This is a genomic window from Kitasatospora sp. NPDC086009, assembly GCF_044540385.1.
Taxonomy (GTDB): domain Bacteria; phylum Actinomycetota; class Actinomycetes; order Streptomycetales; family Streptomycetaceae; genus Kitasatospora.
Genome location: NZ_JBITSA010000014.1, coordinates 1 through 113,642, shown reverse-complemented (window position 1 = coordinate 113,642; position 113,642 = coordinate 1). Strand labels below are relative to the sequence as shown.

Annotated in this window: 102 protein-coding genes, 7 tRNA genes, 1 pseudogene and 1 riboswitch (1 of these 111 running past the window's edge); of the genes and pseudogenes, 26 read left to right on the top strand and 84 right to left on the bottom strand. The window is 73.3% G+C overall.

Annotated features, from left to right (window positions below; genetic code table 11):
- The 3 genes in view from ACIF6L_RS28225 to pyrR are tightly spaced (at most 5 nt apart) and all read right to left on the bottom strand, a layout consistent with a single transcriptional unit that may run on beyond the window.
- On the bottom strand, positions 1–111 hold the 5' portion of the coding sequence (locus ACIF6L_RS28225) for a dihydroorotase (RefSeq protein WP_329486777.1). 1,194 nt of this gene lie to the left of the window's left edge; only the first 111 of its 1,305 coding nucleotides appear in the window; the start codon lies at positions 109–111; its stop codon lies off the left edge, out of view.
- Complete coding sequence (locus ACIF6L_RS28220; protein WP_329486778.1) at positions 108–1,088, bottom strand: aspartate carbamoyltransferase catalytic subunit; 981 nt, start codon at positions 1,086–1,088, stop codon at positions 108–110. The genes ACIF6L_RS28225 and ACIF6L_RS28220 overlap by 4 nt, the downstream gene beginning before the upstream one ends.
- A 5-nt stretch (positions 1,089–1,093) precedes the next feature.
- The gene (gene pyrR, locus ACIF6L_RS28215) at positions 1,094–1,741 is read right to left on the bottom strand and encodes a bifunctional pyr operon transcriptional regulator/uracil phosphoribosyltransferase PyrR (protein WP_329486779.1); all 648 of its coding nucleotides are present in this window, start codon (positions 1,739–1,741) and stop codon (positions 1,094–1,096) included.
- A 328-nt stretch (positions 1,742–2,069) separates the two neighbouring features.
- Here pyrR and ACIF6L_RS28210 point away from each other — a divergent pair, with 328 nt between their 5' ends.
- On the top strand, positions 2,070–2,573 hold the full coding sequence (locus tag ACIF6L_RS28210; protein WP_031072501.1) for a transcriptional regulator: 504 nt from the start codon (positions 2,070–2,072) through the stop codon (positions 2,571–2,573).
- Positions 2,574–2,721: 148 nt separating this feature from the next.
- On the opposite strand, the gene ACIF6L_RS28205 is transcribed toward ACIF6L_RS28210, so the two are convergent.
- The 5 genes from ACIF6L_RS28205 to ACIF6L_RS28185 form a co-directional block, all read right to left on the bottom strand.
- Positions 2,722–3,666 (bottom strand): hypothetical protein, encoded by a 945-nt coding sequence (locus ACIF6L_RS28205; RefSeq protein WP_396489644.1) that lies wholly within the window; start codon positions 3,664–3,666, stop codon positions 2,722–2,724.
- Between the two features lie 205 nt (positions 3,667–3,871).
- Positions 3,872–4,699 (bottom strand): thioesterase family protein, encoded by an 828-nt coding sequence (locus ACIF6L_RS28200; protein WP_396489642.1) that lies wholly within the window; start codon positions 4,697–4,699, stop codon positions 3,872–3,874.
- Between the two features lie 158 nt (positions 4,700–4,857).
- Positions 4,858–5,295: a transcription antitermination factor NusB gene (nusB, locus tag ACIF6L_RS28195; protein WP_329486782.1), complete on the bottom strand. Its 438-nt coding sequence runs from the start codon at positions 5,293–5,295 to the stop codon at positions 4,858–4,860.
- A 4-nt stretch (positions 5,296–5,299) separates the two neighbouring features.
- A complete protein-coding gene (gene efp / locus ACIF6L_RS28190; RefSeq protein WP_329486783.1) occupies positions 5,300–5,863 on the bottom strand; it encodes an elongation factor P in 564 nt (187 codons plus the stop codon).
- 82 nt (positions 5,864–5,945) lie between these two features.
- Complete coding sequence (locus ACIF6L_RS28185; RefSeq protein ID WP_396489640.1) at positions 5,946–7,052, bottom strand: M24 family metallopeptidase; 1,107 nt, start codon at positions 7,050–7,052, stop codon at positions 5,946–5,948.
- 380 nt (positions 7,053–7,432) lie between these two features.
- On the opposite strand from ACIF6L_RS28185, the gene rpmG reads away from it, so the two are divergent.
- Entirely contained in the window at positions 7,433–7,597 is a 165-nt protein-coding gene (gene rpmG, locus ACIF6L_RS28180; protein WP_329486785.1) for a 50S ribosomal protein L33, read from the top strand.
- Between the two features lie 113 nt (positions 7,598–7,710).
- Here the strand turns inward: rpmG and ACIF6L_RS28175 are convergent, their stop codons facing one another.
- Positions 7,711–8,883, bottom strand: a complete 1,173-nt coding sequence (locus tag ACIF6L_RS28175) for a HoxN/HupN/NixA family nickel/cobalt transporter (protein WP_396489638.1) — start codon at positions 8,881–8,883, stop codon at positions 7,711–7,713.
- 32 nt (positions 8,884–8,915) lie between these two features.
- Positions 8,916–9,108, bottom strand: a riboswitch (cobalamin riboswitch).
- A gap of 81 nt (positions 9,109–9,189) precedes the next feature.
- On the opposite strand from ACIF6L_RS28175, the pseudogene ACIF6L_RS28170 reads away from it, so the two are divergent.
- Positions 9,190–9,528, top strand: a pseudogene (locus ACIF6L_RS28170) (ArsR/SmtB family transcription factor); the annotation flags it as partial.
- Between the two features lie 181 nt (positions 9,529–9,709).
- Here ACIF6L_RS28170 and ACIF6L_RS28165 read toward each other — a convergent pair.
- Together ACIF6L_RS28165 and ACIF6L_RS28160 are read right to left on the bottom strand one after the other, a co-directional pair.
- Positions 9,710–10,189: an SRPBCC family protein gene (locus ACIF6L_RS28165; RefSeq protein WP_329486787.1), complete on the bottom strand. Its 480-nt coding sequence runs from the start codon at positions 10,187–10,189 to the stop codon at positions 9,710–9,712.
- On the bottom strand, positions 10,186–10,704 hold the full coding sequence (locus ACIF6L_RS28160; protein WP_329486788.1) for an RNA polymerase sigma factor: 519 nt from the start codon (positions 10,702–10,704) through the stop codon (positions 10,186–10,188). Before ACIF6L_RS28160 ends, ACIF6L_RS28165 begins: the two co-directional genes overlap by 4 nt.
- A gap of 138 nt (positions 10,705–10,842) precedes the next feature.
- Between ACIF6L_RS28160 and ACIF6L_RS28155 the strand changes: the two genes are divergently transcribed.
- On the top strand, positions 10,843–11,295 hold the full coding sequence (locus ACIF6L_RS28155) for a DUF3995 domain-containing protein (protein ID WP_396489636.1): 453 nt from the start codon (positions 10,843–10,845) through the stop codon (positions 11,293–11,295).
- 61 nt (positions 11,296–11,356) lie between these two features.
- Here ACIF6L_RS28155 and ACIF6L_RS28150 read toward each other — a convergent pair whose 3' ends face one another.
- From ACIF6L_RS28150 to ACIF6L_RS28090, 13 genes are all read right to left on the bottom strand, one after another.
- Positions 11,357–12,166, bottom strand: coding sequence for an Fpg/Nei family DNA glycosylase (locus ACIF6L_RS28150; protein ID WP_396489634.1), 810 nt, complete (start codon positions 12,164–12,166; stop codon positions 11,357–11,359).
- A 164-nt stretch (positions 12,167–12,330) separates the two neighbouring features.
- On the bottom strand, positions 12,331–13,014 hold the full coding sequence (locus ACIF6L_RS28145) for an AAA family ATPase (RefSeq protein ID WP_396489633.1): 684 nt from the start codon (positions 13,012–13,014) through the stop codon (positions 12,331–12,333).
- A gap of 422 nt (positions 13,015–13,436) precedes the next feature.
- Positions 13,437–13,865, bottom strand: a complete 429-nt coding sequence (aroQ, locus tag ACIF6L_RS28140) for a type II 3-dehydroquinate dehydratase (protein ID WP_329492047.1) — start codon at positions 13,863–13,865, stop codon at positions 13,437–13,439.
- An 8-nt stretch (positions 13,866–13,873) separates the two neighbouring features.
- The gene (aroB, locus tag ACIF6L_RS28135) at positions 13,874–14,962 is read right to left on the bottom strand and encodes a 3-dehydroquinate synthase (RefSeq protein ID WP_329486792.1); all 1,089 of its coding nucleotides are present in this window, start codon (positions 14,960–14,962) and stop codon (positions 13,874–13,876) included.
- On the bottom strand, positions 14,955–15,476 hold the full coding sequence (locus ACIF6L_RS28130) for a shikimate kinase (protein ID WP_352293308.1): 522 nt from the start codon (positions 15,474–15,476) through the stop codon (positions 14,955–14,957). Before ACIF6L_RS28130 ends, aroB begins: the two co-directional genes overlap by 8 nt.
- The gene (gene aroC / locus ACIF6L_RS28125; RefSeq protein ID WP_329486794.1) at positions 15,473–16,657 is read right to left on the bottom strand and encodes a chorismate synthase; all 1,185 of its coding nucleotides are present in this window, start codon (positions 16,655–16,657) and stop codon (positions 15,473–15,475) included. The genes ACIF6L_RS28130 and aroC overlap by 4 nt, the downstream gene beginning before the upstream one ends.
- A 393-nt stretch (positions 16,658–17,050) precedes the next feature.
- Positions 17,051–17,881, bottom strand: coding sequence for a shikimate dehydrogenase (locus ACIF6L_RS28120; protein ID WP_396489630.1), 831 nt, complete (start codon positions 17,879–17,881; stop codon positions 17,051–17,053).
- A 34-nt stretch (positions 17,882–17,915) separates the two neighbouring features.
- Positions 17,916–19,919: an endolytic transglycosylase MltG gene (mltG, locus tag ACIF6L_RS28115; protein ID WP_359809668.1), complete on the bottom strand. Its 2,004-nt coding sequence runs from the start codon at positions 19,917–19,919 to the stop codon at positions 17,916–17,918.
- A gap of 151 nt (positions 19,920–20,070) precedes the next feature.
- Positions 20,071–21,327 carry an endolytic transglycosylase MltG gene (gene mltG / locus ACIF6L_RS28110; RefSeq protein ID WP_396489628.1) on the bottom strand — a complete coding sequence of 419 codons (1,257 nt, stop codon included), beginning with the start codon at positions 21,325–21,327 and terminating at the stop codon, positions 20,071–20,073.
- Positions 21,328–21,418: 91 nt separating this feature from the next.
- Complete coding sequence (gene ruvX, locus ACIF6L_RS28105) at positions 21,419–21,901, bottom strand: Holliday junction resolvase RuvX (RefSeq protein WP_329486798.1); 483 nt, start codon at positions 21,899–21,901, stop codon at positions 21,419–21,421.
- A complete protein-coding gene (gene alaS / locus ACIF6L_RS28100) occupies positions 21,901–24,570 on the bottom strand; it encodes an alanine--tRNA ligase (RefSeq protein WP_359808734.1) in 2,670 nt (889 codons plus the stop codon). Before alaS ends, ruvX begins: the two co-directional genes overlap by 1 nt.
- Positions 24,570–25,007, bottom strand: a complete 438-nt coding sequence (locus tag ACIF6L_RS28095) for a DUF6167 family protein (RefSeq protein ID WP_329486800.1) — start codon at positions 25,005–25,007, stop codon at positions 24,570–24,572. Before ACIF6L_RS28095 ends, alaS begins: the two co-directional genes overlap by 1 nt.
- A 4-nt stretch (positions 25,008–25,011) precedes the next feature.
- Positions 25,012–25,488 carry a DUF948 domain-containing protein gene (locus ACIF6L_RS28090; RefSeq protein WP_329486801.1) on the bottom strand — a complete coding sequence of 159 codons (477 nt, stop codon included), beginning with the start codon at positions 25,486–25,488 and terminating at the stop codon, positions 25,012–25,014.
- Between the two features lie 241 nt (positions 25,489–25,729).
- On the opposite strand from ACIF6L_RS28090, the gene ACIF6L_RS28085 reads away from it, so the two are divergent.
- A complete protein-coding gene (locus tag ACIF6L_RS28085; RefSeq protein ID WP_396489625.1) occupies positions 25,730–27,961 on the top strand; it encodes an ATP-binding protein in 2,232 nt (743 codons plus the stop codon).
- 71 nt (positions 27,962–28,032) lie between these two features.
- Positions 28,033–28,356, top strand: coding sequence for a tetratricopeptide repeat protein (locus ACIF6L_RS28080; protein WP_329486803.1), 324 nt, complete (start codon positions 28,033–28,035; stop codon positions 28,354–28,356).
- A gap of 94 nt (positions 28,357–28,450) precedes the next feature.
- Here the strand turns inward: ACIF6L_RS28080 and rpsD are convergent, their stop codons facing one another.
- From rpsD to ppk2, 3 genes are all read right to left on the bottom strand, one after another.
- Positions 28,451–29,065: a 30S ribosomal protein S4 gene (rpsD, locus tag ACIF6L_RS28075; RefSeq protein WP_063346792.1), complete on the bottom strand. Its 615-nt coding sequence runs from the start codon at positions 29,063–29,065 to the stop codon at positions 28,451–28,453.
- Between the two features lie 317 nt (positions 29,066–29,382).
- Positions 29,383–30,732 (bottom strand): replication-associated recombination protein A, encoded by a 1,350-nt coding sequence (locus tag ACIF6L_RS28070; protein WP_396489623.1) that lies wholly within the window; start codon positions 30,730–30,732, stop codon positions 29,383–29,385.
- Between the two features lie 93 nt (positions 30,733–30,825).
- Positions 30,826–31,581: a polyphosphate kinase 2 gene (ppk2, locus tag ACIF6L_RS28065; RefSeq protein ID WP_396489835.1), complete on the bottom strand. Its 756-nt coding sequence runs from the start codon at positions 31,579–31,581 to the stop codon at positions 30,826–30,828.
- A gap of 290 nt (positions 31,582–31,871) precedes the next feature.
- Between ppk2 and ACIF6L_RS28060 the strand changes: the two genes are divergently transcribed.
- A complete protein-coding gene (locus tag ACIF6L_RS28060) occupies positions 31,872–32,798 on the top strand; it encodes a LysR family transcriptional regulator (protein WP_396489621.1) in 927 nt (308 codons plus the stop codon).
- A 46-nt stretch (positions 32,799–32,844) separates the two neighbouring features.
- Here ACIF6L_RS28060 and ACIF6L_RS28055 read toward each other — a convergent pair whose 3' ends face one another.
- The 4 genes from ACIF6L_RS28055 to ACIF6L_RS28040 form a co-directional block, all read right to left on the bottom strand.
- Positions 32,845–33,351: a GNAT family N-acetyltransferase gene (locus tag ACIF6L_RS28055; RefSeq protein WP_396489619.1), complete on the bottom strand. Its 507-nt coding sequence runs from the start codon at positions 33,349–33,351 to the stop codon at positions 32,845–32,847.
- A gap of 92 nt (positions 33,352–33,443) precedes the next feature.
- Positions 33,444–35,249, bottom strand: coding sequence for an aspartate--tRNA ligase (gene aspS / locus ACIF6L_RS28050; RefSeq protein WP_396489617.1), 1,806 nt, complete (start codon positions 35,247–35,249; stop codon positions 33,444–33,446).
- Positions 35,246–36,508 carry a histidine--tRNA ligase gene (gene hisS, locus ACIF6L_RS28045; protein WP_329486809.1) on the bottom strand — a complete coding sequence of 421 codons (1,263 nt, stop codon included), beginning with the start codon at positions 36,506–36,508 and terminating at the stop codon, positions 35,246–35,248. Before hisS ends, aspS begins: the two co-directional genes overlap by 4 nt.
- 11 nt (positions 36,509–36,519) lie before the next feature.
- A complete protein-coding gene (locus ACIF6L_RS28040) occupies positions 36,520–37,227 on the bottom strand; it encodes an MBL fold metallo-hydrolase (protein ID WP_329486810.1) in 708 nt (235 codons plus the stop codon).
- Between the two features lie 290 nt (positions 37,228–37,517).
- Between ACIF6L_RS28040 and ACIF6L_RS28035 the strand changes: the two genes are divergently transcribed.
- Positions 37,518–38,363 (top strand): peptidylprolyl isomerase, encoded by an 846-nt coding sequence (locus ACIF6L_RS28035; protein WP_396489615.1) that lies wholly within the window; start codon positions 37,518–37,520, stop codon positions 38,361–38,363.
- Between the two features lie 262 nt (positions 38,364–38,625).
- A complete protein-coding gene (locus ACIF6L_RS28030) occupies positions 38,626–39,855 on the top strand; it encodes a DUF349 domain-containing protein (RefSeq protein WP_329486812.1) in 1,230 nt (409 codons plus the stop codon).
- Between the two features lie 66 nt (positions 39,856–39,921).
- Here the strand turns inward: ACIF6L_RS28030 and ACIF6L_RS28025 are convergent, their stop codons facing one another.
- The 16 genes from ACIF6L_RS28025 to pgsA all read right to left on the bottom strand — a co-directional run bounded on the left by ACIF6L_RS28025 (position 39,922) and on the right by pgsA (position 55,880).
- Positions 39,922–42,402 carry a RelA/SpoT family protein gene (locus ACIF6L_RS28025; protein ID WP_380386243.1) on the bottom strand — a complete coding sequence of 827 codons (2,481 nt, stop codon included), beginning with the start codon at positions 42,400–42,402 and terminating at the stop codon, positions 39,922–39,924.
- Positions 42,403–42,541: 139 nt separating this feature from the next.
- The gene (locus tag ACIF6L_RS28020) at positions 42,542–43,093 is read right to left on the bottom strand and encodes an adenine phosphoribosyltransferase (RefSeq protein ID WP_329486814.1); all 552 of its coding nucleotides are present in this window, start codon (positions 43,091–43,093) and stop codon (positions 42,542–42,544) included.
- 27 nt (positions 43,094–43,120) lie between these two features.
- On the bottom strand, positions 43,121–44,233 hold the full coding sequence (gene secF, locus ACIF6L_RS28015) for a protein translocase subunit SecF (RefSeq protein ID WP_396489612.1): 1,113 nt from the start codon (positions 44,231–44,233) through the stop codon (positions 43,121–43,123).
- A 4-nt stretch (positions 44,234–44,237) separates the two neighbouring features.
- Complete coding sequence (gene secD, locus ACIF6L_RS28010; protein WP_396489610.1) at positions 44,238–46,040, bottom strand: protein translocase subunit SecD; 1,803 nt, start codon at positions 46,038–46,040, stop codon at positions 44,238–44,240.
- Between the two features lie 152 nt (positions 46,041–46,192).
- Positions 46,193–46,600: a preprotein translocase subunit YajC gene (yajC, locus tag ACIF6L_RS28005; RefSeq protein ID WP_396489608.1), complete on the bottom strand. Its 408-nt coding sequence runs from the start codon at positions 46,598–46,600 to the stop codon at positions 46,193–46,195.
- A 246-nt stretch (positions 46,601–46,846) separates the two neighbouring features.
- Positions 46,847–47,923 (bottom strand): Holliday junction branch migration DNA helicase RuvB, encoded by a 1,077-nt coding sequence (ruvB, locus tag ACIF6L_RS28000; RefSeq protein WP_329486817.1) that lies wholly within the window; start codon positions 47,921–47,923, stop codon positions 46,847–46,849.
- A gap of 69 nt (positions 47,924–47,992) precedes the next feature.
- Positions 47,993–48,604: a Holliday junction branch migration protein RuvA gene (ruvA, locus tag ACIF6L_RS27995; protein ID WP_329486818.1), complete on the bottom strand. Its 612-nt coding sequence runs from the start codon at positions 48,602–48,604 to the stop codon at positions 47,993–47,995.
- Positions 48,601–49,194 (bottom strand): crossover junction endodeoxyribonuclease RuvC, encoded by a 594-nt coding sequence (gene ruvC / locus ACIF6L_RS27990; protein WP_329486819.1) that lies wholly within the window; start codon positions 49,192–49,194, stop codon positions 48,601–48,603. The genes ruvA and ruvC overlap by 4 nt, the downstream gene beginning before the upstream one ends.
- A gap of 130 nt (positions 49,195–49,324) precedes the next feature.
- Positions 49,325–50,083, bottom strand: coding sequence for a YebC/PmpR family DNA-binding transcriptional regulator (locus ACIF6L_RS27985; RefSeq protein ID WP_329486820.1), 759 nt, complete (start codon positions 50,081–50,083; stop codon positions 49,325–49,327).
- Between the two features lie 99 nt (positions 50,084–50,182).
- Positions 50,183–50,806, bottom strand: coding sequence for a pyridoxal 5'-phosphate synthase glutaminase subunit PdxT (gene pdxT, locus ACIF6L_RS27980; RefSeq protein WP_329486821.1), 624 nt, complete (start codon positions 50,804–50,806; stop codon positions 50,183–50,185).
- Between the two features lie 96 nt (positions 50,807–50,902).
- Positions 50,903–51,814, bottom strand: a complete 912-nt coding sequence (gene pdxS, locus ACIF6L_RS27975; protein ID WP_329486822.1) for a pyridoxal 5'-phosphate synthase lyase subunit PdxS — start codon at positions 51,812–51,814, stop codon at positions 50,903–50,905.
- A gap of 155 nt (positions 51,815–51,969) precedes the next feature.
- On the bottom strand, positions 51,970–52,515 hold the full coding sequence (locus ACIF6L_RS27970; RefSeq protein ID WP_396489604.1) for a hypothetical protein: 546 nt from the start codon (positions 52,513–52,515) through the stop codon (positions 51,970–51,972).
- A 28-nt stretch (positions 52,516–52,543) separates the two neighbouring features.
- Positions 52,544–52,918, bottom strand: coding sequence for an isomerase (locus tag ACIF6L_RS27965; RefSeq protein ID WP_359808760.1), 375 nt, complete (start codon positions 52,916–52,918; stop codon positions 52,544–52,546).
- 97 nt (positions 52,919–53,015) lie between these two features.
- Entirely contained in the window at positions 53,016–54,200 is a 1,185-nt protein-coding gene (locus ACIF6L_RS27960) for a glycosyltransferase family 4 protein (protein ID WP_329486826.1), read from the bottom strand.
- A 40-nt stretch (positions 54,201–54,240) separates the two neighbouring features.
- The gene (locus ACIF6L_RS27955; RefSeq protein WP_396489602.1) at positions 54,241–55,233 is read right to left on the bottom strand and encodes a phosphatidylinositol mannoside acyltransferase; all 993 of its coding nucleotides are present in this window, start codon (positions 55,231–55,233) and stop codon (positions 54,241–54,243) included.
- A complete protein-coding gene (gene pgsA / locus ACIF6L_RS27950) occupies positions 55,233–55,880 on the bottom strand; it encodes a phosphatidylinositol phosphate synthase (RefSeq protein ID WP_352293275.1) in 648 nt (215 codons plus the stop codon). The genes ACIF6L_RS27955 and pgsA overlap by 1 nt, the downstream gene beginning before the upstream one ends.
- Positions 55,881–56,158: 278 nt before the next feature.
- Here pgsA and ACIF6L_RS27945 point away from each other — a divergent pair, with 278 nt between their 5' ends.
- A complete protein-coding gene (locus ACIF6L_RS27945) occupies positions 56,159–58,207 on the top strand; it encodes an elongation factor G-like protein EF-G2 (RefSeq protein ID WP_396489599.1) in 2,049 nt (682 codons plus the stop codon).
- Positions 58,208–58,220: 13 nt separating this feature from the next.
- Here ACIF6L_RS27945 and ACIF6L_RS27940 read toward each other — a convergent pair whose 3' ends face one another.
- Complete coding sequence (locus ACIF6L_RS27940; RefSeq protein ID WP_396489597.1) at positions 58,221–58,655, bottom strand: thiol-disulfide oxidoreductase DCC family protein; 435 nt, start codon at positions 58,653–58,655, stop codon at positions 58,221–58,223.
- 183 nt (positions 58,656–58,838) lie between these two features.
- Here ACIF6L_RS27940 and ACIF6L_RS27935 point away from each other — a divergent pair, with 183 nt between their 5' ends.
- The gene (locus ACIF6L_RS27935; RefSeq protein ID WP_352293271.1) at positions 58,839–60,485 is read left to right on the top strand and encodes a hypothetical protein; all 1,647 of its coding nucleotides are present in this window, start codon (positions 58,839–58,841) and stop codon (positions 60,483–60,485) included.
- A gap of 79 nt (positions 60,486–60,564) precedes the next feature.
- Here the strand turns inward: ACIF6L_RS27935 and ACIF6L_RS27930 are convergent, their stop codons facing one another.
- From ACIF6L_RS27930 to ACIF6L_RS27915, 4 genes are all read right to left on the bottom strand, one after another.
- Positions 60,565–61,125: an HIT domain-containing protein gene (locus ACIF6L_RS27930; protein ID WP_329486834.1), complete on the bottom strand. Its 561-nt coding sequence runs from the start codon at positions 61,123–61,125 to the stop codon at positions 60,565–60,567.
- 86 nt (positions 61,126–61,211) lie between these two features.
- The gene (gene thrS, locus ACIF6L_RS27925) at positions 61,212–63,191 is read right to left on the bottom strand and encodes a threonine--tRNA ligase (RefSeq protein WP_359808770.1); all 1,980 of its coding nucleotides are present in this window, start codon (positions 63,189–63,191) and stop codon (positions 61,212–61,214) included.
- An 87-nt stretch (positions 63,192–63,278) separates the two neighbouring features.
- Positions 63,279–64,451 (bottom strand): hypothetical protein, encoded by a 1,173-nt coding sequence (locus tag ACIF6L_RS27920; RefSeq protein ID WP_396489595.1) that lies wholly within the window; start codon positions 64,449–64,451, stop codon positions 63,279–63,281.
- A 31-nt stretch (positions 64,452–64,482) separates the two neighbouring features.
- Positions 64,483–65,037, bottom strand: a complete 555-nt coding sequence (locus tag ACIF6L_RS27915) for a DUF4365 domain-containing protein (protein WP_329486837.1) — start codon at positions 65,035–65,037, stop codon at positions 64,483–64,485.
- Positions 65,038–65,188: 151 nt separating this feature from the next.
- Between ACIF6L_RS27915 and ACIF6L_RS27910 the strand changes: the two genes are divergently transcribed.
- Positions 65,189–65,956 (top strand): 3'-5' exonuclease, encoded by a 768-nt coding sequence (locus ACIF6L_RS27910; protein ID WP_352293261.1) that lies wholly within the window; start codon positions 65,189–65,191, stop codon positions 65,954–65,956.
- A 117-nt stretch (positions 65,957–66,073) separates the two neighbouring features.
- Here ACIF6L_RS27910 and ACIF6L_RS27905 read toward each other — a convergent pair.
- The 3 genes from ACIF6L_RS27905 to ACIF6L_RS27895 all read right to left on the bottom strand — a co-directional run bounded on the left by ACIF6L_RS27905 (position 66,074) and on the right by ACIF6L_RS27895 (position 67,062).
- A tRNA-Val gene (locus tag ACIF6L_RS27905) sits at positions 66,074–66,145 on the bottom strand.
- 209 nt (positions 66,146–66,354) lie between these two features.
- A tRNA-Val gene (locus tag ACIF6L_RS27900) sits at positions 66,355–66,426 on the bottom strand.
- A gap of 111 nt (positions 66,427–66,537) precedes the next feature.
- Positions 66,538–67,062, bottom strand: coding sequence for a TIGR02611 family protein (locus tag ACIF6L_RS27895; protein ID WP_396489593.1), 525 nt, complete (start codon positions 67,060–67,062; stop codon positions 66,538–66,540).
- 194 nt (positions 67,063–67,256) lie between these two features.
- Here ACIF6L_RS27895 and ACIF6L_RS27890 point away from each other — a divergent pair, with 194 nt between their 5' ends.
- On the top strand, positions 67,257–67,670 hold the full coding sequence (locus tag ACIF6L_RS27890) for an SsgA family sporulation/cell division regulator (RefSeq protein ID WP_030056266.1): 414 nt from the start codon (positions 67,257–67,259) through the stop codon (positions 67,668–67,670).
- A 405-nt stretch (positions 67,671–68,075) separates the two neighbouring features.
- Positions 68,076–68,645: a CGNR zinc finger domain-containing protein gene (locus tag ACIF6L_RS27885; protein ID WP_352293258.1), complete on the top strand. Its 570-nt coding sequence runs from the start codon at positions 68,076–68,078 to the stop codon at positions 68,643–68,645.
- Positions 68,646–68,681: 36 nt separating this feature from the next.
- Here ACIF6L_RS27885 and ACIF6L_RS27880 read toward each other — a convergent pair whose 3' ends face one another.
- Positions 68,682–69,173, bottom strand: a complete 492-nt coding sequence (locus tag ACIF6L_RS27880) for a hypothetical protein (protein ID WP_396489591.1) — start codon at positions 69,171–69,173, stop codon at positions 68,682–68,684.
- A gap of 119 nt (positions 69,174–69,292) precedes the next feature.
- Between ACIF6L_RS27880 and ACIF6L_RS27875 the strand changes: the two genes are divergently transcribed.
- Positions 69,293–69,793 carry a DsbA family protein gene (locus ACIF6L_RS27875; protein ID WP_329486842.1) on the top strand — a complete coding sequence of 167 codons (501 nt, stop codon included), beginning with the start codon at positions 69,293–69,295 and terminating at the stop codon, positions 69,791–69,793.
- A gap of 7 nt (positions 69,794–69,800) precedes the next feature.
- Here ACIF6L_RS27875 and ACIF6L_RS27870 read toward each other — a convergent pair whose 3' ends face one another.
- The 3 genes from ACIF6L_RS27870 to ACIF6L_RS27860 form a co-directional block, all read right to left on the bottom strand.
- Positions 69,801–70,640, bottom strand: coding sequence for a GNAT family N-acetyltransferase (locus tag ACIF6L_RS27870; protein ID WP_329486843.1), 840 nt, complete (start codon positions 70,638–70,640; stop codon positions 69,801–69,803).
- A gap of 78 nt (positions 70,641–70,718) precedes the next feature.
- Complete coding sequence (locus ACIF6L_RS27865; protein WP_352293254.1) at positions 70,719–71,549, bottom strand: aminodeoxychorismate lyase; 831 nt, start codon at positions 71,547–71,549, stop codon at positions 70,719–70,721.
- A 76-nt stretch (positions 71,550–71,625) separates the two neighbouring features.
- Positions 71,626–72,675, bottom strand: coding sequence for a chorismate-binding protein (locus ACIF6L_RS27860; RefSeq protein ID WP_396489589.1), 1,050 nt, complete (start codon positions 72,673–72,675; stop codon positions 71,626–71,628).
- Positions 72,676–72,992: 317 nt separating this feature from the next.
- On the opposite strand from ACIF6L_RS27860, the gene ACIF6L_RS27855 reads away from it, so the two are divergent.
- The 5 genes from ACIF6L_RS27855 to ACIF6L_RS27835 all read left to right on the top strand — a co-directional run bounded on the left by ACIF6L_RS27855 (position 72,993) and on the right by ACIF6L_RS27835 (position 73,511).
- A tRNA-Gly gene (locus ACIF6L_RS27855) sits at positions 72,993–73,065 on the top strand.
- Positions 73,066–73,105: 40 nt separating this feature from the next.
- A tRNA-Cys gene (locus ACIF6L_RS27850) sits at positions 73,106–73,179 on the top strand.
- Between the two features lie 34 nt (positions 73,180–73,213).
- Positions 73,214–73,285: transfer RNA gene (locus ACIF6L_RS27845), tRNA-Val, on the top strand.
- Positions 73,286–73,326: 41 nt separating this feature from the next.
- Positions 73,327–73,398 (top strand) — tRNA-Val (locus tag ACIF6L_RS27840).
- A 41-nt stretch (positions 73,399–73,439) separates the two neighbouring features.
- A tRNA-Val gene (locus ACIF6L_RS27835) sits at positions 73,440–73,511 on the top strand.
- Between the two features lie 325 nt (positions 73,512–73,836).
- Here the strand turns inward: ACIF6L_RS27835 and ACIF6L_RS27830 are convergent.
- A complete protein-coding gene (locus tag ACIF6L_RS27830) occupies positions 73,837–74,034 on the bottom strand; it encodes a hypothetical protein (protein ID WP_329486846.1) in 198 nt (65 codons plus the stop codon).
- A gap of 451 nt (positions 74,035–74,485) precedes the next feature.
- Here ACIF6L_RS27830 and ACIF6L_RS27825 point away from each other — a divergent pair, with 451 nt between their 5' ends.
- A complete protein-coding gene (locus tag ACIF6L_RS27825; RefSeq protein ID WP_396489587.1) occupies positions 74,486–76,561 on the top strand; it encodes a protein kinase in 2,076 nt (691 codons plus the stop codon).
- A gap of 349 nt (positions 76,562–76,910) precedes the next feature.
- Here the strand turns inward: ACIF6L_RS27825 and ACIF6L_RS27820 are convergent, their stop codons facing one another.
- Positions 76,911–77,720, bottom strand: a complete 810-nt coding sequence (locus tag ACIF6L_RS27820; RefSeq protein WP_396489585.1) for a TrmH family RNA methyltransferase — start codon at positions 77,718–77,720, stop codon at positions 76,911–76,913.
- Positions 77,721–77,983: 263 nt separating this feature from the next.
- Here ACIF6L_RS27820 and ACIF6L_RS27815 point away from each other — a divergent pair, with 263 nt between their 5' ends.
- Positions 77,984–80,587 (top strand): SpoIIE family protein phosphatase, encoded by a 2,604-nt coding sequence (locus tag ACIF6L_RS27815; protein ID WP_396489583.1) that lies wholly within the window; start codon positions 77,984–77,986, stop codon positions 80,585–80,587.
- A 122-nt stretch (positions 80,588–80,709) separates the two neighbouring features.
- Here ACIF6L_RS27815 and cobA read toward each other — a convergent pair whose 3' ends face one another.
- The 17 genes from cobA to ACIF6L_RS27730 form a co-directional block, all read right to left on the bottom strand.
- Positions 80,710–81,987, bottom strand: coding sequence for a uroporphyrinogen-III C-methyltransferase (cobA, locus tag ACIF6L_RS27810; RefSeq protein ID WP_329486849.1), 1,278 nt, complete (start codon positions 81,985–81,987; stop codon positions 80,710–80,712).
- A gap of 107 nt (positions 81,988–82,094) precedes the next feature.
- Entirely contained in the window at positions 82,095–85,916 is a 3,822-nt protein-coding gene (gene cobT / locus ACIF6L_RS27805) for a nicotinate-nucleotide--dimethylbenzimidazole phosphoribosyltransferase (protein ID WP_396489580.1), read from the bottom strand.
- Positions 85,917–86,412: 496 nt separating this feature from the next.
- Positions 86,413–87,678, bottom strand: a complete 1,266-nt coding sequence (gene cbiE, locus ACIF6L_RS27800; RefSeq protein WP_359807300.1) for a precorrin-6y C5,15-methyltransferase (decarboxylating) subunit CbiE — start codon at positions 87,676–87,678, stop codon at positions 86,413–86,415.
- A 218-nt stretch (positions 87,679–87,896) separates the two neighbouring features.
- Positions 87,897–88,580 carry a GNAT family N-acetyltransferase gene (locus ACIF6L_RS27795; RefSeq protein WP_359807297.1) on the bottom strand — a complete coding sequence of 228 codons (684 nt, stop codon included), beginning with the start codon at positions 88,578–88,580 and terminating at the stop codon, positions 87,897–87,899.
- A gap of 204 nt (positions 88,581–88,784) precedes the next feature.
- The gene (locus ACIF6L_RS27790) at positions 88,785–89,612 is read right to left on the bottom strand and encodes a MetQ/NlpA family ABC transporter substrate-binding protein (RefSeq protein WP_329486853.1); all 828 of its coding nucleotides are present in this window, start codon (positions 89,610–89,612) and stop codon (positions 88,785–88,787) included.
- Positions 89,613–89,670: 58 nt separating this feature from the next.
- Entirely contained in the window at positions 89,671–90,408 is a 738-nt protein-coding gene (locus tag ACIF6L_RS27785; RefSeq protein ID WP_329486854.1) for a methionine ABC transporter permease, read from the bottom strand.
- Complete coding sequence (locus tag ACIF6L_RS27780; RefSeq protein ID WP_329486855.1) at positions 90,405–91,445, bottom strand: ATP-binding cassette domain-containing protein; 1,041 nt, start codon at positions 91,443–91,445, stop codon at positions 90,405–90,407. Before ACIF6L_RS27780 ends, ACIF6L_RS27785 begins: the two co-directional genes overlap by 4 nt.
- A 558-nt stretch (positions 91,446–92,003) precedes the next feature.
- Positions 92,004–92,507, bottom strand: coding sequence for a GNAT family N-acetyltransferase (locus ACIF6L_RS27775; protein WP_329486856.1), 504 nt, complete (start codon positions 92,505–92,507; stop codon positions 92,004–92,006).
- A 311-nt stretch (positions 92,508–92,818) separates the two neighbouring features.
- A complete protein-coding gene (locus ACIF6L_RS27770; protein WP_329486857.1) occupies positions 92,819–93,076 on the bottom strand; it encodes a hypothetical protein in 258 nt (85 codons plus the stop codon).
- Positions 93,077–93,191: 115 nt separating this feature from the next.
- Entirely contained in the window at positions 93,192–94,631 is a 1,440-nt protein-coding gene (argH, locus tag ACIF6L_RS27765; RefSeq protein ID WP_396489576.1) for an argininosuccinate lyase, read from the bottom strand.
- Positions 94,632–94,728: 97 nt separating this feature from the next.
- Positions 94,729–95,922 carry an argininosuccinate synthase gene (locus ACIF6L_RS27760; protein WP_396489574.1) on the bottom strand — a complete coding sequence of 398 codons (1,194 nt, stop codon included), beginning with the start codon at positions 95,920–95,922 and terminating at the stop codon, positions 94,729–94,731.
- Between the two features lie 171 nt (positions 95,923–96,093).
- Positions 96,094–96,642, bottom strand: coding sequence for an arginine repressor (locus tag ACIF6L_RS27755; protein ID WP_329486860.1), 549 nt, complete (start codon positions 96,640–96,642; stop codon positions 96,094–96,096).
- A 17-nt stretch (positions 96,643–96,659) separates the two neighbouring features.
- Positions 96,660–97,904 carry an acetylornithine transaminase gene (locus ACIF6L_RS27750; RefSeq protein WP_396489572.1) on the bottom strand — a complete coding sequence of 415 codons (1,245 nt, stop codon included), beginning with the start codon at positions 97,902–97,904 and terminating at the stop codon, positions 96,660–96,662.
- On the bottom strand, positions 97,901–98,776 hold the full coding sequence (gene argB / locus ACIF6L_RS27745) for an acetylglutamate kinase (RefSeq protein ID WP_329492049.1): 876 nt from the start codon (positions 98,774–98,776) through the stop codon (positions 97,901–97,903). The genes ACIF6L_RS27750 and argB overlap by 4 nt, the downstream gene beginning before the upstream one ends.
- Positions 98,777–98,888: 112 nt before the next feature.
- Positions 98,889–100,058: a bifunctional glutamate N-acetyltransferase/amino-acid acetyltransferase ArgJ gene (argJ, locus tag ACIF6L_RS27740; RefSeq protein ID WP_329486862.1), complete on the bottom strand. Its 1,170-nt coding sequence runs from the start codon at positions 100,056–100,058 to the stop codon at positions 98,889–98,891.
- Positions 100,055–101,083 carry an N-acetyl-gamma-glutamyl-phosphate reductase gene (gene argC, locus ACIF6L_RS27735; RefSeq protein ID WP_329486863.1) on the bottom strand — a complete coding sequence of 343 codons (1,029 nt, stop codon included), beginning with the start codon at positions 101,081–101,083 and terminating at the stop codon, positions 100,055–100,057. The genes argJ and argC overlap by 4 nt, the downstream gene beginning before the upstream one ends.
- Positions 101,084–101,304: 221 nt before the next feature.
- Positions 101,305–102,576, bottom strand: coding sequence for a methyltransferase (locus ACIF6L_RS27730; RefSeq protein ID WP_396489570.1), 1,272 nt, complete (start codon positions 102,574–102,576; stop codon positions 101,305–101,307).
- A gap of 98 nt (positions 102,577–102,674) precedes the next feature.
- Between ACIF6L_RS27730 and ACIF6L_RS27725 the strand changes: the two genes are divergently transcribed.
- Together ACIF6L_RS27725 and ACIF6L_RS27720 are read left to right on the top strand one after the other, a co-directional pair.
- On the top strand, positions 102,675–103,076 hold the full coding sequence (locus tag ACIF6L_RS27725; RefSeq protein ID WP_329486865.1) for a VOC family protein: 402 nt from the start codon (positions 102,675–102,677) through the stop codon (positions 103,074–103,076).
- A 76-nt stretch (positions 103,077–103,152) separates the two neighbouring features.
- The gene (locus ACIF6L_RS27720) at positions 103,153–103,527 is read left to right on the top strand and encodes an RNA-binding S4 domain-containing protein (RefSeq protein WP_396489567.1); all 375 of its coding nucleotides are present in this window, start codon (positions 103,153–103,155) and stop codon (positions 103,525–103,527) included.
- Between the two features lie 42 nt (positions 103,528–103,569).
- Here ACIF6L_RS27720 and ACIF6L_RS27715 read toward each other — a convergent pair whose 3' ends face one another.
- Entirely contained in the window at positions 103,570–104,076 is a 507-nt protein-coding gene (locus ACIF6L_RS27715; RefSeq protein WP_329486867.1) for an FBP domain-containing protein, read from the bottom strand.
- Between the two features lie 186 nt (positions 104,077–104,262).
- A complete protein-coding gene (locus ACIF6L_RS27710; RefSeq protein WP_396489565.1) occupies positions 104,263–105,141 on the bottom strand; it encodes an SAM-dependent methyltransferase in 879 nt (292 codons plus the stop codon).
- 256 nt (positions 105,142–105,397) lie between these two features.
- Between ACIF6L_RS27710 and ACIF6L_RS27705 the strand changes: the two genes are divergently transcribed.
- Complete coding sequence (locus ACIF6L_RS27705; protein ID WP_396489564.1) at positions 105,398–106,336, top strand: polysaccharide deacetylase family protein; 939 nt, start codon at positions 105,398–105,400, stop codon at positions 106,334–106,336.
- Between the two features lie 246 nt (positions 106,337–106,582).
- Positions 106,583–107,452 (top strand): 3-hydroxybutyryl-CoA dehydrogenase, encoded by an 870-nt coding sequence (locus ACIF6L_RS27700; protein ID WP_329486870.1) that lies wholly within the window; start codon positions 106,583–106,585, stop codon positions 107,450–107,452.
- Positions 107,453–107,856: 404 nt separating this feature from the next.
- Here ACIF6L_RS27700 and ACIF6L_RS27695 read toward each other — a convergent pair whose 3' ends face one another.
- From ACIF6L_RS27695 to pheS, 4 genes are all read right to left on the bottom strand, one after another.
- Positions 107,857–108,588, bottom strand: a complete 732-nt coding sequence (locus tag ACIF6L_RS27695; RefSeq protein ID WP_329486871.1) for a hypothetical protein — start codon at positions 108,586–108,588, stop codon at positions 107,857–107,859.
- A gap of 93 nt (positions 108,589–108,681) precedes the next feature.
- Positions 108,682–109,521 (bottom strand): chitosanase, encoded by an 840-nt coding sequence (locus ACIF6L_RS27690; RefSeq protein WP_380387938.1) that lies wholly within the window; start codon positions 109,519–109,521, stop codon positions 108,682–108,684.
- A gap of 226 nt (positions 109,522–109,747) precedes the next feature.
- Entirely contained in the window at positions 109,748–112,249 is a 2,502-nt protein-coding gene (pheT, locus tag ACIF6L_RS27685; protein WP_396489561.1) for a phenylalanine--tRNA ligase subunit beta, read from the bottom strand.
- Positions 112,249–113,370 carry a phenylalanine--tRNA ligase subunit alpha gene (gene pheS / locus ACIF6L_RS27680; RefSeq protein ID WP_329486873.1) on the bottom strand — a complete coding sequence of 374 codons (1,122 nt, stop codon included), beginning with the start codon at positions 113,368–113,370 and terminating at the stop codon, positions 112,249–112,251. Before pheS ends, pheT begins: the two co-directional genes overlap by 1 nt.
- Positions 113,371–113,642: the final 272 nt, after the last annotated feature.

Below are 113,642 nucleotides of genomic sequence, written 5' to 3'. Positions count from 1 at the left end.
CGCCTCGACCGCCAGGCCGGTGCCGATCTCCTTGACCACGCCGTCGGCGAGGTGGAGGTCCTGCGGGGCGCCGCCGAGGATCTGGGCGTTGCGGATCAGGTAGGTGGTCACTGAGCGGTCTCCACGGAGTCGGTGCGGGGGGCGGCGTCGGCGAGCGTGGCGCCGCCGAGCAGCAGGTACAGGACGGCCATCCGGACGGAGACGCCGTTGGCGACCTGCTCGACCACGGTGCAGCGCGGCGAGTCGGCGACCTCGGCGGTGATCTCCATGCCGCGGACCATCGGGCCGGGGTGCATCACGATGGCGTGCTCGGGCAGCTGCGCCATCCGGCTGCCGTCCAGGCCGTAGCGGCGGCTGTACTCGCGCTCGGTCGGGAAGAAGGCGGCGTTCATCCGCTCGCGCTGGACCCGGAGCATCATCAGCGCGTCCGTCTTGGGGAGCACGCTCTCCAGGTCGTAGCTGACCTCGCAGGGCCAGTTCTCGATGCCGATCGGCAGCAGCGTCGGCGGGGCCACGAAGGTGACCTGGGCGCCGAGGGTGGTGAGCAGGTGGACGTTGGAGCGGGCCACCCGGCTGTGCAGGATGTCGCCGACGATGGTCACCCGCCGGCCGGCGAGGTCGCGGCCGAGGCCGGCGTTGAGGTGGCGGCGCATGGTGAAGGCGTCGAGCAGCGCCTGGGTGGGGTGCTCGTGGGTGCCGTCGCCGGCGTTGATGACGCTGCCGTGCAGCCAGTCGGACTGGGCCAGCCGGGCCGGCGCGCCGGAGGCGTGGTGCCGGATGACGACCGCGTCGGCGCCCATCGCCTGGAGGGTCAGCGCGGTGTCCTTGAGGCTCTCGCCCTTGGAGACCGAGGAGCCCTTGGCGGAGAAGTTGATGACGTCGGCGGAGAGCCGCTTCTCGGCGACCTCGAAGGAGGTCTTGGTGCGGGTGGAGTCTTCGAAGAAGAGGTTGACGACCGTTCGACCACGGAGCGTAGGCAGCTTCTTGACGGCCCGTCCGGAGAGCTGGGCCAGCTCCTCGGCGGTGTCCAGGATCAGCAGCGCGTCGTCGCGGGTGAGGTCGGCGGCGGAGACGAGGTGGCGCTTCACGCGGGTTACTCCGGGAGGTGCGGTTCGGACGGCCGGGCGGCCAGGGCCTGCGAGCTGCGCTCACTGCGCGGGGGACGCGACGCGTCCGCGTGGTCGCGGTCGCCGACCAGCACGGCGTCCACACCGTCGCTGTCCGCGAGGCGGACCTGCACGGCCTCGCGCAGCGAGGTGGGGAGGTTCTTGCCCACGTAGTCGGCGCGGATCGGCAGCTCGCGGTGGCCGCGGTCGACCAGGACGGCGAGCTGGACGGCGCGCGGGCGGCCGATGTCGCTGAGCGCGTCGAGCGCGGCGCGGATGGTGCGGCCCGAGAAGAGCACGTCGTCGACCAGGACGACGAGCCTGCCGTCGATGCCGCCGGCCGGGATCTCGGTGTGCTCCAGGGCGCGGGCGGGCTTCAGCCGCAGGTCGTCCCGGTACATGGTGATGTCCAGCGTCCCGAACGGGATCTCCCGGCCGGTGATCTGGGTCAGCCGGTCGCGCAGCCGGCGGGCGAGGTGCACGCCCCTGGTGTGGATGCCGAGCAGCACGACGTCCTCCGCGCCCTTGGCGCGCTCGACGATCTCGTGCGCTATCCGGGTGATCACCCGGGCGATGTCCGTGCCGTCCAGCACCTGGTGCGGCGGGCGCGGCGTCGGTTCGTGATGTGTGGTCATGCCGAAGCGGACCTCCTTCCCCGCCTCACTGGACGGGCCTTAAAGGATGTCTGGAACGCCCCCGCCGACGCGGCGCGGGCTCCCGCCATCGTACCAGCGCGCCCGACGGCAAACCGGCGTCCATCGTTCCGCTTCACCGGGTTAACGTCCGCGACGCACCGCGGACGCGGGCCATTCGCACGACTGCCCCATTCGGCTTGACGCAGCTACCTCACTCTACGTAACCTCACAGTGAGTTACGAGACTGGCGTCGAACCCACCGGTAACGACGTCGACAATCGCCCGTGACCCACCACTGAACGCGAAGCAATCTCGTCCGGGGAGATCAATGTCCAGCGACTACGCGAAGCAACTCGGAGGAAAACTCCGAGCGATCCGCACTCAGCAGGGGCTCTCCCTGCACGGTGTCGAGGAGAAGTCCCAGGGGCGCTGGAAGGCAGTCGTCGTCGGCTCGTACGAGCGCGGTGACCGTGCGGTCACCGTGCAGCGGCTGGCCGAGCTGGCGGAGTTCTACGGCGTTCCGGTCCAGGAGCTGCTGCCCGGCGGTACGCCCGGTGGTGCGGCCGAGCCGCCGCCGCGCCTCGTGCTGGACCTGGAGAGACTGACCCAGGTCCCGTCCGAGAAGGCCGGTCCGCTGCAGCGCTACGCGGCGACCATCCAGAGCCAGCGCGGTGACTACAACGGCAAGGTCCTCTCGATCCGCCAGGACGACCTGCGCACGCTGGCCGTGATCTACGACCAGTCGCCGTCGATCCTGACCGAGCAGCTGATCTCCTGGGGCGTGCTGAACCCCGACGCGCGCCGTGCGGTGCGCGAGGAGGAGGCGAGCTGAGGCTCGCCCCCACCGGCTCCCACCGCCTCCCACCAGCAGGAACGGGCAGGGCCAAGCAGAAACGTCACGGCGCGGTGCCCCGGAACGGGGGCCGCGCCGTCGCGCGTCCGGCCCCGGACCGAAGCCGGCCCGAGCCGCTCCGGCGGCCTCAGCGGACCGTGCCCAGGCTGTAGCCGGGCTCGGCTGCCACGCCCTCCAGCCGCACCGCGGCCGCGGTCGGCGCCCAGCCCTGCCCAGCGCTGGCCCAGGCCCAGGCCGCCCCGCGAAAGGCCCGGTCGGCGGTTCCGTCACCGGTGGGGCCGGGAGCCCCGTCACCGGCGCCGCAGGCCGCCGCCGAGCCCTGCGTGCCGTGCAGCACCGCCAGCCCCGGCAGCTCCCGGGCCAGCCCCGCGCAGAGCACCGCGCAGACCAGCTCCAGGTCCTCGTCGTTGATCCGCACCACGCCGTCCTCCCACTGGAGCACCCGGGCCGCGGCCGTCAGCCGGCCACCGGGGGCGTCCACCGCGAGGCGCAGCTCGTAGACCCCGCTGCCCGCGCCGACCAGCATCCGCCGGAACACCTCGGCGCCGCGCTGGTAGGCCTCCCGGACGGCCCGGCCGTGCTCCTCGTAGAGCCCGCCGTCCAGCAGCAGGTCCGCGTGGCGCAGCGTCAGCCCGTTCTCGCGGGCGCGGACCAGCCGGGGCAGGAAGTCCCCGGCGAGGTCCTCGCCCTGGTAGGCGAGGAGCTGGGTCTGCAGCGGCGGATTGACGAGGTAGCGGTCGCGGGCGCCCGGCTCGGCCGGGTCGAGGCCGTGCAGGAGGCAGAACTCCTCGAAGTCCTGCGGGTGGAACATCCGGGCCCGGACGGTGTCGAAGCCGCGCCGGGCCTCGGCGAGCAGGTCGGCGGTGTCCCGCAGGTAGGTCTCGTAGTCCGGGGCGTCGCAGAGGCGCCAGGCGGCGGCGCGCTCGAAGTCGGCGGCGCTGGTCAGCACCCCGATGACGAAGGCCTGCCCCGCGCCGTCCGCCCGGCGCCGCTCGTGCCGCAGCCGCGCGCGGGGGCGGGGGCCGGCGGCGGAGCAGTCGGGGGTGCGGCGGGCGCGGCCGTTGCGGCTCATCGGAGGCTCCTGGGGCGGTGGCGGTCGGCGGCGGCAGTGGTGCCGCCGACCGTTGTCCTCCCCAGCCCCGGGTGTCGCACACGTACGGCGTGTCACAGGAATGTAACCGACCGTGAGGCGAGGCACGTCACCCGGTCGGCGCAACCCGCCGGACCCGCCGCACCCGGCGGGCGGCCGGGCGCGGCGGGTCGCGGGACGGCGGCGGTCAGGCCTGCCGCGGCACCCGGGCGAGCTGACGCGACTGGGCGACCAGGCGGCCGGACTCGTCCCAGACCTCGGCGTCCTCCTCGAAGTAGCCGCCGGCCACGTTGCGGGTGGCGTGGGTGACGCGCAGCCAGCCGGGCGCCGGCTTCGCCCGCAGGTGGACGGTCAGCTCGATGGTGGGGGCCCAGCCGGGCATCCCGAGGTCGAAGGTGACCGGCGGCAGCGCGTCGGCGACCAGCAGGAGCAGCAGCGGGTCGGGCTCCCGGCCGTCGGCGAGCCGGAACCAGCCCTGGATCCGGCCGTTGCCGGAGGGCTGCCCGAGCGCCCAGCCGATGGTCGCCGGGTCGAGCCGCAGGTCGAACCGCTCCAGGAGGGCGGCCTGCTCGATCAGCTGCTTGGGGGCGTGCTCCACGCCGACGCACTGGTCCGGCGGCGGCAGCTGCGGCGGCCGGGCGGTGGTCCGCACGTCGCCGCCGGCGTCGGCGAGGTCGCCGTGGGTGGCCACCACGCGCAGCCGCTCCACGCCGTCCTGGCTGAGCGAGGCGGTGCCGGTGGAGAGCGAGCGGCCGGTGCGGAGCACCTCGGTACGGACGGTGGCCGGGCCGGGGTGGGAGGCGGAGAGGTAGTAACCGCTGATCGAGACCGGGTCGGCGTGGTCGCCGTGCTCCAGCGAGAGGGCGTGGCCCGCCATCGCGAGCAGCAGCCCGCCGTTGACGCCGCCGCCGATCTGCCAGCCGGCGCCCAGTTCGCCGTCGTAGCGGCCCGGCTCGGCCGGGTGCCTGGTGAGGGCGATGCCCTGGTCGAACTCGCTGCGGATCGCCGTGGTCATGGGGGGTGGCCTGCCCTTCGCTGCGGGGTCTCCGGTGCGCGTGGGTCACCGGAGCACCAGGTTACTGGCGAGTAGGGTCCCAACATACGCCACCCGGCCCGAACGCACGACGGCCGCCGGACCCTGTCGGGTCCGGCGGCCGTGCGTCGGAGTGCCGCCTACCGGCGGATGCTCGGCTTGAGCTCCAGGAAGCGGGCGAGCAGGCCGTTGACGAAGGCCGGGGAGTCGTCCGTGGAGAACTCCTTGGCGATCTCGACGGCCTCGTCCAGGACGACCGCGTCCGGGACGCCGTCCTCCCAGATCAGCTCGTACGCACCGAGCCGCAGGACGTTGCGGTCCACGATCGGCATCCGGTCGAGCGTCCAGCCCACCGCGTACTCGGAGATGAGGTCGTCGATCCGGCGGGCGTGCTGGACGTACCCCTCGATCAGCTCCATGGTGTACTCACCGACCTGCGGGGTGCCCTCGTCCGGCTTGGGCTCCCGGGCACGGGCCACCCAGTCGGCGAGGACCCGCTGCGGGTCGACCCCGCGGTGGTCGGCCTCGAAGAGGATCTGGAAGGCTCGCGTACGGGCCTTGCTGCGTGCGGCCGACACGGACTTACTTCACCCGGCCGAGGTAGCTGCCGTCGCGGGTGTCGACCTTGATCTTCTCACCGGTGACGATGAACAGCGGCACGGCGATCTCGGCGCCGGTCTCCAGGGTGGCCGGCTTGGAGCCACCGGTGGAGCGGTCGCCCTGGACGCCCGGCTCGGTGTGGGAGATGGTCAGCTCGACCGAGGCCGGGAGCTCGATGTACAGGGGAGCACCCTCGTACATGGCGACCAGGGCCTCGAAGCCCTCGAGCAGGTACTTCGCGGCGTCGCCGACGACGGCGGGCTCGATCGTGGTCTGGTCGTAGGTGTCCGTGTCCATGAACACGAAGTTCTCGCCGTCCTTGTACGAGAACTGCATGCCACGCTTGTCGACGTTGGCGGTCTCGACCTTGGTGCCGGCGTTGAAGGTCTTGTCGACGACCTTGCCCGTCAGGACCTCCTTGAGCTTGGTGCGCACGAAGGCCGGGCCCTTACCGGGCTTGACGTGCTGGAACTCGACGACGGACCAGAGCTTGCCGCCCTCCAGCTTGAGAACCATGCCGTTCTTGAGATCGTTCGTGGAAGCCACGGGCGCACTTACTCCTGGATATAGCTGTCAAGGAACCAAGGGGTGCGTCCTGCCGCCCCCGGCCGCCTCGGGCGGTCGCGGGTCACAGGGCGAGGAGCTCCTTGGTGGTGATGGTGAGCAGCTCGGGCCCGCCCTCTTCAAGGGGGCGCACCACGAGCGTGTCCTCGATCCGGACACCACCCCGGCCCGGGAGGTGAACCCCTGGACCGACGGTGACCGGCACGCGGCTGTCCAGTTTACCCATGTCCGACGGCCCGAGGCGCGGGGCCTCCCGGATCTCCAGCCCGATGCCGTGACCGACGGGGTGCGGCGAGCTCTCGGTGTGCCCGGCCGCGTGGAGGATCTCCCGGGCGGCCTGGTCGGGCACGTACTGTTCGACGCCCGGACCGAGCGCCTCCCGCCCGGCCCGCTGGGCCCGGAACACCAGGCGGTGCAGTTCGACCTGCCAGGGCGCGGGGGCGGCGCCGATCACGAAGGTCCGGGCGGTCGAGACGCCGTACCCGCGGTACTGGGCACCCAGGACGACGGTGAGGAAGTCACCCTCCTCCACCCGCCGGTCGGTGGGCTGGTGGGACTGCTGGCCGGAGTGGCTGCCGGTGCCGACCGAGACCGGGAAGGCCGCCCGGTCCGCACCGTGGTCGATCATCCGGCGTTCCAGCTCCATCGCCAGGTGCCGCTCGGTCCGGCCGACCAGGATCGACTCCAGCAGTTCGCCGAGCGCCTGGTCGGCGATCTCGGCGGCGATCCGCAGGTCCGCGATCTCGTGCTCGTCCTTGATCACCCGCAGCTGTTCGACCGCCCGGCCGAGGTCGGCCAGCCGGACGCCCTCCGCCAGACCCGCCACGGCGCGGTGCCGGGCGACGGTCAGGTCGTGCTCCTCCACTGCCAGGTCGGCCACCCCCAGCCGGGCCGCGGCCGCGGCGGCCGCCAGCGCGGTGTCGGCGCCCGCCGCCACCGGCACCCGGGTGACGTCCTCGACGATCAGGTGCTCACCGGTGTCGTCCGGCGGCAGGTCGTCCGGCAGCGCCAGCAGCGCCAGCTCCCGGGTGAGCAGCAGCGTCGCGCCGCACGGCGGGCAACCGGTCAGGTACCGCACGTTCGCCGCCCGGGTGATCAGCGCCGCATCGGCCCCGGCCGCACTGCCGTGCTCCCTCAGACGCTCCCGCCGGACCGCGTACGCATCAGACATGCGTCGAGCCTACGGAGCCCCACCCCGATCCGCCCGCCGAGCGGATCCGACCGGACCAGGACGGCCCTGGTCGGACACCCGGCCGGTCTGCCGGTGCGGCGTCGGGCCCCGGCGCCGCACCGGTGCCGGGGCCCCGAGGCCGGTCGACCGGCCGCGCACCCGAACGGACGGCGCGGGCGGCGGACCGGACGACCGGAGCCGCCGGCGGGAGCGCGCGCCGCCCGACGAGCCCCGGCGCGTGCGCGATCGCGCGGCCGACCAGCGCCTCCACCGCCCGCCGGGGAATGGGCGGGGCGGAGGCCGTGTTGGACCCCATGAAAACGACTTCCATTTCGGCGGAAGCCGTTTCCCGACCGCCCACCCCTCGGAGGAGGAGAACCATGGCCCGCAGCGAACTGCGCCCCGTCGTCAAGCTCAGGTCCACGGCCGAGACCGGCTTCACCTATGTGACCCGCAAGAACCGCCGCACCGACGCCGACCGGCTGGTGCTGCGCAAGTACGACCCGGTCGCGCGCCGACACGTCGACTTCCGCGAGGAGCGCTGACCTCCCCCGTGGGCCCGGCATGGCACGCGGACCACGGCGAGGCGGCGCCCACCCGAACGGACCGGGTGGGCGCCGCCTCGTGACACCGCGGTGCCGCGGGCCGTCGGGGCCGACTACTTGGTGACCCCGGCGGCCTCGTCGGCCGCTGCCCCCTGGGCGGGCACCCCGTCGGCCGGTACCACCGGCTTCGGGCTCCAGCGCTGTTCGACGCCGGCGAGGCGCCAGTAGGCGATCGCCGCCCCCCAGACCACCACGAACAGCCCGACGATCGCGTAGCCGACGTTGTCCAGCGAGATGTCCGCGATCCAGCCGCTGACCGGGTCGGTGAGGTCCAGCTTCTCGTGCAGCACGGCGACCAGCTCGATGGTGCCGATGATGAACGCCACCGCGATCGACAGCCCGGTGATGGTCAGGTTGTAGTACACCTTGCGCACCGGGTTGGAGAACGCCCACTGGTACGCGAAGTTCATGAACGTCCCGTCCAGCGTGTCGAACAGGCTCATCCCGGACGCGAACAGCAGCGGCAGGCAGACGATCGCGTACCAGGGCAGCCCGGCGGCCGCGCCGGAGCCGGCCATCACCATCAGGGTCACCTCGGTCGCCGTATCGAAGCCGAGGCCGAGCACCATGCCGACCGGGAACATCTGGCCGGGCCGCGTGATCGAGCGGGTCGCCCGGTTCAGCACCCGGGCCATCAGACCGCGCGAGTTGAGGTGCTCCTCCAGCTCCGCCTCGTCGAACCGACCGGCCTTCATCGACCGGAACACCTTGAGGATGCCGAACAGCGCCGCCAGGTTGAGCGCGCCGATCAGGTAGAGGAAGACACCGGACGCGGAAGTGCCGACCACACCGAGCCACTGGTGCGTGGTGGACTCGTCGTCCATCAGCGTGCTGGCCAGCTGGGCGCCGCCCGCCACCAGGGCGGCCATCAGGACCACCATCGAGGAGTGGCCGAGCGCGAACCAGAAGCCCACCGAGACGGGCCGCTTGCCGTCCGCCATGAGCTTGCGGGTGGTGTTGTCGATCACCGCGATGTGGTCGGCGTCGAAGGCGTGCCGCATGCCGAGGGTGTAGGCGGTGATGCCCAGGCCCACCCCGAAGACCTGGGTACCGACCTCGTACTTCTCCGGGGCGACCAGGAAGATCAGCGTCCCGAACGCCACCACGTGCATGGCCAGGATCACCCCCATCAACCCGGCCGTGCGGAGGGTGTCCTCGCGCCGCCAGCGGAAGCTCGGCAGGGCGGAGGACGCCGCGGGAACAGCGGCGGTTTCGGGCAGGGTCATCTTCGGATCACGCTCCAGCACCTCGTGGAAAGACGTTCGTGAGATGCCGTGGCCGGTCTCCTGGCTGACGGGGCTTCCGGATCCGCCTTCCCAGGCGCGCGAGGCGCCCAGTGGCGTCGTGGATACGGACGACTCCCCCGATCACAGTGGCGAGGGCCGCTCCGGACTCCGGACCCTGAGGGTCCGTCACCGGTCTTCCCGAACACCACGGCGGGCAACACCGTAGGGGGCCGCACCTCACCCTTGCAAGGCTGCGCACCTGCGCAGGTGTCCAGGATCACAGCCACGGGCTGCAACAATGTCCGCATGCATCTCGTACCGGCCGACCGCGCGGGCCACCGCACCATCGACGGGCACCGGGTCTGCGAGGCCATCGCCGCGATCGGCGACCCCGGGCACGTCCGGTCCTGGGCCGAGCGGTTCTCGCTGCTCGCCGACCCGGGGCGGCTCGCCCTGCTGCTCGCCCTGCACCGGGCCGGGCCGCTCGCCGTCACCGACCTGGCGGTCGCCACCGGCATGCGCGACCCGGCCGTCTCGCAGGCGCTGCGGCTGCTGCGCACCGCGGGTGTGGTCACCGGCGACAAGGACGGCCGCGTGGTGCGCTACCGGCTCGTGGACGAGGCCCTGCGCCCCCTCCTCGACGAATGCGCCGCCGCGGACCACCACGAGCACGGCGAGCCCGCCACCGGGAGCGACGCCACCGGCGGCGAGCCCTCCGCACCCCGGGCCGCCGCGACCGGCTGACCGGCTGACCGGCTCCCGGCTGACCGGCTGCGCCCGCGGAACACCGACCCGGCGCCCCGGGCCGTCGCGCCCGGGGCCCGCCTCACCCCTCCCGCACCAGCCGTTCGAAGCGCTCCAGCGAGCGCCGGGCCAGCGGGTCCGTCGCGGGCCGCAGGGCCCGGTCGAGCAGACCCGCGCCGGGGAGCCGGAACGCGCCGAGGAAGGCGAAGCGGGTGCCTCCGGCCTCGGCGCGGGCCGCCATCCCGCCCAGCAGGAAGCGGCTGCGCATCAGGCACCACCCGGGCGTCAGCTCGACGTCGAAACGGGCCCGCAGCCGGGTGTGGCCGGTCACCAGCGCCTCGGTGCGACCGTCCGCCGGGCTCCCGGCCACGCGGACCGACCGGATGTCCGGCAGCCAGCGCGGGAGCCCCTCCTCCAGGTCGGCCGCGGCCGCCCAGACCCGCTCGAACGGCGCGTCGATCAGCGCCTCCCGGACGGCGGCGCCGGGGGTGACGGCGGCGATCACATGCAGCCGGCGGACCGGGTCGAAGGCCGCCGTCGGCCAGGGGGTCGGTGCGCTCACTGCTGCCACGCCCTTCGAAAGCCGAGCCGGGCCCGGGAGAGCCGGGACTTCACGGTGCCGGGTGCCACGCCCAGCAGTTCTGCGGTGGACCGCTCGTCGAGCCCCTCCAGGTCGCGCAGCACCAGCACGGCGCGGTGCTCCGGCGTCAGCCGGGCGAGGACGTCCTGGATGTCGGTGGCCAGCTGCGGGTCGCCGGGGCGGGGCAGCTCGGAGAGGTCGGCCGGGACGCAGCGGGCGACCCGCCGGACGTGCCGGACGGCCTCCCGCACGGCGATCGAGCGGACCCAGCCGAACAGCGCGGCCGGGTCCTGGAGCTGGCCCAGCTTGCGGAAGACGGCGATCAGCGCCTCCTGCGTCGCGTCGGGGCCGTCGTCCAGCGCGATCGGACCGCAGAGCCGGCGGACGTAGGGCGCGACCAGCTCCAGCAGCTCGCTGACGGCCAGTTGGTCGCCTCGCTGGGCGGCACGGACCAGGCCGGCGAGCCGGTCGGCGGTTCGGGTGTCGGGACCATCCACACCCGCATCAGAGGCGCCGGACCGGCCGGACGTTCCCTCCCTCCCCCAACTTCCCACTGTGACGCTCGTCACGGGAACCTCCGGCCGGGTGGGCCGCTCCTGCGGGGTGACCCACCGTCGGAACCCCGGAGGACCACCGTGAACCGTCGCCGTACCGCCACCCTCGCCGTCGCCGGCCTGCTCGCCGCCGACGCCCTGCTGCACGTCTACTGGGCCACCGGCCGCACCTGGCCGGCCGCCGACCCGGCGTCACTCTCCCGGGCGGTGCTCAACGCCGAGGTGCCGTTCACCCCGCCGGTCGTCCTGCCGCTCGCGGCGCTGCTGTTCTCCGGCTCGGCCCTGGTGCTCGCCCGCGGCGGCCTGTTGGACGGCGCGGCCCGCCGGCTGCCGGCGGTGGCGCTGCGCTGGGGGCCGCGCGCGGTGGCCGCCGGACTGCTCGCCCGCGGGCTGGCCGGGCTGCTCTGGGCCACCGGGGTCGGCGTCGACACCGGCTCGGCCTTCTACCGGCTCAACCTGGCGTTCTACACCCCGCTCTGCCTGGCCGCCGCGGCCGCCGCCCTGGCGGTCGCCCGTACCGGGGCGGACGGCTGACCGCACCCCTCCCCCGGCAGCCCCGCGACCGCCCGCGGGGCACCGGGCAGCCGGCGCCGCCTCAGGCCCGCTGGCAGGTGGGGCACCAGAAGAGGTTGCGCGCGGCGTGCGCCTCGGTCCGGACCTCGGTGCCGCAGACCAGGCAGGGCATGCCGGCCCGGCGGTAGACGTAGACCTCGCCGCCGTGGTCGTCCACCCGCGGCGGACGGCCCATCGCCTCGGGGGTGTGCTCGGGTCGGACGGTGTCGATCCGCCCCGCGCCGACGCCCTCGCGCATCAGCGCGACCAGGTCGGCCCAGACGGCGTCCCACTCGGCCCGGCCGAGGTCGCGCCCGGCCCGGTGCGGGTCGATGCCGTGCCGGAACAGCACCTCGGCGCGGTAGACGTTGCCCACGCCGGCCAGCACCTTCTGGTCCATCAGCAGTGCCGCGATCGTCGTCCGGCTGCCGGATATCCGCCGCCAGGCCGGCTCCGGGTCGGCGTCGGCCCGCAGCGGGTCGGGGCCGAGGCGCGCCGCGACGGCGGCCTTCTCGGCGTCGGTGATCAGCGCACAGGTGTTGGGACCGCGCAGATCGGCGTAGGCGTCGTCGTTCGCCAGGCGCAGCCGGACCAGGCCGACCGGCTCCGGCGCGGGGCCCTCGCCGAAGGCGAACCCACCGTAGAGGCCGAGGTGGACGTGCACCCAGGCGTCGTCCTCGAAGCCGAGGAAGAGGTGCTTGCCGATGGCCTCCGCCCCGGTCAGCACCTGCCCGTCGACCAGCTTCGCGCCGTCCGCGAACCGGCCCTGCGGGCTGCTCGCACGGACCGGGCGGCCGCCGAAGGCCCTGGCGTTCTCGGCGGCGAGGCGGTGGATGATGTGGCCTTCCGGCACGGGCGTCAGCTCCCCCGGGTGTGCGACAGGATGCCCCCATCATCGCAGCCCGCACCGACAGGCCCGGCCGGGCCGCCGGCCGTCGCGGGCTCCCGGAAGGCGGTACCGAATCCGCGCCGGGGCAGCGCCGGAGCCGCCCGGAACAGCCCCGGGCGGCGCGGTCCTCAGCGGACCGGGATGCCCATCAGCCGGGCCAGGATCACCCGGTCCAGCTCGGCGGCGGTGGCCGCGACGTCCAGCTGGGAGTTGTCGATGATCGGCAGCCCGGAGTTGTACCAGCCGGCCATCCGCCCGTGGATCCGGGCCACCTCCTCGTCGCTCAGCCGCCGGTTGCCACTGCGCCGGGCGTTGCGGCTCAGCACGGAGTCCAGACTGGGCAGCAGCACGACCGGGATCATCCCCGGGCCGATGTGCCGCTTCCAGCCGCCGAGGCCGATCGCCGGGCGGTCCGGGAAGACCGCGTCGTCGATGATGCAGGAGATGCCGTTGGCCAGGTAGTTGCGGCAGGCGAAGCCGCAGGTGCGGCGGGCCAGCCGGTACTGCGCCTCGGAGGCGTTGTTCCAGCCGGACTGCGGGTTGGCGAAGCCGGACTGCACCCACTCGCGGACGTCGTCGAGGCTGATGTGGGCGGTGGGCGTGGGCCGCCGCTCGGCCCAGTGCCGGGCGACGGTGGTCTTGCCCGCGCCGGCCGGTCCGATCAGCAGCACGGCGAGTGGCCCGGACGGCAGGTGCGGCTGCGCGGGGTGGACCGGGAGCTGGACGGGCGCGCCGGACGGCAGCAGGAAGTGCCCGGTGGCGCCGGCCGGAACCGGCGCGGGCGCCGCGGCGGTGGGAGCCGACGGCGGCACGGGCCGCGCCGGCGCGGGCGGTGCGACGGGGGCCGCCGGGGTGCCGGCCGGCGGCACGACCGGGCGACCGGCGTACGGGGGCCGACCGGCGGGCTCGCGCGCGGACCGGTCCGCGCCGTGGCGGACGGATTCGGCGTGGGCCGCCGCCCGCGGCACTCCCCGGGACGCGCCCGGCGCGCCACCGGCGGGCGGTGCGACGGTGGCACTGCCGGAGTACGGCGGGGCCGGCGGAGCGACGGGACGTGGGGGGACTTGTCCACCCCCGGCGTACTGCGTCACGGTCACCTCCCGACTTCTTTCAGCGGGGACACTACACGGCGGTCCCGCAGCGGGCACAGTCCGCCGCCGGGCCGCTGACGAGGGCCGGGGTACCGGATCGGGCCGGCCGGGGCCGCGCCGATCCGGTACCCCGGCCCCGGGTGTCAGCGTGCGGTGAGCTGCCCGCCGAGCGCCCGCAGTGCCAGCTCGTACGAGCCCAGGCCGAATCCGGCGATGGTGCCGGAGGCGACCGCGGCGATCACCGAGGTGTGCCGGAAGGTCTCCCGGGCGTACGGGTTGGAGATGTGCACCTCGATCAGCGGCGCGGTCCGCTGGGCGGCGGCGTCGCGCATCGCGTACGAGTAGTGGGTGAAGGCCCCCGGGTTGATCACCACGGGCACCCCGCCGTCGGCCGCCTCGTGCAGCCACTCCACCATCTGCTGCTCGGAGTTGGTCTCGTGCACCTCGACCTCGAAGCCGAGCTCCTTGCCGAGCACGGTGCAGCGCTCGACCAGCCCGGCGTAGGAGGTGGCGCCGTAGACGTCCGGCTCGCGGCTGCCCAGCCGGCCGAGGTTGGGGCCGTTGAGCACCATCACCCGGGTCACGAGGAGACCTCCGCGTAGGCGGCGACCAGCAGGGACGGGTCGGGGCCCTCCAGCATGGAGGTCCGGCCGAGGCCGTCCAGGACGATGAAGCGCAGCAGGTCGCCGCGCGACTTCTTGTCGATCTTCATGGCGTCCAGCAGCTTCGGCCAGGCGTCCGCGCGGTAGCTCAGCGGCAGGCCGACCGAGGCCAGCACGGTGCGGTGCCGGTCGGCCGTCTCGTCGTCCAGCCGGCCGGCCAGGCGGCCGAGTTCGGCGGCGAAGACCATCCCGATCGAGATCGCCGCGCCGTGCCGCCACTTGTAGCGCTCGTTGCGCTCGATGGCGTGGCCGAGGGTGTGGCCGTAGTTGAGGATCTCGCGCTGGCCGGACTCCTTGAGGTCCCCGGAGACCACGTCGGCCTTGACCTGGACGGCCCGCCGGATCAGCTCGACGGTGTGCGGCCCGGCGGGGCTCCTGGCGCCCTCCGGGTCCGCCTCGATGAGGTCCAGGATGACCGGGTCGGCGATGAAACCGCACTTGATGACCTCGGCGAGACCGGAGACGTAGTCGTGCCGGGGCACCGTCTCCAGGGTGTCGAGGTCCGCCAGCACGCCCACCGGCGGGTGGAAGGCGCCGACCATGTTCTTGCCCTCGGCGATGTTGATGCCGGTCTTGCCGCCCACCGCCGCGTCCACCATGCCGAGCAGCGTGGTGGGCATGGAGACCCAGCGCACCCCACGCAGCCAGGTGGCCGCGACGAAGCCGGCCAGGTCGGTGGTGGTGCCGCCGCCGAGGCCGACGATCACGTCGCTGCGGGTGAAGCCGGTCTGGCCGAGCACCGACCAGCAGTACGCGGCGACCTCGGCGCTCTTGGCGTCCTCGGCGTTGGGCACCTGGAGGACGATCGCCTCGTAGCCCTCGCCCAGCAGGTCCTCGCGGATGGCGTCGGCCGTGGCGGCCAGTCCTTCGGGGTGGATCAGCGCGACCCGCTTGGCGCGGGTCCCGATCAGCTGCCCCAACTCGCCGAGCAGCTGGTGTCCGATCAGCACGTCGTACGGGTCGTGGCCCGCGCTGCCGCCGACGTGAATCCTGACGATGTCACTCATGGGGGGTCTTCAGCTCCAGTGCTTCCATTACGGCGTCCGCGACCTGCCCGGGGGTGCGGCCCGCGGTGTCGACGACGGCGGTGGCCACCTCCAGGTACAGGGGCCGACGCGCCTCCATCAACTCACGCCAACGCGCCCGCGGGTTGACCGCGAGCAGCGGCCGCGGCGCGTCCAGCCCCACCCTCCGGACGGCGTCCGCCGGCGGGACCTCCAGGAACACCACCGGCAGCTCGCGCAGCAGCGCCCTGGTGGCCTCGGCCATCACCGCACCGCCCCCCAGCGCCAGCACGCCGTCGTGGTCCCGGGCGGCGCTGCGCACCGCGGCCGCCTCCAGCTCGCGGAAGTGCGGCTCGCCCTCGTCGATGAAGATCTCCGGGATCGGCTTGCCGGCCGACCGTTCGACATCGGCGTCGGTGTCCCGGAAGGCGACGCCCAGGCGCTCGGCGAGGTCCCGTCCGACGGTGGACTTGCCACTGCCGGGCGGGCCGACCAGCACCACCAGGGGCGCGCTCATCGGACGATCAGGTTGTCCAGGTACCCCTGGACGTTGCGGCGGGTCTCGCTGACGTGGTCGCCACCGAACTTCTCGTTCACCGCGTCCGCCAGCACCAGCGCGACCATCGCCTCGGCGACGATCCCCGCCGCGGGCACCGCGCACACGTCGGAGCGCTGGTGGTGGGCCTTGGCCGGCTCGCCCGTCCGCACGTCCAGCGTCTGCAGCGCGCGCGGCACGGTCGCGATCGGCTTCATCGCCGCCCGCACCCGGAGCAGCTCACCCGTCGACAGGCCGCCCTCGGTACCGCCCGATCGGCCCGACGTCCGCTTGACGCCCTCCGGGGTCGGCACGATCTCGTCGTGCGCCTGCGAACCCGGCACCCGGGCCAGCTCGAAGCCGTCGCCGACCTCGACGCCCTTGATCGCCTGGATCCCCATCAGCGCGGCGGCCAGCCGCGCGTCCAGCCGGCGGTCCCAGTGCACGTGCGAGCCGAGGCCGACCGGCACGCCGTAGGCCAGCACCTCGACGACCCCGCCCAGGGTGTCGCCGTCCTTGTGGGCCTGGTCGATCTCCGCGACCATCGCCTTCGACGCGTCGGCGTCCAGGCAGCGCACCGGGTCCTCGTCGAGGCGCGCCTCGTCGGAGGGCAGCGGCAGCACCCCGGCGGGGGCCTTGGCGCCCGCCAGCTCCACCACATGGCTGACGATCTCGATCCCGCAGGTCTCCTTGAGGTAGGCGCGCGCGACCGCGCCCAGCGCGACCCGGGCCGCCGTCTCCCGGGCGCTCGCGCGCTCCAGGATCGGCCGGGCTTCCTCGATCGAGTACTTCTGCATGCCCGCCAGGTCCGCGTGGCCCGGCCGGGGGCGGGTCAGCGCCTCGTTGCGGGCCAGCCCCGCCAGCACCTCCGGGTCGACCGGATCGGCCGACATGACCTGCTCCCACTTCGGCCACTCGGTGTTGCCGACCATCACGGCCACCGGGCTGCCCATGGTCTCGCCGTGCCGCACGCCGCCGAGGAAGGTCACCTCGTCCTGCTCGAACTTCATCCGGGCGCCACGGCCGTAGCCCAGCCGTCGGCGCGCCAGCGCCTCGGCCACCACCGCGGTGGTCACCGGAACACCGGCGGGCAGGCCCTCCAGCGTCGCGACCAGTGCCGGACCGTGCGACTCCCCCGCCGTCAGCCAGCGCAACGTACCCAACGGAGCTCCTTCATCAGCGGACCGGTCACGGCACTTGTCATGACCCGCCCGGGCGTGCTTCCTCTGTCCCTGGATCCTTTCATGCCGTCGGCATGCCCGGGAGCAGAGTCCGGGTGACGGACAGCAACCGGTCGACCCTCGGACGCGGTGGCCGGCGGAGCACCCGGGCCCCGCCGGGAGCACGGCCGGACCCCTCACCGCGGCACGGCACGCCGGGGTGGCACGACACGCTGGACGGGCATGTCAGGTCGAGCCGGCACGACGCGCCAGAGTGGCACGACACGCCCTTCCGGCACGACACGCCGACGTGACACAGCGCGCCGGTCCGGCACGACACGCCACCCCGGCACGACATGCCCGGGCGGCACCGCCCGCCGCCCCGCGCGCACCGCGTCAGCGGCCGGCGAGCGCCGCCTCACCCGCGGCCCGGATGGCCGCCAGCGGCCCGGGCGCGCGTCCGGTGAACCGCTCGTTCTGCAGGACCGCCTGGTGGACGAGCAGGTCCAGGCCGCCCAGCACGGCGGCGCCGCGCTCGGCGCAGGCGGCGGCCAGCGCCGTCGGCCACGGGTGGTAGAGCACGTCGAACAGCGCACCGGGCGCGGCGGGCAGCCCGGCGGCGAACGCGTCCGTCGCCCCCGCGGGCGTGGTCGACACGGTGAGCGGCTGCGCGAGCGCCTCCGCCCCCCGCTCCCAGTCGGCGGTCCGCACGGTCACCCCCAGGCGCTCACCCAGCTCGGCCATCTCCCGGGCCCGCTCGGCGCTGCGGACGTAGACCGTCACCTCGCCGGTGCAGATCTGGGCCAGCGCCGCCAGCGCCGACGAGGCGGTGGCCCCGGCACCCAGCACCGCCGCCCCCGCCACCTCGGTGATGCCGCGCTCGCGCAGGGCGTTGACGAGGCCCGGGATGTCGGTGTTGTCACCGGTGCGCCGCCCGTCGGCGGTGAAGACCACCGTGTTCACCGCGTCGACCGAGCGCGCGGTCGCGCTCACCTCGTCGAGCAGCGGGATGACCGCCCGCTTCAGCGGCATGGTGAGCGACAGGCCCGCCCACCGCTCCGCGTCCAGTCCGGTGAGGAAGCCGGGCAGCCCGGCCTCGTCCACCTCGAAGGCGTCGTAGCGCCAGCCGTCCAGCCCGAGCGCCGCGAAGGCGGCGCGGTGCAGGTGCGGCGAGAGCGAGTGGGCGATCGGCGAGCCGAGGACGGCGGCCCGGTGCTTGCTGGTCAACGCTGTTACTCCGTGAACTACTGGCCCGTCAGGGCTACTTGGTGGTGCAGTGGACGGCCACCTTGTCGAAGCCCTGGCCGGCCGCCTTGCAGTACTCCTCGACATCGGCCGCGAACTGCTTGTCCGTCTCCGAGAAGCGGGTGTTCTTCGGGTCCATCGCGATGAAGTACAGCCACTTGCCGTCCGCCGGGTTCAGCACCGCCTTGAGCGCCGCGTCACCCGGGTTGGAGATCGGCCCGGGCGGCAGGCCCGCGTTGATGTAGGTGTTGTACTTGTTGGAGGCGTCGTTGATGTCCTTCTTGTCCAGCACCTTGCGGCCCAGCGAGTACTGCAGCGTGGTGTCCATGCCGAGCTTGCCGTCGATCTTGCCCGTGTCGGCCAGCCGGTTCTGGATCGTCCGGGCCATCTTGGCGAAGTCGTCGGGGTTGTTGCCCTCGGCCTGGAGGATGCTCGCCTCGATGACCACCTCGTAGCCGGTCTTGAGGCCGATCTTGGCGGCCTCCGCGTCCAGCCCCGCGTAGCGGTCGACGGCGTTCTTCACCATCTGCTTGAGCAGGTCCTCGGGCTTCATGCCCGAGGCGATCGAGTAGCGGGCCGGCCAGAGGAAGCCCTCGATGTTGCCGTTGGCGTACGCGGGCAGACCGAGGCTGCCCAGCTGCGCCTTGGCCACCTCGGCCGTGGTGCCCTTGGCCAGCTGCAGCTTGTCGTCGATCTTGGCGTAGGTGGCGGCGGCCGTCAGCCCCTCCTGGACGATCAGCTTCTCACCGCCGTTCGCCTCCACCAGGTTGGTGACGGCGGCCTCGGCCGACATCTCCTTGGGCATGGTGTAGGTGCCGTACTGGATGGTGGTGCACTTCGGGTTCTTCCCGCACGCCTGGGTGAAGGCCTCGATGCTCTTGACCACGCCGGCCTCCTTGAGCGTCTTGCCCATCTCGGCCCCGACGGCACCCTTCTTGATCTCCACCATGACCGAGCCGCTGCCCTGGCCGGTGAAGTCCGGGGGTGGCCCGAAGTGGTCCTGGTAGAAGCCGTACCCCCACCAGCCCGCGCCGGCCACGCCGCCGACCATCACCAGCGCGACCAGCAGGCAGGCGCCACCGTTGCGGCGGCCGGACTTCTTGCCCTTCTCCTTGCGCTTCTTCTTGCCCTCGCGGGAGTTGTCCTCCTCGCCGAGGAAACCGTTCTGGTCGTCCCCGCCGTCCTCGGCGTAGTCGTCCTGGTGCTCGTCCCACTCGGCCTCGGCCTGCTCGGGCTCGGCCTCCGCCGGCCGGCCGCCGGCCTCCAGCGCGGCGGCCTCCGCCTCCCAGTCGATGCCGTCCGGGCCGGGACCGGCGGGCCGCTCGGGCTCGGGCCGCCGGCGGCGCGAGGCCCGCCCGCCCGGCACCTGGCCGCCCGGAGCCTGCTCGCCCGGCACCCGCTGCTGACCGGGCTGCTGCGGCATCCCGGGCTGGGACGCGCCCTGCTGCGGCATCTCGGACTGGGGCGCGCCCTGCTGGTTCATACCCGACTGCGGCATACCCGACTGCGGCATCCCCTGCTGCGGCATGCCCTGCTGCGAGTACCCCTGCTGTTGCCCCTGGTACCCGGGGGCGCTCTGCTGCTGCCCGGGGAACCCCTGCTGCGGGTAGCCCTGCTGCTGGTCCTGGTACCCCTGCCCACCCGGGAAGCCCTGGCCCCCGCCGTGCCCCTGCTGCGGGTACCCCTGCTGGTCGCCGAAGGCCTGACCGCCGTACTGCTGGGCCTGCTGCTGCCCCTGCGCGAACTGCTGTCCCCCGTACTGCTGGGGCTGCTGGGGCTGGCCGCCCGGGTACGCCTGCTGCGGGTAGCCCTGCTGGGGGTAACCCTGCTGCTGCGCCGCCTGCTGCATCTGCTGCGGGTACCCCTGCTGGTCGACGAAAGCCTGACCGCCGTACTGCTGGGGCTGCTGCCACTGGTCGTCCGTCGGCCCGGGGACCGGCTGCTGGCCGCCGTACCCGGGGTCACCGGGGTGCCACGGCTCGGAGCCCTGGGGGCCGTAGCCCCGACCCAGATCGGTCATTGATCCCCTTACACCGACGGAGACGGCCGGAGGATCGGACCGGCCGTCCGGGACGGCGTCCCGGCTGATTCTCGAACCGGCGTGCTACTGCAGCGCCTGGAGGGAGACGTTACCGTACCGCAGCCTGGCCTCCGGCAGGGGCGATGTGCCCTCACTGCCCGCCCGGAGCGGTCGGCGCACCCGTCGGCTGACTGCCGCTCGCCCCCGCGGAGGCACCGCCCGAACCGCTCGCCGACGGGCTCGGCTGCGCGGCCCGGGCGGCGTTGAACTCGGCCACGTTGCGCTGCTGCACGTCGAAACTGTCGGTGAACCGGGTGTCCCCCGGCTTCACGGTGACGAAGTAGAGCCAGTCCCCCTGCGCCGGGTCCACCGCCGCCATGATCGCCTGCCGCCCGGGGTTGCCGATCGGCGTCGGCGGCAGTCCGGTGTGCAGATACGTGTTGTACGGGGAGTCCAGCTTGGTCTCCGTGACGGTGGTGTTCAGCGTCGAGCGCCCGAGCGCGTAGTTGATCGTGGAGTCCAGTTGCAGCGGCATGTTCTTGGCCAGCCGGTTGTAGATCACCCGGGCCACCTTGGCCATGTCCTCGGTGTTGTCCGCCTCGCCCTGCACCATGCTGGCGATGGTCACCAGCCCGTACAGGCTCTGCCCGAGGTTCTGCGCGACGACCTCCGCGTCGTCCCGGGCGAACTCCTTGCCGGCCCGCTCCACCATCTGCTTCAGCAGGTCCACCGCGGTGGTCCCGTCGGTCACGCTGTACGTCGCGGGGAAGAGGTACCCCTCCGGGCTGCCCTTGGCGAACTCCGGCAGCCCCAGCTCGGCGCCCTGCTCCTGGGCGGCCCGTTGCGTGGTGCCCTCGGGCAGGTCCAGCTTCTTGTCGATCGCCGTGTAGATCTGGCTGCCGCGCCAGCCCTCGGGGATGGTCAGGCCGTTGGCGTTGGCGGGGTCGACCAGGATCGCCAGCGCGGCGGCCGCCGACATCTTCTGCTTCAGCGTGTAGGTGCCGGGCTGGATCCGCCCGGCGGCGGCCGCGCTGCCCTTGGCCGCCCGGGTGAAGGCCAGCGAGCTGGCCACCACGCCGTTGCGCACCAGCGCGGAGGCGATCTGGGTGAGCCCGGCGCCCTCGGGCACCGAGACCTGGACGTCGCCGGTGCCCGGCCCGTGGTAGTCGGCGGCGGCCGGCGGCTTCTGCTGTCCCTGCAGCCAGGTGTACCCGGTGAGACCGGCCCCGCCGAAGACGACCACCAGGGCGAGCGCGGTCAGCCCGCAGGCGAGCCCGTTGCGCCGACGGTGCGGATCCGGCGCATCGTGGCGAGGACGGGGCGCACCCGGCGGCCGGCCCTCGGGTTCGAGCACCGGCGCACCGAGGTGGCCGGGTGTGAGCCCGGGCGTGAAGTCCTGGTCGGTCATTGCGCCCCCTCGGCGGTCCCGGAACGAGCAGAAGGGGCCCGTGCGGACGCGTCCGCACGGGCCCCTTCACCGGGACGTTAGATCAGGCCGGTCAGCCGGCCGCCTCGACGCTCTCACCGGGCGGGCGTCCGCTCACCCGTTCGGACTCAAGGGCGGTCTGCAGGATCACCACCGCGGCGGCCTGGTCGACCACCGAGCGGCCCTTCTTGGCCTTGACCCCGGAGGCGCGCAGGCCGTGGGTGGCCGTGACGGTGGACATCCGCTCGTCGACCAGCCGGACCGGCACCGGGTAGAGCCGGTTGGCCAGCCGGGTGGCGTACCCGCGGACCTTCTCCGCCGCCGGGCCCTCCTTGCCGCTGAGCGAGCGCGGCAGGCCGACGATCACCTCGATCGCCTGGTACTCGTCGGCGATGGCGGCGATCCTGGCCTGCGACTTCACCCCGGCGGGGACGGTCTCCACCGGCGTGGCGAGCACCCCGTCGGGGTCGCAGGACGCGACCCCGATCCGGGCGTCACCGACGTCGACGGCGATCCGCCGCCCGCGGCGGAAGGGCGGCCTCTCCTCCTGGTCCATCAGCTGGCGCGCTCCGCGACCAGACCGCGCACCGCGGCGATGGCCTCGCCGACCGCGCCCGCGTCGGAGCCGCCGCCCTGGGCGACGTCGTCCTTGCCGCCACCGCCGCCGCCGAGGGTCTTGGCGGCGACCCGGACCAGCTCGCCGGCCTTGATGCCGCGCCCGCGCGCGTCCTCGTTGGTGGCGATCACGGTCAGCGGGCGGTCGTTGGCCACCGTGAAGGCGGCGACCACGGCCGGCCGCGAGCCGAGCCGGCCGCGCACGTCCAGGACGAGCTTGCGCAGCTCGTCGGCGCCGGTGCCGTCGGCGACCCGGGCGGCCACCACGGCGATGCCCTGGACGTCCTCGGCGGAGTCGGCCAGACCCGCGGCGGCGGCCAGCACCTTCTCGGCGCGGAAGCGCTCGATCTCCTTCTCGGCGTCCTTGAGCTTGGCGAGCATGCCCGAGATCTTCTCCGGCAGCTCCTCCGGGCGGCCCTTGACCAGCTCGGTCAGCTGGGCGACCACGGTGTGCTCACGGGCGAGGAACTTGTAGGCGTCCACGCCGACCAGCGCCTCGACCCGGCGCACGCCGGAGCCGATCGAGGACTCGCCGAGCAGCTTCACCAGGCCCAGCTGGGCGGTGTTGCCGACGTGCGTGCCACCGCAGAGCTCCTTGGAGAAGTCCCCGATGGTGACGACGCGGACCGAGTCGCCGTACTTCTCGCCGAACATCGCGATGGCGCCGGCCTTGCGGGCCTGGTCCATCGTCATGACCTCGGCGGTCACGTCCAGCTCGCGGGTCAGCACGTCGTTGATCTTCTGCTCGACGTCGACCAGCACGCTGCCGGGCACGGCGGCGGGCGAGCCGAAGTCGAAGCGGAAGCGGCCGGGGGCGTTCTCGGAGCCGGCCTGGGCGGCCGTCGGGCCGAGCGCGTCGCGCAGCGCCTGGTGGGTCAGGTGGGTGGCCGAGTGGGCGCGGGCGATGGCCCGGCGGCGCTCGATGTCGATGGTGGCGTACGCCGAGGCGCCGAGCACGACCTCACCGAACAGCACGCCGCCGGAGTGCACCGTCACGCCCGGGACGGGCTGCTGCACGTCGCGGATCTCCACCACGGCGCCGGAGTCCAGCCGGATCCGGCCGTGGTCGGCGAGCTGGCCGCCGCCCTCGGCGTAGAACGGGGTGCGGTCGAGGATGATCTCGACCTCGTCGCCCTCGCTCGCGGCCGGCGCCGGGACGCCGTCCACCAGCAGGCCGACCACGGTGGCCTCGCCCTCGGTGAGGTTGTAGCCGGTGAAGACGCTGGCGCCGGACTTGTCGGCGACCTCGCGGTACGCGGCGACGTCGGCGTGGCCCATCTTCTTGGCCTTGGCATCGGCCTTGGCACGGTCCCGCTGCTCCTGCATGAGTCGGCGGAAGCCGGCCTCGTCGACCTGGAGGCCCTGCTCCTCGGCCATCTCCAGGGTCAGGTCGATCGGGAACCCGTAGGTGTCGTGCAGCTTGAACGCCTGCTCGCCGGAGAGCACCGCGCCGCCGGACTGCTTGGTCTCGGTGACCGCGGTGTCCAGCAGGGTGGTGCCGGCCTTCAGGGTCTGCAGGAAGGCCGCCTCCTCGCCGCTGACGACCGTCTCGATGCGCTTGCGGTCGGCCTCCAGCTCCGGGTACTGCGGGGCCATCGCCTTGATCGCGACCTCGGTCAGGTCCTTCGCGACCTGGCCGGTGGCGCCCAGCAGGCGCATGTTGCGGATGGCGCGGCGCAGGATGCGGCGCAGCACGTAGCCGCGGCCCTCGTTGCCGGGGGTGACACCGTCGCCGATCAGCATCAGCGCGGTGCGGATGTGGTCGGTGACCACGCGCAGCGAGACGTCCGACTTGTGGTCGGCGCCGTAGGTGTGACCGGTCAGCTCGGCGGCGCGGTCGAGGATCATCCGGCTGGTGTCGATCTCGAAGAGGTTGTCGACGCCCTGCAGGATGGCGGCGAGGCGCTCCAGGCCGAGGCCGGTGTCGATGTTCTTGCTCGGCAGGTCGCCGAGGATCTCGAAACCGTCCTTGCCGTCACCGTGGCCGCGCTCGTACTGCATGAAGACCAGGTTCCAGATCTCCAGGTAGCGCTCGCCGTTGACGGCCGGGCCGCCCTCCTCGCCGTACGCGGGGCCGCGGTCGTAGTTGATCTCCGAGCACGGGCCGCACGGGCCGGGGACGCCCATCGACCAGAAGTTGTCCTTCATGCCGAGGCGCTGGATGCGCTCGGAGGGCACGCCGATGACGTCACGCCAGATCTGCTCGGCCTCGTCGTCGTCCTTGTAGACGGTGATCCAGAGCTTCTCCTTCTCCAGGCCGTAGCCGCCGTCCGCGACGGGAGTGGTGAGCAGCTCCCACGCGAACTTGATGGCCCCTTCCTTGAAGTAGTCGCCGAAGGAGAAGTTGCCGCACATCTGGAAGAAGGAGCCGTGCCGGGTGGTCTTCCCGACCTCCTCGATGTCCAGGGTGCGCACGCACTTCTGGACGCTGGTGGCCCGGGAGAACTGCGGCTTGACCTCGCCGAGGAAGTACGGCTTGAAGGGCACCATGCCGGCGTTGACCAGCAGCAGGGTGGGGTCGTCGGCGACCAGGGACGCCGACGGAACGACGGTGTGGCCGCGCTCCTCGAAGAAGCGCAGCCAGCGGCGGCGGATCTCTGCCGACTCCATTAGTGGTCCTTCCGGTTCGGGGTACCGCCCGGCTGCGGCAGTGCGCGGCCGGGCGTCTTTTCGATGGCTGGGGTGGTGCGCGCACCGTCGGACGATGCGCGGGCACTGCTGGACGGAGGCAGGGCGGCGGCCGGGCTGCCGGGCGCCGCCGAGATAGCTCGGTACTGCGGCTCGCCGCGCAGGACCCGGCGCCGGGGCTCGACGACGGCGGTGCCGTCCAGTCCGAGGTCCTCGCGCAGCTGCTCCTCGCGCTCGGCCATGCCCGCCTTCACGTCCTGGGCGAACCGCTTGGCCGCGTCGCCCAGGTGCAGCGCGCCGCGCGCGGCGGTGCCGGAGAGGCTGTCCGGGGTGAGCCGGTGCACGGCCTCGTTGGCCTTGTTCATGGCCCAGACGGTGGCACCGGCGCCGACCGCCATCCAGAAGATGCGTCGCACCATGCCGTCAGCCCCTCACCGCGCGCCGGACCCGGGCGAGCAGGCCGCTCTTGGCCGTCGTCGCGGCGCGCACCTCGGCCCGGATCAGCCGGGCCAGCTCCTCGCGCTCGCTCGGCTGGGTGGGCAGCGTCACGGTGCCGTTCTGCTTGGCGACGGCCTTGCGGACGCCGTAGCTGAAGGCCGCGACCTTGACCAGCGGCCCGCCCAGGGTGGCCGCGACGGTGGAGGAGAGCGCCTGGGCGTTGGCGGCGGCGTCCTGGACGTTGGCGGTGATCTCGTCCACCCGCTCCAGCTGCTCGTTGGCGCTGCGCACGGCGGCTCCGGCCTCGGTCAGCAGCGGCACGGCCTGCTCGGTCACGGCGGAGACCAGGACGGCGGCCTCCTTGAGCACCCGCGAGAGGTGCACCAGCACGACGGCGAGCAGGGTGACCAGGACCGCCCAGAACACGGCGACGAGCAAGCCGGCCAGCTCTCCCACGGACACCTTGTGCGCTCCCTCGCCTTGCTGTTCTCCGAAGGAGACCCTATCGCGACCACGGCCGGTTTCCGGACCGGATATCGGCCGGGGCGTCCCCGGGGCCCGCCCCCGTGGATCCGGTCCGGGGTACGAGCCGCGCGCGTAACCTACCGGCCGGTCACCTCGTTCTGCCGGACGGGCCGTCGCCGGGGCGGCCCGCGGGCACGCCCGAACCGCGACGGTCCGGGCCCGGAGACGGGAGCAGCGCTTGGCCGCGGACCCGACAGCACGGCCCGGAGCGGGGGCGGCGCGGCGGGAGCCGGCGCCCGGCCGGCTCCCGGCCGAGGTGACCAGCTTCGTCGGCCGGCAGCGGGAGCTGGCCGAGCTGGCCCGGCTGCTGGCCGCCGCGCGGCTGGTCACGGTGACCGGCCCGGGTGGCGTGGGCAAGAGCCGGCTGGCCCTGCGCGCGGCGGCCCGGGCGGCCGGCGCCTTCCCGGACGGCACCTGGCTGGTCGAGGTCGCTCCCGTGCAGGACCCGCTGCTGCTCGGCCACGCCGTGCTGGAGGCGCTGCGGCTGACCGACGGCACCCCCCGGCCGCCGCTGGACGTGCTGACCGAGCAGCTCGCCGGGCGCCGGACGCTGATCGTGCTGGACGGCTGCGAGCACCTGGTGGACGCCTGCGCGGAGCTGGTCGACGCCCTGCTGCGGGCGCTGCCCGGCCTGCGGGTGCTGGCCACCAGCCGGGCGGCGCTGCGCGCCCCGGGCGAGCACCTGCTCGTCCTGGCGCCGCTGCCGGTGGGCCCGGTCGGCCCCGGCGTACTGCCGGACGCGGTGCGGCTGTTCGCCGACCGGGCCCGGGCGGTGCTGCCCTCCTTCGAGATCACCGCGGCCTCCGCCGAGGGGATCGCCCAGCTCTGCCGCCGGCTGGACGGCATCCCGCTGGCCGTCGAGCTGGCGGCCGGCCGGCTGCGGTCGCTCTCGGTGGCGCAGATCGACGCCCGGCTGGGCGACCGGTTCCGCCTGCTCACCGGCGGTGCCCGGACGGCGCTGCCGCGCCACCAGACGCTTCGCACGACCATCGGGTGGAGTCACGAACTCTGCACGCCGCAGGAACGTTTGCTCTGGGCCCGGCTCTCGGTCTTCGCGGGGAGCTTCGACCTGGAGGCCGCCGAGTACGTCTGCGCCGGCGGCGGCATCGAACCGGAGGACCTGCTCGACCTGGTGTCCGAGCTGATCAACAAGTCGGTACTGCTCCGGGTGTCGGCCCCCGGCCGGCCGGCCGAGGAGGGGGGCGGCGTCAGGTTCGGACTGCTGGACACCCTGCGCGAGTACGGCCTGCGGTGGCTGCGCTCGACCGGTGAGGAGCAGCGGCTGCGGCGCCGCCACCGGGACTGGTACCTGGGCGTGGCCACCTGGGGCGAGGTCGAGTGGTTCGGCCCCCGGCAGGCGGAGACCGCCGAGCGCACCGAGCTCGCCCACCCCAACCTGCGCGCGGCGCTGGAGTTCTGCCTGGCCGAACCGGGCGAGGAGCAGCTCGCCCTGCTGCTGGCGAGCACGCTCTGGTTCTACTGGGTCGGCTGCGGCCACCTCGGCGAGGGCCGGCACTGGCTGGACCGCGCGCTCGCCCTCGACCCGGAGCCGACCGAGGCCCGCGCCAAGGCGCTCTGGGTCACCGGGTACATGGCGACCCTCCAGGGCGACCTGCTCACCGCCCGCCCGGCCCTGGAGGAGTGCCGCCGCCAGGCGCTGGACACCGGCGACGACCGGGCGCTCGCCTACGCCGTCCACCGGCAGGGCTGCGCCGCGCTGATCGGGGACGAGCCGGCCCGTGCCGCCGAGCTCTTCGAGGAGGCGCTCTGGCACTACCGGACGATCGGCGAGCTCAACAGCAACGTCCTGATGGCCATGTTCGAGCTGGGCATCGCCTACCTGTTCCAGGGCGACCAGGACAGCGGCGAGTTCTGGCTCGGCGAGGTCCGCGAGCTCTGCGAGGAGCACGGCGAGCAGTGGGCGTACGCCTACGGGCTCTACGCGCTCGGGTACTCGCACTGGCTGGACGGCGAGGTCCGGCTGGCCCGGGCGCGGGCCCGCGAGAGCGTCCGGCTCAACCACCTCTTCCACGACCTGCTCGGCATCGTGCTGGCGATCGACCTGCTGGCGCTGCTGGAGACCGAGCCCACCGGGCCCGGCCGGCCGGGCGACCTGCGCGAGGCCCGGGTGCTGCAGGGCGCCGCGCACCGGATCTGGCAGGCGGTGGGCAAGCCGTTCTTCGGCTCGCGCACCTTCAACGGCCCCCACCGGCACTGCGAGGAGCGGGCCAGGGCCGGGCTGACCGAGCAGGAGTTCACCGAGTGCTTCGACCGCGGTGCCCGGCTGGACCTCGACGCCGCCGTCCACCGGGCGCTCGGCGGCGACGGCCGCGCGGGCGGTCCGGGCCGGCTGCCGGGCCCCTTCCCGGTGCCGCCGGCGCCGCACCCCTCACCGGCCAGGAATAGTTGAATCTTGTCCATTGCTACACCGGTCGGCACCTCCCGGCACCCCCGCCGGGCGGACGCCCGGAAGGAGCAATCGTGGCCACCAACACCGCCGACGAGTACCGCCTCGCGACGTTCTACTTCGACTCCAAGGCGTACACCGACGCCGCCCGCATGCTGGAGGGCGTCCTCGCCGAGGAGCCGGCCAACCTGTCGGTCCGGCTGCTGCTGGCCCGCAGCTACTTCCACTCGGCCCAGCTCTCCCGCGCCGAGGCCGAGCTGCGCCGGATCCTGGACGCCCACCCGGCCGAGGACTACGCCCGGCTGATGCTGGGCCGGACCCTGGAGCGCCAGGGCCGCGCCGAGGAGGCCCGCCCGCACCTGCGGCTGGCCGCCGCGATGACCGGCGAGGACGACTGAGCACAACCCGGGAGCACCCGGGAACGGGACGAGCCCCCGCCGCCTCGAAAGGCGACGGGGGCTCGCTGGGTACGGCAGGCGTACCGCTCGCGGGTCAGCGCGAGTAGTACTCGACGACGAGCTGCTCGTCGCAGATCACCGGGACCTCCTTGCGCTGCGGCGCGCGGTCCAGGCGGAAGGCCAGGGCCTTCAGGTTGACCTCGAGGTACTTCGGGGTCTGGCCCTCGCCCGCGTAGCCACCCTCACGGGCGACCTGGAACGGGACCTTCTCCTTGCTGCGCTCGCGAACGGTCACGACGAAGCCCGGCTTCATCTGGTACGACGGCTTGTTGACCTTGCCGCCGTTGACCTCGATGTGGCCGTGGACGACCATCTGGCGGGCCTGGTAGATGGTGCGGGCAATGCCCGAACGCAGCACCAGGGAGTCCAGACGGGTCTCCAGCTCGGCGACGAGCGCCTCACCGGTCTTGCCCTCGGCCTTCTTCGCGCGGTCGAACGCGCGCGCCATCTGCTTCTCGCTCAGGTCGTACTGGGCGCGCAGACGCTGCTTCTCGAGCAGACGGACCTTGTAGTCCGAGTTCTGCTTGCGGCCACGGCCGTGCTGGCCGGGCGGGTACGGGCGGGCCTCGAAGTACTTGACGGACTTCGGGGTCAGCGGCACGCCGAGCGCACGCGCGATCTTGACCTTGGGACGCTTCTGGTTCGCCATGAACCAAACCTTCCTTGCTTACGAATACGGCTTCACCAGGTGTTGACGGAGGTCGCTCCTCGCGGTCCGGAGACAACCGCACCGCCCGGGGGCAGTGCGATCAGCCGCTCTCCACGACCGGGCACGGATGTGCAAGCACACGAGTGGCCCACCGAACCTGGGTTGGTGGGCTGCACGCGACACCGAAACGGTGCGCGACGCTCCTGGGGCCTCCCGAAGGAGACCACGGCCATTGCCCCGCTGGTGCGGCCGGTCGGTCAGGGTCTCCCCTGCCGCCGCGCCCGGGACACGGCACTCCGGACGAGTATACCCGCCGATCACTCGCCCTTGAGCCGACCCCTGGTCCACTCCACGATGTCCGCGTACCGGGCCTCCCCGCCGTGCCGGGTCGGCCGGTAGTACGCCTTGCCGTGCACGGCGTCCGGCGCGTACTGCTGCGCCGCGATGCCCTCCGGCAGATCGTGCGGGTACTGGTAGCCCTGGCCGTGCCCGAGCTTGCCCGCGCCGCCGTAGTGCGCGTCCCGCAGGTGCGGTGGCACCGCGCCCGCCAGGCCCTGCCGGACGTCCGCCAGCGCCGCGTCGATCGCCAGGTAGGCGGCGTTGGACTTGGGCGCCAGCGCCAGCGCGATCGCCGCCTGGGAGAGGATGATCCGCGCCTCCGGGAAGCCGATCAGCGCCACCGCCTGGGCCGCCGCGACCGCCGTGGCCAGCGCCGTCGGGTCGGCCAGGCCGACGTCCTCGCTGGCCGAGATCATCAGCCGCCGGGCGATGAACCGCGGGTCCTCCCCCGCCTCGATCATCCGGGCCAGGTAGTGCAGGGTGGCGTCCACGTCACTGCCCCGGATCGACTTGATCAGCGCGCTGGCCACGTCGTAGTGCTGGTCGCCGTCCTTGTCGTAGCGCACCGCGGCCTGGTTCACGGCCGTCTCGGTGGTGGCCAGCGTGATGCTCGCCTCGCCCTTCTCCAGCGCCGCCCCGGCAGCCGCCTCCAGCGTGGTGAGCGCCCGCCGGGCGTCCCCGCCGGCCAGCCGGACCAGGTGGTCCTCGGCCTCCGGGGTGAGCTCCAGCGCGCCCTCCAGACCGCGCTCGTCGGCCACCGCGCGGTGCAGCAGGGCGCGGATGTCCTCGTCCGTCAGCGACTCCAGCGTGAGCAGCAGCGAGCGCGACAGCAGCGGGGAGATCACCGAGAAGTACGGGTTCTCGGTGGTGGCCGCGATCAGGGTGACCCAGCGGTTCTCCACGGCGGGCAGCAGCGAGTCCTGCTGGGCCTTGGAGAAGCGGTGGATCTCGTCCAGGAAGAGCACCGTCTCCCTGCCGTTCATGCCGACCGCCCGGCGGGCGCCGTCGATCACCGCGCGGACCTCCTTGACGCCCGCGGTGATCGCGGACAGCTCCACGAAGCGGCCCTCGACGGACTGGCTGATCACGTGCGCCAGGGTGGTCTTGCCGGTACCGGGCGGCCCCCAGAGGATCACCGAACTGGTCGCCGCCGGGCCGCGCGAGCCCGAGACCAGCCGGCGCAGCGGCGAGCCCGCCTTCAGCAGCTGCCGCTGCCCGGCGACCTCGTCCAGGGTGCGCGGGCGCATCCGCACGGCCAGCGGGGCCCGGCCGGGCTCCTTGGCCTGGCGATCCTCGGCGGCGGCGGTGAAGAGGTCCGGTTCGTCCACACCGGAAGCCTATGCGAGCCGACCGACACCCCGGCCCGGCCGCCGCGCCCCCGGCCGGGTCCGCGGCCCCGCGGAGCTGTCGGGCGGCCGGGCCTACCCGATCCGCGCCGAGTGGTCCGGTACGTACTTCTGCAGGTCCCGCGGCGGCCGCTGGTAGCCGCGCGACTCCGGGCGGGCCGGCAGCTCGATCCGCCGCGGGGCCACCTCGTGGTACGGGACGGTCGAGAGCAGGTGGGCGATCATGTTGAGCCGGGCCCGCCGCTTGTCGTCGCTCTCCACCACGTTCCACGGCGAGTCCGGGATGTCGGTGTAGACGAACATCTCGTCCTTGGCCCGCGAGTAGTCCTCCCAGCGGCTGACCGACTCGACGTCCATCGGCGAGAGCTTCCACCGCCGCATCGGGTCCTCCAGCCGGTCCCGGAACCGCCGCTGCTGCTCGGTGTCGCTGACCGAGAACCAGTACTTGCGCAGCAGGGTGCCCGACTCGATCAGCATCCGCTCGAACATCGGGCACTGGTGCAGGAACTGCCAGTACTGCTCGTCCGTGCAGAAGCCCATCACCCGCTCGACCCCGGCCCGGTTGTACCAGCTCCGGTCGAACAGCACGATCTCCCCCGCGGCCGGCAACTGCTCGACGTAGCGCTGGAAGTACCACTGGGTCCGCTGGCGCTCGGTGGGCGTGGGCAGCGCCGCCACCCGGGCGATGCGCGGGTTCAGGTACTCCGTCACCCGCTTGATCGCGCCGCCCTTGCCGGCCGCGTCGCGCCCCTCGAAGACGACCACCAGCCGGGCGCCCTCGGCCCGCACCCACTCCTGGAGCTTCACCAGCTCGTTCTGGAGCCTCAGCAGCTCCCGCTCGTACGGCTTCTTCGCGAGCCGCTCCCGCCGGTGCTCCGGGCCGGTACCGGGATCGCGCTCGGCCTTGGCTGCCACCTGGGTGCCTCCGTTCGGCAAAGGCTGCTGAGCACTCACCGTAGGCGCAACCCCGGGTTCCCGCAGGCCGGGCGCCGGCCCGGCAGCGGCGGCCCCCTGAACCGCCGCTGCCGGACTCCCCCGTGGCCGGCCCGCGAGGGCCGAGTGATCAACCCTGTCGCAGACCTGCCGGGCCGGTCCAATATCCCGTTCCATAACCTTGGGGCATGGATGTGGACACCCGACTGCTGCGGAGCTTCGCCGCGGTCTGCGAGGAGGGCCAGCTGACGGCCGCCGCGGCCCGGCTGTTCGTCTCGCAGCCGACCCTCACCAAGCAGATCCGCCAGTTGGAGGCGCTGCTCGGGGTGGAGCTGTTCGAGCGCTCGCGCCGGGGCATGGCGCCCACCCACGCCGGCCGGGCCCTGGCCGAGCGCACCGGGCCGGTGCTGGCCGGCTGGGACGACGCGCTGCGCGCCACCCGGGCGGCGGCGGCCGAGCAGGGCTCGACGCTGCGGGTGGGCTTCGAGGGCGGCAGCATCAACCTGATGACCCGCAGCACGGTGACGGACTTCACCCGGCGGATGCCCGGCTGGCAGGTGGAACTGCGGCAGAACAACTGGTTCGACCCGACCTCGGGGCTCGCCACCGGGGAGATCGACCTGACGCTCTGGCACGCCCCGCCGTCGCTCTCCGAGCAGTACAACGTCGCGGTGCTGGGCGAGGAGCCGCGCTGTGTGGCGCTGCCGGCCGGGCACCGGTTGGCGGGCCACCAGGTGATCCGGTTCGAGGACCTGCTGGACGAGCCCTTCGTCGCGATCCCGCTGGAGGCCGGGCACTGGCGCGACTACTGGCTGGCGGTCCCGGAACGGCGCGGGCGGCCGGTGCGGATCGGCGCGGTGGCGCACAACTCCGACGAGTGGCTGGCCGCGGTGGTGTGCGGTCAGGGCGTCGGCTTCGCCCCGGAGGCGATGAGCAGGCTGGCGGCGCGGGAGGACATCGCGTACCGGCCGGTGCGGGGGCTCAGCCCGAGCCTGGTCGGACTCTACTGGCCGATGGGCCGCGAACTGACGCCCGCCATGGCCGCGTTCGTGCGCAGCTGCCGGGCCACGGTCGGGTTCTCGGCCGGCCCGGCGGTCCCGGCCCAGGCGGAGTGAGCCGGACGGAGCCGGTCCGGCGCGTACGGGGGCGGGCCGGACCGGGTCAGACCGCCTCGAAGGGCTCCGGGTAGCGGCAGAGCCCGCGCGGACCGCCGTCGTAGGCCGGCAGGGCGAGGGTCTGGAAGTAGGCCTCCGGCACCTCGAACGGGCCGGTGACCTCGTGCCGGCCCGCCGGCGCGAAGCCGAACCTGCCGTAGTAGTCCGGATCGCCGAGGACGACGACGAGCTTCTCCGCCGCCTCCTCCGCGGCCGTCAGCGCGGCCCGGACGACCAGCTCGCCGACGCCCTTGCGCTGCCACTCCGGGGCGACCGCGACGGGCGCGAGCGCCAGGCCCCGGCCGTCGCCGACCGCCAGCCGGGTGAGCAGCGCGTGGCCGACCACCAGCCCGGCCTCGTCCACCGCCACCACGGACAGCTCGGGCAGCCAGGCGGGGTCGCGGCGCAGCGCGTCCACCAGATCGGCCTCGTCGGGGCCGGGGAAGGCCGCCATGTGGACCCGTCTGGTGGCGGGTGCGTCCTCGGGACACTCGGTTCTGGTGGTGACCTTCATGGGGGGAGCCTCTCTCCGTCGCACACCGTTGTGGACCGGCCCCGGACGGCGGGTGCGCCGTCCGGGGCCGTGAAAGATTAGCCGATTGGGCGTCAGGCCTGGGACTGGGCCTCGGGCTTGACCTCGGAGGACTTGGCGTCCTCGCGGACCTTCGGCTGGGCGTCGACGCCGGCCTCGCGACGCTGCGCCGGGGTGATCGGGGTCGGGGCACCGGTCAGCGGGTCACCGCCGGTGGACGTCTTCGGGAACGCGATGACGTCGCGGATGGTGTCGTACCCGCCCAGCAGCGTGACGACGCGGTCCAGGCCGAAGGCGACACCGCCGTGCGGCGGCGGGCCGTAGTTGAAGGCGTCCAGCAGGAAGCCGAACTGCGAGGCCGCCTCCTCCTCGGAGAGGCCGATCGCGTCGAACGCCCGCTTCTGCACCTCCCGCTGGTGGATACGGATCGAACCGCCGCCCAGCTCCGAGCCGTTGAGGACCAGGTCGTAGGCGTTGGAGAGCGCCGAACCCGGGTCGGTGTCGAAGGTGGCGAGCGACTCGGCGGTCGGGGCGGTGAACGGGTGGTGCACCGCGTGCCAGCCCTGGAACTCGCCCTTGTCGTCCTCGATCGGCTCGAACATCGGGAAGTCGACGACCCAGAGGAAGGCCCAGCGGGACTCGTCGATCAGCTCGCAGCGGCGGCCGATCTCCAGGCGGGCGGCGCCGAGCAGCTCCTGCGAGGGGCGCTCCTTGCCGGCCGCGAAGAAGATCGCGTCACCGTTCTTGGCCCCGGCGGCGGCGGCCAGGCCGGCCAGGTGCTCCTCGGAGAGGTTCTTGGCGACCGGGCCGCGCAGCTCGCCGGTCTCGGCGTCGATCAGCACGTAGGCGAGGCCCCGGGCGCCGCGCGCCTTGGCCCAGTCCTGCCAGGCGTCGAGCTGCTTGCGCGGCTGCGAGGCACCGCCGGGCATGACCACGGCGCCGACGTACGGGGCCTGGAACACGCGGAACGAGGTGCCCTTGAAGTACTCGGTGAGGTCCGTGAGCTCCTGACCGAAGCGGACGTCCGGCTTGTCCGAGCCGTAGCGGCCCATCGCGTCCGCGTAGCTCATCCGGGGCAGCGGGTTGGGGATCTCGTACCCGTGCACGTCGCGCCAGATCGCACCGATGATCTTCTCACCGAGGGCCAGGATGTCCTCCTGGTCGACGAAGGAGGCCTCGATGTCCAGCTGGGTGAACTCCGGCTGGCGGTCGGCGCGGAAGTCCTCGTCGCGGAAGCAGCGCGCGATCTGGTAGTACCGCTCCATGCCGGCCACCATCAGCAGCTGCTTGAACAGCTGGGGCGACTGCGGCAGCGCGTACCAGTGGCCGGGCTGCAGGCGGACCGGGACGAGGAAGTCGCGGGCGCCTTCGGGGGTGGAGCGGGTGAGGTACGGCGTCTCGATGTCGAGGTAGTCGTTCTCCTCCATCACCCGGCGGATGATGTTGCTGACCTTGGAGCGCAGGCGCAGGCCCTTGGCCGGGCCCTCGCGGCGCAGGTCCAGGTAGCGGTAGCGGAGGCGGACCTCCTCGTTGACCGTACCGGGCTCGTACTCGGCGACCGGGAAGGGCAGCGGGGCGGCCTCGGAGAGCACCTCGATCTCGCTGACCACGACCTCGACGGCGCCGGTCGGGATGTCCGGGTTCTCGTTGCCCTCGGGCCGCACGCGGACGTCGCCGACGACCTTGACGCAGTACTCGGCACGCAGGCCGTGCACCGAGTCGAGGTCGCGGACCACGATCTGCACGGTGCCGGAGGCGTCCCGCAGGTCGATGAAGGCCACGCCGCCGTGGTCTCGGCGGCGGGCGACCCAGCCGGCCAGGGTGACGGTGGTGCCTGCGTGCTCCGGGCGGAGCGTGCCCGCGTCGTGCGTGCGGATCACAGCTGCTTCTCCTTCAGGGTGGTGACGAGAGCGTCGAGGGCGACGGGGTTCTGCTCGCCGGTGGTCATGTCCTTGAGCTGGACGACGCCGTCGGCGAGGTCCCGGTCACCGGCGAGCACGGCGAAGCGGGCGCCGGAACGGTCCGCGGACTTCATCGCGTTCTTGATGCCCTTGACGCCGAAGGCGAGGTCGGTGGCGACGCCCGCGCGGCGCAGTTCGACCACCTTGGCGAAGAGGACGTTCTTGGCCTGGTCGCTGAGCGCGACGGCGTAGACGGAGGTGGCGGCCGGCAGGTCGAGGACGACGCCCTCGGCCTCCATCGCCAGGTAGCTGCGGTCCACCCCGAGGGCCCACCCGACGGACGGCAGCGCGGGGCCGCCGATCATCTCGGAGAGCCCGTCGTAGCGGCCGCCGCCGCCGATCGCGGACTGCGCGCCGAGGCCGTTGTGGACGAACTCGAAGGTGGTACGGGTGTAGTAGTCCAGGCCGCGGACCAGCTTGGGGTCGTCGGTGAAGGCCACCCCGTTGGCGGTCAGCAGCTCGCGGACCTTCTCGTCGTAGGCCTTGCACTCCTCGCAGAGGAAGTCGCGCAGCATCGGCGCGCCGCCGAGCTGGGCCTGCACCGACTCGCGCTTGTCGTCCAGCACGCGCAGCGGGTTGATCTCGGCCCGGCGGCGGGTGTCGTCGTCCAGGTCGAGGCCGGCCAGGAACTCCACCAGCGCGGCCCGGTAGACCGGGCGGCACTGCTTGTCGCCGAGGCTGTTGAGCAGCAGCGAGTAGTCGCGCAGGCCCAGCGAGCGGAAGGCGTCGTCGGCCAGGATGATCAGCTCGGCGTCCAGCGCCGGGTCCTCGGCGCCGATCGCCTCGGCGCCGACCTGCGAGAACTGGCGGTAGCGGCCCTTCTGCGCCCGCTCGTAGCGGTAGTAGGAGCCGGAGTACCAGAGCTTGACCGGCAGGTTGCCCTGCTTGTGCAGGTTGGCCTGGAGCGCGGCGCGCAGCACCGAGGCGGTGCCCTCGGGGCGCAGCGCGAGCTCGTCGCCGCCCTTGGTGGTGAGGTTGTACATCTCCTTGCTGACGATGTCGGTGGACTCGCCGACGCCGCGGGAGAAGAGCTTCACGTCCTCGAAGACCGGGGTCTCGATGTAGCCGTAGCCGGCCCGGCGGGCCGGCGCGGCGATCCGCTCGCGGATCGCCAGGAAGGTCGCGGAGCTGGGGGGCAGCAGGTCGTAGGTGCCCTTGGGGGCGGTGAAGGTGCTCAACTTCTCTTCCGTCACATTCCTCGTCGCGGGAAGGCCGGAGCGCCGAGCGCTCCCGCCGCCTGTCGGAGGTAGGGGTTGGTGGCGCGCTCGCGGCCGATGGTGGTCTGTCCGCCGTGGCCGGAGAGGACCACGGTCGCGTCGTCGAGGGGCAGGCACACCCGGGCCAGCGACCGCAGGATCGCGTCGCCGTCCCCGCCCGGGAGGTCCGTGCGCCCGATGGAGCCGGCGAAGAGCAGGTCGCCCGAGAACAGCACCGGGGGGAGGTCCTCGGCGCCGGGCGTCCGGAACGTCACCGACCCCTTGGTATGGCCGGGCGCGTGGTCGACGGTGAGCTTCAGGCCGGCCAGCTCCAGCACGCTGCCGTCGGTGAGCTCGCGCACGTCGTCGGGCTCGCCGACGGTGAGCTCGCCCATCAGCTGGGTGCCGAGCGAGCGGCCGAGCGCCTTCTCCGGGTCGGCCATCATGTAGCGGTCCTCGGGGTGGATCCAGGCCGGGACGCCGCGCGCGCCGCAGACCGGGACCACCGAGGCGACGTGGTCGATGTGGCCGTGGGTGAGGACCACCGCGACCGGCTTCAGCCGGTGCTCGCGGACCAGCTCCTCCACGCCGCGGGCGGCCTGGTGGCCCGGGTCCACGATGACGCACTCCTCGCCGGCGGCCGGTGCGACCAGGTAGCAGTTGGTGCCCCAGGCTCCAGCGGGGAATCCGGCGATGAACAACGCGCGTCCTTCGTGATTCGGGTCGGCCGTGGCGGCTGCGGGATGCGGCTACACGATGAGATGTAACGGAAGCCTACCGGCGCTCCGGGTCCGGTTGCGAACCAGATAGGCGGGACAGGTTCACTCCGTCCCGACGGGTTCACCGGGTTCTTACAGCCGCGGTCCCTACACTTGGCCGCCGATGGATGCGATGATCCGCTCCAGCATCCGCACACGATCCCTCCTCGCCCCCGGGCCGGAGGGGCCGGACAGCCCCCAGTACGACAGCACCCATGTAGGAGACACGGCCGGTGGTCAGCAGCGAACAGCGGCGGCGGCAGCTCGCCCGCGAGAAGTACGAGCGCCAGGCGCAGCGCCGGGCCGAGATGCACGCCGCGCGCCGGCGTCGCAACACGATCCTCGGCAGCGCGCTCGCCGTGGTGGTGCTGGCGGGCGGCGGTGTCCTGGTGGGCACGGGCGCCTTCACCTCGGACGACAAGAAGGACACCGCGGCGGCGCCGCCGACCGCGCCGACCGCGCCGACCGCCACCGACGAGCCCACCACCCCGACCCGCACGCCGGTCGAGGGCTGCGCCGACCCGGCGCCGGGCGCGCCGAACGGCAAGCAGTGGAAGGCCGAGCCGGCCATGAGCGTCGACGCCGCCGGCAAGTACACGGCGACGCTGGACACCAACTGCGGCAAGGTGACGCTCTCGCTGGACGCGGCCAAGGCGCCGCACACGGTGAACTCCTTCGCCTTCCTGGCCGGCGAGCAGTACTTCGACCACACCAAGTGCCACCGGCTGACCACCGGCGGCATCTTCGTGCTGCAGTGCGGCGACCCGACCGCCAGCGCGACCAACCCGGGCGGCACCGGCGGTCCCGGCTACAAGTTCGCCGACGAGAACCTGACCGGCGCGACGTACCCGGCGGGCACCCTGGCGATGGCCAACTCCGGCCCGGGCACCAACGGGAGCCAGTTCTTCCTGGTCTACAAGGACACCCAGCTCGGCCCGAACTACACCCCGTTCGGCAAGATCACCGGCGGTCTGGACGTGCTCCAGAAGATCGCCGCCGCGGGCACCCTGGAGGGCGGGACGGACGGTCACCCGATGGCCGACGTCACCCTCAACTCGGTGACCGCCGCGAAGGGTTGACCGGCACCGGGACCGCCCCGCGGACGCCAGCGCGGCGCCCCGGCGCGGTCCCGGCCCGAAATCGCCCGGCCCGGATGCGGACAGCACCGGTCCTGGTCGCCTATGTTGGCGTTGTGTAGGGTGCCCAGACCCGCCGGCCGTCACCCTCGGCAGCAAAGCACGGCGGACGGGACGGCGGGCCCATCGGTCCGCCGCACATCAACTGTGGACGACGTACGCGTCCCGCTCCGGCGCGGGCGCGACGTCATGTGGAGGACGCGCTATGAGCAGCGACCCGTGGGGCCGTGTCGACGAGCAGGGCACGGTCTACGTCAGGACGGCCGACGGCGAACGCGTCGTGGGTTCCTGGCAGGCCGGCTCGCCCGAGGAGGCTCTCGCCTACTTCGAGCGCAAGTACCAGGGCATCGAGGTGGAGATCGGCCTGCTGGAGAAGCGGGTGCGCACCACCGACCTGGCCGCCAAGGACGCCCAGACCGCGCTGGACCACCTGCGCGCGCAGGTGACCGAGGGGCACGCGGTCGGCGACCTGGACGCGCTGGCCAAGCGGCTGGACACGCTCGCCGGTGATATCGAGAGCCGCCGCGAGGAGCGCAAGGCGGCCCGCGCCAAGGCCCAGGACGAGACCCGTACGGCCAAGGAGGAGCTGGTCGCCGAGGCCGAGCGGCTCGCCGAGTCCACCCAGTGGCGGGAGGCCGGGGACCGGCTGCGCGCGCTGGTGGACACCTGGAAGGGCCTGCCCCGACTGGACCGCAAGAGCGACGACGAGCTGTGGCACCGGTTCTCGCACGCCCGCTCGGTCTTCTCGAAGCACCGCAAGGCCCACTTCGCGACCCTGGACGCCGAGCGCGACCAGGCCCGGGCCACCAAGGAGCGGCTGGTCAGCGAGGCCGAGGCGCTCTCCTCCTCCACCGAGTGGGGCGAGACCGCGGCCAGCTACCGCGACCTGATGGCGCGCTGGAAGGCCGCCGGGCGCGCCCAGCGGGACATCGAGGACGAGCTGTGGGCGCGTTTCCGCGGCGCCCAGGACGTCTTCTTCCAGGCCCGGTCCGCGGTGTTCAGCGAGCGCGACGCCGAGCAGGTCGGCAACCAGAAGCTCAAGGAGGCGCTGGCGGCCGAGGCCGAGGCGATCCTGCCGATCACCGACCTGAAGGCCGCCAAGGCCGCCCTGCGGGACGTCAACGAGCGCTGGGAGGCGATCGGGCACGTGCCGCGCGACGCCCGCCCGAAGCTGGACGCCCGGCTGAACACCGTCGAGCGGGCGATCCGCGAGGCCGAGGACAGCGAGTGGAAGCGCTCGAACCCGGAGGCCAAGGCCCGCGCCGCCGGCATGGTCGGCCTCTTCGAGGCCAAGGCCGAGAAGATCCAGGCCGACCTGGACAAGGCCCGTGCCGCCGGCAACGCGAGCAAGGTCGCCAAGCTGGAGTCCGAGCTGGCGGGTGTGCAGACCCTGCTGGAGCAGGCGCACCGCAGCCAGGAGGAGTTCAGCGGCTGATCCGCCGCCCTCCGGACCTGACGAAGGGCCCCACCGCCGAGGCGGTGGGGCCCTTCGCCGTACCCGCTACTTGCGGGCCGAGGTGACCCGGTAGACGTCGTAGACGCCCTCCACGCCGCGGACCGCCTTCAGGACGTGGCCGAGGTGCTTCGGGTCGCCCATCTCGAAGGTGAAGCGGCTCATCGCCACCCGGTCGCGGGAGGTCTGCACCGCCGCCGACAGGATGTTGACGTGCTGGTCGGAGAGGACCCGGGTGACGTCCGAGAGCAGCCGGGAGCGGTCCAGCGCCTCGACCTGGATGGCCACCAGGAAGACGGACGACTGGGTGGCCGCCCACTCGACCTCGATCATCCGCTCGGGCTGCTGGCTGAGCGCCTCCACGTTGACGCAGTCGGCGCGGTGCACCGAGACGCCGTTGCCGCGGGTGACGAAGCCGACGATCGGGTCGCCCGGCACCGGGGTGCAGCAGCGCGACAGCTTGACCCAGACGTCCTCGACGCCCTTGACGATGACGCCCGGATCGCCCTTGGCCCGGCGGCGCACCGCCCGGCGGTTGTCGTGCGTCGGCGTGGCCGTCTCGGCCAGGTCCTCGGTGGCACCCTCCTCGCCGCCGAGCGCCTGCACCAGCTTCTGCACGATGTTCTGCGCGGCGACGTGGCCCTCGCCGATCGCCGCGTACAGCGAGGAGATGTCCGGGTAGCGCATCTCGTGGGCCAGGGTGACCAGCGAGTCGCCGGTCAGGATCCGCTGGATCGGCAGGCCCTGCTTGCGCATCGCCCGGGCGATGGCCTCCTTGCCGTGCTCGATCGCCTCCTCGCGGCGCTCCTTGGAGAACCAGGCGCGGATCTTGTTGCGGGCGCGCGGGGACTTGACGAAGCCCAGCCAGTCCCGGGAGGGGCCGGCGTTCTCCGCCTTGGAGGTGAAGACCTCGACGCTGTCGCCGTTCTCCAGGGTCGACTCCAGCGGCACCAGCCGCCCGTTGACCCGCGCCCCTATGCAGCGGTACCCGACCTCGGTGTGGACGGCGAAGGCGAAGTCCACCGGGGTGGCACCGGCCGGCAGCGCTATCACGTCGCCCTTGGGCGTGAAGACGAATACCTCGTTGTTGGAGAGGTCGAAGCGCAGCGACTCCAGGAACTCGCTCGGGTCCTCGGTCTCCTTCTGCCAGTCCAGCAGCTGCCGCAGCCAGGCCATCTCGTTGACGGCGCCGGCCTTGTCGTCCTTGCGGGTCTGGGTGGGGGTGTCGGTGCGGACCTTGGAGGCACCGGCCACCGCGCGCTGCTTGTACTTCCAGTGCGCGGCGATGCCGTACTCGGCCCGGCGGTGCATGTCGAAGGTGCGGATCTGCAGCTCGACCGGCTTGCCCCCGGGACCGATCACCGTGGTGTGCAGCGACTGGTACATGTTGAACTTGGGCATCGCGATGTAGTCCTTGAACCGCCCCGGCACCGGGTTCCACCGCGCGTGGATGGTGCCCAGCGCCGCGTAGCAGTCGCGGACGGTGTCGACCAGGACCCGGATGCCCACCAGGTCGTAGATCTCGGCGAAGTCCCGGCCCCGGACGATCATCTTCTGGTAGACCGAGTAGTAGTGCTTCGGCCGGCCGGTGACGGACGCGGTGATCCGGGCGCCGCGCAGGTCGCCCTGGACCTGGTCGATGACGGTGGCGAGGTACTCGTCCCGCTTGGGGGCGCGTTCGGCGACCAGGCGCACGATCTCGTCGTACATCTTGGGGTAGAGGATCGCGAAGGCGAGGTCCTCCAGCTCCCACTTGATGGTGTTCATGCCCAGCCGGTGCGCCAGCGGGGCGTAGATCTCCAGCGTCTCGCGGGCCTTCTTCTCCTGCTTCTCCCGCTTGAGGTAGCGCATGGTGCGCATGTTGTGCAGCCGGTCCGCGAGCTTGATCACCAGGACGCGCGGGTCCTTGGCCATCGCGACGACCATCTTGCGGACGGTCTCGGCCTGCGCGGCCTCGCCGAACTTCACCCGGTCCAGCTTGGTGACGCCGTCGACCAGCAGGGCCACCGAGTCGCCGAAGTCCTTGCGCAGGGTCTCCAGGCCGTAGTCGGTGTCCTCGACGGTGTCGTGCAGCAGGCCGGCCATCAGGGTCGCGGCATCCATGCCCAGCTCGGCCAGGATGGTCGCCACCGCCAGCGGGTGGGTGATGTACGGGTCGCCGCTCTTGCGCTTCTGCCCGCGGTGCCACTTCTCCGCGACGGCGTACGCCTTCTCGATGTCCCGCAGCAGGACCGGGTCGGCCTTGGGGTCGTTGGCCCGGATCGAGCGGAACAGCGGCTCCAGAACGGGGTTGAGCACGCTGGAGCGCTGGCCGCCGAGGCGGGCCAGCCGGGCGCGCATGCCCCCGGAGGAGGACGGACGGCTCGCGGGAGCCACCGGGCGGGAGGAGGTCGGCGCCGGGCGTGCCGGGGTGGCCCCCGAGGGCGTGGGACGGTTTTCGGGGGCGGCCGCTTCGGCCGTGGGCACAACCTCGTCGGGCAAGGACACTCCTCGGGGCACCGGGCCGGCCCCTCGTGCGGCTCGCACCATCACGCACAACCGGGAGGGGATGAACCTTCATGGTACCGAGCCCGGCGCTCCCGTGTTCAGCCGGTCGGCCCCGGACACGCGGAGGGCGGCGGTCGGATGATCCGACCGCCGCCCTCCGTCCGTTCGTCGGACGCTTCCCTCAGACCGTGACCAGCGTCTCCAGCGGCGCGCCGCCCAGGTGCCCGGCCAGCCGCTCCCGGCCGTCCAGGAAGCCCAGCTCCATCAGCACCACGACGCCCACCAGCTCGGCGCCGGCCTCCTTGACCAGGTCCAGCGAGGCACCGATCGTCCCGCCGGTGGCCAGCACGTCGTCCACCACCAGCACCCGCTCACCGGGTGCGAAGGCATCGCACTGCACCTCCAGCGTCGCCGAGCCGTACTCCAGCTCGTACGAGCGCCGGAACACCTCGCCGGGCAGCTTGCCCTCCTTGCGGATCGGCACGAAGCCGAGGCCGGCCGCGAAGGCCGCCGGGGCCGCCAGGACGAAGCCGCGCGCCTCCAGGCCCACCACCTTGGTCGCACCGAGGGCCGTCGCCCGCTCCGCCAGCGCCCGGGTGAGGGCCGCGAAGGCCTCGGCGTCGGCGAGCAGCGGTGCGATGTCCTTGAACAGCACACCGGGCTTCGGGTAGTCCGGAACGTCCCGGATCCGGCTGTTCAGCAGCTCGGCCAGGGCGGTGTCGGCGGTGGTCACGGAAGAGTCCTCACGGTCGGTCGGGCGTCAGCGCTTGGTGGACGGACGGCCCTTGGCACGCGAGGTGCCGGCCGCCCGGCCGCGCTGACCGACCATACCCGCCGGCAGGTCGCCGTCGGCGATCTCCTCGCCCTCCGGGGCCTCGCCGCGCGCCTCCGCGGCGGCGTTCCTGGCCTCCGCGGCCCGCCGCTGGGCGACCCGCTTGGCCAGCGCCTTCATCTCCGGCTGCTCCTCCTTGAGCTGCGCGAGCAGCGGGGTGGCGACGCAGATCGAGGAGTAGGCACCGGCGGCGAGACCGATGAACAGGGCCAGCGAGATGTCGTTCAGCGTGCCGGCGCCCAGGAGGCCGCCACCGATGAACAGCAGCGCCGCCACCGGGAGCAGGGCGACCACCGTGGTGTTCAGCGAGCGGACCAGGGTCTGGTTGAGGCCCGCGTTGGCCGCCTCGCTGTAGGTGATCTTGTTCTGCTTGGTGAGCCCCTTCGCGTTCTCCTTCACGGTGTCGAAGACGACGACCGTGTCGTAGAGCGAGTACCCGAGGATCGTCAGGAAGCCGATCACCGTACCGGGGGTGACCTCGAAGCCCACCAGGGCGTACACCCCGATGGTGATCAGGAGGTCGTGGATGAGGGCGACCAGGGCGGCCACCGCCATCCGCCACTCGAAGGCGATCGCCAGGTAGACCGTCACCAGGACCATGAAGATGATCAGGCCGGTGAGGGCCTTGTTGGAGATCTGCTCACCCCAGCTGGGGCCGATCACCTGGGTGTCGATCTCCGCGATCGGGACGCTGAGCTCCTTGGACAGCTTGTCGGTGAAGACTGCCGAGGAGACCTGGTCCTCGGAGCTGACCTGGATGCGGATCTTCTTGCCGTCGTCCACGGACTGGACCAGCGGGTGCGAGTGGACGATCTTGTCCACCACGTCCTGCGTCTGCGAGATGGTCAGCCCCGGCTTGGCGACGGTGTAGACCGAGCCGCCCTTGAACTCGATGCCGAGTTTCAGGCCCATGGCCAGGCCGACGGCGGCGACCAGCACGATCACGCCGGAGATGCTGTACCAGAGCTTGCGGCGGCCGACGAAGTCGAAGCTGACCTCGCCCTGGTAGAGCCGGTGACCCAGATTGGAGAAGCGCGACACGGTGTCAGGCCTCCTTCACGGCGGCAGAGGAGGAGGAGCTGCGACGACGGGTGCTGCGCAGCGGCGGGCGGGCGCCCAGGCGCTTCGGGTCCAGGCCCGACCACGGGTGACCGTCGGAGAAGAACTTCCGGCGGGCCAGCAGGGTGATCAGCGGCTTGGTGAACAGGAAGATCACCACGACGTCGAGCGCGGTGGTCAGGCCCAGCGTGAACGCGAAGCCCTGCACCTTGCCGACCGAGACCAGGTAGAGCACCGCGGCGCAGAGGAAGGACACGAAGTCCGACACCAGGATGGTGCGCCGGGCGCGCGGCCAGGCCCGCTGGACCGCCGGGCGCAGCGGGGCGCCCTCGCGGACCTCGTCGCGGATGCGCTCGAAGTAGACGATGAAGGAGTCCGCGGTGATACCGATCGCGACGATCGCGCCGCAGACGGCCGGCAGGTTCAGCGCGAAGCCGATCCCCGCGCCGAGCAGGCTCATGATCGAGTAGGTCAGGATCGCCGAGACGATCAGACCCGCGATCGAGACCAGGCCGAGGCCGCGGTAGTAGACCAGCGAGTAGAGGACCACCAGCACCATGCCGATGAGGCCGGCGACCAGGCCCGCCTTCAGCTGGTCGCCGCCGAGCTGCGGCGAGACGGTGGTGACGTCGTCCGTGGTGAACTCCAGCGGCAGCGCGCCGAAGCTCAGCACGTTGGCGAGGTTCTGCGCCTCCGCCTGGCTGAAGCTGCCGGAGATCACGGCCGAGCCGCCGGGGATGGCGTTGCGCACGTACGGGTGGGAGACGACCTGCCCGTCCAGCACGATGGCGAACTGGTTGGTCGGGTCCGGCTGGGCGGCGAGCTTGCCGGTGACGTCGGTGAAGGCGTCGGTGCCCCGGCCGTTGAACTGCAGCGCGACCTGCCAGCCGGCACCCTGCTGGGTGTCGATGGTGGCCTGCGCCTTGGAGACGTCGGCGCCCTTCACCGCGACCGGGCCGAGGGCGAGCTTGTAGAAGATCCCGCGCTCGTCCTTCTGGGTGCAGGCGACGGTCGGCTGCCCCTCGGACTTCTGCAGGTTCTTGCGCTGCTCGGGCTTGGAGCAGTCGATGGCGGCGAACTCGGCGGCCAGCTCCGGCGGCACGGTGCCGGTGGTCATCGCGGCGGAGAGGTCCGGGTTGACCGGTGCGGTGGGCGCGGGAGCGCTCGGGGTCGCGGCGGCGGGCGCGCTCGGAGCGGTGCTCGCGCTGCCGGTGGCGGCCGGGGTCGGGGTGGCGTCGGCGGCGAGCGCCTCACCGACGGCGCGGCCCTGCTTGGTCGCACTGGCGCTGGGGGCGCCGGCGGACGCGGCGGGCGTGCCGGTGGCCGAGGGGGTCGCGCTCGGGGCGGCGCTGCCGCTCGCCGAGGGGGACGCGCTCGGGGCCGGGGCCTGGACACCGCTCGGGGCGAGGGCGAGGACGGGGCGGAAGTAGAGCTGCGCGGTGGTGCCGACCTGGTCGACCGCGCTCTGCTTGTCACCACCCTTGGGGATGTTGACGATGATGTTCCGGTCGCCCTGGGTCTGGACCTCCGCCTCGGAGACGCCCATCCCGTTGACCCGCTGCTCGATGATCCCGGTGGCGATGTCCATGTTGGACTTGTTGATCGCCTTGGGGTCGGTCGACTTCGCGCTCAAGGTGATGCTGGTACCGCCGGCGAGGTCGATACCCAGGCGGGGCTTGGTGTGGCCCGTCCCGAACATGAGGGCGACCAGTCCGACGGTGACCACCAGGATGAGGGCCAGAGCCCGCCCCGGGTAACCGTCGCGCGGGCGCGACTTGGGTGTTGCCACCTTGCTCGTTTCTCCCTGTCCATGCCACCTCCCCTACCGGACCCCCGTCCGGCTCGTGGCGGACGGGGGCATGGCGGATCTGCGGCCCTGAGATCCTGTGGGCTCGCGGCACTACTGACTGCGCCGCGCGGCCGGGCGGGTGCCCGGCCGTACTACTTGGTCGCGGGACCAGCGCCCTCGACGTCGCCCTTGTCGGCGCTGTCCTTGGTGAGCGTCAGCGGCTTGTCCTCGACCGGCTCGACGTCGGCGTCCTCGGCCTCCGGCTCGGACAGCTCGTCCACGGCGGGGCGATCGTTGATGATCGCGTCGTACTCCTGCGGGTCCAGGACCGCCGCCACCGCGCTCTTGGTGAAGTGGGTGACCACGCCGGGCGCGATCTCCAGCTCGACGGTCTCCTCGTTGACCGCCTTCACCTGGGCGTACAGGCCGCCGATGGTGCGCACTCCCGCCCCGGGCTCCAGCGCGGTCTGCATGCTCGCCTGCTGCTGCTGGCGCTTCTTCTGCGACCGGAACATGAGCACGATCGCGATGATCGGGAGGAGAAGGATGATGAGGTTCACTGCAGCCAGGGTCCTTTACGGGCCGCCGGCCGGCGGCCTGTGTGGTAATGGTCGGCCCGTCAGGTGAGAGGGGCGGTCCGGCGGAGTCTAGGCGACCCCGAACTGATCGGACAACGCCAAGCATCGCATCCTGCCGCCGAAAGTGGCGAGCCTGCGCCTGCACAGATTCCCCGGACTTCTCCCCCGGCTTCTCCGCGCGGACCTGCTCAGGCGTCCGTGCGCCCCGATCGCCCCGGTGTCACCCGTTCAGCCCTCGTCCGCCGGGAAAAGTTCCGACTGGGCCGGTACCGCGCCCCTGGTGGTCTGAACCGGCGGGGTCAGGCCGAGGTGCTGCCACGCGGCGGCGGTGGCGATCCGGCCGCGCGGGGTCCGGGCCAGCAGGCCCTCGCGGACCAGGAACGGCTCGGCGACCTCCTCGACCGTCTCGGACTCCTCACCCACCGCGACCGCCAGGGTCGACAGGCCGACCGGTCCGCCGCCGAACAGCCGCAGCAGCGCGTCCAGCACCGCGCGGTCCAGCCGGTCCAGACCGCGGGCGTCCACCTCGTAGACGTCCAGCGCCCGGGCGGCGATCTCCGGGGTGACCACCCCGTCGTGCCGGACCTGCGCGAAGTCGCGGACCCGGCGCAGCAGCCGGTTGGCGATCCGCGGGGTGCCCCGGGAGCGGCCGGCGATCTCGGCGGCGCCGGCCGGGTCGATCTCGACGTCCAGCAGGGCGGCCGAGCGGTGCACCACCCGCTCCAGCTCGGCGGGCGCGTAGAACTCCATGTGGCCGGTGAAGCCGAACCGGTCGCGCAGCGGCGGCGGCAGCAGCCCGGCCCGGGTGGTCGCGCCGACCAGCGTGAACGGCGGCAGCTCCAGCGGGATGGCGGTGGCGCCCGGGCCCTTGCCGACGATCACGTCGACCCGGAAGTCCTCCATCGCCATGTAGAGCATCTCCTCCGCCGGCCGGGACATCCGGTGGATCTCGTCCAGGAAGAGCACCTCGCCCTCGGAGAGCGAGGAGAGGATCGCGGCCAGGTCGCCGGCGTGCTGGATGGCCGGGCCCGAGGTGATCCGGATCGGGGCGCCCAGCTCGGCCGCGATGATCATGGAAAGGGTGGTCTTGCCGAGCCCGGGCGGACCGCTGAGCAGCACGTGGTCCGGCGCGGTCCCGCGCTGCCGGGCGGCCTGCAGCACCAGGGACAGCTGCTCGCGCACCCGCTCCTGGCCGATGAACTCGTCCAGCTGCTTGGGGCGCAGCGCCGCCTCGACCGCCTGGTCCTCGCCGTCGGCGGCGGCCGTCACCAGCCGGTCGGCCGGGTCGGAGTCGTACGGGCTCATCGGTGCGGGCTCCAATGTCGGCAAGGTGACAGATGGTCGGTTCGGTGGAGGGTGGTGGCCGACGCGGCGTCAGCGCGTCCGGTTGAGGGTCCGCAGCGCGGCCCTGAGCAGCGCGCCCACATCGGTGACGGCCTGCGCCTCGGCCTCGGGGGCGACGGCGGTGACCGCCTCGTCCGCCTCGCGCGGCGCGTAGCCGAGGCCGACCAGGGCGGCGTGCAGCTGCTCGCTCCACGGCGCGGGCCCCGCGGCGATCGGCTTCTGGGCCGGGACGCTGCCGTGCGGGGCGCCCAGCTTGTCCTTGTACTCCAACAGCAGCTTGGCGGCCTTCGCCTTGCCGATACCGGGGACGGCGATCAGCGCCTTCTCGTTCCCGGCGGCGACGGCGGCGCGCAGCTCGTCCGGGCTGTGCACGCCGAGCATGGCCTGGGCCAGGCGCGGCCCGACACCGGGCGCGGCCTGGAGGATCTCGAAGACGGCCCGCTCGTCGTCGTCGGCGAAGCCGTACAGCGTGAGCGAGTCCTCCCGGACGACCAGCGAGGTGGCGAGCCGGGCCGGCTCCCCGAGGCGCAGGCCGGCCGCGGTCGCCGGGGTGCACTGGACGGCCATGCCGACGCCGCCGACCTCGACGACGACGGTGCCGCCGCTGACGGCGGCCACCGGCCCTTGGACGAAGGCGATCATCGAGCGGCTCCTCGGGGGGATCGTGCGGAGTACGGGGCCCGGGCGGCGGGCGCGGCCGCGCCGGGCGCGGTCCTGGCGGGCGCCGCCTTGGCGAGCGCCGCGGCGATCCGGTCGCTCGCGCCGCCGCGCCAGATGTGGCAGATGGCCAGCGCCAGCGCGTCGGCGGCGTCGGCCGGCTTGGGCGGGGCGTCCAGTCGCAGCAGCCGCTGCACCATGGCGGTGACCTGGGCCTTGTCGGCCCGGCCGGAGCCGGTGACGGCGGCCTTCACCTCGCTGGGGGTGTGCAGGGTGACGGGGATGCCGCGCCGGGTGGCGCAGAGCATCGCGACCGCGCTGGCCTGCGCGGTGCCCATCACGGTGCGGACGTTGTGCTGGGCGAAGACCCGCTCGACCGCGACCAGGTCGGGCCGGTGCTCGTCGAGCCAGCTCTCGATGCCCTGCTCGACCAGCAGCAGCCGGGGCCCGATGTCCGCCTCGGCGGGCGTGCGCACCACCCCGACGCCGACCATCCTCAGCGGCCGGCCCGGCGCGCCGTCGACCACCCCGATCCCGCACCTGGTCAGCCCCGGGTCCACACCCAGTACCCGCACCTCGACCCCGCCTCTCCGAAACGCGCCGCTCGCCGTGGCGACCTGCGAAGGCTACCGCCAGGGTCGGACAGTCCCACCGACGACACCGGCCCGGTGGTCGTGGGACCACCGGGCCGGGGAGTGGGCACGATCACTCGGCGTCGAGCTGCGCACCGACCTCGTCGCTGATGTCGAAGTTGGCGAAGACGTTCTGCACGTCGTCGCTGTCCTCCAGGGCGTCGATCAGCTTCAGGATCTTGCGGGCGCCGTCGACGTCCAGCTCGACCTGCATGCTCGGGAGGAAGTTGGCCTCGGCCGAGTCGTAGTCGACGCCGGCGTCCACCAGCGCGGTCCGGACGGCGACCATCTTCGAGGCCTCGGAGACGATCTCGAAGGACTCGCCGAGGTCGTTGATCTCCTCGGGCTCCTGGTCGAGGACGACCTCGAACAGCTTGTCCTCGTCGACGCCGTCGGCCTTGGGGACGATCACGACGCCCTTGCGGTTGAACAGGTACGAGACCGAGCCCGGGTCGGCCATCGAGCCGCCATTGCGGGTCATCGCCACGCGCACGTCGGAGGCGGCGCGGTTGCGGTTGTCGGTGAGGCACTCGATGAGGACGGCGACACCGTTCGGGCCGTAGCCCTCGTACATGATCGTCGAGTAGTCGGCCCCGCCGGCCTCCGCGCCCGAGCCGCGCTTGACGGCGCGGTTGATGTTGTCGATCGGGACGGAGCTCTTCTTCGCCTTCTGGATGGCGTCGTACAGCGTGGGGTTGCCGGCCGGGTCGCCGCCGCCGGTGCGCGCCGCCACCTCGATGTTCTTGATCATCTTGGCGAAGAGCTTGCCGCGCTTGGCGTCGATCACGGCCTTCTTGTGCTTGGTGGTAGCCCACTTAGAGTGGCCGGACATCGCCAGCTCCTTTACGTCGCCAAAGGGAAATGAACAGGAGGGATCTTACCGGTGCCGCCGCCGGTGGGGTGCACACGGTCCGCGTGCGGCGGCGAAGCGTTACCGGGCCGCCGCCGCCAGGTGCTCCTCGACCATCCGCACGAAGTAGCCGTGCACCCGGTGGTCGCCGGTGAGCTCGGGGTGGAAGGAGGTCGCCAGCAGGTTGCCCTGGCGTACGGCGACGACGCGGCTCTCCGGACCGTCGGCGGCCGGCAGCTCGGCCAGCACCTCGACGCCCGCGCCGACGGCCTCGACCCAGGGCGCGCGGATGAACACGCCGTGCACCGGGGCGTCGTCCAGGCCGCGGAAGGCGATGCCGGACTCGAAGGACTCGTTCTGGCGGCCGAAGGCGTTGCGGCGCACGGTCATGTCGATGCCGCCCACGGTCTCCTGGTCGTCGCGGCCGTCCAGGATCTTGTCGGCCAGCATGATCATGCCCGCGCAGGTGCCGTAGACCGGCATGCCCCCGGCGACCCGCTCGCGCAGCGGGTCCATCACGCCGAACAGCAGGGCCAGCTTGGACATGGTGGTGGACTCCCCGCCGGGGATCACCAGCGCGTCGACCTCGGCCAGCTCCTCGGCACGGCGCACCGGGCGGGCGAGCGCGTCGGCCTCGGCCAGCGCGACCAGGTGCTCGCGGACATCGCCCTGCAGGGCGAGGACGCCGATGACTGGAGTGCTCACGGTCTCAAACCTCTTCGATCGTTACGTCGTGTGTACGTGGCGCGGCCCGCCGCGCGCCGAGGCGCTGCGGCGGGCCGGCGCTTGGCGCGGGGCCGACTACCAGCCGCGGTTGGCGTAGCGCTCGCTCTCGGGCAGGGTGTCGCAGTTGATGCCGACCATGGCCTCGCCCAGGTTGCGGGAGGCGTCCGCGATGATCTTCGGGTCGTCGAAGAAGGTGGTGGCCTTGACGATCGCGGCGGCACGCTTGGCCGGGTCGCCCGACTTGAAGATGCCGGAGCCGACGAAGACGCCCTCGGCACCGAGCTGGCGCATCAGCGCGGCGTCGGCCGGGGTGGCCACACCACCGGCGGAGAACAGCACGACCGGCAGCTTGCCGAGCTCGGCGACCTCCTTGACCAGCTCGTACGGAGCGCGCAGCTCCTTGGCGGCGGCGAACAGCTCGTTGTTGTCGTAGCCGCGCAGCCGGGCGATCTCGTTCTTGATCTGGCGCAGGTGGCGGACCGCCTCGACGACGTTGCCGGTGCCGGCCTCGCCCTTGGAGCGGATCATGGCCGCACCCTCGGCGATGCGGCGCAGGGCCTCGCCCAGGTTGGTGGCACCGCAGACGAACGGCGTGGTGAACGCCCACTTGTCCGAGTGGTTCACCTCGTCGGCCGGGGTCAGCACCTCGGACTCGTCGATGTAGTCCACGCCGAGCGACTGCAGGACCTGGGCCTCGACGAAGTGGCCGATCCGGGACTTCGCCATGACCGGGATCGAGACCGCGGCGATGATCTCCTCGATCATGTTCGGGTCCGACATGCGCGCGACGCCGCCGTCCTTGCGGATGTCGGCGGGCACCCGCTCCAGCGCCATGACGGCGACAGCGCCGGCATCCTCGGCGATCTTGGCCTGCTCGGCGTTGACCACGTCCATGATCACACCGCCCTTGAGCTGCTCGGCCATGCCGCGCTTGACCCGGGCGGTACCGATCTGCGGCTGGTCTGCGGTGGTGGGGGTGGTGGACACGTGAGACCTCACTCGAAGATGAACCAGTGCTATCGCCCTATGGTAGGCGGAAGAAATGGTCTTTCCATGCGCCATCAAGTCCAGGCTGGCCGACGGGATACGACAAACAGGCCGGATCCGGGCACACCCGGTCCGGCCTGTGAGACGCCCGCTCCTCAGGCCGGAGCACCCTCCGGGGTCAGCGCCGACGGCGGGGCGTCGTCCATCTCGAAGGCCATCGGGAACGGTGCCTTGCCCGCCAGCCGGAAGTAGCGCACCAGCCGGTGTTCGCGCACCGCCCGGGCCGCACGCACCGCGTCGTTGTGGAACCGCCGCGCCATCGGCACCCGGCGCACCGCGGCCGTCAGCTCCTTGACCGCCTCCTCGCCGCCCGGCTCGGCCACCAGCACCGCGAGCTGCTCCGGCTCGGCGAACACCGCCCGCAGCGCCATGCTCAACTGGCTCTCCGCCACCTCGCGCTGCTCGTCGTCGGCCTGCCGGGCCGCGTGCGCCGCGTCCAGCAGCAGCAGCGAGGCCGCCGGGTCCAGCAGCGAGGAGGCCGCCAGCTCGATCGCGACCGAGGCCCGCCGGACCAGCTGCGCGTCCAGCGCCGCCCGGGCGGCGTCGATCCGGGCGTGCAGCCGGTCCAGTCGGCCGGCCGTCCAACTCAGGTACATGCCGAACAGCACCACGGCCACGGCGGCCCAGATCCAGGTAGTCACGGGGCGCTACGCTACCGGGTGCCCGGCATCAGCCCTCGGCGGTGGCACTCCGGTAGCTGGCGCGGTCGATGTCCTCGACGTTCACCGCGGTGAACAGCCGGGTGCCCGGCGCCGGCGCGATCCGCTCCGCCAGCAGCGCCAGCACGGCGTCGCCGAGCGCCGCCTTCGCCTCGGGGGTACGGCCCGGGAAGATCTGGAACTCGACGTACACCTGGGCGTCGCCCGCGCCCTCGCCGTCCTCGACGCCCACCACGAACTCCCGCACCTCGCGGAAGACCGTCTTGCACGCCTCCGGGCTCGCGTCGATGGTCTTCACCACCAGCCGGTTGATCGCCAGGCCCAGCGCACGCCGGTCGAAGGCGCCGGACAGGCTCGGGGAGTAGTCGACGGAGATCTGCGGCATCCGGTGCCTCCAGGGTCACGATGATCGGTGGTTCAGGCAGCCCAACCCCGGACGGCCCCCGCCGATTCCCGGCCGGCCGGCCCCCGGACGCCGGAGGTCAGTCCCGGGCCAGCCCGAACCGCCCGCGCCGGCCGCCGCGCTCGTCCTCGCCGACCACCGCCACCGCGCCGGCCGTCACCGTCTCGTACACCGCCAGGATGTCCGCACCGACCGTCGACCAGTCGAACCGCCGCACGTGCCGGGACGCCGCCTTGCGCAGCTCCTCCAGGCGACCCGGGTCCCCCAGCAGCCGCAGTGCCGCCGCGGCCAGCGCGTCCGCGTCCTCCACCGGGAACAGCTCCCCCGCGTCCCCGCCGTCCAGCACCTGCTTGAACGCGTCCAGGTCGCTCGCCAGCACCGGGGCGCCCGCCGACATCGCCTCCACCAGGATGATCCCGAAGCTCTCGCCACCGGTGTTCGGCGCCACGTACAGGTCGACGCTGCGCAGCAGCCGGGCCTTGTCCCGGTCGCTCACCATGCCGAGGAACTCCACCTGCGCGCGGACCTCCGGCGCCAGGCCGGCGACCGCCTCCTCCTCGTCGCCCTTGCCGGCCACCAGCAGCCGCACCCCCGGCCGCTCGGCCAGGATCCGCGGCAGGGCCGCCAGCAGCGTCGGCAGGCCCTTGCGCGGCTCGTTGATCCGGCCGATGAAACCGATCGTGCCGGGCTCGCCGGACGCCGCCCCACCCGTCCAGCGCGCGTCCGGCTCCGCCTCCGCGAAGAAGCCGACGTCCACCCCGTTGGGAATCACCACCGCGTCCCCGCCCAGGTGCTCCACCAGGGTCCGCCGGGCGTACTCGCTCACCGCGATCCGCGCCCGCATCTTCTCCAGGCCGGGCTGCAGGATCGGCGAGGCCGCGATCATCGCCCGCGACCGCGGATTGGACGTGTGGAAGGTGCCGACCATCGGCCCCGACGCCGACCAGGCGGCCAGCATCGACAGGCTCGGCGAGGCCGGCTCGTGCACGTGCAGGATGTCGAACCGGCCCTCGTTCAGCCAGCGCCGGACCCTGGCCGCCGAGAGGATGCCGAAGCTCAGCCGCGCGACCGAGCCGTTGTACGGCACCGCCACCGCCCGCCCCGCCGAGACCACGTACGGCGGCAGCGCCTCGTCGTCCTCCGCGGGCGCCAGCACCGACACCTCGTGGCCGAGGCCGATCAGGTGCTCGGCCAGGTCCCGGATGTGGAACTGCACCCCGCCGGGAACGTCCCAGTCGTACGGGCAGACGATGCCGATCTTCACTGGTTCCTCGTGATCCTGTAGGTGCGGCGGGTGCGGCGGGTCAGGGCCCGGAGGCCTCGGCGGCGGGCTCGCCGGCCGGAGCGGGGCGGGTGGCGCCGGCCGGCCGCGCCGGCTCCTCCACCGCCGCGCGGACCGGCAGGTCCGCCAGCCAGAACCGCTGCAGCATGTGCCAGTCCTCGGGGTGCTCGCGGATCCCCTGCTCCCAGACGTCAGCCATGGCCTGCACCATCGCCTGGGTCTTCTCCTTGCGGTCCCCCTCCGGCGGCGGAACGATCTCGGGGTGGATCCGCGCCCGCAGCAGCGGGCCGTCGTACCAGAGCGAGACCGGCAGCAGCGCCGCCCCGGTCCGCTGGCAGAGCGCCGCCGGACCGGCCGGCATCCTGGTCGCCTCCCCGAAGAAGGACACCTCGATCCCGGCCTCCGAGAGGTCCCGGTCGCCGACCAGGCAGACCAGCTTCCCCTCCCGCAGCCGGCGGGCCAGCGTACCGACGACGTTCACCCCGCCGCCGGTCAACGCGAGCACCTCCATGCCCAGGCTCTCCCGGAACGCCACGAAGCGGTCGAACAGCTTCTCGGGCTTCAGCCGCTCCGCGACCGTGGTGAACGGGTACCCCTCCAGCGCCACCCAGGCGCCCGCGAGGTCCCAGTTCCCCATGTGCGGCAGCGCGACGACCGCGCCGCGGCCGGACTCCATCGCCTCCCGCAGCTGCTCGAAGCCGGCCACCTGCACATCGCGGGCCACCCGCTGCCGGCTCCACACCGGCAGCCGGAAGGACTCCATCCAGTACCGCATGTACGACCGCATCCCGGCCCGCGACAACTCCCGCAGCCCGGCCTCGTCCAGCCCCGGCCGGACCCGCCGCAGGTTCGCCTCCAGCTGAAGCACCCGCTTGCCGCGCCTGCGCCAGGCGAAGTCGGCGATCCGGTCGAACACGCCCCGCGCCACCGGCTCCGGCAGGTGCCGCAGCACCGCCCAGCCCGACGCGTAGGCCGAGTACACCAGTCGGTCCTTCACCGAAGGCCCGCCCCCCATCAGCTCCCGGCCGCCGCTCGGTCGGCCTCGAACGCCTCGCGGCGCACCGTCAGCATCCGCTGGAACACCGTGACCAGGCTGCCCGCGGCCACCAGCCACAGCGCCACCGGCAACAGCCACTCCACATAGGGCACCCCGAAGGTGTGCAGACCCGCGACGCCGGCCGCGACCAGACTGATCACCAGCCGCTCGGCCCGCTCCACCAGCCCCGACACATCACACGGCAGCCCCTGGCTCTCCGCCCGCGCCTTGGTGTACGAGACCACCAGGCCGCTGGCCAGGCAGAAGATCGCCACGGCACAGAGCAGGTCGTTGTCGCCCCCTCCCGCGTACCACATCGCCAGCCCGCCGAAGATCGCGGCGTCCGCGACCCGGTCCAGCGTGGAGTCCAGGAAGGCACCCCACTTGGTGGACCGGCCCAGCTGCCGCGCCATGTTCCCGTCCACCAGGTCCGAGAAGATGAACAGCGTGATCGTGATGGTGCCCCAGAAGAACTCCCCACGCGGGAAGAACACCAGCGCACCGGCGACCGAACCGGCGGTACCGATCAGCGTCACGGCGTCCGGGCTCACACCCAGCCGGATCAGGAACGCGGCGAACGGGGTCAGGACACGTGTGAAGAAGGCACGCGCGTATTTGTTGAGCATGGCCTTCCGGACCGCTCCGATCTCCCTGGTACCCGCCTGCGGCGGAGTACGCGGCAGACGGCCGGACGGATCAGCCCACCCGGCGCACCCATCGTAGCCACGCCCACGACACCCCTCCGCGCACCGCACCGCCCGCCCGCCCCCACCGCCCGCCCTCCCGCGACCCCCGGCGCACGGCCGCACACACCCGGTCACCGCGAACCCCCAGAACACGCGCCCCCGCGAACACCGCCCCTAGACTTTTCACGTCAGCCTCGGCGCGACGGGAGGAGACCCCGATGCCCGACCGCAGCACCGCACGATCCGGCCAGGCGCCCAGCGTCACCGACCCCGGACAGCTGCGCAACGTCGTCCTCATCGGCTGCAGCGGCGTGGGCAAGACCACCCTCGCCGAATCCCTCGCCCTCACCGCCGGCGCCCTCGGCCGGGCCGGCCGCGTCACCGACGGCAACACCGTCTCCGACCACGAGGACATCGAGCACCAGCAGCAGCGCTCCGTCCAGCTCTCGCTGCTCCCCCTCGAATGGAACGGCGTCAAGGTCAACCTGATCGACCCGCCCGGCCACCCCGACTTCACCGCCGACCTGCGGGCCGCCCTGCACGCCGCCGACGGCGCCGTCTTCGTCGTCTCGGCCACCGACCCGGTCACCACCCCCACCCGCGCCCTCTGGCGCGAGTGCGCCGCCGAAGGCATCCCCCGCGCCATCGCCGTCGCCAAGTTCGACATCGCCCGCAGCGACTTCGACGACATCCTCACGGCCTGCCACGACGCCTTCGGGCTCGGCCCGGACACCCTGCGCCCGCTCTTCCTCCCCGTCCACCACGACGGCCACCCCGCCGGCACCGTCGACCTGCTCACCGGCCGCACCTACGGCGAGGCCGAACCGCTGCCCGACACCGGCCCCGCCCGCGAGAGCCTCGTCGAAGCCATCTCCGGCCAGGACGACACCCTCATGGAGCGCTACCTCGCCGGCGAACCGCTCGACACCGACGCCCTCGAAGCCGGTCTGCGCCGCGAAGTCCTCGCCTGCGCCCTGCACCCCGCCCTGCCCACCACCGACCGCGGCCTCGGCTCGGCCGAACTCCTCGACCTCATCACCACCGCGTTCCCCGACCCCACCGAACGCACCCGCCCCGGCCCCGACTGCGACCCCGACGCCCCCCTCGCCGCCCAGGTCGTCCGCGTCACCGCCGACGCCTACGTCGGCCGGATCAGCCTGCTGCGGATCTACGCCGGCACCCTGCGCCCCGACACCCACATCCACCTCACCGGCCCCGACCACCCCGAGGACCAGACCGGCGACGAACGCGTCACCGGCCTCACCAGCCCGTTCGGCAAGCTCCAGCGGCCCGTCCCGCACGCCGTCGCCGGAGACCTCGTCTGCGCCGCCAAGGTCAGCACCGCCCGCCCCGGCGACACCGTCCACGAACCCGGCCACCCCGTGAAGCTCGACGGCTGGCCACTGCCCGAACCGCTCCTGCCGATCGCCATCGAGGCGCACAGCAAGGGCGACGACGACCGGCTCTCCCAGGCCCTCGCCCGGCTCACCGCCGAAGACCCGGCGCTGCGTCTGGAACAGAACCCCGACACCCACCAGCTGGTCCTCTGGTGCACCGGCGAGGCCCACGCCGAGGTCGTCCTCGACCGGCTCCGCGGCCGGCACGGCGTCCACGTCGACACCGTCGAACCCAAGGTCGCCCTGCGCGAGACCTTCGGCACCGCCGCCGCCGGCCACGGCCGACTGGTCAAGCAGTCCGGCGGGCACGGCCAGTACGCGATCTGCGAGCTGGAGGTCGAACCGCTGCCGGCCGGCGCCGGCTTCGAGTTCCGGGAACACGTCGTCGGCGGCGCCGTGCCCAAGCACTTCATCCCCTCGGTGGAGAAGGGCGTCCGCGCCCAGCTCGCCAAGGGCGTCGGCGCCGGGTACCCGCTCGTCGACATCCGGGTCACCCTCACCGACGGCAAGGCGCACTCCGTCGACTCCTCCGACTCCGCCTTCCAGAACGCCGCCGCCCTCGCCCTGCGCGACGCCGCGGAACACGCCGTCATCCGACTGCTCGAACCGGTCTCCGCGGTCAGCGTCCTGCTGCCCGACGACTACCTCGGCGCCGTCCTCGGCGACCTCTCCGCCCGCCGCGGCCGGGTCCTCGGCACCGAGACCGGCGGCCCGGGCCTCACCCTGCTCCGCGCCGAGGTCCCCGAGCTCGAACTCGTCCGCTACCCCGTCGACCTGCGCTCCCTCACCCACGGCACCGCCGAGTTCTCCCGCGCCCATCTGCGCCACGAACCCATGCCCGCCACCCTCGCGGCCAAGCACACCGCCTGACGGTCCCGCGGCCTCAGCGCCTCGGCAGCGCGCAGGCCGGCGTCCCGCCCGGCATCCGGTGCCGGTTCTTCGCCACCCAGCGGTACAGCCCGTCCGCGAGCGGCCGCACCGGCGCCAGCGCCAGTACCCCGCCCAGGTACGCCCAGACCCCGCCCGACCGCATCAGCAGCCGCGCCACCGCCTGCGCACCGCCGTACACCCGGCCGGCCGGCGTCACCCAGAGCACCTCGCGCCCGGCCCGCTCCCAGGACACCTCGCCGCGCCCGCCGGCCAGCGCGTCCAGCCCGGCGAGATCCGCGAACTGGAACGGCTCCGCCTCCCAGCCGCCCGACGCCAGGGTCTGGCGCAGGTACCGCTCCGCCCAGCCGGCACACGTCGTGCAGAACGCGCAGTCCCCGTCGAAAACCAGCACCGGATCCTTCATCACGGCTCCCTCCGTACGGCCCATGCGCCCATCGTGCACCATTGCGCCCGTCCACCCCCGCACACGGGTATCGCCCGGCGCAAAGGTGGGCATCATGCCCCACGAGCGCGTACTGGCCCGAACGTGACGGCACTTCAGACGATCATCCGCGCGCCGGTACCGCGGCGCGGTACCCTGCCGCTGACAAGGGGAGGAGGGGAAGCCACCGTGACGACACTCGACATGACCCCGGGTGCGCAGATACCCCGGACCGACACCGGCCCGCAGACCGCCGTCACCCAGGCGCTCTCCTCGGCCGCCTACCGCGACGGCGAGGTCCGCGGCTTCGTCGAGACCGTCGCCAACGCCACCGAGAAGAAGGGCCGCTTCGCCCTCTTCCGCCCCAACCTCGGCGAGGCCTTCAGCCGCGCCGTGATCGGACGCACCCTCGGCGGCGACCGCAAGCCCCTCGTCCCGTCCTTCGGCATCGACACCCGGCAGATCGTCGAGCACTGCCTGGCCGCCGAGGACCTGCGCGCCGCCCGGGACCGCCGGCTCACCACCGTCACCCTCGTCACCGGTCTGCTCTTCCTGCCCGGCGCCCTGGTCTGGCTCGGCGCCTTCCAGCTCCGCGCCTGGCTCAAGCGGGACAGCCCCAGGAACGCCGGCGTCGTCGGCGCGGTGGTCCTCCTCGTGGCGGCCGCCGTCGGCGTGCTGCTCGCCCTCAAGCCGCCCGCCGGCGGCCTGTTGGGCGTCTACCTGCGCATCGTGATGCTCGCACCGGTCGTCGGCTGGTACCTCGCCAAGCGCATCGTCGTCGGCACCGCCGTCGACCTGCGCAACCGCTGGCGCGACCTCGTCGAGGGCAACGCCGTGGCCGCGACCGTCCCCATGGCCGTCCCGCGCGACGACCTGGACAAGAAGGCCGCCGACCTGCGCGCCAAGCTCGGCCGGCTCGAAGCCGAGCAGGACACCAACATCCAGCACTACGCCGGTCCCAAGGGGATCCTCGGCGCCGGCCGACGCTGGGGCGAGTGGAAGATGGTCGACGCCCTGCGCCCGGCCGAGGGCCACGCCGACTTCCGCGCGTTCCACCCCTGGGACCTCGTCCGCAAGATCGCCGGGCACCTCAAGGGCCTCGGCATCAGCGAGGTCGCCAACAGCGGCATTCCCAACGTCGCCGTCAAGCAGTGGGTGGTCTTCGAGGTCGGCGAGGGCGCCGACGAGATCGGCCGCCCCGGCAACGCCGACATGGACGGCGACCGGATGCGCGACTTCGCCGTCCAGGCCATAGCGGACAAGCAGACCTTCCCCGGCGGCCCCCGGCACTACCTCGCCACCCAGTTCGTCACCCACGACGGCAAGCTGGTGCTCACCTTCACCGTCACCGTCGTCCTGCTCGCGCACACCATGAACGTCAGCGTGGCCGGCTACGCGCTCGGCCCGGTCAACGGCGTCTTCTCCGACAAGCCCAAGGACAAGGAGAAGTCCGTCCCGAAGAGCCTGAAGTTCTGGGAGGAGCGGACGGTCAAGCTCCCACTGATCGACAACGACGAGGTGGTCCGGCAGGCCGTCCGCGCCCCCCTCCACCGCAGCCCCGGACTGCTCGCCTGGCTCGGCGGCGGCCTCGGCCTGCCCGAGCCGTTCGGCCTGCGCCACGTCTGGGCCGCACCGCCCTGGAACACCCGGTCGATGACCGACAACGCGCTCAACGCCGCCACCCCGGTGCTCACCGCCGTCCACGCGGCCGTGCTGGAGTTCCTGGAGGAGCACGACCTCGACACCGAGCGCTTCTTCAAGAACCGCGCCTCGATCATCAAGTCCGAGGCGCAGGGCACCCGGCCCTACAAGGTCGACCAGTACGACGCGGGCTGAGCGGCCCGACGCAGAGCAGGGGAAAGGGGCCCACCGGTTCTCCGGTGGGCCCCTTTCCCCTGTGGTCCAGCCCTGCGGTTCAGCCCTGCGGCCAGGCCTCGGCCAGCATCTTGCGGGTGTCCGCCAGCAGCTGCGGCAGCACCTTGGTGTGGCCGACCACCGGCATGAAGTTGGTGTCCCCGCCCCAGCGCGGCACCACGTGCTGGTGCAGGTGCGCCGCGATCCCGGCGCCCGCCGCCGCGCCCTGGTTCATCCCGATGTTGAACCCGTGCGCGCCCGAGGCCGCCCGCAGCGCCGCCATCGCCTTCTTGGTGAACACGGCCAGCTCGGCCGTCTCCGCGTCGTCCAGCTCGGTGTAGTCCGCGACGTGCCGGTACGGGACCACCATCAGGTGCCCGCCGTTGTACGGGTACAGGTTGAGCACCGCGAACACGGAGTTCCCGCGCGCGACGACCAGCCCTTCCTCGTCGCTCAGCGACGGGATCGAGCAGAACGGACAACCGTCGTCCGGAGCCGGACCGGTGGGCTTGTTCTCGCCCTGGATGTAGGCCATCCGATGGGGGGTCCACAGGCGGCGGAAGCCGTCCGGCTCGCCGACGCCCCGCTGCAGTTCCGGCTCAGTCGTCATGCTGATCAGCATATTCGCCCGGCGTGGCTTGCAAAGCAGTGCGGGGCAGACTCCGTGTGGAGACTGCCCCGCGAACCCCGCTGACGCGGGGCGGGAGGTCACACCTGGACGCGACGCTCCACCGCGTCGACGATCTCGGCGACCGCCTCGGCGAGCGGCACGCCGTTCTTCTGCTCGCCGTTGCGGTAGCGGAACGACACCGCGCCCGCCTCGACGTCGTCGTTGCCCGCGATCAGCATGAACGGCACCTTGCTCTTCTGCGCGTTCCGGATCTTCTTCTGCATCCGGTCGTCCGAGGTGTCGACCTCGACCCGGATGCCGCGCTTCTTCAGCTCGGCCGCGACCTCCAGCAGGTACGGCACGTGCTCGTCGGTGATCGGGATGCCGGTCACGGTGACCGGGGCCAGCCACGGCGGCATGGCGCCGGCGTAGTGCTCCAGCAGCACCGCGAAGAACCGCTCGATCGAGCCGAACAGCGCACGGTGGATCATGACCGGCCGCTGACGCGAGCCGTCCGCCGCCGTGTACTCCAGGTCGAAGCGCTCGGGCAGGTTGAAGTCGAGCTGAATGGTCGACATCTGCCAGGTCCGGCCGATCGCGTCCTTCGCCTGGACGGAGATCTTCGGGCCGTAGAAGGCCGCGCCGCCCGGGTCCGGGACCAGCGGCAGGCCCTGCTTCTCGGCCACGTTCGCGAGCACGGCGGTGGCCTCCTCCCAGGCCTCGTCCGAACCGACGAACTTGACCGGGTCCTTGGTGGAGAGCTCCAGGTAGAAGTCGGTCAGACCGTAGTCCCGCAGCAGGTTGAGCACGAAGGTCAGCGTGGAGTCGAGCTCCTCCGCCATCTGCTCACGGGTGCAGTAGATGTGCGCGTCGTCCTGGGTGAAGCCGCGGGCGCGGGTCAGGCCGTGCACCACGCCGGACTTCTCGTACCGGTACACCGTGCCGAACTCGAAGAGGCGCAGCGGCAGTTCACGGTACGAGCGGCCGCGCGCGTCGAAGATCAGGTTGTGCATCGGGCAGTTCATGGGCTTCAGGTAGTAGTCCACGCCCTCGTCGAGCTGCATGGGCGGGTACATACCGTCCGCGTACCAGTCCAGGTGGCCGCTCTTCTCGAAGAGCTTCCCCTTGGTGGCGTGCGGGGTGTAGACGAACTCGTAGCCCTCCTCCTCGTGCCGGCGGCGCGAGTAGTCCTCCATGGCGCGGCGGATGATGCCGCCCCTGGGGTGGAAGACGGCGAGGCCGGAGCCGATCTCCTCGGGGATGGAGAAGAGGTCGAGCTCGTTGCCGAGCTTGCGGTGGTCGCGCTTCTCGGCCTCGACCAGGAAGTCGAGGTGCGCCTTCAGCTCGTCCTTGGTCGGCCAGGCGGTGCCGTAGATGCGCTGCAGCATGGGGTTGCGCTCGCTGCCGCGCCAGTAGGCGGCGGCGTTGCGCATCAGCTTGAAGGCCGGGATGTGCCGGGTGGACGGCAGGTGCGGGCCGCGGCAGAGGTCGCCCCAGCAGAGGTCGCCGCTCTTGGCGTCCAGGTTGTCGTAGATGGTCAGCTCGCCCGCGCCGACCTCGACGTCGGCGCCCTCGCCGGCGGTGGCGGCGGAGCCCTTGAGGCCGATCAGCTCCAGCTTGTACGGCTCGGCGGCCAGCTCCTCGGCGGCGGCCTCGTCGGTGACCACCCGGCGGGAGAACTTCTGGCCCTTCTTGATGATCTCCTGCATCTTCTTCTCGATGGCCTTGAGGTCATCGGGGTGGAACGGCTTCTCGACGTCGAAGTCGTAGTAGAAGCCGTCCTTGACCGGCGGGCCGATGCCGAGCTTCGCCTCCGGGAAGAGCTGCTGCACGGCCTGGGCCATGACGTGCGCGGTGGAGTGGCGCAGGATGTCCAGGCCGTCCTTGCTGCCGATCTCGACCGGCTCGACCTCGTCGCCGTCCTGCACGGCGTACGCGAGGTCCTTGAGCTGGCCGGCGATGCGCGCGGCGATGATCGAGCGGTCGTCGGCGAAGAGCTCGGCGGCCGTAGTGCCCGTGGTCACCACGCGCTCTTCCCGATCGGGTTCGCGGTTGATGATTACCCGGACGTCCGTCACCGGTCTCTCCTGACGTGCTGGATTCATAGGACGCAACACGGCGCTGCGCGTGACGATGGTACCGAGAGCACCACCCCCACCGTGCACCTACGCCCCCGCTCCCCCTTCTCCCAGGGTCTTCAGCAGCCGCTCCCGCTCGGCCTCCTCCAGACCGCACGGCTCCAGCGCTCCCGGGTGGGTGAGCCGCCGGAACCCGCCGCGGCGCTCCAACCGGCCGCTGACCCGCACCGGAGCCCCGGCCAGGTGGGCCTCGACGGCCACCCGGTAGGCGGGGTCGGCGAGCCGCACCCGGACCTCGCTGACCTCCGCGCCGCCGAGCACCTTCAGCCGGACGGTGCCCGGTCCGGCGGGGTCGGCGCGCTTGAGCCGGACGACCAGGCCGACCACGGTGACGGCGACCGCCGGTTCGATCCGCTCCAGCAGGGCGGCCGCCTCCTCCAGCGCGGGGAGGTCCCCGGGCGAGAACTCCAGGGCGATCCGCCGGTCGCCGAAACCGCCGGGCGGGCCGGCGGCGGCCGACCAGGCGACGGACAGCTGGGCCGCCGTGGCGCCGCGCACCAGGTCCTCGACGGACTGCACCAGCTCCCGGCTGACTCCCGCCTGCACCGCGTTCTCGAAGGCCTCCGGGCCGCCGCTGACCCGCCGGTAGTCCACGGCGTCCCGCAGCGCCTCCAGGGCCCGGACCAGGGTGGTGACCACCGCCCGCCCCTCGGGCGCCGGGGTGTACGCGGTGAGTCCGGCGGCGCCGTCCGCCGCCGGACCGCCGCCGACCACCAGGACCTGCTCCAGGAAGTCCCCGGCCCAGGTGTCCAGCCGGGCGCCGAAGTAGGCGGCCCTGGTCCGCCCGGCCTTGGCGCCGGCCGCCAGCATCGCCCGGGCCGCCCGCTGGAGCCGCTCGGCGCCGTCCCAGGGCGCGGTGCCGGCCGGACCGGGGAGTTCGCGCCGCCACTGCAGCTCGTCCCCCGGCACCGCCAGGGCGAGCAGGATCGAGCGGGCGGACGGGCTGCGGGAGCGCGACAGCGCGGTGACGGCGTCGGCGAGCAGCTCGACGGCGTCGTCGAAGCCCTCCCCGGCCGGGACCAGCAGGCTGGTGCCCGGGTCGGAATCGCCCGGGGGCGTCCAGCGGCCGTACCGGGCCGAGGGGCCGCCGCGCCGGACCCAGCCGTGCCGGGCGAGCAGCGTGGTGAGCACCGCCGGGTCGACGGCCGCCGGGTCGGGCAGCGCCCGGGAGGCCTCCTGCGGCCCGTGTGGCAGCGTCATGGTCCTGCTCCTCCCCGCCGGGGCGGGGCCGTCACGGGCTGCCGCCCGCGCCGACCCGCGCCATGATGTCGCACAGTGCCCGGTCGTCGAACACCTTCGCGGTGGGCACCCGGACGTTGGTCCGCCGCTGCCCGGTGACCGGGTGTCCGGCCAGGTTGACCCAGTAACAGCAGTGCCGCAGCTCCAGCGCGTCCGGGCCGGCCGAGAGCCAGCGGTCGACCCGGCGCGGCAGCAGCATCACAACCAGGATCCGGGGCACCGCGACCCGCTCCCGCGCGAGCTTGCGAAGGTGGTCGTTGTCCAGGGTGAAGCTGAAGAAGGGTCCGCGCGGATCGGGTGCGATCTGTGCGGTGGCCTTCAGCTGGATCTTGACGGTGACCTCGTCGTCCACCGCGTGGGCGCGCGAGCCGTGGCTGACCTGCCAGTCGATGCCGTTGTCGGGGAAGGGCTGGGACAGCGAGCAGCCGGCCGCCGCCGCCACCGCGTGCAGATAGCCGACCTGCAGTGTCTCCATGCAGGCCGTCACGGCCAGATCGCCCCGCAGGACGGCCGCCGCCCCGTCGGGCTGCGGCTCTGTCAGCGTCATCGCCCCGTAGCCTCCCCCGGCCCGCGGGCCCGTCCGGATTCGAACGGGTCGTCTGATCGCAGGGTGCCCGGCCCGGACAGGGCCAAACGGTTGAAGGGGCGTCAGGAGCGGGTATCACCCGGGCGGGAATCGCAGTACCTGAGGGGCAGTCATGCAGCAGCACTGGTACACCGGTCCGCTCGCCTCCTTCGACACCGAGACCACCGGCGTGGACGTCGAGACCGACCGGATCGTCTCGGCCGCCCTGGTCGTCCAACTCAGCCCGGGCGCGGCACCGCGGACCACTTCCTGGCTGGCCGATCCGGGCGTGCCGATACCCGACGGCGCCCGGGCGATCCACGGCATCGGCGACGAGCGGGTGCGCGCGCACGGCCGCCCGGCGCAGACGGTGGTGGCGGAGATCGCCCGCGCCCTCGCCGAGCAGAGCCGCGCGGGGCACCCCGTGGTGGTGATGAACGCGCCGTACGATCTGACGCTGCTGGACCGGGAGTTGCGCCGCCACCGGGCCACCGCGCTGGCGGACGCCCTCGGCCCGGACGGGCTGCTGGTGCTCGATCCCCGGGTGCTGGACAAGCACGTGGACCGCTACCGCAAGGGCCGGCGCACGCTGACCGACCTGTGCGCGCACTACGGGGTGGAGCTGACCGGAGCGCACGACGCGGCGGCCGACGCGACGGCGGCCCTGGGGCTGGTCCGGACGATCGGCGCGCGCTACCCGGCGGCACTGGGCGGGCTGTCGGCGGCCGAGCTGCACCTGCGGCAGGCGGTCTGGCACGCCGCGCAGGCCCGGGGGCTGCAGAACTGGTTCGACCGCTCGGGGACGCCGGAGCGGGTGGACTTCTCCTGGCCGTTGCGCCCGGCCCGCTGCGGGTGCGGACGGCGGCTGTCGGCGGAGCACAGCTGCGAGGTCGCGGCGTAGCCGGACCGGATGCGACGGCCGGCGCTCTCCGGATCGGTCGCTCGGTCGCTCGGTCGCTCGGTCCACGAACGCAACAGGCCCCGATCGGTATCCGATCGGGGCCTGCGTGCTGTCCGGTGGGCGATACTGGGATCGAACCAGTGACCCCTTCGGTGTGAACGAAGTGCTCTCCCGCTGAGCTAATCGCCCGGGCAACGAGAAGAACAGTAGCACCATTCGGGGGGTGTCGTACAACTCGCACCAGGCCGGGCGGCCGGCGCATCGGCAGAACTCGCGCTCCGCGCGGAAGGTGACTGCGCCTCAGTCCGATTCTCCGGCGGCAGTTCACGGGATTGCGGAAATACATGTGAGGCCCAGCCGATAATCGACTGGGCCTCACATATCACAATGCATTCCGGTGGGCGATACTGGGATCGAACCAGTGACCCCTTCGGTGTGAACGAAGTGCTCTCCCGCTGAGCTAATCGCCCGGGTGCAGGGAAAACATTACCGCATCCCCCGGGGTGCTCCGAACACGCCCGCCCCGGGCCCCCGCCCCGGCCCGTCACCCGAACGGGCCGCCACCGGTCGCCGCGGCCGGGTCAGTGCCGGTCGATCTTCCAGGGCATGGTGAGCCCGTACTTCCAGAGGTACCAGGCGCCGATCCCGGCGATCACCGCCAGACCGATCGCGGTGAGTGTGATGTTGCGGCGGCGGACCCTCGGGTCCATCGCCTTCTGCGCCGCCTCGGCCACCTTGCGGCGGGTCCAGCGCAGGGCCAGCTGGGCCCAGACGAACTCGGTGGCCCAGACGCCCATACCCAGGAAGATGACCACCCAGCCGGGGCCGGGCAGCGGCAGCATGATCACTCCGGCCACCACCACCGCCAGGCCGACCAGGAAGACGGCCACCTGCCAGCTCAGGTGCAGCGGCCTGGACCGCCGGATGAAGTGCGGCGCGCGCGAGCCCAGCGGCCGGCCGCCGTCGGCGCGCGCCGCGTCCTCCGCCCCGTCCCCGTCGCCGTCCCCGTCCGGCGTGTGTACCCCCGAGTCGTCCGGCACGACCGCATCACCCGTTCTCATGTTCCCGCCCGCGTTCCCGCGCGCCTTGTCGCTTCGCACAGTCATGCCAGGAAACTAACCGAGAAGTGGCCCGGTAATGCCCCGGCGGGCACTCCGTGCCGATTCCGCAATGCGCCGTAAGGGGTACGACTCGGCCCCGAATCGGGACAGAGGGGTTTACATCGGTCGCGGAGGTGGGATGGTCCGTTCGCCGACGTGCGATTCCCCGAGCGCACACTGAGCGAAAGGCCATGGCGCTTATGAACACCACGGTCAGCTGCGAGCTGCACCTGCGCCTCATCGTGTCCAGCGAGTCCTCACTGCCCGTCCCCGCGGGCCTGCGCTACGACACCGCCGACCCCTATGCCGTGCACGCCACGTTCCACACCGGCGCCGACGAGACGGTGGAGTGGGTGTTCGCCCGAGATCTCCTTGCGGAGGGGCTGCATCGACCCACCGGCACCGGCGACGTCCGGGTCTGGCCCTCGCGCAGTCACGGGCAAGGGGTGGTCTGCATCGCGCTGAGCTCTCCGGAAGGAGAAGCCCTGCTGGAGGCCCCGGCCCGAGCGCTTGAGTCGTTTCTCAAGCGCACGGACGCCGCCGTGCCGCCCGGCACCGAACACCGTCACTTCGACCTCGACCGGGAGCTGTCCCACATCCTCGCCGAAAGCTGACCCCGACCGGAGGCGGTCACGCCCCGCCGTCGGCGGGGCCGTAACCCCCTGCTGTCACCGCTGCCGTCCTACTCGGGGGCACGGCAGCACGACTCAGCCGCGCACGACGCGGACTCGGGGCCGGTGAAACGGCCCGCCCCCACCGGGGCGGGCCCCGCACCGCAGGCGCCCGGCACTGGAGCCGGCCATCCGTACGGGTGGCCGGCCTCGCTGCCGGGCGCCGCTCTTTCCCGGCGGCGGGTGATCGGACGTTGCGGGTCCGCGACACGACCGCCCGCACGCCCCGTCGCAATCCGTACACGCCTTCGACCGAAGCGGCGGCCCGCCGCTGCGGGGCCCGGTAAGGTCTGAGACTGACCGTAGACGCGGGGTGCCGACGGCCCCCTCCGCGCGAGGAGCCCCCACGTGCTGATCACCCATGACACCGAGTGCGCGCTGAGCATCCTCGTCGAGCTGCTCAACACGGCGCCCGAGGTGTGCGGCAGCGAGCTGCTGCCCGACGTGGCCGCGCTGGACGCCTTCGTGGTCCGCCAGGAGATCAGCGAGATCGACTCGCTGACCGAGGACGACCTGCGCAAGGTGCAGGAGCTGCGCACCCGGCTGCGGGAGGTGTTCGGCACCGAGTCCACGGCGGAGGCCGCCGAGCTGGTCAACGCGCTGGTCGCGGCCGCCGGCACCACGCCCCGGCTCACCAACCACGACCACCACGGCTGGCACATCCACTACTTCGCCCCGCACGCCGCCCTGCACGACCACCTGGCGGCCGAGCTGGGCATGGCGCTGGCGTTCATCCTCACGGCGGGCGAGCGCGAGCGGCTGCGCCGCTGCGAGGCGCCGGACTGCGCCCGCGTCTTCGTCGACCTCTCCCGTAACCGGTCCCGGCGCTACTGCGACAGCCGGACCTGCGGGAACCGGCTGCACGTCGCCGCCTACCGGGCGCGCCAGCGCTCGGCGGAGGCCGTGCCCTCCGCCTGAGCGCTCACCGGCCCCCGGTCGCCGTGACCGCCGCGTTCAGATGCCGCGGCGGCGCAGGATCTCCTCGATGTCGGCGAAGTCGCCGAGGCCGTCGTCCCGCTTGCCCGCCTTCGGCGCGGTGCTCCTGGGAGCGGCGGCCTTCGGGGCGGCGGAGGGCCGGCCGGCCGGTGCACCGGTGACGGCGGCCCGTCCCGGGGCGGGCCCGGCGGCGGCCGGCGCGGAGCCCGTGGCGTCCACCGCGCGGCGGCGGCCCGCCCAGCGGGTGGTGACCAGCAGGGCGGCCGACACCGCGAGCAGCGCGATGCCCGTCCAGACCCGGGGGTCGAACACCAGCTTGGTCGCCCAGTCGGCGAGCTCGCTGCCGATCGTGCGCGCCACCGGGAAGAGGCCGGTCAGATAGAGGCCGGCCGGCAGCAGCGCCACGGCGAACCAGCGGGTCGCGGAGAGGTAGCGCCGGCGGTAGGCGCGCAGGCCCGCGACGGCCACGCCCGCGGCGGTGAGAATGAAGGAGACCGCCGCCGTCAGCACGGCGACACTCCGTCACGTCCAGTTGTCCTCGTCATCGGGTCGGACCTCCCGTCGCTTCCGGCCGGCGCCCGGGCACACCGCCGGGACGGCGTGGTGCCCACTAGTGGAACACTGGGGGCATGATCGAAGGTTCCCTCCCCCGTCTCGAGTTCTGGTGCGAGCTCCAGTGCCCGGACTGCCGCACCGCCCTGGACGACGTCCGGGCGCTGCGCGAGCAGTACGGTGACGCGCTCGTCGTCGAGTTGCGCCACTTCCCGCTGGAGAAGCACAAGCACGCGTACGCCGCGGCGCAGGCCGCCGAGGAGGCGTTCGCCCAGGGCCTGGGGTGGCCGTACGTGGAGGCCCTGCTGGAGCGGGTCGACGACCTGGCGGCTCGCGGCGAGGAGGTGCTGCTGGAGGTGGCCCGTGCCGTGGGAGTGGATGCCGAGGAGGTCGACACCGCGCTGGTCGACGGCCGGCACACGCTGATCGTGGACGCCGACCAGGCCGAGGGGAAGGCGATCGGGGTGCGGGGCACCCCGACGTATGTGATCGGCGGGAAGCGGCTGGACGGCGGGCAGAGCCAGGACGGCCTGCGGGACCGGATCGTCGCCGTCATCGAGGCGGCGAAGGCGTCCTGACGCCAGGTCAGGTCAGCGGCTTGCCGTAGACCCGATTGGTGACCCGGTAGCCGAGCGACTCGTAGAGCCGGATCGCGACCGCGTTCCCGGTGAACACGTTGAGCCCGAGGTCCCTCACGCCGGCGGCCAGGCACTCGCGTTCGGCGAGCAGCATCAGCGAGCGGCCGTGGCCGGCGCCCCGGTGGGCCTCGGCCACCTCGACGACCATCACCCAGGCGAGCGGGGCGCCGTCGGGCAGGTCCCGGACCCGCAGGGCAAGCCAGAGCGAGCCCAGCGGGTCCGGCGCGTCCCCGTAGAGCCGGCGCAGGGCCACACCGGGGCTGTCGGCGCCCTGCGGCAGCAGGGACTGGTGGTCGGCGTCCGACTTGGCGCGAGCCTGCTCGGCGCCGAGGCCGGAGGAGACCAGGTCGGACAGGTAGCCCTCCTTGGCGTCGGCCAGCCACCCGGGGAAGGCCTCGGCGTCGATCCGGCGCGCGGCGACGCCGGCCGGGAGCGCGGGCGGGGCGGCGAGCCGCTTGGCCATGTTCCGCATCCGCTCGGTGTAGCCGAGGGCGACGGCGAGGCCGCGGGCGGCCGGCGCCGCCTCGGGGACGTCGGCGTCGACCCGGGTGCAGCCCCAGCCGCGGAGCACCTCCTCGGCCGCGAGCGCACCGAAGGTGCCGCGCCCCCGGCCGCGCCCCTCGTGCACCTCCAACTCCGATATCTCACCCCAGAGTTGATTGCCGCGGCGAATGGCGGTGGTGCGCAGCGCGCCGACCGGGCGGCCGTTGGCGCAGATCTGCCAGCGTCTGGTGCGGCCGCCGGCGGCGGGTGACTCCGGCCCCTCGGGGCGCAGCGTGGTGGTCATGTCGTGGTCCCTTCCCCGCCGCCCGGGTGTTCTATCCGCCGGGGGGCCGCGAGGAGTCCGGGGCCGGTGTGGTGGGGCTCAGGGGTCGAGGTCGTCGCCGCTGCGCTCGGTGAAGACGGCCAGGGCCTTGGTGGTGACGGGGCCCGGTCCGGCGAGTTCACGGTCGTCGATCCGGGTGACGGCCTGGACGTCGCGCAGGGTGGAGGTCAGGAAGATCTCGTCGGCCTCCCGCAGCACGTCCAGCGGCAGGTCCGTCTCCTCGGCGCCGCACCAGTCGACGACGAGCTGCCGGGTGATGCCGGCCAGGCAGCCGGAGGCGAGGGTGGGGGTGAGCAGGCGGCCGCCGAGGACGACGAAGACGTTGGAGCCGGTGCCCTCGCAGAGCTGCCCGGCGGTGTTGGCGAACAGGGCTTCGGAGGCCTGGACGCGGTGGGCGGCAGCGAGCGCGACGACGTTCTCGGCGTAGGAGGTGGTCTTGAGGCCGGCGACGGCGCTGTGCTCGTTGCGGCGCCACGGGACGGTGGCGGCGGCGGTGGTGTCGGGCCGGCGGGCGGCGGTGCCGAGGGAGACGACCAGGGTGGGGGCGTCCTGGCCGCGCTCCGAGCCGAGCGGGGCGATGCCGCCGGTGTAGGTGAGGCGCAGGCGGCCCAGGGGCATCGGGTTGGCGGCCAGCACCTGGGCGCAGGCTTCGCGGACCAGGTCGTGGTCGGGGTCGGGCAGGCCGAGGCCGCGGGCGGAGCGGGTGAGCCGGTCGAGGTGGCGGGTGACGGCGAAGGCCCGGCCGTCGACGGCCTTCATCGTCTCGAAGACGCCGTCGCCGGTGGTGAGGCCGTGGTCGAGGACGGACAGGGCGGCGTCGGCGGAGTCGACGAGTGACCCGTTGACCCAGCTCTTGGTGGGGTGCTGCATCGAGGGCTGCTCCTCAAGGCGGTTGCGCGGTGCGGTGAGCCTGGGTCGGTGGTGGCCCGGGGGCGTGCGTCCCGCTTCAGTCGGTTGCGGTGCCCGACGCTATCGCGACCAGGCGGGCGGCCTTCAGTTCGGTTTCCGCCCACTCGCGCGCCGGGTCGGAGCCCCAGGTGATGCCCGCGCCGGTGCCGAAGCGCAGCACGGGTGCGCCGGGGTCGGTCCGGTCGATCCAGAACGTGCGGATGCCGACGGCGAGTTCGCTCTCGCCGCGGTCGGCGTCGACCCAGCCGACGGCTCCGCAGTAGGGGCCGCGCGGGGCGGTCTCCAGGGCGTCGATGATCCGCAGGGCGCTGGACTTGGGGGCGCCGGTGACGGAGCCGGGCGGGAAGGTCGCGCCGAGGAGTTCGGGCCAGCCGGCCTCCGGGCGCAGGGTGCCCTGGACGGTGGAGACCAGGTGGACGAGGCCGGGGTGCTTCTCGACGACGCAGAGGTCGGGGACGGTGACGGTGCCGGTCTCGCACACCCGGCCGAGGTCGTTGCGGACCAGGTCGACGATCATCACGTTCTCGGCGTGGTCCTTCTCCAGCAGGTCGGCCTCGGTGCGGCCGGTGCCCTTGATCGGTCCGGAGGAGACGGTGTGGCCGTCGCGGCGCAGGTAGAGCTCGGGCGAGGCGGTCGCGATCTCGACGCCGTGTCCGGGCAACCGGACGGTGCCCGCGTAGGGGGCGGGGTTCCCGCGTGCGAGCAGACCGGTGAGGGCGTCGATGTCGGTGCGGTCCCGGTCCGGCAGCGGCGCGGAGAGGACGCGGCAGAGGTTGGCCTGGTAGACCTCGCCGGCCGCGATGTGGTCGCGGATGCGGCGGACGCCGGCCTCGTAGGCGGCGCGGTCCAGGGAGCTGTGCCAGCTGTCGGCGGCCGGGCCGAGCCAGCCCGCGCCGGACGGGGGCGCGGGGGCGGGGCGGACATCGTCGAAGCGGGCGCAGGTGAGGCGGCCCTCGAAGTCGTGGACGACGGCCCAGAAGCCGGCGGAGTCGAGGGCGGCCGGGTCCGAGGTGACGTCGCGCAGCCCGGTGGCGAGGCGGCCGCCGAAGCGGGCGAGCGGGCTGTGGGGGACGGGCTGGCCGGACACGGTTCTCCTGCGCGGGCTGGTGGGGCTGCGGTGCCTGAAGTGTAGGTCGGGGGCGCGGGCGGGGGTCGGGCCGCCGCAGGGGGCGTGAGCAGGTGCGGGCGTCGCGCGGGTGTGCGCCGGGTGGCCGGCGGCTGACCGTCGGGTGCGCCGCAGGTGGGGGCGGTGGCCACCCGGAACGGCTGACGGGGCGGCACCCCGGGGGCACCCCCGCGGCACGCTGCGGGAACGGATTTTTAGCTGGCCCGGGAATCCGCTAGAGTTCAACACGTCGCCAGGGAGCGCAGCCGCACAAAAGCGGTGAGGCCCCCGGGAGACAGGCGGACGTGGCTCAGTTGGTAGAGCATCACCTTGCCAAGGTGAGGGTCGCGAGTTCGAATCTCGTCGTCCGCTCGATGGAGAACAGTGTAAGATCGTTCTTCGAGTGTTGCCTGGTGGAGTGGCCGAGAGGCGAGGCAACGGCCTGCAAAGCCGTCTACACGGGTTCAAATCCCGTCTCCACCTCCAAGAGGTACGACCGGTTGGACCGGGCGACCTCCCCGCGCGATTAGCTCAGCGGGAGAGCACTACCTTGACACGGTAGGGGTCACTGGTTCAATCCCAGTATCGCGCACGTCGGATCCTTCGGGGTCTGCTGCAGGACCGCCACACCAGGCGCGATTAGCTCAGCGGGAGAGCACTACCTTGACACGGTAGGGGTCACTGGTTCAATCCCAGTATCGCGCACGTCGGGCCCTTCGGGGTCTGCTGCAGGACCGCCACACCAGGCGCGATTAGCTCAGCGGGAGAGCACTACCTTGACACGGTAGGGGTCACTGGTTCAATCCCAGTATCGCGCACAGTAACCGGCCGGGGCCGTGATCCATGGATCACGGCCCCGGCCTTCTGCGTTTCCGGGACCGCTGGCGCGGTCGGCGTGACTGCCGTTCCGCAGCGGGCCTTGGGGCCCGGGAAACGAAGAAGAGCCGTGTACGGACGCCCTCACCGACGTCCGTACACGGCATCTCCGCCTGCCGGGGTGCTCTGCGCACCACTCCCGCCCGTCCGCGGGTCAACGCGGTGCGCGGCCTTCCCCGGCGGCACTGGCTCCCCGTCCCCAGGGGATCAGTGCCCGTTCAGTGGCCGGCCGGGCTGGTGCGCCGGCCGGGATCACGGGTCGATCGGTCAGTGGGTGATCAGTTCGGCGACGGCCTGCGCCTGGTTCGCCATCTGCTCCCAGCCCCCGAAGAGGATGACCAGCAGCACGGCGCAGGGCAGGGCGATCGCCAGCGCCACCGCCGGGTGCCTGGTCGGCTCCGCGGCCTGGCGCTGGGTGAAGGCCGGCCGACGGCGGCGGGGTGACCCCGTGAGCTGCGATGCCATGCCCTCACTCCTGATTCCTGCGCCGCTCTGGTCGTGCGCTGCTCGTGCCGACCGACGGGTCTAAGTGGACGCGGTGGACGGCTTACCTCGGGGGACGAGCTCCCCGTCCACCGCTGAGGACAACGCTATGGCCCGAGGGGGTGGTCGGACGTCATGCCGTCGTACTGTTCTCCGGGCATCCCCGAGGATGACGCTCCGACTTGAGGAGTACTACCGAAGGGGGAGAGTCCCTCCACCGGACCCCCGGGGGAACCCTGAGAGCCGACCCCGAGAAGCGCTCCCGCCACCCCGCGCGCGACTGTCAGTGCAAGATCGGACAATCGCACGGAGGGTTCAGGTGTTGCGTATCAGCACACCGCAGCAGGCAGTCCGTAAGCTGTGCCCGACAGGAACTGACGATGCCCCAACCGACGGGGCCTCATCCACAGGCTGACGGGGAACGATGATGGCGATGATGCGGCTGAGGCGTGAGGACCCCCGCATCGTCGGGCCGTACCGGCTGCACCGGCGCCTCGGAGCCGGCGGCATGGGCGTCGTCTACCTCGGCTCGGACCGGCGCGGGCAGCGGGTCGCGCTCAAGCTGATCCGCGCCGAGCTGGCCGAGGACCTGGAGTTCCGCACCCGCTTCGCCCGGGAGATCGCCGCCGCGTCCAGGATCCGGGGCGGCTGCACGGCGCGGGTGGTCGGCTCCGACATCGAGACCGACCGGCCCTGGCTGGCCACCGCGTACGTCCCCGGGCCCTCGCTCTACAAGCGGGTCGGCGACGGCGGCCCGCTGAGCTGGCCGGAGGCCGCCAGAATCGGCGCCGCCCTGGCCGACGGCCTGGTCAAGGTGCACGAGGCCGGGGTCGTCCACCGGGACCTCAAGCCGTCCAACATCCTGCTCTCGCCCCGCGGGCCGCGGATCATCGACTTCGGGATCGCCTGGTCCCGCGGCGCCAGCACGCTCACGCACGTCGGCACGGCGGTGGGCTCCCCCGGCTTCCTCGCCCCCGAGCAGGTCCGCGGCGCCGCCGTGACACCCGCGACGGACGTCTTCGCGTTCGGGGCGACGCTCGCGTACGCGCTCACCGGGGACACCCCGTTCGGCTCGGGCGCCTCCTCCGAAGTGATGCTGTACCGGGTCGTCCACGAGGAGCCCGACCTGACGGACGTCCCTCCGCAGCTGGCCCCGCTGATCCGGGCCTGCCTGGCGAAGGAGCCCGCCGAGCGGCCCGGGGCGGCCGCCCTGCACGAAAGGCTGAGCGAACTCGCGGCGCGCGGCACGGGCGACGGCCCGGCGCCGGAGCGGCCCGGCCGCGGGCCCGTCGGCCGCGCCGGGGCGGGCGCCCGGCCGAGCGCTCCCGGGCCCGGCTCGGCCGCCGGACCGGGCTCGGCGGGCGCCCCCGCACGCGGCGTCCCCGCGCCGGGGCGCGGACCCGACCCGGCGGGCGCCCCGCGTGCCCGCGCCGGGACGGTGAGCCGGCCGGGCGGCCAGCAGCCCGTCGCACAGCACGGCGCCCACCCGGGTGCCCACCCCGGCGTCGCCCAGCGCCGGCCGCAGGGCCGGCCGGGGCAGGCCGCCACCGCGCCGATGCCGCGCCCCGAGGCCCACACCACCCGGCCGCTGCGCGAACGCCAGCAGACCCCGCCGCCGGGGCGCACCGGCACGCCCGGCGCCGCGGCGGGCCCCCGCGAGCGGGACCAACGGCCGGACCGGCCGCGCGGGCAGGCCCGCGACCGGCAGCACACGCCCGTCCCCGGCGGCCGCCCGGCCACCGCCCGCCGGCGGTTGCTGCGGCAGCGGCTGGTGGTCTTCGTCACCGTGACGATCGGTGTGGCACTGGCGATCGCGGCGGCGCAGGGGTGCGAGAACCGGGACAACCAGAGCCTCGGTCCGGTCCGCGGCGCCGGGGCCACGGTCAGCGCCGGACCCAACGGGCCCGCCGGGCAGTCGGGCGCCGCCACGCAGGGGTCCGGGCTCTCGGCGGACGGCGCGGCACAGTCCGCGACACCGCTGGCGGCGGCGGCCCACGGCAGCGTGGCGGGTGACGGCGCGCTGACGCCGCCGCAGGGCGCCGGGCCGGCGGTGGACTGGCCCAACCGCAGCTACCCCGACCCGGCGGGCGGCCCGGCGATCGCGCTGCGGGACGGCCGCTCGGTGGCTGGGGCGGGGCCCCAGGTCGCGCTCAGCGCCGTCCTCCCGGCCCGATACAAGGGCGCGGCCGCGGCCCTGGTGGTGCTGCGCCGCGCGGAGGGCTCGGTGCCGGCCGACCTCGTCCAGCTGTTCGCCTTCAACGGGGACGCGCCGGTCGCGCTGGCGTCCCGCTCGTCCGCCGCCGATCCGCAGGCGACCGCCGCCTGGCGGCTCGACAACGGCGCGCTGGTCCGCGAGGAGCGGGCCAACCAGACCGGCGCGGTGGCCTCCACCCGCTACTCGGTGCGGTCGGACGGCACGATCGAGGAGTCCTGGCCCGGCGCCCCCACCACGATCGTCACCCCGCCACCCGCCGCCGCCCCGGCCCCGCCGACGGCCCCCACGGGCTGACCGGCGGGGCAGCCGACGCACCGGAAGTCGGCCGGGCCGACTTCGCACTCTCCCGGCTGGCTGAGGCGCTCACCGACAGCTCCGGTGGGGCGACCCTCGGCCACCTCCGAGCGCAGGAAGTCGGCCGGGCCGACTTCCTGATCCGCGGCTCAGGGTGTGGATGGCGTGGGCCCTCGGGGAGACAAGGCCGTGCTCCGCCCTGATGAGGGCGCGGCGGGGGTGCGGGGTGCGGATCAGGCCGAGGGGCCGAAGGTGCGGGCCACGGTGAGGAAGCCGCCGGCGGCCGGCAGGTGAGGCCGTCGCCCTGCGGGGTCCCTCGGCTGGGTGCGGGAGCGGGGGGGGCGACGGGTCAGGCCGGGGCGGTGACGGCGTAGAAGGCCACGGCTGCGGCGGCGCCCACGTTGAGGGAGTCGATGCCGTGGGCCATCGGGATGCGGACGGCGCGGTCCGCGGCGGCCAGCGCCCGGCGGGTGAGGCCGTCGCCCTCCGCGCCGAGCATCAGGGCCGCCTTGGGCAGTCGGTGCGGGGCCAGGGCGGCCAGGTCGACGGAGCCCTCGGCAGGGGTCAGGGCGAGCAGCTCGAAACCGGCGGCGCGCACGGCGTCCAGCGCGGCCGGCCAGGGCTCCAGGCGTGCGTACGGGACGGCGAAGACGGCGCCCATGGAGACCTTGACCGCGCGCCGGTACAGCGGATCCGCGCAGTCGGGCGAGAGCAGCACGGCGTCCATGCCGAGCGCGGCCGCGCTGCGGAAGATCGCGCCCAGGTTGGTGTGGTCGACCAGGCCCTCCAGCACGGCCACCCGGCGGGCGCCGGCCAGCAGCTCGGCGGCGTCCGGGAGCGGGCGGCGCTCCATCGAGGCGAGCGCGCCGCGGTGGACGTGGTAGCCGGTGACCGCCTCGGCCAGCCCCGGTTCGACCACATGGACGGGGGCGTCGGTGTCGGCGATCACGTCCGCCATCACGTCCAGCCACTTGGCCGTCAGCAGCATCGACCGCATCCGGTACCCGGCGGCCATCGCGCGGCGGATGACTTTCTCGCCCTCGGCGATGAACAGGCCCTCGGCGGGTTCGCGGCGGCGCCGCAGTTCGACGTCGGTCAGGCCGGTGTAGTCGCTCAGGCGCGGGTCGGCGGGGTCGGTGATGGTGCTGGGTTCGGACACCCTGCGATCTTGCCAAGCCGGGGTGGAGAAGGCCAAACGGCCCAGGGCGGGATGTGCTTGACCTTGGCCTGTAGGTGTGTGGAGTGCAAATATGACGTATGGCCCGTTTTCCGGGCCGATCATGGGCTCCGTCGGCCTCTGGCACTTTCGGCTCCGCTACGTCGTCCCGTGCCGCTGGTACCGCCGGCTCCTCCGGTGGGCGCCCACACGGTCGGCAACAGCAGCCGAAGGACGCTCGGCCGAGACCGGTACAGCGCCGGTCGGTGGCCGGGCAGGTCTTCGCGCTGCAGGTACTCGTGGTGCTGCTGCTGGTCGCCGCCGCAGTGGTGGCGCTGGTGGTGCAGTCCCGCAACGACGCCCGGCACGAGGCGACCAACCGGTCGGTGGCGGTCGCCCAGACCTTCGCCAACTCACCGGGCATCGTCGAGGCGCTGCACTCCCCCGACCCCACCGCGGTCCTGCAGCCGAAGGCCCAGGCCGCTGCGCTCAACGCGGGAGTGGACTTCATCGTCGTCCTCAACACCGACGGCATCCGCTACACGCACCCCAATCCGGCCCGGATCGGTCAGAAGTTCGTCGGCGACTACGAGCCCGCGCTGCACGGGCAGGTGGTGACCGAGCAGGTCAACGGCACGATCGGACCTCTGGTCCAGGCGGTCGTGCCGGTCCGGGCACCGGACGACTCCGTGGTCGGCATGGTCTCGGCGGGGGTCACCATCGCCAACATCAGCAGCGCGAGCGAGCGGCAGCTGCCCGTGGTGCTGGGCGCCGCGGCGGTCGCTATGGGGCTGGCCACCTGCGGGACGGCGCTGGTCAGCCGGCGGCTGCGGCGGCAGACCCACGGGCTGGGCCCGTCCGAGATGACGCGGATGTACGAGCACCACGCGGCGGTGCTGCACGCGGTGCGCGAGGGTGTGCTGATCGTGGCCGGCGACGGGCGGCTGCTGCTCTGCAACGACGAGGCGCGCCGGCTGCTGGCCCTGCCCGCCGACGCCGAGGGGCGGCTGGTGACGGAGCTGGGCCTGGACCGCGCGCCCGAGGAGCTGCTGACGGCCAACCGGCCGGTCACCGACGAGGTGGTGCTGGCCGGTGAGCGGCTGCTGGCCGTGAACGTCCGGCTGACCGACCGGGACGGCGGTCCGCCGGGCTGCGTCGCCACCCTGCGGGACTCCACCGAGCTGCTGGCGCTGTCCGGGCGGGCCGAGGTGGCCCAGCGGCGGCTGCGGCTGCTGTACGACGCCGGGGTGTCGGTGGGCAGCTCGCTCGACGTGACGCGGACGGCCGAGGAGCTGGCCCAGGTGGCGGTGCCACGGTTCGCGGACTTCGTCAGCGTCGATCTGGCCGAGGAGGTGCTGGAGGGCGACGAGCCGCCGCAGGGCCAGCCGCTCGGACAGATGCGGCGGGCGGCGTTCAAGGGCGTCCGGGAGGGCTCGCCGTTCTATCCGGTGGGCACGGTGCTGGCGGTCGTGCCGTCGACGCCGCTGGCGGGCGCGCTGGACACCGGGGAGGCCGGGCTGGAGCCGCGGCTGGCGGAGGCGGAGGCCTGGCGGGGGCAGGACCCGGAGCGCTCGGCGCAGGCGCTGGAGTACGGGGTGCACTCGCTGGTGCGGGTGCCGCTGCGGGCGCGCGGGGTGCTGCTGGGGGTGGCGCGGTTCTGGCGGGCGGACCGGCCGGAGCCGTTCGACGAGGAGGACCTGGCGCTGGCCGAGGAGCTGGTCTCGCACGCCGCGGTCTGCATCGACAACGCGCGCCGGTACACCCGCGAGCACGCGATGGCGGTGACGCTGCAGCACAGCCTGCTGCCGCGCAACCTGCCCGCGCAGAACGCGCTGGACGTGGCGCACCGGTACCTGCCGGCGCAGGCGGGGGTGGGCGGCGACTGGTTCGACCTGATCCCGCTGCCGGGCGCGCGGGTCGCGCTGGTGGTCGGGGACGTGGTGGGGCACGGCCTGCACGCGGCGGCGACGATGGGCCGGCTGCGGACGGCGATCCACAACTTCTCGACACTGGACCTGCCGCCGGACGAGTTGCTCGGGCACCTGGACGAGCTGGTGAACCGGATCGACCAGGAGGAGTCGGCGACCGGCGGGGCGGCGGCGGTCACCGGCGCGACCTGCCTGTACGCGATCTACGACCCGGTGACGCGGCGCTGCACGCTGGCCAGCGCGGGGCACCCGCCGCCGGCGCTGGTCGGTCCGGACGGCCGGGTGGAGTTCCCGGAGCTGCCGACCGGGCCGCCGCTGGGGCTGGGGGCGCTGCCGTTCACGACCGCCGAGCTGGAGGTGGCCGAGGGCAGCCGGCTGGTGCTCTACACCGACGGACTGGTGGAGGACCGCGACCGGGACATCGACGAGGGGCTGGAGATGCTGCGGGCCGCGCTCACCGGGCCGCCGCGCACTCCCGAGCAGACCTGCGCGGACGTGCTGGGCGCGATGCTGCCGGCCCGGCCGCAGGACGACATCGCGCTGCTGGTGGCGCAGACCCGGGCGCTGGCGTCCGACCAGGTGGCGGAGTGGGAGGTGCCGTCCGACCCGGCCGCGGTCGGCGAGGTGCGGGCGGCGGTGGCGGAGCGGCTGGCGCAGTGGGGGCTGGACGAGGCGGCGTTCGTCACCGAGCTGATCCTGAGCGAGCTGGTGACCAACGCGATCCGGTACGGGCGCGGGCCGATCCGGGTCCGGCTGCTCCGCGACCGGGCGCTGATCTGCGAGGTGTCCGACGCCAGCAGTACGTCGCCGCACCTGAAGTACGCGGCCACCACGGACGAGGGCGGGCGCGGGCTCTTCCTGGTCGCGCAGTTCGCGGACCGCTGGGGCACCCGCTACACGGCCGGCGGCAAGGTGATCTGGACCGAGCAGCCGTTGGAGTGAGGCCGGGCGCGCGGGTCGCGGTGCGGAGTGGGAAGTCGGCCGGGCCGACTTCCCACTCCTCGGTCGATCAAGCGCGCAGGGTTGATCAGACGCGCACGGGTTGGTCAGGCGTGCGGGGTTGGTCAGGCGTGCACGGCGGGGGCCAGCACGTTGACCACGTCACCGATGACGATCACGGCGGGGGGCTTGATCCGCTCCGCCTCGACGGTGGCCGCGACCGTGGCGAGGGTGGCGTCGACCCGGCGCTGGGCCGAGGTGGTGCCCTCCTGGACGACCGCCACCGGGGTGTCGGCCGGGCGGCCGCACTCGATCAGCTTGTCGGCGATCGCGCCGATCTTGTCGACGGCCATCAGCAGCACCAGGGTGCCGGTCATCCGCGCGACGGCCTCCCAGTTGGTCAGCGAGCGCTCGTCGGCCGGGCCGACGTGCCCCGAGATCACGGTGAACTCGTGCGTCATCCCGCGGTGGGTCACCGGCACGCCGGCCGAGGCCGGCACGCTGATCGAGCTGGAGATGCCCGGCACCACGGTGACCGGCAGCCCGGCCTCCGCGCAGGCCAGCAGCTCCTCGCCGCCGCGCCCGAACACGTACGGGTCGCCGCCCTTGAGCCGGACGACGAACTTGCCGGCCTTGGCGTGCTCGATGAGCGTCCGGTTGATCGCCTCCTGGGCCATGAACCGGCCGTACGGGATCTTGGACGCGTCGATCACCTCGACGTGCTCGGGCAGCTCGGCGAGCAGCTCGCGCGGGGCGAGCCGGTCCGCGACCACCACGTCGGCGTCGGCGAGCAGCCGGCGCCCGCGCACGGTGATCAGGTCCGGGTCACCAGGACCGCCGCCGACCAGGGCGACGCTCCCCGTGCCCGGCCGCCCGGCGGCGCCCCCGACCCCGTGCGAGCGGTACTGGCGGGCGGCCAGCGAGCCGTCCCGCAGGCCGTCCACGATGGCGTCGCGCAGGGCGGCGGAGTGCCTCGGGTCGCCGGTGAGGACGGCGACGGTGGCACCCGCGTCGCGGCCGCTGGCCGGGGTCCAGGCAGTGGCGGCGGCCGCGTCGTCGCTGCGGGCGCAGAACACCCGCTCGCGCTCCGCCTCGGCGCTGACCGCGGCGTTGACCGCCGGGTCGTCGGTGGCGACCAGCGCGTACCAGCTGTCGGCCAGGTCGCCGTCCCGGTAGCGGCGCTCGTGCCAGGTGAACTCGCCGGCGTCGGCCATCGCCTGGACGGCGGGCGTGGTGGTCGGCGATATCAGGTGCAGGTCCGCGCCGGTGGCGATCAGCGCGGGGAGCCGGCGCTGGGCCACGTGGCCGCCGCCGACCACGACGACGCGGCGGCCGGCGAGCAGCAGGCCCACCGGGTACGGGGTCCGGCCCTCGGTGCCGGGGTGCGGGTTGGGCGCGGTCATGGGCAGGGCTCCTGAATCAACGTGAGGGTGCGGTGGGGGTACGGCGCGGCACCGCTCCGCGCGCCGGCGCGCCCTCGGGCCGGTTCACGGAGCGGTGCGGACGGTCGTCAGGCCTTCTCGGTGACCCCGGCGGAGTCGAACGTGGCTACATCGTGCATCGCCCGGGCCGCACTCTGCACCAGCGGCAGGGCCAGCAGGGCGCCGGTGCCCTCGCCGAGCCGCAGGTCGAGGTCGATCAGCGGACGCAGGCCGAGCTTGGCCAGCGCGGCCTGGTGGCCGGGCTCCGCCGAGCGGTGACCGGCGATGCAGGCGGCGAGCACCTCGGGCGCGATCGCCTTGGCGGCCAGAGCGGCCGAGCCGGCGATGACGCCGTCCAGGATGACCGGGGTGCGCAGCGAGGCGGCGCCGAGCAGGAAGCCGGCGATGGCCGCGTGCTCCAGACCGCCGACGGCGGCGAGGACGCCGATCGGGTCGGCCGGGTCCGGCTGGTGCAGGGCGAGCGCGGCGCGGACGACCTCGACCTTGCGGGCGTGCGTCGCGTCGTCGATGCCGGTGCCGCGGCCGGTGACCTCGGCCGGGTCCAGCCCGGTGAAGACCGAGATCAGGGCGGCGGAGGCGGTGGTGTTGGCGATGCCCATGTCACCGGTGACCAGGGCCTTGTTGCCGGCGGCGACGAGGTCGCGGGCGGTCTCGATGCCGATCTCGACGGCCTTGAGGGCCTCGTCCCGGGTCATCGCCGGGCCCTGGGTCATGTCCCCGGTGCCGGGCCTGACCTTGCGCGGCAGCAGGCCGGTGGTCCGGCCCTGCTGGATGGCGTCGGGGAGCTCGGCGGCGACGCCGACGTCGACCACGCAGACCTCGGTGCCGATCTGCTTGGCGAAGGCGTTGATCACCGCGCCGCCGGCCAGGAAGTTGCCGACCATCTGGGCGGTGACCTCCTGCGGCCAGGGGCTGACGCCCTGGGCATGGACACCGTGGTCGCCCGCGAAGATCGCCACGCAGGCGGGCTCCGGGATCGGCGGCGGGCACTTGCGGGACAGCCCGGACAGCTGCGCGGAGATGATCTCCAGCATGCCGAGCGAGCCGGCCGGCTTGGTCATCCGCTTCTGGCGGTCCCAGGCCTCGCCGAGGGCCTTGGCGTCGAGCGGGCGGATGCCGCGCAGGGTCTCGGAGAGCAGGCTGTGCGGCTCCTCGCCGGGCAGCGCGCGGTTGCCGTACTGCTCCTCGTGGACGACCCAGGAGAGCGGACGCTTCTTGGCCCAGCCCTGCTGCTGGAGCTCCGGCTCGTCCGGGAAGGCGTCGACGTAGCCGACGCAGAGGTAGGCGACGACCTCCAGGTGCTCCGGCAGGCCGAGCTCGCGGACCATCTCCTCCTCGTCGAAGAAGCTCACCCAGCCGACGCCGAGGCCTTCGGCGCGGGCGGCCAGCCAGAGGTTCTCGACGGCCAGGGCGGCCGAGTAGGGGGCCATCTGGGGCTGGGTGTGCCGGCCGAGGGTGTGGCGGCCGCCGCGGGTGCGGTCGGCGGTGACCACGATGTTGACGGGCGTTTCGAGGATCGCCTCGATCTTGATTTCCTTGAACTGCTTGGCCCGGCCCTTGGGGAGCGAGTCGGCGTAGGCCTCGCGCTGGCGCTCGGCCAGTTCGTGCATCTTGCGACGGGTCTTGGCCGAGCGGATCACGACGAAGTCCCAGGGCTGGGAGTAGCCGACGCTGGGCGCGGTGTGGGCGGCCTCCAGGACGCGGATCAGCACCTCGTGCGGAATCTGGTCCGGGCGGAAGCCGTTGCGGATGTCGCGGCGCTCGCGGATCACCTGGTGGACGGCCTCGCGGCCGGCGTCGTCGTAGCCGGGGGCGGCCGGACCACGCGGCTCGGCGGGCTCCTCCGCGGGCTCCTCGGCGACGGGCTCCTCGGTGCCGGGGTCGGCGGTGACGGGCTCCTCGGTGCCGGGGTCGGCGGCTTCGGGCTCGGCGGCTTCGGCGGGGTCGGCCGCCTCGGCGGGCTCCGCGGCCTCGGCGCTTCCGGCCTCCGCGTCGGGGGCGGCGGCGTCGGCCCCGGCGGCCTCGGGCTCGGTCTCGGCGGCCGGCTGCTCCGCAGGGGCCTCGGGAGCCTCTGGGGCCTCAGGGACCTCCGCGGCGGCCTCGGGAGCCGCTTCGGGCTCCACCGGCTCCACCACGACCGCGGGCTCGGCGACAGCCCCCTCCGGGCCCGGAGCCGTGGCGGCGGCCTCGGCCTCCGCCGGGGCCTCCTGCGGCTGCTCGGGCTCCGCGACGGCGACGGCGACGGCCTGGCCGGACGGCATCTCGCCGGTGCCGACAGCGGTCTCGGCGGACTCCTCGGCGGCGGCCTCGACGCCCGTCCCGGCGGCGGCCTCGGCCGGGCTCCCGCCCTCGGCGGGGGCCTGGCCCTCGGTGACGACCGGCGCCTGCTCGACGGCGTCCGGCTCCTGGGCGGCCGGCACCGGCTCGGCCGCGGGCTGCTCGACAACGGGCTGCTCAACGGCGACCGGCTCGGCGGCGGGCTGCTCCGGGGCGGTGTCCGGCACCGGCTCGGCGGCGGGCGCCTGGGCCTGCTCGGCGACCGCTATGGGGACGGCGTGCCGGCCCTCGCCCTCCGCGACGGCCTGGACCGGCTCGGTGCCCTCGACCTGCGGGAGGCCGTGCGGGGTCGGTGCGGCGAGGAAGGCGGAGATCCGGCGAGGCTGACCGGCCTGGGCGGCCGGCTGCTGCGGCGCGGCCTGGGCGGCGTCGGGCGCCTGCGCCTCGACGGCCACGGGCTCGGCGGCCACGGGCTCGGCGACAGCGGGCTCGACGGCAGCGACCTGCTCGACGGCGACCGGCTCGGCAACGACCGGCTCGGCAGCGACGGCCTCGGCGGGCAGGGCTTCGGTCTGCTCGGCGACCGGCACCTGCACCGGCACCTGCTCCACGACGGCCGCGGGCTCCACGACGGCGTCGGCGACGGGCGCCGCCACGGGCGCCTCGGCGGTCAGCCCGGCGTCGGCGACCGGAGCGGCCACCTCCACCGCGCCCACCGGCTGCGCGGCCGGTTCGGCGTACTGCGGGGCCTGCGGGGCCTCCTGGACCGGCGGCACGGCCTGCGGCGGCTGGACCGGGGCCACCGGCTGCTGCGCCGGCTGGGCCTGCACGGGCGCGGTGGCCTGCGGCTCCGGCTGCCCGGCGAAGACCGGGATGCCGTGCGCGGGCGTGCCGCCCTGCGACGGGCCGCGGTCGGCGAGCGAGCGCACCGGGACCTGGCCGGTCATCAGCGAGGGGTCCGGGATCGGGGGCCCGGCGTGCAGCGGGCGGCGGGGCTGCTGAGCCGCCGTCAGCTGGTCCTGGCCCTGCGCCTGGAGCGGCGGCTGGACCTGCTGCGGCACCGCGACCTGGAGCGGCACCGGCTGGACCTGCTGGGCGGCCGGGTCGGCCGCGCCGAGGACCGGCGGCTCCAGCGGCGGCCAGGACGGCTCGACCGGCGTACCGGGAGCGGCCTGCTGCTCGGCGCTCTGCTCACCGGGACCGGCCGCCAGCGGCTCGCCCCAGGAACCCTGTGGACCGGGCATCAGCAGGACGTCGTCCTCGTCGTCGAGGGGGTCCGGCTGGTCCGGCTGGTCCAGGAAGTGGAACGCGGGGCGCGGGGCGCCCTGGTCGACCCCCCAGCCCTCGCCGGGCGCCTGGACGCCGTAGCCGGGCACGCCGAGCGGCTGCGGCTGACCGCCGGGGCCCTGCGCGGGAAACATGCCGATGCCCTGGCCCACCGCTCCGGGCAGGCCGTTCCCCGGCGCCGCCGGGTTCGGGATCAGGCCGCCGTCCGGTGCGACGCCCTGCCCCGGCGCGACAGTGGAGACGCCCTCCGGGCCGCCGAGAGGGTCGGGCCCGGCGAGCAGGTGCTCCGGCAGTCCCTCGTTCGGAACGTGGCCGCCATCGGTCATGTCAAAGCTCCTTCCAGGCCGCTGCCGCGCCCTTGGCGACGCGATCACCGACCGCAGCGCCCATCCGCACGGGCCGGGCCCTGGAACCGGACCCGCCCCTCAACCACATGCGGCCGCCGCGCCGAGGCGCTGCGGCCGAATTCCTTCCGGCGCGCTGCGGCACCCCGGCCCGCGCACCACCCGGGTGGGGAGGCGCGCCATCTGAGACAACGACAAGGCGGGGCAACCGGCAACGACCGCACCGGACCCTACGGCATTCTCCAGGTCCGGCACGCGGCCCGTCGAATTGCCCACACTCCGAGCCGTTCCGGGTTGCACCGCGTCAAAAAGGCGACAAACCGACCGGATCGGGCGGGCCCCCGGACGCCGCAGCCGTCCCGGACGCCACACTACCGGCCCGGCGCCGCCACCTCTCGAATCGGTGTCCGGATGCGACCTGGATCACCGCCGGACCCCGCAATCGCCACCGGGGCGGCCGGGCGACGGCACCCGGTCTTCACACGATCTGCTCACCCCAGAGCAGGAGCACGCCGGGCTCGCCCGCCGCCAGCCCCAGGCCGCCGTCCGTCCCGACCGGGCGCAGCGGCGCGGACTGGAGCAACGCGCCGTCGGCGCGGTAGCCGGCCCCGGTGACGGCGCGGCGGATCTCCTCGGCCTCGGCGAGGGTGCGGGCCACCGCCGCGAAGCGCTCGGGCCGGCGGGCCAGGACGGCGCGCACCACGGCGATGCCGCCGGCCTCGACGACGGCCGCGTCGGGCTCCGGCAGGCCGCCGAGCACCTCCGGGCCGGAGCCGTGGACGGTCTCCACCTCGACACCGAAGCGGCGGGCGTTGACCGTCAGCCGGGCGCAGGCGGAGCGGGAGGCCTCGACCGCGACGACGGCCGCGCCGAACCGGGCGGCCTCCACGGCGAGGGCGCCGCTGCCCGCGCCGACCGACCAGACCAAGTCCCCCGGACGGACACCCAGACGGGCCAGTACGAGGGCGCGCGCGTGCGCGGGCAGCGCCTCCGGCGCGCCGGGCGCGTCCTCCGCGCGCCCGGCGCCCGTGTAGGCGTCGCCGGGGAGCGCCCAGCCGCGGTCCGGGCCGGGGTAGCCGACCGGGCGGCCGGCCAGCCAGCCGGCCGCCTCGCCCACCGCGCCCGCCTGCGGACCGCCGCCGTTGCCGCCGATGACCAGCACCACGTTGGGGTCGCGCCAGATGTGGTCGGCGACCCGGTCGGAGGTGAGGACGGTGACGTCCTCCTCGGGGGTGCCGAGGGCCTCGCAGACCACGAAGGTGCGGTGCACCCCGCGCAGCATCAGGGCGAGTTCGCTCGGTCCGGCGCCGGGTGCGGTGAGCACCGCGACCTTGGCGTTGGCCCGGCAGATGTTGGCGGCCCGGCGCAGCCGTCCGCCGTGGGCGCTGACCACCTGGGCGTCCTCCCAGGGCATGCCGGCCCGGGCGAAGGCGACGGCGACCGAGGAGACGGCGGGCAGGACTTCGAGTTCGAGGCCGTACTCGGGGCGGCGCAGGGTGCGCACGACGCCGAAGAAGCCCGGGTCGCCCTCGGCCACCACCACGGCGGCGCCGCGGTGTTCGGCGATCCGGCGCGCCGCGAGCCCGACGTTGCCGAGCACGAGCCGCTCCGCGCTCGGGGGCACCGGGAGGGCGTTGAGCTGGTAGGGGGCGCCGGCCACCAGGGTGGCCGCGGCGAGTGCCGCGCCGGCGGCCTCGGTCAGCGGGGTGCCGTCCCACCCGATGACCGTGATCCGGTCAGCCATCTGCGGCCGTTCTCCCTCGCCTCGGTGCGCCGACATGCCGCGCCCGCTTACGGCGCCGTGGGAGAGGCTACCGGGTGCGTTCCCCTCGGCGCCGACTTCTCCGCACACATGTCCGCCGTTCGTCGGCCGCCGCTCCCCCGCCGGTCACCGTGCGGCCCACCGGTCACCGTGCGCCGGCTGGTCACCGTGCGGCCCGCCCGGGCCCGGACGGCGGCGGGTCAGTCGCGCAGGACGTAGCGGTGGTCGTCGTGCCAGGCGCTCTCCGGCTCCGCCGGGTTCTCCATGTCCTCGGGGAGCAGGCTCCACAGGATGACGTCGCTGCGGCTCTCGGCCGCGCTCCGGTGGCCGGACGGCACCTCCGCGGTGTGCGTACCGGCTCCGACGGACTCGGCCGGTTCGCCGCGCACTATCCAGGCGCTGCGCAGCACGCCCTCGCTGATGGCGCCGACCTTCTGGGCGACCTGCTGGGCGGCGGTGTTGCCGGCGGCGGTGCGCATCTCCAGGCGCAGAAAACCGCGGTCCTCGAAGAGCCACTGGGCGGTGCCGAGGACGGCCTCGGGCGCGTAGCCCTCGCCGCGCGCCCAGGGGGCGGTGACGTAGGCGATCTCGGTGGAGCGCAGCCGCCAGTCGGTGTTGCGCAGCTCGACCAGGCCGACCAGGCGCTGGGTGAGGTGTTCGGTGACGGCGAAGACGATGCCGCGGCCGGCCGCCCGGTGGGCGGGGGCGAGGGTGCGGGCGAGTTCGGCGGCGTAGGCCTCGGTGAAGGGGTACGGGAGGTCGGTCCAGGCGAGGACGAGTTCGTCGGCCGTCATCGCGGCAAGGCCGGGGGCGTCGTTCTCCGCAAGGGGGCGCAGCAGCAGCCGCTCGGTGCTGATGGCGGTCTCGGGGAAGCTCGCTGCCATGCCGTCTCTCCTCGCCGGTCGTGGACACACCGTACGCCTCACCGGTACCCCGGATGTCGCGCGGTGCGCGGACCGCACGACGGTACGTCAGAACGCGGTCTGTCAGGGCGTCACTGGTGCATACTGCCCGACCGGGCCCCCGCCGAGGTGCGGCGGGGGCCCGGTCGTGGACGTGCGGTTCGGCGGTGCCGGTGGGGCCGCCGGTCAGAACGCCGGGATGACGGAACCCTTGAAGGTGTCGTCGATGTACTTCTTGACCTCGGCGGAGTGGAGCAGCTCGGCGAGCTTCTTGACCCGGGGGTCGTTCTCCTTGCCCTGCTTGACCGCGAGGATGTTGGCGTAGGGGTTGCCCTCGGCCTTCTCCAGCAGCAGCGAGTCGCCGGCGGGCTTGAGGCCGGCGTCGAGGGCGTAGTTGCCGTTGATCACGGCGGCGTCGAGGTCGTCGATGGAGCGGGGCAGCTGGGCGGCCTCCAGCTCCTTCCACTTGAGGTTCTTCGGGTTGCCGGTGATGTCCTGCGGGGTCGCGGCGGTGCCGACGCCGGCCTTGAGGGTGATCACGTTGTTGTCGGCGAGCAGCTTGAGCGCGCGGCCCTCGTTGGTGGCGTCGTTGGGCAGGCCGACGGTGGCGCCGTCCTTGAGGTCGCCGATGGCCTTGACCTTCTTCGAGTACACGCCCAGCGGCTCCAGGTGGACCGGCTCGACGGAGACGATCTGGGTGCCGTGCTTCTTGTTGAAGTCCTCCAGGTACGGCACGTGCTGGAAGTAGTTCGCGTCGGCCGAGCCGTCCTGCACCGCGGTGTTGGGGGTCACGTAGTCGGTGACCTCCTTGATGGTGAGCTTGAGGCCGGCCTTGTCCGCGAGGTTGTCCTTGACGAACTTCAGGATCTGCCCGTGCGGGGTGGGGCTGGCGACCACGGTGAGCGGGGCGTTCGGGTCGGAGGAGCCGGACGAGCCGGAGCTTCCGCAGGCGGCCAGCGAGAGGGCGATGCCGGCCGTGGCGAGGACGCTGGTGAACTTCAGGGCGTTGCGCACGAAAAGTGCCTTTCTGCGTGATACGGGGAGCCGGGTCCGGAATCGGACACCGGGAGGTCTAGAGGGCGACGAGGTCCTCGTCGGGGGCGGCCGGGGTCGTGCCGCGCGGGCGGAGCAGGCGGGTCCGGCCGCCGGTGCGCCCGCGGTTGGCGAGCCGGCCCACGGCCCAGTCGCCGAGCAGCTGCACCAGGGTCACGATGATCACCAGCTCCGCGACGATGATCCACATGAAGGCGGTCTCGAAGCGGAAGTAGCCGTAGTTGATGGCGAGGGTGCCGAGGCCCCCGCCGCCGACCACGCCGGCCATCGCGGAGTAGCTGATCAGCGTGATGACCGTGGTGGTGACGGAGGCGGTCAGGCCGGGCAGCGACTCCGGGAGCAGCGCCTTGCGGACGATGGTCCAGGTGGAAGCGCCCATGGCCTGCAGGGCCTCGACCAGGCCGCGGTCGACCTCGCGTAGGGAGGTCTCGACCAGCCGGGCGAAGAAGGGGATCGCGCCGATGGTGAGCGGCACGGTCGCGGCCTCCCAGCCGATGGAGGTGCCGACCAGCCAGCGGGTGAAGGAGATCAGGGCGATCATCAGGATGATGAACGGCACCGAGCGGACGATGTTCACGATCGCGCCGAGCACCTTGTTGACCGGCCGGTTCTGCAGCAGCCCGCCCTTGTCGGTGAGCACCAGCAGGACGCCGAGCGGCAGGCCGAGCAGGACGGTGCCGGCGGTGGCGACGCCGACCATCTGGAGGGTCTCCCAGGTGGCGGGCCACATCAGTTCCTGCATCTGGTCCCAGGTCATGCCACCGCTCCGCTCGCCTTGTCGATGCCGGTCGTGTCGAGCACGTCCACCTGCAGACCCTGCTCGCGCAGGAACCCGATCGGCACCACGTTGTCCTGGTGGCCGCCGGGGAGTTCGACCCGCATCCGGCCGACCATGCGGCCGGCGATGGTCTCGACGGCGGCGCCGAGGATGTTGATGTCGATCTGGTAGGTGCGGGCGAGCTGGGAGACGAAGGGCTGGGCGGAGCTGTCGCCCTGGAAGGTGATCTCCAGCACGGTGCGGCCGGGGTGGCCGGTGCCGAACTCGCTGAGCGGGAAGAGCTCGCGGGCGAGTTCCGAGCCGGGCTTGGCCAGCAGGTCGGTGAGCTCGCCGGACTCGACCACCCGGCCGCCGCGCATCAGGGCGGCGGAGTCGCAGACGGACTTGATGACGTCCATCTCGTGGGTGATCAGCAGGACGGTCAGGCCGAGCTGCTGGTTGAGGTCGCGCAGCAGCTTGAGGATCGAGCGGGTGGTCTCCGGGTCGAGGGCCGAGGTGGCCTCGTCGGAGAGCAGCACCTTGGGGTCGCCGGCGAGGGCGCGGGCGATGCCGACGCGCTGCTTCTGGCCGCCGGAGAGCTGGCCGGGGTAGCTGCGGGCCTTGTCGCCGAGGCCGACCAGGTCGAGCAGCTCGGCGGCCTTGCGGCGGCGCTCGGTGCGGTCCAGGCCGACGATCTCCAGCGGGAGCTCGACGTTCTGCTGCACGGTGCGGGAGGCGAGCAGGTTGAAGTGCTGGAAGACCATGCCGATCCGGCGGCGTGCCTCGCGCAGCTCCTTGCCGGCCCGGTTCTCACCGCCGGCGAGCGCGGTGAGCTCGACGCCGTCCACGGTGACGGTGCCGGAGCTGGGGCGCTCCAGCATGTTGACGCAGCGGATGAGGGTGGACTTGCCGGCGCCGCTGGTGCCGACGACTCCGTATACCTCGCCGGGGCGCACGTGCAGGTCGACGCCGGCGAGGGCGGTCACCTCGCGGCCGCGGGAGCGGTAGACCTTGGTGAGGTCCGTGGTGGTGATCACAGCTGCTTCCGTGGGTCGGGGGCGGACGGCGTGGAGCCGCCGGACCGGGTTGCGGTCGGCGGGACGGACGGCGTCGCACCGGGGGGATCCGGACCTGCCACCCCTTGATCGTCGCCGCTGGGCGGCCGGGCCGCGCGACGGCGTGGCCCTAACGAGTCATCAGGGACGACCGCCGGCCCGTGGCCGGGCAGGCGGAGGGAGCGGGTGGTGCTCCACAGGCTGGGGCGTGCTCGCACTGACGGGAGCAGGCCGGGTCTCGCTTCGGGGCGCGAGGGGGAGGGCCCCGGCCGACGGCCGGGGAGGGGACGGTGGCCCTCAGCGGTGACACATTCGACGACACATGGCGCGCTCACCTGCCGGCAGGGTGCCGGTGGGGGTCCATTTCGTCGTCGCAGTCATGTGAGCCAGTAAATCAGAAGGTTCGACTTCGTCCCAACTATTCGGATTCGCTGTCCGCAATACGGACAGCAACCCCTGTGAGCTGCTGCGATGCACCTCGGCGCCGCCCCCGGATCGTCCGGATGATGGCGGCGCCGGGTAACGGCGACGGCGCGGGGCTCAGGCGGTCGCGGCGAGCGGCGCCACCGCGGGCTTCTCCAGGTGGACCAGGCCCGGCCCGCCGTCGACCTGCTCGACGGCGGTCTGGCGGTAGCCCTGACGGGTGTAGAGGCGCAGGTTGCCCAGGCTGCGGTGGCCGGTGAACAGGCGGTACGCCGTCACCGGGCGGCCGTCGGCGGCGAGGCGGCGCTCCAGGGCCTCCAGCAGGCGGCCGCCGAGACCGTGGCGCTGCATCCGGGGGTGGACGACCAGGCGCCCTATCCGGCCGATGCCGTCGGGGCCGATCCGGCCGCGGACGGTGCCGACCACCTCGTCACCGAGCCGGGCGACCAGGACGTACTGCTCGGTGAGCTCCTCGCGCAGGCTCTCCAGGGTCTGCGTCAGCGGTTCCAGGCTCCAGTCGCCGTACAGCTCGGCCTCGCTCTGGTAGCCGAGGTACTGCAGCTTGAGGATCTGCTCCGCGTCCTCGGTGTCCGCCACCGAGATGATCACGCTCATGCCCATGTGCTGGGGCCTCCCCATCGTCGTGCCCGGCGCGCAGAGTGAGGGTGTCGCACCGGATGCCCTGCCGGAGATGTCCCGGCCGGGGATCGGTCCTGGCCGGGGGTGGCGCACGAACGCGCCCGTCCGGCGGCCCGGTGGGGCCACGGCGACGGCGACGCGCTCACGCTCAGTATCCGAGTGATCGCGCCGCCGTCAAGAGCCGCGTTCGCCAGCGCTCTACCCGCGCGTCAGCTGCTCTCAACCTTCCGGCCGTACGACGTGGCGAGGGTCACGTCGCACCACCCGGGGCGACGGCCGCGGGCCCGGGCCGGCTACGGATAGCGCTCGGCGTGCAGAACGGCCCGCAGGCAGGCGAGGCAGCGGGACCGGGTGGGGCCGATCGAGCCGCGCGGCATGCCGAGCCGCGCGGAGAGCTCGCGGTAGGTCGGCGGCGGGTCCTCGGCGAGGGCGGCGACGAGCTGCGGGCAGCGGCCCGGCAGGGCGGCCACCGCCGCCCGGACGGCGCGGCGCCGCAGTGCGGCGAGGACCTCGTCCTCGGCGGACGGGACGACGGGAAGGATGGTGCACATACCGTGCATGACCTGCTCCGGGCCGGGCCGGTTACGGCCGACCGGGCGTGAGCACCCGAAGGGGGCGCGGCGCTCGATCCGCCACGCCCCCTTCGAGGAGTACCGCTTCGGGGTGTCAGCCCTGGACCCACTCCTCCTGGAGCGCCAGGTCGTCCTTCACCTCGGCGAGCTGGACGGCCACCGCCGAGGGGGCCGTGCCGCCGCGGCCGTTGCGCGAGGCGATCGCGCCGTGGACGCTGAGCACCGAGCGGACGTCGGGCGTCAGGTGCTCGGAGATCCGCGCGAACTGCTCGTCCGTCAGGTCGGAGAGCTCGATGCCCTGCTGCTCGCAGACCTTGACGCAGGCACCGGCGACCTCGTGCGCGACCCGGAACGGCACGCCCTGCTTGACCAGCCACTCGGCGATGTCGGTGGCGAGCGAGAAGCCCGCCGGGGCGAGCTCCTCCAGCCGGTCCCGGTGCACGGTGAGGGTGGCCATCATGCCGGTGAAGGCCGGCAGCAGCACCTCCAGCGTGTCGCAGGAGTCGAAGACCGGCTCCTTGTCCTCCTGGAGGTCCCGGTTGTAGGCGAGCGGCAGCGCCTTCAGCGTCGCCAGCAGGCCGGTCAGGTTGCCGATCAGCCGGCCGGACTTGCCGCGGGCCAGCTCGGCGATGTCCGGGTTCTTCTTCTGCGGCATGATCGAGGAGCCGGTGGAGAAGGCGTCGTGCAGGGTGATGAAGCCGAACTCCTTGGTGTTCCAGATGATCACCTCCTCCGCGATCCGGGAGAGGTTGATCCCGATCATCGCGGTGACGAAGGCGAACTCGGCGACGAAGTCGCGCGAGGCCGTCCCGTCGATGGAGTTGCCGACCGAGCCCCGCTCGAAGCCGAGGTCGGCGGCGACCGCCTGCGGGTCGAGGCCGAGCGAGGAACCGGCCAGCGCACCGGAGCCGTACGGGGAGACGGCGGTGCGCACGTCCCACTGGCGCAGCCGCTCGGCGTCCCGGCCGAGGGCGTGCACGTGCGCGAGGACGTGGTGGGCGAAGAGCACCGGCTGCGCGTGCTGGAGGTGGGTGCGCCCCGGCATGGCGGTGTGCGGGTGCTCCTCGGCCAGGCCGACCAGGGCGTGCTGGAGGTCCAGGATCAGCCCGCCGATGATCCGGGCGTGGTCGCGCAGGTACATCCGGAACAGCGTGGCGATCTGGTCGTTGCGCGAGCGGCCGGCCCGCAGCTTGCCGCCCAGGTCGGCGCCGAGCCGCTCCAGCAGGCCGCGCTCCAGCGCGGTGTGGACGTCCTCGTCGGCGACGGTGCCGGTGAAGGTGCCGGCCTCGACGTCGGCGAGCAGCTGGTCCAGCCCGGCGAGCATGGCGTCGAGTTCCTCGGCGCTGAGCAGCCCGGCCTTGTGCAGGACGCGGGCGTGGGCCTTCGAGCCGGCGATGTCGTACGGCGCGAGGCGCCAGTCGAAGTGCACCGAGGCGGAGAGCCTGGCGAGCGCCTCGGACGGGCCGTCGGCGAAGCGCGCGCCCCAGAGGCGCAGCTCAGGAGAGTTACTGGCGGCGGTCTGGTCGGCAGGCATCGCTGGGCTCCTTACAAGGTGGCGGGTCGGGGGCGGCCCCGGCCGCGAGGGGGCGCGGCCAGGGCCCGGCAGGTGGTCGGACGACCGGGCGGTCGGCTCAGCCGAGGTCGCGGCGGGCGGCGATCTTCGAGGACATCCCGAAGATCTCGATGAAGCCCTTGGACATCGACTGGTCGAAGGTGTCGCCAGTGTCGTAGGTGGCGAGGTTGAAGTCGTACAGCGACTGGTCGGACTTGCGGCCGTCGACGACGGCCCGGCCGGCGTGCAGCACCATCCGGATCTCGCCGGTGACGTGCTGGTTGGCCTCGTTGACGAAGCCGTCCAGCGCCCGCTTCAGCGGGGAGAACCAGAGGCCGTCGTAGACCAGCTCGGCCCAGCGCTGCTCCACCTGCCGCTTGTAGCGGGCGAGTTCGCGCTCGACGGTGACGTTCTCCAGGGCCTGGTGGGCGGTGATCAGGGCGATCGCGCCGGGGGCCTCGTAGATCTCCCGGGACTTGATGCCGACGAGTCGGTCCTCGACCATGTCGAGCCGGCCGATGCCCTGGGCCCCGGCCCGCTTGTTGAGCTCCTCGATGGCCTGCAGGACGGTCACCTTGCGGCCGTCGATGGCGACCGGGACGCCGGCGTCGAAGGTGATGACCACCTGGTCGGCCTCGCGCGGGGTGGCCGGGTTCTGGGTGTACTCGTAGACGTCCTCGATCGGGGCGTTCCAGATGTCCTCCAGGAAGCCGGTCTCGACGGCGCGACCGAAGACGTTCTGGTCGATCGAGTACGGGGACTTCTTGGTGGTGGCGATCGGCAGGCCCTTGGCCTCCGCGAAGGCGATCGCCTTGTCCCGGGTCATCGCGTAGTCGCGGACCGGGGCGATGCACTTCAGCTGGGGGGCCAGCGACTGGATGCCGACCTCGAAGCGGACCTGGTCGTTGCCCTTGCCGGTGCAGCCGTGGGCGACGGTGGTGGCGCCGTGCTTCTGCGCGGCGGCGACCAGGTGCTTGACGATGGCCGGCCGGGAGAGCGCCGACACCAGCGGGTACTGGCCCTGGTACAGGGCGTTGGCCTTGATGGCCGGGAGGCAGTACTCGTGGGCGAACTCGTCGCGGGCGTCCGCGACCTCGGCCTCGACGGCGCCGCAGTCCAGCGCCCGCTGGCGGATGACCTCCAGGTCCTCGCCGCCCTGGCCGACGTCGACGGCGACGGCGATGACCTCGGCGCCCGTCTCCTCGGCGATCCAGCCGATGCAGACGGACGTGTCCAGACCGCCCGAGTAGGCGAGTACGACGCGCTCGGTCACGGCTTTCTCCTTCACAACAGTGCGAACAGGCTTACGGCGATAGGCATAAGTATGCACTACACCGTATGGATTTCAAAACCCCTGCCGAGGAACGGGCCAACCGGGGTCACGGGGCGGTGCGTCGGGCGGGCGGAACGGAGCGGGCCCGGGTCGGCCGGGCCCGGCCGGGGGCTACTGGGCCTTGGCCTGGGCGAGCTGCATCAGGTGGTCGGCGAGGGCCTGGCCGCCGGAGGGATCGCGGCTGATCAGCAGGACGGTGTCGTCCCCGGCGATGGTGCCGATGATCTCGAAGACCTCGGCCTGGTCGATCGAGGAGGCCAGGAACTGGGCCGCGCCCGGCGGGGTCCGCAGGACGACGAGGTTGCCGGAGGCGGTGGCGGAGACCATGAGCTCGCCGGCCAGCCGGGCCATCCGGCCCTCGCTGGCCGACTCCCCCATCGGTGCGCGCGGCGTGCGGTCGCCGCCCTCGGCCGGGACGGCGTAGATGAGCGCGCCGTCCCGGTTGCGGATCTTCACCGCTCCCAGCTCGTCCAGGTCCCGGGAGAGGGTGGCCTGGGTGACCACCAGTCCGTCGTCGGCGAGCAGCTTGGCGAGCTGGCTCTGCGAGCGCACGGGCTGGCGGGTGAGCAGGTCCACGATTCGCCGGTGGCGCGCGGTGCGGGTCTGCGGGACCTGCGGCGTCGGACCGGCGGCGGGCTGGTCGGCGTGGGGAACGGTCATGTGATTATTCTCCCGGACTACGCTCGGCTCGCATCGGCCGGGGCGTTCTCCCGCACCGTCCGGAGGATCTCCGGCAGCGCGGCCAGGAAGGCGTCCGCGTCCTGCTCGGTGAGCACCAGCGGCGGCGCGAGCCGGACGGCGTCCGGGACGGCGGCGTTGACCAGGAAGCCGGCCTCCTGGGCGGCGGCCTGGACCTTCGCGGCCACCGGCGCGGTCAGCACGATGCCGAGCAGCAGGCCGGCCCCGCGCACGTGCGAGACCAGCGGGTCACCGATCGCCTCGACCCCGTGCCGCAGCCGCTCGCCGATCTTGCGGACGTGCTCCAGCAGGCCCTGGGACTCGATGGTGTCGAGCACCGCGAGAGCCGCCGCCGCGACCACCGGATTGCCGCCGAAGGTGGTGCCGTGCTGGCCTGGGGTGAGCAGCTCGGCGGCCTCCCCGAACGCGAGCACGGCGCCGATCGGCAGCCCGCCGCCGAGTGCCTTGGCGAGGGTGACCACGTCCGGCTCGACGCCCTCGACGGCCTGGTGGGCGAACCAGTACCCGGTGCGGCCGATGCCGGTCTGGATCTCGTCCAGGACGAGCAGGGTGCCGGTGGCCCGGGTGATCTCGCGGGCGGCCCGCAGGTAGCCGTCGGGCAGCGGGATCGCGCCGTTCTCGCCCTGGATCGGCTCCAGGAAGACGGCCGCGGTCTCCGCGGTCACGGCCGCGCGCAGCGCCTCGACGTCGCCGAAGGGGACGTGGGTGACCTCGCCGGGCAGCGGCAGGAACGGCTCCTGCTTGGCGGGCTGGCCGGTGAGCGCGAGGGCGCCCATGGTCCGGCCGTGGAAGCCGCCCTGGAGGGCGACCACATGGGTGCGGCCGGTCCGCCGGCTGATCTTGAACGCGGCCTCGTTGGCCTCGGCGCCGGAGTTGCAGAAGAACACCCGGCCGTCCCGGCCCGAGAGCGTCAGCAGCCGCTCGGCCAGCGCGATGGTCGGCTCGGCCATGAAGAGGTTGGAGACGTGGCCGAGGGTCGAGATCTGCCGGGTGACGGCCTCGACGACCGCCGGGTGGCCGGTGCCGAGGGCGTTGACGGCGATGCCGCCGAGCAGGTCGGTGTACTCCTTGCCGTCGGCGTCCCACAGCTTGGCGCCCTCGCCGCGGACCAGCGGGATCCGCGGGGTGCCGTAGTTGTCGGTGAAGGCGTGCTGCCAGCGGTCGGTGAGCCGCTCGTTGCCGGTCGGCTGCGCGCTGCCGCTGTGCTGTGCGTCGGTCGTCATGCCAGTCCCCCGGTCACGGTCGCTTCGTCGTCCGGCACGACCATCGTGCCGATGCCCTCGTCGGTGAAGATCTCCAGCAACAGGCTGTGCTGCACCCGGCCGTCCAGGACGCGGGCGGTGCCCACGCCGGAGCGGACGGCCCGCAGGCAGCCCTCCATCTTGGGGAGCATGCCGCTGGCCAGCTCGGGCAGCAGCTCCTCCAGCTCGGTCGCGCTGAGCTGGCTGATCACGTCGTCGGAGTGCGGCCAGTCGGCGTACAGGCCCTCGACGTCGGTGAGGACGACGAGCATCTCGGCGCCGAGCGCCACCGCGAGGGCGGAGGCGGCGGTGTCGGCGTTGATGTTGTAGACGTGCCCGTCGGTGCCCCGGGCGATCGAGGAGATCACCGGGATCCGGCCGTCGGCGATCAGCGCCTTCACCGCGCCGGCCTCGATGTTGACGATGTCGCCGACCAGGCCGATGTCGACCTGCTCGCCGTCGACCACCGCGTACCGCTTGACGGCGGTCATGGTGTGGGCGTCCTCGCCGGTCATGCCGACCGCGAACGGGCCGTGGCCGTTGAGCAGCCCGACCAGTTCGCGCTGGACCTGGCCGGCCAGCACCATCCGGACCACGTCCATGGTCTCGGGGGTGGTGACCCGCAGGCCGTTGGTGAACGAGGACTCCAGGCCGAGCTTGTCGAGCTGGGCGCTGATCTGCGGGCCGCCGCCGTGGACCACGACGGGGTGCAGACCGGCGTAGCGCAGGAAGACGACGTCCTGGGCGAACGCCGCCTTGAGGCTCTCGTCCACCATGGCGTTGCCGCCGAACTTCACGACGACGGTCTTGCCGTGGAAGCGCTCCAGCCAGGGCAGCGCCTCGATCAGCGTCATGGCCTTGGGCAACGCGGTGTTGTTGCGGGCCTGTTCGCCCTTGGGTGCGATCTGCACGTGTGTGGTCCCCGGCTCGGTCGGCAGGTGCGGCTGTGGCGGCTGTCAGCGGCTGTCAGGTGGAGTAGGCGCTGTTCTCGTGCACGTAGTCGGCGGTGAGGTCGTTGGTCCACACCGTCGCGGCGGCCTCGCCGGCGTTCAGGCGGGCGGTGATGACGATCTCCCGGCCGGTCATGTCGACGAGGTCGCGGTCCTCCCCGACGCTGCCGTCCCGGCAGACCCAGACGCCGTTGATGGCGACGTCGAGGCGGTCCGGGTCGAAGGCGGCGTCGGTGGTGCCGATCGCGGCCAGCACCCGGCCCCAGTTCGGGTCCTCGCCGTGGAGGGCGCACTTGAGCAGGTTGTTGCGGCTGATGACCCGGGCGACGCCGACGGCCTCCGCCTCGGTGGCGGCGTCGGTGACGTCGATCCGGATGTCCTTGCTCGCGCCCTCGGCGTCACCGATCAGCTGCCGCGCGAGGTCGGCGCAGACGGTGCGGACGGCCTCGTCGAACCCGGCCTGCTCCGGGGTGATGCCGGAGGCGCCGGAGGCGAGCAGCAGCACCGTGTCGTTGGTCGACATGCAGCCGTCGGAGTCGATCCGGTCGAAGGTGGTGCGGGTGGCGGCGCGCAGCGAGACGTCCAGGGCGGCGGCGTCGAGCGCGGCGTCGGTGGTCAGGACGACCAGCATGGTGGCGAGGCCGGGGGCGAGCATGCCGGCGCCCTTGGCCATGCCGCCGACCGTCCAGCCGTCCTTCGTCACCTGGGCGGTCTTGTGGACGGTGTCGGTCGTCTTGATGGCGATCGCGGCGGCCTCGCCACCGGCGGCGTCGAGCTGCCCGGCGGCGAGGGCGACACCGGGCAGCAGGATGTCCATCGGCAGGCGCAGGCCGATCAGGCCGGTGGAGGCGACGGCGATCTCGCCGGCGTTGAGCCCCAGCTCCTCGGCGGCCCTCTCGGCGGTGGCGTGGGTGTCCTGGAAGCCGAGCGGGCCGGTGCAGGCGTTGGCGCCACCGGAGTTGAGGACGACGGCGGAGACCTGACCGCCCTTGAGGACCTGCTCCGACCAGAGCACGGGCGCGGCCTTGACCCGGTTGCTGGTGAACACTCCGGCGGCGGCCAGCGACGGGCCGTCGTTGACGACGAGGGCGAGGTCGGGGGTGCCGGAGTCCTTGATCCCGGCGGTGACGCCGGCGGCCCGGAAGCCCTTGGCGGCGGTCACGCCGACGTTGACGTTCTTGGTCACGGTGCGACTCCGATCAGGGGAAGGCCGAGCTCCTCGGGCAGGCCGAGGGCGATGTTCATGCTCTGCACCGCGCCGCCGGCGGTGCCCTTGACCAGGTTGTCGATCGCGCTGATCGCGATGATCCGCCCGGCGCTCTCGTCCAGGGCGACCTGGACCAGGGCGGCGTTGGAGCCGTAGACGCTGCTGGTCTGCGGCCACTGGCCCTCGGCCAGCAGGTGGACGAAGGGCTCGTCGGCGAACGCCTCGGTGTAGGCGGCGCGCAGGGCCTCGCCGGTCACCCCGGGCTTCGCCTTGGCGGAGCAGGTGGCGAGGATGCCGCGCGGCATCGGCACCAGGGTGGGCGTGAAGGAGACGGTGACCGGCTCGCCCGCGACCGGGGTGAGGTTCTGCGACATCTCCGGGGTGTGCCGGTGCTGCCCGCCGACGCCGTAGGCGCTGACGTTGCCCATCACCTCGCTGCCGAGCAGGTGGGTCTTGGCGGCCTTGCCGGCGCCCGAGGTGCCGGAGGCGGCGACGATCACGGCCTCGGGCTCGGCGAGGCCGGCCGCGTACGCCGGGAAGAGCGCCAGCGAGACGGCGGTCGGGTAGCAGCCGGGGACGGCGATGCGGTTGCCGCCCTTGAGCGCGGCGCGGTGGCCGGGCAGCTCGGGGAGGCCGTAGGGCCAGGTGCCGGCGTGCGCGGAGCCGTAGAACTGCTCCCAGTCGGCGGCGGCCTTCAGCCGGAAGTCGGCGCCGCAGTCGACGACCAGGACGTTCTGGCCGAGGGCCTCGGCGACGGCGGCGGACTGGCCGTGCGGCAGTGCCAGGAACACCACGTCGTGGTCGGCCAGCACCTCGGGGGTGGTGGGCTCCAGGATCCGGTCGGCGAGCGGGATCAGGTGCGGCTGCAGGGTGCCGAGCCTGGTACCCGCGTTCGAGCCGCCGGTCAGCGCCCCGATCTCCACCTCGGGGTGGCCGAGCAGCAGGCGCAGCACCTCACCGCCCGCGTATCCGCTCGCACCGGCGACGGCGACTCGCAATGCCATGGCAGTTCCCTCCTTGGTCGGAGCATGAATATACGCATCACGGAACATTCATGCAAGGGAGTGCGCGGCGGACCGGCAGGCGGACCGCTCCACACCCGGGCGGCGGGGTGCGCCGTCCATCGCGGACGGCTCGCCACCCGTCGGCGCCATGAGCTTAGGTTACCCTTAGTTGATCGTCGGGCGGCGCGCTCCCGGCGCCGTCGGCCCGGCCCCCGGCCGGGTCACCGGCGGACGGCCCGCAGCACCACGAACTTCGGGTTGCCCGCGACGACTTCGCAGTTCCCGAAGAGGCGGCGCAGCTTGACGTGGTAGCCGAGATGACGGTTGCCGACCACCCAGAGTTCGCCACCCGGGCGCAGCGCCCGGCGGGCACCGGTGAACATCCGCCAGGCGGTGGCGTCGGTGGTGGCCTGGTGGGAGTGGAACGGCGGGTTGTTCAGCACCAGGTCGACCGAGCCGGCCGGGACGGCGTCCGTGCCGAGGGCGTCGGCGGTGAGGAACTCGGCGGGCGCCCGCGGGCCGAGGTTCTCCCGGAAGGTCGCCTCGGCCGAGGCGACGGCCTGGTGGGACTCGTCGACGAAGACCAGCTCGGCGCCGGGACTGGCGAGCGCCGCCGCGGTGCCGACCACGCCGTTGCCGCAGCCGAGGTCGACGACCCGGGCCCCGGGGGCCGCCACCGGCAGGTGACCGAGCAGGAAGCGGGTGCCGATGTCGAGCCGCTCGGCGCAGAAGGTACCGGCGTGGTTGACCACCGTGCGCCCGGAGGCCGGGCCGATGTCGCCGGGCAGCGCGTAGCGGTGCGGCCAGGGGTTGGGGCCGGGGTCGAGCGCCGGGTCGGGGGTGCAGAAGATCAGCCGGGCCTTGCGGGCCGCGAGCGAGGTGCGGGTCGGGCCGAGGATCCGCTCGAAGAGCTGGAGGGTGGAGGTGTGGATCTCGGTGACCATACCGGTGCCGATCACCACCGTGCCGGGGTGCACGGCGGGCGCGAGGCGGTGCAGCTGGTCCTCCAGCAGCGCGAGGCTCTTGGGGACGCGGACCAGCAGGACGTCGACCCGCCCGGGCGGGGTGTCGCGGGTGGTGAGCAGCCGGGCCGCGTCGGGGGCGGCGCCGGCCCGGGCGAGGTTGGCCAGGGTGGCCTGCCGGCCGAGGTGGGAGTCGCTGATCTGGACCGGCGCGGTACTCGGGGCGGGGGCCGTCACGGGGGCCGGCGCCGAGGCCGTCCCGGTGGTCGGGGCCGAGGACAGCGCGGTGGTCAGCGCCGTGGTCAGCGCGCCCCAGCGGTCGCCGAGGACGACGACGGTGCGGCCGGTGAGCTCGGTGACCGCGCCCTGGGCGCTGTCCGCCTCCCCGGCGAGATGGCGCAGCAGGTACTCGTCGGCGGCGTCCCAGGCGCGCAGCCGCTCGCGCGGGTCCTCCGGGAAGCGGGTGAGGTCGAAGGTGCCCCACGGGGTGGTGAAGGGGGTCGCGGCGGTGGGCGTGCTGAGGCGGTTCATCGTGATCTCAGGCTAGCCGACCACCGGGCGCCGACCGTCCGGTCGGCCGATACTGGAGGAGCCCGACCGGAAGGTCCTGACCGGAAGGGGATTGGGCCATGGACTGGAAGCTCGAAGTGGTGGTGGTCCCGGTGTCGGACGTGGCCCGGGCCAAGATCTTCTACGAGGAACAGGCCGGTTTCACCGTCGACCACGACACCCGGATCCGGGACGGGGTCCGGGTGGTGCAGCTGACGCCGCCGGGCTCCGGCTGTTCGATCGTGGTGGGCACCGGGGTCACGGACGCGCCGCCGGGCTCGGTGAAGGGCCTGCAGCTGGTGGTGCCGGACATCGTCAAGGCGCACGGCGAGCTGGTGGCGCGGGGCGTGGAGGTGAGCCCGGTCCAGCACTTCGAGGACGGCGCCCGGGTGGACGGCCGCGGCGGGGCGTGGAACTCGTTCGTCTTCTTCAACGACCCGGACGGCAACGGCTGGGCGGTCCAGGAGTCGCCGCCCGGCTGACCCCGGCGCCCTCGCCGGCCCGGAGCCCGCGCAGACCCCGGCGCGGCGGCGGGCCGGCCGTGGGTAGGCTCGGAGGATGGTCGAAGACGAGGGAAGCGTCCGGGTGGACAGCTGGATCTGGTCGGTGCGGCTCACCAAGACGCGCGCGCTCGCGGCGGCCGCCTGCCGGGCCGGACACGTCCGGGTGAACGGCGAGCGGGTCAAGCCCGCGCAGGAGCTGAAGGCCGGCGACGAGGTGCGCGTGCGCCAGGAGGGCTTCGAGCGGATCGTCGTGGTGAAGCGGCTGGTCCGCAAGCGGGTCGGGGCGGTCGTCGCGGCCGAGTGCCTGGTGGACAACAGCCCGCCGAGGCCGCCGCGCGAACTGCTGGCGGCGGCCGGCGAGCGCGACCGGGGCGCCGGCCGGCCCACCAAGCGGGACCGCCGCGAGCTCGACCAGCTGCGGCACGGCTAGCGGACGCGGCACGGCCGGCGGACCGCCCCGGGCCCGGCGGTCTCAGGCCGGGGTGTCGGTGAGGACCTTCGCCAGGAAGGCGTCCAGGTTCGCCACCGTGCGGGCCACCAGCTCCTCCTGCGACAGCGACTCCTCGGGTCGGCTGACCAGGGCGGACTTCTTCAGCCCGCGCAGGTAGAGCGAACAGGCCAGGTCGGCGCAGATGTAGGTGCCGACGGTGTTGCCCTCGCGGCCGGAGACGCCGGCCCGGCGGGCGGCCAGCAGCGCCACGCCCGAGCCCGCGTGGGCGGAGAGGCAGAGCGAGCAGACGTTGGTCTTGGTCAGGCTGCGGCGCACGGACGGCACCCGCAGTGTGACGCCGACCAGCTCGCCGCCGTGCTCGGCGACCAGGTAGCCGCGGTCGGGCGCGCCCTGATCCCGCCAGCCGAGGAAGTCCAGGTGCTCCCACGGGAGTTCGGCCAGACCCCGGGGCAGGTTGAGCCGACGGGCCTCGCCCTTGGAACAGTTGACGAAGGAGCCGCGGATCTCGTTCTCGCTCAGGGGGTTCATGATTCGCAACGTAACACCGAGCGCGCCGGGCGGTCGCGGCATTTTCCACCGAAGCGCCCCGCTGTGCGCCACCCGATGCGCCCGCCCGCGGCCCGGAACGGGCCGGGGCCGGCGCCCGGCCCGGGCCCCGGGGCCGGCCGCCCGCACGGTGGTCGGGGCCGCACGGCGCGGGCCCCGACGGGTGGTTCAGGCCTTGAAGGCGACACCCGCGTAGGCGGAGACGTCCTGCCAGCCGGCGGGCAGCTCGTCGGTCGGGACGTGGCCGGCCCCGGCGCGCCAGAGCGGGAGCTGCACCAGACCGGGCCCGGCGAACCCGAAGTCGCCGAAGAAGGGCTCGACGGCGGCGCGCGGACGCAGCACCAGCGGCGCGCTGGCGCTCCGGTAGATCCGGGTACCCTCGGCCGCGCTCTCCCGGGAGGCGAAGTCGGGGCTGCCGTGCGAGAGGATCAGCGCGCTGCCGGGCGCGAGCGCGTCGCGCAGGGTGCGGACGATCTCCTGGGCGCCGTCCTCGTCGCGGATGAAGTGCAGCACCGCGACCAGCATCAGGGCCACCGGCCGGTCCAGGTCGACGGAGGCGCGCAGGCCGGGGTGGTCGAGGATGGTCGCCGGCTCGCGGAGGTCGGCCTCGATGACGGAGGTATGGCCGGCCTTGTGGCTCGCCAGCAGGGCGCGGGCGTGGGTGGCCACGATCGGGTCGTTGTCGACGTACACCACGCGGGCGTCCGGGGCGGCCCGGCGGGCCACCTCGCTGGTGGAGCCGACGGCGGGGATGCCGGTACCGATGTCGACGAACTGGCGGATGCCCTGGCCGGCCACGAACTCGACGGCACGGCCGAGGAATTCGCGGTTGGTGCGGGCCAGCAGCGGCAGCGCGGGGTAGGCCGCTATCGCGGCCTCGGCGGCCTTGCGGTCCGCCTCGAAGTTGTCCTTGCCGCCGAGGTAGTAGTCGTACATCCGGGCGGTGTGCGGAACGCCGGTGTCCAGCTCGGTCGGCGGCTGCCAGTCCTCGGCCTTCACCCAGTCCCAGTCCGTACCGACGTCGGTCGTCGCGGTGTCCTCGTGCATCCTGCTTTCCGCCCCCTCAAGCCCACTGCCGGAATGCCTGCCCGTCACGGCGCCGGAGCGCCGCGCTGCGCGGGCGGCCCGGCCTGCCGGGCCCACCACGCGGCGCGCGGTGATCGTATCCGACGACACGCCGTGGAGACAGCGGGAGTTCAGGATTCCGCAGCTCCCCGGCCGTGGTGCGGGCACGTCCTCCCGGCGGGCCGGGTCGGCGCGCTCGAATCGCCCCGGGGTTTCACCGTCTCTATGCTGGCTGCCGATGACTGCCGACCGGATGACCGCCGACCGCCGCACCGTCCTGCGCGCCACCGCCAGGTTCGCCGCCCTGACCGCCGTCGGCGGCCTGCTCGCGGCCTGCGCCGGGACCTCCCCCCGCCGGGCCGACCCGGGGGCGCTCGCCGTCCACCCCGGCACCGTGGACCCGGCCGGCGGCGACCCGGCGGCGGTCGACCCGGCCTGGGCGGCCGGCGAGGGCGCCGCCTCCCCCGCCCCGGACCCCACCGCCCCGGCCGGACCGCAGGGGGCGGCCTCCCCCACCGCGGCCGCCACCACCGTGGCGCCGCCGGTCCCGCCCACCCTCACGCCACTCGCCCCGGGCACCCCCGTCGAGGTCGCGTACGGACCGCGGACCGGCCGCAACGTCGCCCTGACCTTCCACGGCAGCGGCGACCCGAGGATCGCCACCACCCTGCTGGAGATCGCCGAACAGCGCGGCGCCGCGCTCACCGTGATGGCCGTCGGCAGCTGGCTGGACCAGCAGCCGCAGATGGCCCGCCGGATCCTGGACGGCGGCCACGAGCTGGGCAACCACACCCAGAACCACCAGAACATCTCCGCGATGGGCCCCGACCAGGCGCGCGCCGAGATCGCCCAGTGCGCGGAGCGGCTGCAACGGCTCACCGGCTCGATCGGCCGCTGGTTCCGGCCCTCCGCCGCCCAGTACGCCACGCCGATGGTGCGCGAGCAGGCCCGGGCGGTCGGGTACGAGCACGTGCTCTCCTTCGACGTCGACCCGCGCGACTACAGCGATCCGAGCGCCGCGGAACTCCAGCGCCGGGTGCTCGCCTCGGTGAAGGGCGGCTCGGTGGTCGCCCTGCACATGGGCCACCAGTGCACGGTGGACGCGCTGCCGGGCATCCTGGACGGACTCACCAGGGCGGGGCTCGCGCCGGTCACCGCCAGCCGGCTCTGCGCCTGAGCCCTCCGGGCGGCGGGTGCGCCGGCACCCGGACGCACGGGTCCCGCGACCCGGGCCCACCCCTTCGGAGCAGCGCCCGCGGACCCGGTTCAGCCTGGGAGGGGATGACCTACCGACGGGTACGGAGTAGTAACGTCGTCGGGGCGGTGCACCGGTGCACACCTATCGGTGCGCCCGCCCGCTGAACAGCAGCTTGCTGGGACACCTGTCGCTGGGAGACCCCCGGCACCACCGAAGGGCAACTGAGTGAGTGACATCGCGCGCGTCGGAGTGATCGGCTGCGGTCTGATGGGGTCGGGCATCGCGGAGGTGTTCGCCCGGGCGGGGCTGGACGTCCTGGTGTCGGAGGCGAGCGGGGAGGCCCTGGAGTTCGGTCGCACCCGGCTGACCAACTCCCTGGAGACGGCGGTCAAGCGGGGCAAGCTGAGCCCCGAGGACCGCGACGGGGCGATGGCCCGGCTGTCCTTCACCACCGACCTGGCCGACTTCGCCGACCGCGACCTGGTGGTCGAGGCGGTCGCCGAGCGCGAGGACATCAAGGTCCAGATCTTCCAGACGCTGGACCAGGTGGTCGAGCGCCGGGACGCCATCCTGGCCTCCAACACCTCGTCGATCCCGATCGTGAAGCTGGCCGCCGCCACCTCGCGCCCGGAGCAGGTGATCGGCCTGCACTTCTTCAACCCGGCGCCGGTGCAGAAGCTGGTCGAGGTGATCCCGACGCTGACCACCTCGGCGACCACCACCGAGCGGGTCGAGACCTTCGCCTCCGAGGTGCTGGGCAAGGAGCCGATCCGCGCCCGCGACCGGGCCGGCTTCGTGGTGAACGCGCTCCTGGTGCCGTACCTGCTGTCGGCGGTGCGGATGTTCGAGTCGGGCGTGGCGACCGCCTCCGACATCGACAAGGGCATGGAGGCCGGCTGCGCCCACCCGATGGGCCCGCTGCGGCTGTGCGACCTGATCGGTCTGGACACCATCGTGTCGATCGCCGAGTCGATGTACGACGAGTACAAGGAGCCGCTGTTCGCCGCTCCCCCGCTGCTCTCCCGGATGGTCGACGCGGGCCTGCTGGGCCGCAAGTCCGGCCGCGGTTTCTACGACTACACCGCGAGCGTCTGAACCCGGGAACGGTGACGGGGCCCGGGAGCGGTATCCAGCTACCCGGGCCCCTGAGGTGCCACCCAATTGCTTGCACCGGCACGTTTAAGGGTGTGGGTCATTCTCACAGCATCGCGCTTTGCCATTGAAGCTACCGCGCCACGATAGAGGCGCAGACGGGAGTCGAACCCGCATCCGACGCTTACAGCACACACCCGGTCGATCCGGCGCTCGGCGGCGAATGCTGAGCCTGGAGCGAGAGTCTGAGTCTTACAGGGGCGCCTCTGCCTTGTTGGGCCACTCCGGCGCGAAATGCCGGAGGGAGGACTCGAACCTCCACATTCTCCCCTGATATCAGCTTCAACCTCAGTATCAGCTTGCGCTCTTCGCGCCACCCCCGCTCTCATACGGGGGCGATCTGGGGGCTACCCGAACAGGTAGCCGAACACCGCCTCACCGACCCGGCGGTCGGTGACCTCCGAGCCGTTGGCCTCCTCGCGGGCGAACTGGACGGCCTGCTGGAGCTTCTCGACCCGCTCCAGGAGCTCGTTCACCCGCCGGGCCGGAAGGGCCCCGGAGAACTTGACCGTCGTCCAGTAACCGACCGCGATGTCCTCGTAGTACACCTCGACCTGCGCCGGGTGCTTCTCCGTGGCCTCGGCCTTCACGTGGTTGCGCGGCACCTTCTTGGTGCGGATCGTGCGCACCGCCTCGGTCTTCCAGGAGTCCGTCGAGGCGTCGTGGTTCCAGGCCTCGGCGGCGTCCAGCACCGGCAGCTTCCGCACGAAGGTGCGCAGGTCGGTGAGCTGCTTCTCCAGGAAGAGCAGGTAGGTGACCGGCACCTGGGCCACCAGCGTCCGGCCGTCGACCACGACGTCGGCGCGGGCCTCGGTGTTGGCCCAGTCCTTCGTCGCGGTGACGTCGAACAGCCGGGACAGCGTCGCGGACGTGGTCCGCAGGACGTCCTCGGCCTTCACCTGGACGCGGGTGGACTCCGGGGGGAGCTGCTCGCCCTCCTCGTCCTTGGGCTGGTACGTCCGGGAGATGCCGGCCAGCAGCGCGGGCTTCTGCAAGTCCTGGTGGGACTGCGTCAGCTCCTGGAAGGACTTGGACTTGACGCCCTTTTCGACGGCGATGATCTGGTTCAGCTTTGCCACGTCGTCGAACGTATCAGCGATCGTGGCGGGGTGTCACCCGATAAACGGGGCGACCGCGGAGGCCGGGCGAACGGCCTCCGCGGTCGGCGCGGGTCAGCTGTTGATGCTGTAGCTGTCGCCGTAGACCTTCCACTTGAGCGGGGGGTTGAGGTCGAAGTTCTTGGCGTTGAGGAAGACCAGCTGCTCGGTGTCGACGCGGCTGGTGTCGGAGTGCGCCTCCTCGGTCTTCATGGCGGCCCGGCGGGCGTCCAGGAAGGCCTTGAGGTAGGTGGCCTCGTCGCCGCCCTGGGCCGGGGTCTTGGCCTTCTTCATGGCGGTCTTGCGGATCCCGCCGAAGCTGGTCGAGCTGGTGCCCGGGCCGTGCATGACGATGGCGTCGTAGTAGGCGAACTGGCCGAGCGCGCGCAGGCCGTCGGACTTGGCCTGGCTGACGGCGGGGTTGAAGTAGACGCGGTCGCGCTCGTCGTTCTGCGCCTGCTGGAAGACGCCGTCCTTGGCCGCGGTGGCCCAGTCCTTCTCGAAGGCGCTGCCCAGGCCCGCGTGCGACTCGGTGCCGTTCACCTTGCGCAGCGCCGGCAGGTACTTGGCGAGGACGTTGCCCGGCTTGAGGTCGGTGTAGTGCTCGACCAGGTCGAGCATGTCGCCGGTGCCCGAGCAGAAGCCGATGATGCCGGCGGTGTAGCCGCGGCCGTCACCGATGTCCTCGATGTACTTGTACTGCGACTTCCAGTCCAGCGAGGAGTTCTCGGCGCTGGACACCAGCTGCATCGCGATGTCCTTCTTGTGCGGGTCGTCCAGGCCGACGGCCTTGGCCTGGACGACGGCCGCGGTCGGCGCCGCGTGGGCTGCGCCGGCGGCCGCGACCGTGGCGGGCGCGGCCATCAGCAGGGCGGCGAGGGCTATCCGGACGGTGCGGTGCTGGGGACGGTGCATCTGACGCTCCGTGTTCCGTGGGGGGACGGCGGGGGGATGCCGTCGACCGGGAGTTAGGAAACTTTCCTAACCAAGGAATAGCGCCCACGATCCCCGCTCCGCAAGGGTTTTGACGGAAACTCCTCAAAGAGCCAGGTCAGCCGCACCGGCCGGACCGCCACCGCCGGGACGACGAAGGGCCCCGCCGCCGGAAACCGGCGACGGGGCCCTCCCCCCGGGATGCGCGTCAGGCGCCGCGGAGCACCGCGCCGGTCCGGGCGAGGGCCTCGGCCACGGCCGCCTCGCGGGCCGCGCTGGCCTCGTCGGCGGTCAGCGTGCGGTCGGCCGCGCGGAAGCGCAGCGCGTAGGCCAGCGACTTCTTGCCCTCGCCGACCTGCTCGCCGGTGAAGACGTCGAACAGCCGGATGGCCTCCAGCAGTTCGCCGGCGCCGGCCCGCAGCGCGGCCTCAACCTCGGCGGCCGGGACGGCGCCGTCGACGATCAGCGCCACGTCCTGGGTCGCGACCGGGAACGCGGAGACGGCCGGGCCGGAGACCCGGACGGCGCCGTCGGCGGTCAGCAGATCGAGGTCGACCTCCATCGCGCTGGTGCGCTCGGGCAGACCGAGCGCCTTGACGACGCGCGGGTGCAGCTCACCGGCGTGACCGACCACCCGGTCGGTCCCCGCGACCACCAGCTCGGCGCAGCGGCCCGGGTGCCACGGGGCCAGCCGGCCCTGGCGGACGGCCAGTTCGACGCCGGCCGCACGGGCCACCGCACGGGCGGCCTCGATCGCGTCGGCCCAGGAGGCCGGAGCGCCCTTGCCCCACCAGCCGGACGGCACCCGCTCGCCCGCGAGGGCGGCGGCGATCCGGCGCGGCTGGTCCGGCAGGGCGGCGTCGAGGGCGGCGAGCTCCTCGTCACTCGGACGGCGGTCGACGGCCGGGCGCGGCGCGACGGACTGCTCGTCCTTGGGCAGGAAGACGGTACCCGTCTCGAAGATCGCCAGATCGGTGTTGCCGCGGCCGACGTTGCGGCGCAGCGCCCCGAGCAGGCCCGGCAGCAGCGTGGTGCGCAGCGCCGGCTCCTCGTCGTTGAGCGGGTTGACCAGCTTCACCGTGCGGCGGCGCCGGTCGTCCTTCTCCAGGCCGAGCCCGTCGAAGGCGGCCTCGCCGACGAACGGGTAGTTGTTGACCTCGACGTAGCCGGCGCCGGCCAGCGCGACACCGGCCCGGCGGTGGGTGCGCTGGGCCTCGGTCAGGCCCTTGCCCGGCGGCACGGTGGGCATCCGGGCGGGGACGTTGTCGTACCCCTCCAGGCGGATGACCTCCTCCGCGAGGTCGTACGGGTCGGTGAGGTCGGGGCGCCAGGTCGGCGGGGTGACCTCCAGGACGTCGGCGCCCGCGACGGAGCAGCCGATCTCCTGCAGCCGCCGGGTGACGGTCTCCCGGCCGTAGGCGGTGCCGGCGACGCGGTCGGGCAGGTCCGCGGCGATGGTGATGGTGCGCACCGGGTGCGGGGCCGCGATGTCGGTGACCCCGGCCTCGGCGGTGCCGCCGGCGATCAGGACCAGCAGGTCGACGGCGCGCTGCGCGGCGGCGCGGGCGGCCTCCGGGTCGACGCCGCGCTCGAAGCGCTTCGACGCCTCGGAGGGCAGCTTGTGCCGCTTGGCACCGCGGGCGATCACGACCGGGTCGAAGTGCGCCGCCTCGATGATCACCTCGGTGGTGCCCGGACCGGCGGCCGGGTCGAGGATCTCGGTGGAGGCACCGCCCATGACACCGGCCAGGCCGATCGGGCCGCTGTTGTCGCAGATCAGCAGGTCCTCGGCGGAGAGCTTGCGCGCGACGCCGTCGAGGGTGGTCAGGGTCTCGCCCTGCTCCGCCCGGCGGACCACGATGGGGCCGTCCACGCGCTGCTTGTCGTAGGCGTGCAGCGGCTGGCCGACCTCCAGCATCACGTAGTTGGTGATGTCCACGGCCAGCGAGATCGGCCGGATGCCGGCCTTCTGCAGGCGGCGCTGGAGCCAGATCGGCGACTTGGCGGTCGGGTCGAGGCCGATCACCGTGCGGGCCACGAAGCGGTCGCAGCCGGCCGGGTCGGCGACCTTGACCAGGTAGCCGTAGGAGTTCGCCGGCGGCACGTCGAGCAGCGCCGGGTCGGCCAGCGGCAGCCCGTACGCGGCGGCGGCCTCGCGGGCCACCCCGCGCATCGAGAGGCAGTAGCCGCGGTCCGGGGTGACGGCGATGTCCAGCACCTCGTCGACGAGCTGGAGCAGCTCGACGGCGTCGGTGCCGGGCTCGTACTCCGGCGGGAGGACGATGATGCCGTCGTGGTCGTCGCCCATGCCCAGCTCGCGGGCCGAGCAGATCATGCCGGCCGAGGTGTGGCCGTAGGTCTGGCGGGCCGCGATCGGGAACGGGCCGGGCAGCACGGCGCCCGGCAGGACGACGACGACCTTGTCGCCGACGGCGAAGTTGGTCGCGCCGCAGACGATCTCCTGCGGCTCGCCGGTGCCGTTGGCGTCGCCGACGTTGACGAAGCAGTGCCGGATCGGCTTCTTGAAGCCGGAGAGCTCCTCGATGGAGAGGACCTGGCCGACCACCAGCGGGCCCTTGAGGTCGCCGCCGATCTGCTCGACCGTCTCGACCTCCAGCCCGGCCCGGACCAGTCGCTCCGCCACGTCGCGGCCGGTCTCGCCGGCCGGCAGGTCGACGTACTCGCGCAGCCAGGAAAGCGGGACGCGCATCAGATCTCCATCCCGAACGGGAGGGTGAAGCGCACGTCACCCTCGACCATGTCGCGCATGTCGGCGACGTTGTGACGGTTCATCAGGATCCGCTCCAGGCCCAGGCCGAAGGCGAACCCGCTGTAGCGGCTCGGGTCGATGCCGCAGGCGACCAGCACCCGCGGGTTGACCACGCCGCAGCCGCCGAGCTCGATCCAGCCCTCGGAGGAGCAGGTGCGGCAGGGCCGGTCCGGGTTGCCGACGCTCTCGCCGCGGCAGACGAAGCACTGCAGGTCGATCTCGGCGCTCGGCTCGGTGAACGGGAAGTACGAGGGCCGCCAGCGCAGCTCCAGGCCGTCCCCGATCAGCTTGGACACCAGCAGCTCGATGGTGCCCTTGAGGTCGGCGAAGGTGATGCCCTCGTCCACGGCCAGACCCTCGACCTGGCGGAAGACCGGGGTGTGGGTGGCGTCCAGCTCGTCGGTCCGGTAGACCCGGCCGGGGCAGACCACGTAGATGGGGGGCTCGCGGTCGAGCATGGTGCGGGCCTGGACCGGGGAGGTCTGGGTCCGCAGCACCACGCCGGAGTCGGCGGAGCCGTCCGGGGCCTGGACGAAGAAGGTGTCCTGCATCGAGCGGGCCGGGTGGTCCGGTCCCAGGTTGAGGGCGTCGAAGTTCAGCCACTCGGCCTCGACCTCGGGGCCCTCGGCGACCTGGTAGCCCATCGCGACGAAGGTGTCCTCGATGCGCTCGGCCAGCGTGGTCAGCGGGTGGCGGGCGCCGCGCGGGGTCCGGTCGTAGGGCAGCGTGACGTCCACCGCCTCCTCGACCAGGACGCGGGCGTCGCGCTCCGCCTCCAGCTCGGCCTGGCGCCGGGCGAGGGCCTGGTTGACGGCGCCGCGGGCCTGGCCGATCAGCTTGCCGGCGGCGGCCTTGGCGTGCGGGGGCAGAGCGCCGATCTCGCGGTTGGCGAGGGAGAGCGCGGAGCGGTCGCCGGTGTGGGCGACCTTGGCCTGCTTCAGCTCGTCGAGGCTGGTGGCGGCGGCGAAGGCCCGGACGGCCTCGTCCCGCGCCTGCTCCACCACCTCGGGCTTGAGGGCCTCGACCTCGACCGGGTCGTACGACTTGTTGGGTGCCGACATCTCTATCTTCCCGTGCTCCTGCTCGTCCGTGCTCAGGTAAGGGCTCGTGCCTTCGCGTGACGCCCGGCGTGGCCGGGGCACGGGCAGCCCCCGCCGCAGGTGCTCGGAAGGGGTGTCCGCGGCACGGCCGCGCAGGGCGTCCCACAACGCCAAAGGTCGAGTGTAGTCGCAGCGCATGGTGCGGCTGCCTCCAGGCTCCGTCAGAGCATGAAGTCGGGCACGCCGGCGGGCAGGATAAATCGGAACCGGGCGCCGCCGCCGGGCGCGCGGTC

Coding starts and splice junctions, on each gene's coding strand:
- ACIF6L_RS27705 (WP_396489564.1), top strand. CDS start 105,398: ATGACTGCCGACCGGATGACCGCCGACCGCCGCACCGTCCTGCGCGCC.
- ACIF6L_RS28200 (WP_396489642.1), bottom strand. CDS start 4,699: ATGACCACGGCGATCCGCAGCGAGTTCGACCAGGGCATCGCCCTCACC.
- ACIF6L_RS27755 (WP_329486860.1), bottom strand. CDS start 96,642: ATGACCGTTCCCCACGCCGACCAGCCCGCCGCCGGTCCGACGCCGCAG.
- ACIF6L_RS27920 (WP_396489595.1), bottom strand. CDS start 64,451: ATGACGCTGCCACACGGGCCGCAGGAGGCCTCCCGGGCGCTGCCCGAC.
- ACIF6L_RS28175 (WP_396489638.1), bottom strand. CDS start 8,883: ATGACCCTGCCCGAAACCGCCGCTGTTCCCGCGGCGTCCTCCGCCCTG.
- alaS (WP_359808734.1), bottom strand. CDS start 24,570: ATGGAGTCGGCAGAGATCCGCCGCCGCTGGCTGCGCTTCTTCGAGGAG.
- ACIF6L_RS27750 (WP_396489572.1), bottom strand. CDS start 97,904: ATGACGACCGACGCACAGCACAGCGGCAGCGCGCAGCCGACCGGCAAC.
- ACIF6L_RS28055 (WP_396489619.1), bottom strand. CDS start 33,351: ATGAAGGTCACCACCAGAACCGAGTGTCCCGAGGACGCACCCGCCACC.
- ACIF6L_RS28185 (WP_396489640.1), bottom strand. CDS start 7,052: ATGTCTGATGCGTACGCGGTCCGGCGGGAGCGTCTGAGGGAGCACGGC.
- aroQ (WP_329492047.1), bottom strand. CDS start 13,865: ATGGTGCTCAACGGCCCCAACCTCGGCCGGCTGGGCAGCCGCGAGCCG.
- ACIF6L_RS27910 (WP_352293261.1), top strand. CDS start 65,189: ATGCAGCAGCACTGGTACACCGGTCCGCTCGCCTCCTTCGACACCGAG.
- ACIF6L_RS27770 (WP_329486857.1), bottom strand. CDS start 93,076: ATGTGCACCATCCTTCCCGTCGTCCCGTCCGCCGAGGACGAGGTCCTC.
- ACIF6L_RS27795 (WP_359807297.1), bottom strand. CDS start 88,580: ATGGCAGCGAGCTTCCCCGAGACCGCCATCAGCACCGAGCGGCTGCTG.
- ACIF6L_RS28060 (WP_396489621.1), top strand. CDS start 31,872: ATGGATGTGGACACCCGACTGCTGCGGAGCTTCGCCGCGGTCTGCGAG.
- pheS (WP_329486873.1), bottom strand. CDS start 113,370: ATGTCGGCACCCAACAAGTCGTACGACCCGGTCGAGGTCGAGGCCCTC.
- ACIF6L_RS27985 (WP_329486820.1), bottom strand. CDS start 50,083: ATGTCCGGCCACTCTAAGTGGGCTACCACCAAGCACAAGAAGGCCGTG.
- cobA (WP_329486849.1), bottom strand. CDS start 81,987: ATGACCGCGCCCAACCCGCACCCCGGCACCGAGGGCCGGACCCCGTAC.
- ACIF6L_RS28205 (WP_396489644.1), bottom strand. CDS start 3,666: ATGAGCCGCAACGGCCGCGCCCGCCGCACCCCCGACTGCTCCGCCGCC.
- ACIF6L_RS28030 (WP_329486812.1), top strand. CDS start 38,626: ATGAGCAGCGACCCGTGGGGCCGTGTCGACGAGCAGGGCACGGTCTAC.
- ACIF6L_RS27930 (WP_329486834.1), bottom strand. CDS start 61,125: ATGCTGATCAGCATGACGACTGAGCCGGAACTGCAGCGGGGCGTCGGC.
- ACIF6L_RS27890 (WP_030056266.1), top strand. CDS start 67,257: ATGAACACCACGGTCAGCTGCGAGCTGCACCTGCGCCTCATCGTGTCC.
- pyrR (WP_329486779.1), bottom strand. CDS start 1,741: ATGACCACACATCACGAACCGACGCCGCGCCCGCCGCACCAGGTGCTG.
- pgsA (WP_352293275.1), bottom strand. CDS start 55,880: ATGCTCAACAAATACGCGCGTGCCTTCTTCACACGTGTCCTGACCCCG.
- ACIF6L_RS27730 (WP_396489570.1), bottom strand. CDS start 102,576: ATGAACCGCCTCAGCACGCCCACCGCCGCGACCCCCTTCACCACCCCG.
- mltG (WP_359809668.1), bottom strand. CDS start 19,919: ATGACCGATCTGGGTCGGGGCTACGGCCCCCAGGGCTCCGAGCCGTGG.
- ACIF6L_RS28025 (WP_380386243.1), bottom strand. CDS start 42,402: ATGGTGCGAGCCGCACGAGGGGCCGGCCCGGTGCCCCGAGGAGTGTCC.
- ACIF6L_RS27875 (WP_329486842.1), top strand. CDS start 69,293: ATGATCGAAGGTTCCCTCCCCCGTCTCGAGTTCTGGTGCGAGCTCCAG.
- mltG (WP_396489628.1), bottom strand. CDS start 21,327: ATGACCGACCAGGACTTCACGCCCGGGCTCACACCCGGCCACCTCGGT.
- ruvA (WP_329486818.1), bottom strand. CDS start 48,604: ATGATCGCCTTCGTCCAAGGGCCGGTGGCCGCCGTCAGCGGCGGCACC.
- ACIF6L_RS27895 (WP_396489593.1), bottom strand. CDS start 67,062: ATGACTGTGCGAAGCGACAAGGCGCGCGGGAACGCGGGCGGGAACATG.
- ACIF6L_RS27775 (WP_329486856.1), bottom strand. CDS start 92,507: ATGGGCATGAGCGTGATCATCTCGGTGGCGGACACCGAGGACGCGGAG.
- ACIF6L_RS27865 (WP_352293254.1), bottom strand. CDS start 71,549: ATGCAGCACCCCACCAAGAGCTGGGTCAACGGGTCACTCGTCGACTCC.
- rpmG (WP_329486785.1), top strand. CDS start 7,433: ATGGCCCGCAGCGAACTGCGCCCCGTCGTCAAGCTCAGGTCCACGGCC.
- ACIF6L_RS27690 (WP_380387938.1), bottom strand. CDS start 109,521: ATGCACCGTCCCCAGCACCGCACCGTCCGGATAGCCCTCGCCGCCCTG.
- ACIF6L_RS28130 (WP_352293308.1), bottom strand. CDS start 15,476: ATGAGCGCGCCCCTGGTGGTGCTGGTCGGCCCGCCCGGCAGTGGCAAG.
- ACIF6L_RS28095 (WP_329486800.1), bottom strand. CDS start 25,007: ATGGTGCGACGCATCTTCTGGATGGCGGTCGGCGCCGGTGCCACCGTC.
- ACIF6L_RS27830 (WP_329486846.1), bottom strand. CDS start 74,034: ATGGCATCGCAGCTCACGGGGTCACCCCGCCGCCGTCGGCCGGCCTTC.
- rpsD (WP_063346792.1), bottom strand. CDS start 29,065: ATGGCGAACCAGAAGCGTCCCAAGGTCAAGATCGCGCGTGCGCTCGGC.
- argB (WP_329492049.1), bottom strand. CDS start 98,776: ATGACGCTGATCGAGGCGCTGCCCTGGCTGGAGCGCTTCCACGGCAAG.
- cobT (WP_396489580.1), bottom strand. CDS start 85,916: ATGACCGATGGCGGCCACGTTCCGAACGAGGGACTGCCGGAGCACCTG.
- argC (WP_329486863.1), bottom strand. CDS start 101,083: ATGGCATTGCGAGTCGCCGTCGCCGGTGCGAGCGGATACGCGGGCGGT.
- ACIF6L_RS27945 (WP_396489599.1), top strand. CDS start 56,159: ATGCCCGACCGCAGCACCGCACGATCCGGCCAGGCGCCCAGCGTCACC.
- ACIF6L_RS27965 (WP_359808760.1), bottom strand. CDS start 52,918: ATGCCGCAGATCTCCGTCGACTACTCCCCGAGCCTGTCCGGCGCCTTC.
- ACIF6L_RS27725 (WP_329486865.1), top strand. CDS start 102,675: ATGGACTGGAAGCTCGAAGTGGTGGTGGTCCCGGTGTCGGACGTGGCC.
- ACIF6L_RS27785 (WP_329486854.1), bottom strand. CDS start 90,408: ATGACCTGGGACCAGATGCAGGAACTGATGTGGCCCGCCACCTGGGAG.
- ACIF6L_RS27825 (WP_396489587.1), top strand. CDS start 74,486: ATGATGCGGCTGAGGCGTGAGGACCCCCGCATCGTCGGGCCGTACCGG.
- ruvX (WP_329486798.1), bottom strand. CDS start 21,901: ATGGACCAGGAGGAGAGGCCGCCCTTCCGCCGCGGGCGGCGGATCGCC.
- pheT (WP_396489561.1), bottom strand. CDS start 112,249: ATGCGCGTCCCGCTTTCCTGGCTGCGCGAGTACGTCGACCTGCCGGCC.
- argH (WP_396489576.1), bottom strand. CDS start 94,631: ATGCCTGCCGACCAGACCGCCGCCAGTAACTCTCCTGAGCTGCGCCTC.
- ruvB (WP_329486817.1), bottom strand. CDS start 47,923: ATGAGCCCGTACGACTCCGACCCGGCCGACCGGCTGGTGACGGCCGCC.
- cbiE (WP_359807300.1), bottom strand. CDS start 87,678: ATGGCTGACCGGATCACGGTCATCGGGTGGGACGGCACCCCGCTGACC.
- ACIF6L_RS27710 (WP_396489565.1), bottom strand. CDS start 105,141: ATGCACGAGGACACCGCGACGACCGACGTCGGTACGGACTGGGACTGG.
- ACIF6L_RS27940 (WP_396489597.1), bottom strand. CDS start 58,655: ATGGGCCGTACGGAGGGAGCCGTGATGAAGGATCCGGTGCTGGTTTTC.
- ACIF6L_RS27955 (WP_396489602.1), bottom strand. CDS start 55,233: ATGGGGGGCGGGCCTTCGGTGAAGGACCGACTGGTGTACTCGGCCTAC.
- ACIF6L_RS28210 (WP_031072501.1), top strand. CDS start 2,070: ATGTCCAGCGACTACGCGAAGCAACTCGGAGGAAAACTCCGAGCGATC.
- ACIF6L_RS27870 (WP_329486843.1), bottom strand. CDS start 70,640: ATGACCACCACGCTGCGCCCCGAGGGGCCGGAGTCACCCGCCGCCGGC.
- ACIF6L_RS27915 (WP_329486837.1), bottom strand. CDS start 65,037: ATGACGCTGACAGAGCCGCAGCCCGACGGGGCGGCGGCCGTCCTGCGG.
- aroB (WP_329486792.1), bottom strand. CDS start 14,962: ATGAGTGACATCGTCAGGATTCACGTCGGCGGCAGCGCGGGCCACGAC.
- ACIF6L_RS27715 (WP_329486867.1), bottom strand. CDS start 104,076: ATGAACCCCCTGAGCGAGAACGAGATCCGCGGCTCCTTCGTCAACTGT.
- ACIF6L_RS27720 (WP_396489567.1), top strand. CDS start 103,153: ATGGTCGAAGACGAGGGAAGCGTCCGGGTGGACAGCTGGATCTGGTCG.